Genomic DNA, 87,423 nt, shown 5'->3' on the forward strand with positions numbered 1-87,423 from the left:
CTCCTGTAGGCCGGTGAGCCTGCGCAACTCGCTCAGGCCGATGTACTGATGCTCGAGCAGCGTCGACTGCTCGTCCTGCCAGCGGGCAAGCGCCTCGATGGCGGATTCCTCTGCGCGGTAGCGCAATCGGGCCGGGACCGTGTTGATGAACAGCCCGACCATGGTCTCGATGCCGCGCAGGTCGCCGCCGCGCCCGGACACCGTCGAGCCGAACAGCACGTCGCGGCGCTTGGTGAGCCGTCCGAGCAGCAGGCCCCAGGCGCCGTGCACGAGGGTGCTCAGCGTCAGGCCGCGGGCGCGGCCGAATGCGATCAGGTCCGCGGTCTGTGCCGCGGACAGGTTCACCTTGACCTCGCGGACGCCGACCTCGGTGCCCCGCTCGGTCGCGCCGAGTCCGGTCGGCTCGTCGACCCCGGCCAGCGCCGTGCGCCACACCTCGATCGACGCATCCCGGTCGCGGGAACCCAACCAGCCCAGGTAGTTCCGGTACGGCTCGGGGGCAGGGAGCACGGGCGCGGAGCCCCCCTGGGCGTACAGGGCCATCAGCTCGCGCAGCATCACCGGCACCGACCAGCCGTCGGCGACGATGTGGTGGATCGACTGCAGCAGCAGGTGCTGGTCCGGCCCCTTCTGCACCAGCACGTACCGCAGCAGCGGCGCCCGCTCGAGGTCGAAGCCGCGCGCCCGTTCGTCGGCGAGGATCCGCCGGACCCGAGCCGACGCGTCGTCGGCGCCAAGTCCGCGCAGGTCCACCGACTCCAGCGGGACGCGGGCGTCGCCGGAGACCACCTGCACCACCCGGCCGTCGGACACCGCGCGCAGCCCGGTGCGCAGCGCCGCGTGCCGGTCGACGACCGTCTGCAGCGCGACGTGCAGCGCCTGCGGGTCCACCGGGCCGGTCAGCTCGATGATCTGCTGCACCACATAGGGATCGGAGTGTTCGGTCTCGAACGCACTGTGGAAGTAGATGCCCTCCTGCAGCGGGGTCATCGGCAGCACGTCGACGAGATCCGTCGCCGCGGCCTCGAGCTGGTCCACGTCCGCCTGCCCGATGCGCGCGTACGGGAAGTCCGCGGGGGTGTGGCCGCCGAACGGGGCGCTCGCGGCGAGCGCGCGCAGCACCGCGGTCCACGCCTCGGACAGCGCGGCGATCCGGGCCGACGAGAACAATCCCGGCGCCCAGGAGATGGTGGTGCGCAGGGTCGGCCCGTCGGGTCCGTCCTCCGCGATCGCGTTGAACTCGATGGCGTGGCCCATCGGCGCGTCGGGATCGTTGGCGCCGTCCATCGCGATGGGGAGCCAGTCGACGCCCTCCGAGGCGGAAACCGTGCCACCGCCGCCGGAGGCGGCAACTCGACCCAGGTAGTTGAACAGCACCTGCGGGGCGGTACCGGTCGTCAGCTCCGCGCCCGACGGGCTCAGGTACCGCAGCGCGCCGTACCCGATTCCGTTGCCTGGCACCGCGCGCAGCTGCTCCTTGACCGCCTTCACCGCCGCGCCGAGGGCGGCGGGGTCGAGTCCGTCCTCGAGCACACCGGCGTCGATCCGGACCGGGTACAGGCTGGTGAACCAGCCGACCGTGCGACCCAGGTCCACCGGCCTGCCCGCGGCGTCCTCCTCGCGGCCGTGGCCCTCGAGGTCGATGACCACCTGGGTCCCGGCCTGGCCTCGCCAGTCCGCCAGCACCGCAGCGAGTCCGGTGAGCAGCACGTCGCCGACCTGGCCGCCGAATGCGGCGGGCACGGCCCCGAGCAGTGGCCCGGTGAACTCGGGCTCCAGGCTCACCGTCACCGATTCGGCGTCGCCGCAGCGGTCGATGGCCGGGTCCAGCGCCCGGGAGCCGAGTGCGGGGTCCGGCGTCCGCGACACCGCGAGCCAATGGTCGAGTTCGCCGTCGAACGCACCGGATTCGGCCCGCTCGGACAGCAGCTGGGACCAGCGCCGCAGCGAGGTGCCCACCGGCGCCAGCTCGACCGGAATGCCCTCCGTCACCGCGGATCCGGCGCGGGCCAGATCCTCGAGCAGGATCCGCCAGGACACCCCGTCCACCACCAGGTGGTGCACCACCAGCAGCAACCGGCCCGGCCGGTCGGCCCCGGCGTCGAACCAGACCGCCGCGACCATCACGCCCGCGTCGGGGTCGAGTCGCGCTGCGGCGTCGATTGTTTCGCGTGAAACCACGGCGTCCAGCTCGGCCGCGGACAGGTTCTCGGCCTCGACCCGGCGCACCATCTCCGTCGCGCCCGCGGTCTCGGGCACCGACAGCGCCCAGCGCTCACCCCGGACCAGTGCGGCCCGGAGCGCGTCGTGCCGCTCGATCACGGCGCGCAGCGCCGCGCGTGCCGCATCGGCGTGGAACCCGACCGGCGTCTGCACGAGCACCGACTGGTGGAAACGGGCGACGGCCTCACCGGATTCGCTGGTGTGGGCGATGATCGGCGTCGCGGGCACCTCGCCGAGCGGCTCGTCGAGCCGGTCCACCAGTGCCTCCGCACGCCCCTCGATCTCGCGGGCGATGGCCTCCGCGGTGCGCAACTGGAAGACCTCGCGGGCGCTGAAGTTCATGCCTGCGCCACGCGCGTGGTTCACCAGTTGGATGGCGACGATGCTGTCGCCGCCGAGCGCGAAGAAGTCGTCCGTGACGCCGACGCTGTCGACGCCGAGCACCCCGGCGATGATGGCGCACAGCTGCTGTTCGCGTTCGGTGCGCGGCGCCAGACCCGGCAGCGCGGCGCGCAGGTCGGGTTCCGGCAGCGCGCGCCGGTCCAGCTTGCCGTTCGCGGTCAGCGGGAACTCGTCGAGGAGCAGCACGGCGGTCGGGACCATGTACTCGGGCAGCTTGGACACCGCCCAGGCCCGCACCTCGTCGGCGCTGAGCCCGGTGTGGCCGGCCTGCGGGACCACATAGCCCGCAAGGTACTTGGCGCCGTTGTTCTCGCGCACCAGCACCGCGCAGTCCCGGACACCCGGGTGCGACGCGAGCGCGGCCTCGACGTCCTCGAGCTCGAGGCGCATGCCGCGGATCTTGACCTGGTTGTCGGCGCGGCCGATGAAGTCGAGGGTGCCGTCCTCCGCCCACCGTGCGAGGTCGCCGGTGCGGTAGAGCCGGGATCCGTCGGTGGCGAACGGGTTTGCGATGAACCGTGAGGCCGTCAGGGCGGCGGCGCCGACGTACCCGTGGCCGAGCAGGTATCCGCCCGCGTACAGCTCGCCGCCGACCCCGGGCGGCAGCGCCCGCAGCTGCGAGTCCAGCACGTACAGCTGGGTGTTGGGGTTCGGCCTGCCGATGGACGACGCGATCCGCTCGGCCCGGTCGCGGTAGATCACATGGGAGACACCGATGGTCGCCTCGGCGGGGCCGTAGCCGTGGTAGAGCGTGGTGCCGAGCTGACGCCGGAACCGGTCGAACAGTTCCGGGGTGAGCACCTCGCCGCCGCACCAGACGTGCCGGAGCCCGCCGAGCGCCTGCCCGCCCTCGTCCAGGTCCAGCAGCACGCTGAGCATCGACGAGACCAAGTACACGAAGGTGACGCGCTCGCGCTCGATGAGATCGAGCAGGTAGTGCGGGTCGCGCTCGCCGCCTGCCTCGGCGACCACCAGCCGGCCACCGGAGACCAGCGGCAGCAGGATCTCGTTGACCGAGATGTCAAAGGAGAGCGGCGCCTTGAACAGCGCGGCGTCGTCGACGCCGAACCCGAGCACCTCCTCGACCTGCCACAACAGCCGCGCGCAGATCGCCTCGTGCCGGATCATCGCGCCCTTGGGCCTGCCGGTCGAACCGGAGGTGAAGATGACGTAGGCGAGCGACTGGCCCGCGATCGCCGCGTCGAGCGGCTGCGCCGACTGCCCGGCGTGCGCCCAGTCGGCCAGGTCAACCGCGACCGCGGCCTCCGGCGAGGTCTGCACCCCGCCTGGTCCGGTGAGGACCAGCCGCGCGCCCGCGTCGGCGAGCACCTGGTCGCGGCGGTCCTGCGGCCAGGCCGGGTCGAGCGGCACGAAGGCGCCGCCCGCGACCATCACAGCGAGTAGCCCGACGACCATCTCGGCGGAGCGCGGAACGCCCACCGCGACAACTTCTTCCGGCGCGAGCCCGCGCTCGGCCAGGTGTCGCGCGAGCTGGTTCACCCTCTCGCCGAGGTCCCGGTAGCTGAGCCGGACATCCCCCGCGATCAGGGCCTCCCGGTCCGGGGTGGCAGCCACCTGGGCCGCGAACAGCTCGGGCACGGTGTGGCTGGGCTGCGGCCGGGCGGTGTCGTTGAAGTCCTCCAGCACCCGACGCCGCTGCTCGTCGGACATCACGTCGAACCGCGAGAATGGGGCGCCAGGCTCGGCGGCGAGCTGGCCGAGGAACTGGGTGAGCTGCACGCGGTGCCGCTCGAGGTCGTCCTCGAGCCCCGCACCGACCCGCAGGTCGATCCGCATCGACTCGCCCTCCTGGCCGCGCTGCACGGTGAAGTCGAGCTCACCGATCGCGCCGGTCACCATGTTCTGCGCGAACGCGGGGCTGCCGCCGAAGGTCATCGAGTGTTCGAACAGCACGATGTTGATGCCCGGGCCGAACACCCGCCGCGACGGGTCGAGCGCACGCGCCTCCCTGGCGAGGTCCTCGCCCCGGTACCGGCCGTGCCGGAGCAGGCCGATCAGCCCGTGGTCGATGTCGGCCGTCAGGGCGGCCAGGGTGCTGTCGCCGTCGACGTGCAGCCGCATCGGCAGGATGGTCGAGGCCATCGACGGCAGGTGCCGCAACGCCCGCCCGGTGCGGCCGGTCAGCGGCACCGACAGCATCAGATCGGACTGTCCGCTGACCCGGTGCAGGTAGGCGGCGATCATCGCGAACGGGATTCGCGTGCGCCGGATGCCCTGCGCGTCGGCGAAACGGTACAGCTCCGCGACGGTCGCGGCATCGAGTTCGACGCTGGCCTTGATCGGCGGTGCGACGGGGTCCGGGGAGGGAGGGAGCAGCACGGGGGGCTCGGGGGCGTCGGCCAGCCACTCCAGCCAGTGCGCGCGATCCGCCTCGTACCGCCCGGACCCGCGGTACTCGACGTCCGCGTCGATCGCGGTCTGCAGCGACCAGTCCTGCTCGTCGAAGTGGAGTTCCGGATGCTCCTGCCTGCCGACGACCTCGGCGACGAGCAGCACGATGCCGTAGCCGTCGATGATGCTGTGGTGGTAGCGCTGGTACCACCACGTCACCTCGTCGTCGATCCGCAGGACCGCCTGGGTGAACAGCGCCTCGTCGCTGTCCAGCTCCGCGACCGTCTGCATGTCGGCCTCGACCCAGGCGCGGGCAGCGGCCGCCGGATCCGGACGGCCGCGCAGGTCGACGATCCGCAGCGTCCACCCCTGCGGGTCGAGTCGTTGCTGCCGGAGCACCTCGTCGGGTCCGACCGCGAACCGCACGTGCAGCGCCTCGGCGCGGCGGATGGTCAGGTACACGGACTCGACCGCGCGGGCGATGTCGAGCGGGCCGTTCACCTCGATGGTCAGCGAGATGTTGTAGGCCGGGCTGGCCGGGGCGAGCTGCTGCGCGACCCATACCTCGGACTGCGCGGCGGTGACGGGAAGCCACTGTCCGGTGGCGTGCGGGCGAGCCGTCGAGTCCGAGAGAGAAGACATACAGGTCCGATCATCGTCGCGCGGCGCGATTCGGCGCCGTGATTTCGGACCTTAGGATAGGCTATCTACCCTTAGGGTAGACAAACTACCCGGCACTAGCCGGTGAGGAAGTCCAGGATCGCGGAGTTCACCGCGTCGGGACGCTCCAGGTAGCCGTAGTGGCCGCAGTCCGGCAACTCCACGTAGTTCGCGCCCGGGATGGCCTTGGCCACCTCGGCGGCCAGGTGCGGCGGCACCAACCGGTCGTCCGCGAACCCGACCGCCAGGCAGGGCAGGGTGATCCGGCCGTACGCCGCGAGCCGATCACCGAAATCGTCCAGATTCTGCTGCGCGCGCACGCCACGGCTCGTCTCCGCCTTGGAGAAGGCGAAGATGTCCAGCCAGTCCTGGGCCGCCATCTGATCGACCAGCGAGGCGGGCGAGAGGTTCAGCACCGCGGTGATCGCGGCCCGGTAGCTCGCGGGCAGCGTGATGCCCTGAGCGTCGAGCTCCCGCTCGCCCTCGGACAGCGCCTTCTGCAGCGCGACCCGGCGGCCGTGCGCGGCGAGGAAGACGGCCTTGCGAACCAGCTCGGGGCGCGCGAGCGCGAGTTCCTGCGCGACGCGGGCGCCGAGCGACGTGCCGATCACGTGGGCCGGTCCGCCGAGGTGCTCGATCAGCGCCGCGGTGTCCGCGACCATGTCCTCGATGGCGATGCCGTCCACGCACTCGTCGGTCGGGGCGATGCCACGGTTGTCGAAGGTGCACACGCGATACCCCGCCGCGAGCAGCGCCGGAACCTGGTGCAGGTCCCACACGCGACCGGGGCTGCCGGTCCCCATGATCAGGACGACCAGATCTCCTGAGCCTTTGACCTGGTAATTCAGCTGAATCCCATTGATCGTGGCGAGCGGCATCGACGAGCCTTTCTAGCGGGGAACCGGGACACGGTCCGACACCGTCGCTATGGATAGCCTAAGCTAGCCCCGCGTCGATCGTCTCGACGGCACATGCACGCGCTCGCCCCAGGAGGAACCTTGAGAGTCGCCACGCTCGGATACCAGACCTGGGGTCACCGTACCCTGCAGGCTCTTCTCGAATCCAAGCACGAGGTGGTCCTCGCGGTCACCCACCCCAAGAGCGAGCACGCCTACGAGCGAATGTGGGCCGATTCGGTCGCTGACCTCGCCACCGAGCACGGCGTGCCGGTGCACATCGCCAACAAGCCCGACGAGGATTTCAAGGCGGCCCTGAAGGCGGCCGACCCCGACATCATCGTGGCGAACAACTGGCGCACCTGGCTGCCCAAGGACGTGTTCGAGGCGCCCCGCTACGGCACCCTCAACATCCACGACTCGCTGCTGCCCAAGTACACCGGCTTCTCCCCGCTGATCTGGGCGCTGATCAACGGCGAGCCCGAGGTCGGCCTCACCGCACACCTGATGGACGAGGAGCTCGACGCGGGCGACATCGTGCTGCAGCGCACCACGCCGGTCGGCCCGAAGGACACGGTCACCGACCTGTTCCACCGCACCGTCGACATGATCGGCCCGATCACGGTCGACGCCCTCGACCTGATCGAGTCCGGCCGCACGGACTGGACCCCGCAGGACCGATCGCAGGCCACCTTCTTCCACAAGCGCGCCACGGAGGACAGCCGGATCGACTGGACCTGGCCTGCCGAGGTCATCGAGCGGCTGGTCCGGGCGCAGTCCGACCCCTACCCGAACGCGTTCACCCACTTCAAGGGCCAGCGCATCCGCGTCATCAAGTCCTCGGTGTCCAAGGGCTGCTACGGCGGCACCCCCGGCCGGGTCTTCATCCACGAGGGCGACGGCATGGTGATCGTCGCCGGACCCGACGCGTGGAACGGCCGCAACCGGGGCCTGTCAATCGAGCGCGTCCGCCTCGACGACGGCACCGAGATGACCGGCAAGGAGTTCTTCCCGCACGGCGGCGGCTACCTGAGCTGACGATCCCCGCAAGGTGACGGTCGTCACCGAGCGGTGTCGGGTGTGGGCAACCACACCATTTTTGCAGACCTCTGCAACTTTGCAGAGGTCTGCACTTTCCGTACCGTCGATGGGGTGAATCCGGAACTGCCCCTGCGCGACCGTAAGAAGGCCGCCACCCGACGGGCGCTGAGCGACGCCGCTGTCCGGCTCGCCAGATCCCTCGGCATCGACTGCGTGACGGCCGACGCCATCGCCTCCGACGCGGGCGTCTCCACGCGCACCTTTCACAACTACTTCCCGTCCAAGGAAGAGGCCATCCTCTATCGCTTCGAGACCGAAGTGACCGAGTGGGTGGAGCAACTGCGGGCCCGGCCGCGAGACGAGCCGATCTGGGACTCCCTCGAGCACATGTGCGTCGACGTCGTGATGGATCCCTCCCGCGACCTCGCCGAGACCTTCGCTGTGATGGCGCTGGTCGAGGACAGCCCCGCACTCCTGGCCCGTCAGCTCGAACTGCACGGACGCGTCTCCCGAATCCTGGGCGAGGCCATCGCCGAACGCACCGGGACCGACGTCGACACCGACCTGTACCCCAACCTCCTCCAGATGACGGTTGGAGCGGCCTGTAAATCGGCGATCGACCTATGGATGCAGGGCACCACCGACTACGACTCCCCTGGCGCCCTCGTCTCCGAGGCGTTCCGCCAGTTGCGCTCCGGCATCCCGCAGCCGGCTCTCCCCGCACAGCACTGACCGACCCGTCCCCACCTCGAATCGAAGGGTCCTCCATGGCCACCTATCTCTATCGGATCGGCAAGTTCGCCTATCGGCGAAAGGGCACGGTCCTGTCCGTCTGGCTCGTCCTGCTCGTCCTGATGGGCGTCGGCGCCGCGACCCTCTCCGGGCCGACCAACGACTCGGTCACGATCCCCGGGACGCCCGCGCAGCAGGCCCAGGATCTGATGGCCGAGCGCTTCCCGGCCGCGGGCAAGGACCCGTTCAACGCACTGAGCGCGCGATTCGTCTTCGCCGCCCCCGACGGTCAGCGGCTGGACACCCCCGCGAACGAGGCCGCCATGGACGCCGTGCTGACGCAGGTGCGCGGCATCGAACAGGTCGAGCCGGCCGCCAAGGCCGACCCCGCCACGCCGCCCGCCGAGGGTGAGCGCAGCTCGGCCCTGGTCAATCCCGTCGTCGCCAACGACGGCCTGATCGAGATGGTCACCCAGCAGGCCGCGGAGACCGGCAAGCCCCTCGAGCAGGCGCTCGCCGACGCGCAGGCGCTGTCCACGCTCAGCCCGGACGCGACCGTCGGCTACGTCGACGTCCCGTTCACCGGCGAGGCCGCCGATGTCACGGACGAACTGACCGCCCAGATCGACGCGGCCGCCCAGATCGGCCGCGACGCGGGGCTCAACATTCAGCTCAGCGGCAGCGCAGCGGAGGTCATGGAGGCCCCAGGCGGGACCACCGAGCTGATCGGCATGGCCGTGGCCGCGGTCGTCCTGATGATCACCTTCGGCTCGCTCGTCGCCGCCGGCCTGCCGCTGATCTCCGCGATCATCGGCGTCGGCATCGGCAGCCTCGGCATCACCATCGCCACCGGATTCACCGAGCTCGGGTCGATGACGCCGACCCTGGCCATCATGATCGGCCTCGCCGTCGCCATCGACTACTCGCTGTTCATCGTCTCGCGATTCCGGCACGAACTGACCGTCACCGACAACAAGGCCGAGGCCGCCGGGCGGGCCGTGGGCACCGCCGGGTCCGCGGTGGTGTTCGCCGGGCTGACGGTGATCATCGCGCTGGTCGCGCTGCGGGTGGTCGGCATCAAGTTCCTCACCGACATGGGCATGGCCGCCGGGTTCTCCGTGTTCATCGCGGTGCTCATCGCGCTGACCTTCCTGCCCGCAATGCTCGGCTTGTTCGGCACCAAGGTGTTCGCGGGCAAGATCCCGTTCGTCAAGGCCAAGGACCCGGAATCCGGCTCGCTGCAGCCGAGCCGGGCGATGCGCTACGCCAACTGGATCACGCGTGTTCCCCTCGTTCCCCTGATCGGCGGCGTGCTGTTGCTGGCCGTACTCGCCCTGCCCGCCGCCGGGCTGAAACTGGCCCTGCCCAGCCAGGCCACGGGCGACCCCGCCACCAGTGCGCGGCAGGCCTACGACCTGATCGACGAGGGCTTCGGCCCCGGCCGCAACGCTCCGCTCTTGGTCGTCGTCGATGCCCACGACGCCACGGTCCCGGCGAACCAGGCATTCGGCGACGTGGTCGCGAGCGTCGAGGCCCAGCCGGGCGTCACCAACGCCCAGGTCGTGGCGGTCAATCCGGCGGGTGACACCGCGCAGATCCTCGTCACCCCGGCAACCGGGCCGACCGATCCGCGGACCGTCGACTTGATGCAGGGCCTCCGCGACGGCGAGGCGAGCCTGCACGAGCAGATCGGCGTCAACTACGGCGTCACCGGGATGACCGCGCTGGAGACGGACGTCTCGGACCGGCTGCAGTCCGCCCTGATCCCGTACCTCGCGGTGGTCGTCGGGCTGGCGTTCGTGCTGTTGATGCTGGTGTTCCGGTCCATCCTGGTGCCGCTGACCGCCACCCTGGGCTTCCTGCTCTCCGTCGCGGCCACCTTCGGCGCCACGGTCGCGATCTTCCAGAACGGCTGGGGCGGGCTGATCGCGAACCCGCAGCCGCTGGTCAGCTTCATGCCGATCTTCCTGATCGGTGTGGTCTTCGGCCTGGCGATGGACTACCAGGTGTTCCTGGTGACCCGGATGCGCGAGGAGTACGTGCACGGCGCCTCCGCCAAGGACGCGATCACCATCGGGTTCACCCACGGGTCGCGGGTGGTCACCGCCGCCGCGCTGATCATGATCTCGGTGTTCGCCGCCTTCATCGCGGAGCCGAACTCGTTCATCAAGTCGATCGGCTTCGCCCTGGCCGCAGCGGTCTTCTTCGACGCCTTCGTGGTCCGCATGGTGATCATCCCGGCGGTGATGGCCCTGCTCGGCGACAAGGCGTGGTGGCTGCCGAAATGGCTGGACCGGATCCTGCCGAACGTCGACATCGAGGGCGAGAAGCTACAGCGGGAGCTGCCCGCGGAGCCGCTCCCCGAGGAGGAGAGGGCCGCTTCCCACTAAGGAAGGCGGACCCGAACAGGAGCGGAGCCTGCGGAGCGACCAGCCAACCCAGAACGCCGGCAGTGCAATTGCACTGCCGGCGTTCGCCGTACCTGCCACACTCAGGGCACCGAACTCCGAGCGAGAGGTACCGACGGTGGCATCGACGAGCCCGGGTTCGACCGACCGTCCAACGCACATCGTGCGCACCCCGCTGTTCTGGCTGGCCCCGATCGCGGCGGTCGCGGCGGTGATGTCACTGCTGGCCGGGCTGTACCTCGGCGGCATCCTCGACCCGCGCGGCAGCCTGCACGACTTCCCGATCGCGGTCGTCAACCAGGACGAGGGCGACGTCGCGCCCGGATCCGACGTGCGGCAGAACGTCGGTGACCAGATCGTCGACGGACTGGTCGCCGGGATCCCCACCGACAAGGTCGATCTCGAGCAGGTCGGGATCGGGACCGCGCAGTCGATGCTCGACTCCGCGGACGCGTACGGGGCGATCGTCATCCCCTCCGACTTCACCAAACGCCTGATGATCCTGGCCCAGGCCGGCGTCGTACCTGGCGACGTGGAACGGCCGGTGATCACCGTCTACACCAACCCGCGGGCGGGGACCTTCGGCGTCGGGATCGTCGAGGCGATCGCCGGCCCGGCGATGGCCACGGTGAACGAGACGATCGGGAAGCAGATCACCGAACAGGTGGAGTCCGCGGTCGCCGACACCCCGATCGCCGGGGCGGCCCGCCTCACGCTTGCCAGCCCGGTCGACGTGCTGACGGTGCCGCACAAGCCGCTCCCCGAGCACACCGGCAACGGGTTGTCCGCCTTCTACTACGCGCTGCTGGTGATCCTCGCCGGGTTCACCGGCGCGATGATCATCAACACCCTCGTCGACGGGATGCTCGGGTTCGCCCCGACCGAGTTCGGCCCCCGCTACGTGCACAATCCGGCGGCGGAGATCTCCCGGATGCGGACGCTCGCCGTCAAGTGGGGGGTCGTGGCCATACTCGCCCCGCTGGTGTCCGGCCTGTACGTGGGGATCGCGCACCTGCTGTCGATGCCGATGCAAAACGCCCTGGGCCTGTGGATGTACGGCAGCTTCGCGATCCTTGCCGTCGGAGTGACGGCGCTGTCGGTGCTGGCCACGTTCGGCACCGTGGGTCTGATCGTCAACCTGATCGTCTTCGTCGTCCTCGGGTTGCCGTCGGCCGGCGGTACCGTCCCGATCGAGGCCACCCCGCCGTTCTTCGGGTGGCTCGCCAGTTTCGAACCGATGCACCAGGTGTACCTGGGTGTCCGGTCCCTGCTGTATTTCGGCTCCGCCGGCGCGGCGGAGTTGACGCACGCGGTGACGATGACCGCGATCGGGTTGGCGATCGGCCTGGTCCTCGGCGCGACGGTGACGCTGCTCTACGACAAGAAGGGGTTCCACCGCGGGGCGGTCGGCCCCGCGGTGGGCTGACCCTACCTACCGGCCCGCCCAGGCCGACCACAGCTGCGCGTACCGCCCGCCTGCCGCGACGAGCTCGTCGTGGCTGCCCTGTTCGACGACCTCGCCGTGCTCGAGCACCAGCACCCGATCCGCGGTGGCCGCCTGGGTCAGCCGGTGCGCCACGACCAGCGTGGTGCGCCCCCGGGTCGCCGCCTCCGCCGCCACCTCGAGGTCCCGCGCGCCCGCGCTGCCCGCCTCGGCGGTGGCCTCGTCGAGGACCGCGACGGCCGGATCGGCCAGCACCAGACGGGCCAACGCCAGCTGCTGCGCCTGCGCCGCGGTCAGCGCGTGCCCACCCTCCCCGACCTCGGTGTCGAGCCCGTCCGCCAGTCCGTCCGCCCAGCCGAGCGCGCCGACGGTGTCCAGCGCCGCCCGCACCTGCTCGGCGGTCGCGTCCGGCCGCGCGAGGCGCAGGTCCTCGATCAGCGGGCCTGCGAAAACGTGCACCTCCTGGCTCACGATCACCACCTGCTCACGCAGTCCGTCGCCGAGCTCGGCCAGCGGGACCCCGCCGATCGACACCACGCCCGCCGTCGGCGTGACAGAGCCGGCCGCGATCGCCGCGACGGTCGTCTTGCCTGCGCCGGTCGAGCCGACCAGCGCCACCCGGGTCCCGGGTTCGATGCGAAGGTCGATGCCGCGCAACACCTCCCGGGATCCGTCGTAGCTGTGCCGGATCCCGGTCAGGCGCAGCTCGGCCGATTTCGGTACGGCCCCCGATGCGGGCGCGGTCGACGCGGGGATGTTCACCACGCCGACCAGTCGCGCCAGGCTGGCCCCGGCGGACTGCATCTCACCGAACGTGTACATCAGCATTCCGATCGGGTTGAACAGTCGGTGGAACAGCAGTGCGGCCGCGGTGGTCTCGCCGACGGTCACCAGATCGCCCTTCACCAGCGCGAAACCGACCACCAGGATCACCGACAGCCCGACGAACTCGGCCCGGTTGCCGCGGCCTGCGAACCGGGTGAACAAGGTGAACACCCCGGTCGCGATGTCACGGGCCTGCCCGGACGCGCGGTCGATCTCCGCCAGGTGCGCGTCCTCGAGCCCGTAGGCGCGGACCGTGCGCGCGCCCTGCATGCTGCTGATCAGCGCCTGGGAACGCTCCCCCATCGCCACCCGCTCCGCGGCGAACATCGGGCCCGACCGCGGCAGGTACCAGCGCAACGCGAGCGCGTACATCGGCAGCGCGACCGCGCCCGCCAGCCCGAGCCGCCAGTCGATGCCGAGCATCGCGATCATGCTCAGGGCCACCAGCAACACCGCCGAGACCAGGTTCGGCACCACGTCGGAGACGGCCTTGCCGATCACCGAGATGTCGTCGCCGACCCGGGACAGCAAGTCCCCCTTGCCCACCCGCTCGACCGTCGCGATCGGCAGGGTCAACGCACGCTCGACCGTCCGCTCCCGCAGCCGGGCGAGCATGCCCTCGCCGAGACGACTGATCAGCACGGAGCCCCAGCCCGCGAACAGACCGCCGAGCAGCGCGGCGACGGTGATCACCGCGACCACACCGACGATGATCTCGGTCGGCGCCTGCGCCCGCACCCGGTCGACCAGGATCCCGAACACGTAGATCGGCACCAGCGACACTGCCGCCCCGACCATCCCGACGCCGAGGGTGAACCCCGTCAACCGACGGTTGCGGGCGAACTCGGCCCGCAGCCACGCCCAGCTCTCCCCTGCCGTCGCGATCGGGAGCAGGGGCCGGGGCTCTGCGGTGACGCTCATCGCAGCACCACCTTTCGGTAGTTCTCGTCGGCCGCGGCGAGGGCGGCGTGCGTGCCCTCGCCGACGACGCGGCCCCCGTCGAGCACCAGCACCCGATCCGCGACCGCCAGCAGCGCGGGGCTGCTGGTGATCAACACGGTGGTGTGCACCCCGACGTCGCCGTCGTGCCGCAGGGTTGAAATGCCCTCCGCGATGGCCTGTTCGGTCACCGCGTCGACGGCCGTGGTCGGATCGTGCAGCACCAGCACCGGTGCCTGCGAGAGCAACGCCCTGGCCAGCGCCACCCGCTGCCGCTGTCCGCCGGACAGGCTCGCACCGCGGTCCGCGACGGGCAGGTCCAGCCCGTCAGGGTGCGCGTCGACGACGTCCACCGCTGCGGACGCGGCCAGTGCCCGACGTACCGCGGCGTCATCGGCGGCGGGACTGCCCGCCACCACGTTGGACCCGACCGTCCCCGCGAACAGGTCCGTGTTGTGCGGTTCCACCAGGACGGCACTGCGCGCCTGCGCCAGGTCGATCTCGGCCAGCCGCACACCGCCGACGGTCACGGTGCCGCCGTGGTCCTCGGGCGCGACGTGCCCGGACAGCAGGTGCGCGAGCGCCTCGGCGTCCTGCGGACGGTGCGCTAACACCCCCACCAGCTCGCCGGGGCGGGCGTGAAGGTCGAGGCCGCTCAGCGAGCGGTAGCTGACGTCGGCGAGTTCCAGCGCGACGGAAGACGGCAGGGCCTGCGACCCGGCGGGGACCATCGGGTCCGCGTCGAGCACCAGCGCGAGCCGGTCCGCGGAGGCCCTGGCGGTGGCGAGGAAGCCCGGCATCCGTGCCATGGTGCCGAGCGGCTCGATGATGAACTGGGACAGCCCGACCACGGTGATCAGTTCGCCCACCGAGATCCGGCCCTGCAGTGCGAACCAGCCGGCCACGCCCGCGACGCCAACCGCCAGCAGCGCGCTGACCGTCACCGAGGTCCCCACGAAGACGCCGGTGGCCTTGGCCGCGCGCAGGGTGGACCGCAGCGCGTCGGCGCTGGCCCCCCGGTAGCGCGCGGCAGCGGCCCGCTCCGCACCGAGACCGCGCAGCGGACGCAGCCCACTCACCAGGTCCGTTGCCATCCCGGAGGCGCGGGCGGTCGCCTCCTGCTGCGCGGTGGCGCGCCTGGTGATCAGCGGCGCCGCGAGCTGCATCAGGCCCAGGATGACCGGCGTGCCGATCAGGACGGCGAGGCCGAGCGGGACGTCGATCACCAGCAGGGTGACCGCGGAGGCCACGGCGGCGACCAGCGCCGCGACGATGCGCGGCAGCACATCGAGGATCCAGGCCTCCCGGTCCGCATCGGACGTCGAGACGGTGAGCAGTTCGCCCGAGCGCAGGTCCGTGCGCACTCCCCTGGGGTGCAGGATCCGCCCGGCGACCTCTACCCGGAGCAGGTGCGCCTCGCGCTGCATCGCGAACACGATGAATCGGGCGCCCGTGCGCCAGGCCGCCGTGAGGACGAGGAACAGCACCGCGAGCCCCACCACGGAGACGACGAGCGACGGGGTGTCCCCGGTGGCGATGGCCCGGTCCACGATGACGCCGATCGCGATCGGCACCAGCGTCTCGGCGATCTGGTGCACGGCGAGCAGCGCCGTACCGACCGTGAGCCTGCCGCGGTTCCGTGCGACGGTCCGCCGCAGAATCCCGGCACCGCCGCCGCGCGCAGATTTGCGCCCCATCAAGCCTCCCCATGATGTGCGGCGATCCACCGCCGCTGAAGTTAGTACACCCTAACTGACGTGGAAGTAGCGCCGGACAGCCCGGTTCTCATAGAGTCGCGGACAAGTACGACCTGCCGCAGCACGCGTACTCCGCCCGAGAGGAACAAGCGACATGGCCGCGAATACGACCGCCGAGAACGACATCGCCGACGAGGAGCTCGAGCCCGTAGCGGACGAGACCGCGCGTCAGGCACAACGAGTTGTCGCGGCATATGCGACGGACGCCGACGAATGTCGGATGCTGCTGTCTATGCTCGGGATCGGCCCCTCGGCCAAGATCGACTAGTCAGCCGGCGCCGGCCGCGGCCGCGGCGGCATCCGAACAAAGGATGACTGTGGGCTCCGCCTCGGAATTTGTTGTCGTTGCCAACCGGTTGCCCGTCGATCTCGAGACCCTGCCCGACGGCAGTACCAGGTGGAAGCGCAGCCCGGGCGGCCTCGTCACCGCGCTCGAGCCGATCCTTCGCGGCAAGAAGGGCGCCTGGGTCGGATGGCCGGGCGTCCCGGACACCGACCTGGGCCCCATCGTCGAGGACGGCATCGAACTGCACCCCGTGCGCCTGAGCGCGCAGGAGGTCGCCGACTACTACGAGGGCTTCTCCAACGCCACCCTGTGGCCGCTCTACCACGACGTGATCGTCAAACCGGTGTACGACCGCTGCTGGTGGAACGCGTACGTCGAGGTGAACCGGCGGTTCGCCGAGGCCACCTCGGCCGCCGCCGCGCACGGCGCGACGGTGTGGATCCAGGACTACCAGCTTCAGCTGGTGCCGAAGATGCTGCGGATGCTGCGCCCGGACCTGACCATCGGGTTCTTCCTGCACATCCCGTTCCCCCCGGTCGAGCTGTTCATGCAGATGCCGTGGCGGCGGGAGATCGTCGAGGGCCTGCTCGGCGCCGACCTGATCGGCTTCCACCTGCCCGGCGGCGCGCAGAACTTCCTGTACCTGGCCAGGCGGCTGGCCGGCCAGCCGACGTCGCGCGGCAACGTCGGGGTCCGGTCCAAGCTCGGCGTCGTGCAGGTCGGCTTCCGCAATGTGCGGGTCGGGGCGTTTCCGATCTCCATCGACTCGGGCCAGCTCGACGAGCTGTCCCGCAAGAAGTCGATCCGCGACCGTGCCAAGCAGATCCGCAAGGAGCTCGGCAACCCGGACAAGATCATGCTCGGCGTGGACCGGCTGGACTACACCAAGGGAATCGACGTCCGGCTCAACGCGATTCGCGAGCTGCTCGAGGAGGGCCGGATGGATCCGGCCCAGAACATCATGATCCAGCTGGCGACCCCCAGCCGCGAGCGGGTCGAGAGCTACATCCAGATGCGCGGCGACATCGAGCAGCAGGTCGGCCGGATCAACGGCGAGTTCGGTCAGGTCGGTCGGCCCGTCGTGCACTACCTGCACCGGCCGATCCCCCGTGAGGAGCTGATCGCCTTCTTTGTCGCCGCCGACGTCATGTTGGTGACCCCGCTCCGGGACGGCATGAACCTCGTCGCGAAGGAGTACGTGGCCTGCCGCAGCGACCTCGGCGGGGCGTTGCTGCTCAGCGAGTTCACCGGCGCCGCAGCCGAATTGCGTCAGGCATATCAGGCCAACCCGCACGACCTGGACGGCGTCAAGGACGAGATGGTCGCGGCGCTCACCCAGGATCGCGAGGCGGGCCGCCGCCGGATGCGCGCGATGCGCCGTCAGGTGCTCGCACACGACGTGGACCGCTGGGCCAAGTCGTTCCTCAACGCGCTGGCGCGGGACTCGGTGGCCGGCGGTGCGCTGCTCGGCGACGAGCTCAAGGCATAGGCGCTGCGCGCCCGTGCGCGGTTAGCGGGTCTGTAGACCCGCCAAACGCGCACGGGCAGCGCAGCTGCCTTAGATCGGGGTGAGCCGGCCGGTCAGCCAGCGGTCGCCGTCCTTGTGCATCTCCATCCGCACCCGGCTACCGGTGGTGGCCGCGTCGGGGGTGTCGGCGCTCGTCGTGATCTGGTTGAGGAACAGCAGCACGACGGCGTCGTCGGGGTCGGCCGAGACGACGGAGCTGCCCTGCACCGTGACCTGCACGGTGAGCTTCTTCTCCTTCGCGCCCGGCGCGATCACTTCCGCCACCAGCGTGTTGTAGTCGTCCTTGAACGACCCGGTCAGGCCGTCCGCAGCCTTGGCGAGGTCGTTGTCCACGGTGTTGTAGTCGTAGGACAGCATCGCCACCGCCTGCTCGCCCGCCGCCGCCACCGAGTCGGTGCGCGCCTGCTCGCTGCGGTTGTCCTGGAGGTGCTGATAGAACAGCACCCCGACACCCGCGGCCAGGGCGACAACGAGTGCCGCCGCCACCGCGACGAGCGCGGTGCGACCGGCGTTCCTGGGCGCGCCCTGCGCTGCACCCTTCTCCGCTGCCGTGTCGGTGACCTGCTCGGTCGACTTGTCTTCGCTCATGGCACAAACTCCACCTTCGACGCCGTCATGCGGTCGCCGTCGTCCGTCACCGTCACGCGCATCCGGAAGTCGCGAGGACCCGACTGGGACTGATCCGGCGTGGTCACATTGGCTCGCGCCGCGACCAGCACCTTCGCGCTGTCGCCGTCCTCGCTCTCGAGACCGGCCTCGATGATCTGGCCCTCGGTGGTGACCGAGGCCTCCTTCACGACGCTGACGAACGGGTCCTGCCTGCCGTCGAACTCCGCCTTGAAGTCGCCGCTCGCGCCAGCGAGGATGCGCTCGACGTCCTCCTTGGCGGTCTCCGGACGGATCGTGGTCAGGTTCAGCACGGTCTGCCGGGCGGTCTGCACGAAGGCGTTCCGCTTGGCGTCGCGGTCGTTGGCCGCGTTCCTGTCGATCAGCAGCACGATCCCGGCCACGAGCAGGGCCAGCACCAGCAGGCCCGCGACAGCCATCGCGACGGTCGGGCGCCTGCGGCCGGGGGTGGCCTCGGCTGCCTCGGCGCCCTCAACGGCGGTCGACTCGGCCTCGACCTCGACCGAATCCGTGGTCCGATCCGCGTCGACGGTCTCGTCCGCCACCACCGCGGGCGACTCGGTCTTCTCTTCGACCGGGGGCCCTGCGCTGCGGCTCGCCCGCCTGCGGGGAGCCGGCTTGTTCTCGGCCGTCAGCCCTGCTGACCTGTCATCATCGTCTGCCACGTCGACTCCTTTCCGGACGAGTCCCCCGACGCCAACGCCGGTTGGGTGTACAACCGGCCGTCGGGGCCGGTGTACTTGCCCGTCTTGGGGTCGTACGGCCGCGCCGTCACCGGCGCCTCCACCGACTCGCCATAGGAGCTGGGAACTGTCGTGTACGAGGGTACATTCGGCGGCATGACCGGGCCGTTGGGCGGGTTGTTGCCCAGCGGGACGTAGCCGGTGCGGCACTCAGCCGGGGTCGGTGCGCGCCTACCGGGGAACTCCATGCAGGGGCTGTTCCTGGCGCCGCGCACGGTCGTGGGATCGTCCTGCGCCACCCGGCAGAACATGCCGGGCGGGGTGTCCGGCGTCGACACTTCGTTGCCGGGACGCCACTGATCGCCGGGGAGGAACCCGGTGGTGCACGGCGGCGGGTCGTTCACCTCCATCGCGAAGTTCACGATCGCACCCTCGTCCCGGGGACCCGAAAGCGCGATCGTCATCAGCGCGGCGGTGATCGGCGGGTACAGCACCAGGATCTGCTCGATGCTCTTGTTGTAGATCACCCCGACCTCGCCGACGCTCACCAGGTTGGCGAGCAGCAGTGGCAGCGTCGGCTTCAGGTCCTGGAAGAGCGCATTGGCCTCCGCAGCGGTGCCAGGGCCCTTCTGCAGAATCGCCCGCAGGTCCGGGTCGCTGGCGCGCAGCTGATCGGAGAACGTCACCAGATTCTTGGTCCAGGACCGGATCGCGTCGCTGCTGACCACCTGGGTATCGAGCAGCGGGCCGACCTGATCGATCAGCGTCAGCGTCGCGTCGGAGTTGGCGTTGGCCTCCTGGACGAACAGCCGCGCCGAGTCGATGAGCTGCTGCAACTCGGGCCCGGAACCGTTGAACGCCTTGAACGCCTCGTCGACCACCAATTTCAGCCGGGTGTTCGAGACGCTCTTGACCAGGGTGTCCGCCTGGTCGAGCAGCGCACCGACATCCTGCGGCACCGACGACCGGTCCACGGGAATGACGTCTCCGTCGGACAGGTACGGCTCGGAATCCTCGCGCGGGATCAGGTCCACGTACTGCTCGCCGACCGCGGACACGCTCTTGATCTCGGCGTCCACATCGGCGGGGATCTTGTACTTGCTGCCGATGGACAGCTTCGCGTCCACCCCGGACTCGGTGAGCACCACCTCGTCGACGGTGCCCACGTTGGTTCCGCGGTAGGCGACGTTGGCGTGCGGGTAGAGGCCGCCCGTGGACGGCAGTTCGACGGTGACGTCGTACCGTCCGATCCCGAAGAGCGCCGGGAGTTGGACGTACTGCGTCGCCATCACGGTCAACCCGACCACAGTGAGGATCGAGAAGATGACCAGCTGAACGCGGACGAACTTCGACAGCATCATGGCTTGGGCGCTCCTAGCTGCGGAAGGCCGGGGATCTGCGGGAGCTGGATCTGCGGAAGTCCGGGAATCGACGGTGCGGGCGCCGCGGCCGGCTTGGCTGCGGGCTTCGGGGCTGGGCTCTGTAGCGGGTTCGTCGACTGCCCGGCCACGCCCGCTGTCTTGCCGAGCGCACCCTCGATGCCGCCGAGCGTGCCGCCCAGGCCCGTGCCGGTGAGGAAGTTCGTGTCCAGCCGCTTCTGGGTCAGGTCGACGGTCATCATCAGGTTCGCGTAGTCCCCCCGGATCACCTGGTCCAGGTTCTTCAACGGGAACGGGTAGGTGAGCATGATCTGCAGCGACTCCGTGAGCGCATTTCCCGTGCCTGCCAGCTGATTGAGCAGCGGCACCAGCGAGTGCAGGTTCGCCTTGAGGTCGTCGCCGCTCTCGTTGATAACCCGGGTCGCGGTGCTACTGAAGTTCCCCAGAGCGATGAGGGCATCGGTCAGGTTCTGTCGCTGGCCGACCAGCACCTCGAGGGCGGGCGGGATGCCGTCGAGCGCGGCGGTGAGCGTCGCGGTCTGCTGGTTGACGGTGGTCGACAGCCGGTCCAGGCCCTCCATCGCGGTGATGATCTCGCCGCGCTGACGGTCCAGGCTGCCGACCAGCTGGTCGAGCTGCGGCAGCAGGTCGCGGATCGAGTCCTCGCGTCCGACAAGGCCCGCGTTGAGTTCCCTTGTGATGTCGTTGATCTGAGCCAGTCCACCGCCGTTGAGGACGACAGACAACGAGGACAGCGTCTGCTCAGTGGTGGGGTACGCCCCAGCCCGCGCCATCGGGATCACGTCGCCGTCGGAAAGCGTGCCCTCCGGGGCGATCCCGACCGGCGGCGCCAACTCCAGGTGCTGCGAGCCGAGGAGGCTGGTCTGGCCGATCTTCGCGGTCGCGTTCGCCGGCAGTTCGACGTCCTCGTTCAGCGAGACGGTGACCACCGCGTGCCAGTTCTGCACCTCGATGTCCTCGACCGCACCGACCGTGACGTCGTCCACCCGCACCGGCGAGTTCTCCGCCAGGGTGGTCACGTTCGGCATCTCGATCTGCACTGAGTACGCGCCGTCCCCGCCGCCCTGGGTGCCGGGCATGGGAACCGAGTTCAACCCCGTCCACTCGCACCCGGTGAGGGCGAGCGTCAGGCCGAACGCGATCGATCCGAGCGCGACCGTGCGGTAGCTGCTGCTGCTGCGTGTCATCGGCCACCTCCAGGCTTGAGCAAGGACTCGAGATCCTTGGGCACGTTGATCGTCGGCAGGCCGCCGAGCGGGCCGGCGACGGGCTTGGCCGGCGCCTTGGCGGACCGCGCCGGGATCTGGTTCTCCAGGCTCGGCGGGCTGAAGGTGAGCTGGTCCGGCATGGCCGCGACTCCGGTGGCCGGGTTGGTCAGGATGCCGGGGTAGTTCATCGCCACCGAGTTCAGCACCGGCCCAAGGAATTCCTTGCACAGCTCCGCGCTGCGGTCCGATTCGTTGCTCTCGAGTCCCTCGATCATGCCGCAGACCATATTGATGGGGTTGTTCGCGTTGGCGCCCGCGAGGACGCCGGTAATCGAACCCGCAGCCGGCTGATACACGTTGTTGAAGTTCGCCAGCGCGTTCGGCGCGATATGCAGCGCCAGTTCGAGCTCCGGCCGCTTCTGCGCCAGCACCTGGGTCGCGTCGGCGAGCCGCTGCACGGACTCGGTCAGACCGGCCCGGTTGTCGCTGACGAACCGCTGCACGTCGCCCATTGCCACGTTGAGATCGCTCAACGCCACCCCGAGCTCGTCGGTGTTGTCGGCGAGCACCTCGGACACCGACGCGAGCCGGCCGCTGAACTGCACGATCTGCTGGTTACTGGCGGACAGCGCCGAGACGAAGGTCTGCAGGTTCCTGATCGTGGAGAACAGATCCGTGCGGCCCTGCGAAAGGGTGTGCATCGTGGCGGAGAGCTCACGCAGGGTGGCGCGGATGCTGTCGCCGTTGCCCTCGAGGTTGTCGGCTGCGGTGTCGATGAACCGGCCGAGCGAGCCCTGGTCGGCGCCCCCCTCCGGTCCGAGCGCGGTGGAGAGCTTGGAGAGCTCCGCCTTGATCTCGTCCCACTCGACCGGAACGGCCGTGCGCTCCAACGGGATCTCGGCGTCGTCACCCATCGTTGCGCCACCGGTGAACACCGGCGTCAGCTGGATGAAGCGGGCCGCCACCAGGCTCGGCGCCACGATGATCGCCTTGGCGTCGGCCGGGATGTCGATGCCCGAGTCGACGTCCATCTCGACCTTCGCATTCTCGCCCTCGGGATCGATGCTGGCGATCTTGCCCACCGTCACGCCGAGTACCCGCACGTCGTCGCCCGCGTAGATGCCGGTCGTCGTCGGGAAGTACGCGGTGATCCGGTTCTTCCCGAGCCCGGGGAACAGGAACAGGGTTCCCGCCACCAGCGCGGCGATCACCACCGCCGCTGCGCCACCGCGCAGCAGCCACTTCTTGCGGTCGGTCATCGGGGCGCTCACCGGTTCGGGTCCACGGGCGTGACGACCGGCGGCTTGACCAAGTTCTGCAGGTCCTTCTGCGCGTGCTCCGGCCAGACCAGCGAGTCGGTGAGTGCCTGGGTCATGGCGCCGACGCTGAAGTTCGCCACGTACGCCATGAAGAACGGTCCGCTGCCGACGGATTCGCCGAGCGCGCTCGCGTAGGGACCCAGCCCGTCGAGGGCCTTCCCGATGTTCTCCTTGTTCTCCTGCAGCACCGCCACCACCGAATTCAGCTTCTCCAGAGTCGGTTTCATTTGTTCCTGGTTGTCCTGCACCAGCCCGGAGAGCTGGCGGGACACCGCGGAGGTGTTCACGATCAGCTCGCTGATCGCGTTCCGGCGACGGTCGAGCTCGCCCAGCAGCTGATTACCGTCGAGGATCAGGGAGTTGATCTGGTCGCTCCGGGTCGCCAGGATTCCGGTCACGCTCTCCGCCCGGGAGAGCAGCTCGCGCAGGCTCTCGTCCCGCGAATTGATGCTCGCCGAGAGCCTGGTCATCCCGGACAGCGCGGTCCGCAGCTCGGGCGGGGTGTCCGCCAGCGTGTCGGACATCGCGTTCAGCGAGTTGTTGAGCTGATCGGTGTCGAGCTCGGACACGGACTTCGACAGGTCGCCGAGCGCGTCGTTGAGCGAGTACGGGGAGTTGGTGCGCTCCAAGGGAATCGTCTCGGACTTGCGCAGGGTGCCGCCGCCAGAGGGTGTGACCTTGAGCGACTTGCGGCCGAGGATGGTGTTGGTCTTGACCGCGGCGCTCGTCTCGTCGCCGAGGGCGATCCCGTCCTGGACGGTGAAGGTGACCAGCACCTGCGGTCCGTCCAGGTCGATCTTGTCGACGGTGCCGACGTTGACACCCGAGACGGTGACTTTGTCGCCGGTCATCAGTCCGCCTGCATCGGCGAAGTGCGCGGTGTACTGGCCGCCGCCGGAGATGAAGGGCAGCTGGTCGTATTGCAGGCCGGCCACCACCAGCGCGCCTGCAACGGCGAGGCCGATGATCCCGATCTGGACGGGGTCTCTTTCGCGAGGCTTCGTCATTTGAACGCACACCTCCCGGTGGTCTGTTTCGGGACCCAGGGCATTTCCACCCGCAGGTCCTTGCCGTCCGGCCCGGAGAACTTCAGATTCACGCTGCAGGTATAGAACTGGAAGAACCCGCCGTACGCGCCCACCCGGATCAGCTTCTTGTATGCCCCGGGCAGCTCCCCGAGCACCCAGTCGAGGTCGGCCTTACCCAGGTCGAGCTGGGTCGCGACGCGGCCCGTCTCGACGATGGTGGACTGCAGATCCGGCCGCGCGCCCTGCAGGAGCTCCGCGAGATCCCCTGTGGCGGTGGCGATCTGCGGGATCGCGTTGCCGATCGGATCCTTATCCTTGGCGAGCCCGCTGACCAGCTGCTGAAGCTGATCGATCGTGGTGGAGAACTGGTCGCCCTTGTCGTTGATCGTGCCGAGCGTGGTGTTGAGGTTGGTGATCACCTCACCGATCAACTCGTCCCGGTCGGCCAGCGTGGAGGTGAAAGAGCTGGTGCTGCCGAGCAGCGACACCAGCGTGCCGCCCTGCCCCTGGAAGACCTGCAGCAGCGCGCCGGAGAGGTCGTTGACCTGCTCAGCGTCCAGGCCTTTCAGCAGCGGCTTGAACCCGCCGAGCAGCAGATCGAGATCGAGCGCGGGCGAGGTCTGCTCCTCCGGGATGGTCCCGCCGTCGCCGAGCTGTTCCATCGAGCCGGCACCCTCGAGCAGCTCGAGGTACCGGTCGCCGACCAGGTTCTCGTACCGCACGGTCGCCCTGGTGCTCTTGAACAGCTCGTACTGGCTGTCGACATTGAAGTCGACCTCGGCGAGGTTGTCCCCCGAGACGGCCACGCCCGTCACCGCACCGACCGGCACGCCTGCGATGCGCACCTTGTCGCCGGGCTTGACACCGGAGGAATCGGTAAACTGTGCCTGGAAAGAATCCGAGCTGCTGAAACGGTACTGGCTGAACACGATCGCCAGTCCGGCGAAGATCAGCGTCATCACCGTGGTGAAGATCAGCAGTTTGACGGTGGTCGGCCGCATCACTTCCCCCCGTCCGGGTTGACGCCCGCGTACAGCAACTGGAAGACCTTGGGCATGTTCGTGCTCACCTTCGTCGACGGCACGTACGGAACCGTCGCGGTGTCGGCGACGAGGAAGTTCGCGTTTCCGTCGCGCTTCGGGTCGAAGTTCGGCATGCCTGCGCAGTTCGGTCCGCCCGTCGCGTTCACCTTCGGCAGGTCCTTCGGGTAGGTGTACGGCTCGACGCCGTACACGAAGCTCGTGCTCAGCGCGACGCCCGGCTGCAGACCACCGAAGATCTCGTTGGCGGCGGGAACCGTCTTCTGCAGCGCGACGAGCATGCAGGCGAGGGACGGCGAGTACTCGGCGAGCACTTCGGTCGTCGGCTTGAGGTCCGACAGCGACTTCGTCAGGTTTGGCTCGTTCTCGGTGACCACGCCGTTCGCGTTGTTCGCCAGCCCGGTCACGTTCATCAGCAGCAGGTCCAGGTTCGCCTGCTCGTCGACGATGGAGCCGCTGGTCGCGGTCGCGTTGTCGAGCAGTCGCATCAGGTTCGGCGTGACGTCCGCGTAGACGTTGGTCACCGTCGAGGCGGCCGCCAGATCGCGCTGCAGCTGTGGCAGTGCGGGATTCATCTTCTTCAGGTACTGGTCGCTCTCGGCCAGCAGCTGTCCGAGCTCGTCGCCGCGTCCGTTGAGTGCCTCGGAGATCGCGCCGAGGGTGGCGTTCAGCTTCTCCGGCTCGATCTGCTGCAGCAACGTCGAGAGGTTCTCGAACAGGGTGTTGAACTCGACCGTCACCGAGTCAGCGGCGATGGTGGTGCCTGCCGCCAGCGAGCTGGACGACGGATTCTTCGGCACCACGAAGTTGACGTACTTGGCGCCGAACACGGTGGTGGACTTGATCTCCACCTGTGCGTTCGACGGGATCAGGTGCAGGTACGACGGATCCATCGCCAGCTCGAGCTGGGCCTGGTCACCGTCCTGCCCGATCGACTCGACGCGGCCGACCTGGACGCCGCGCATCTTCACCTTGGCGTCGGGGTCCATCACCAGACCGGCACGGTCGGCGGTCACCGTCACCGGCTCGCTGTCGGTGAAGCCGCCGGAGAACATGGTCAGCGCGACGGCCGAGATCGCGACCAGGCTACCGGCCATGACCAGCGCCGCGGTCTTCTTCTTCCACGTGGAATCGGTCATTCGCGCTATCCCGAGAGGTTGAAGTTGCCGGACCCGCCGTAGATGGCGAGCGAGATGAGCAGGGTGACGGTCACGACCGCGATCAGCGAGGTGCGCACCGCGTTACCGACGGCCACGCCCACGCCGACCGGGCCGCCGCTGGCGTTGTACCCGTAGTAGGTGTGGATGAGCATGATTGCCAGCGCCATCACGATCGCCTGGGCGAACGACCACAGGATGTCCGTTGGTATCAGGAACGTCGAGAAGTAGTGGTCGTAGACGCCAGGCGACTGCCCGTAGATGACGACGGTCGCGAACCGGCTGGCGATGAAGGACGCGACCACGGCCAGCGCGTAGAGCGGGACGATCGCGATCATGCCCGCCATCACGCGGGTGCTCACCAGGTACGGGATCGACGGGATCGCCATCACCTCGAGCGCGTCGATCTCCTCGGTCACCCGCATCGCGCCGAGCTGGGCGGTCGAGCCTGCCCCGATGGTCGCGGCGAGCCCGATGCCCGCGATGACCGGCGCCGCGATGCGCACGTTGATGAAGGCCGCGAAGAAGCCGGTCAGCGCCTCGACGCCGATGTTGCCGAGCGAGCTGTAGCCCTGGACGGCGATGGTGCCGCCCGCGAAGAGGGTGAGGAATCCGACGATCACGACGGTGCCACCGATGACGGCGAGCGCGCCGGTGCCCATGCTGATCTCGGCGATCAGCCGGATCGTCTCTTTCCGGTAGTGGACGAGGGCGCGGGGCGCCCAGGCCACCGCCCGCCAGTAGAACAGCGCCTGCTCACCGATGCCGTCGATCGAGTGGGAGACCTTGCCCATTCGCTTCCTGGTCCCCCGGAAGCGCCCTGTCAGCGCGAGTGCCATCCCGTCACCCCGCCGTCAGCTTGATACCGACGGCGGTGACCAGGACGTTCACCACGAATAGTGCCATGAAGGCGAAGACGACCGTCTGGTTCACCGCGTCACCGACACTCTTTGCGCCACCCTTTACGTTGAGCCCGAGGAAGCAGGCGACCAGTCCGGCGATCATGCCGAACAACCCGGCCTTGAGCTGCGAGAGCATCAGCTCACCGAAACCGGTGAGCAGCGTGAGCCCGTTGACGAAGGCGCCGGGGTTCGCGTCCTGCAGGAAGACCGAGAACATGAAGCCGCCGACGATGCCGATGGTGCTCACCAAGCCGTTGAGGAGCAGCGCGACCGCCGTCGAGGCGAGAACCCGCGGCACCACCAGCCGGTGGATCGGGTTGATACCGAGCACCTTCATCGCGTCGATCTCTTCGCGGATCGTTCGCGCGGCGAGGTCGGCGCAGATCGCGGTGGCACCCGCACCTGCCACGATCAGCACGGTGACCATCGGCCCCACCTGGGTGACCGCGCCGAGCGCCGTGCCCGCGCCGCTGAGGTCGGCCGCGCCGATCTCGCGCAGCAGGATGTTGATCGTGAAGACCACCAGCACGGTGAACGGGATGGCGACGAGCACCGTCGGCACCATCGACACCCGGGCAACGAACCAGGCCTGGTCTATGAATTCGCGGTGCTGGAAGGGCCGCCGGCCCATTTCCTTGAAGGTTTCCCCCGCCATCGCGAAGAAGCCGCCCACGGCGCGCAGCGGCACCAGAAGGAGGTCGTCCATCGTGCCTCCTCGTCAGTGTTCTCGCGCAGGGCGTCGCGGGGGGCAACTGGAATCCCCCCGGACGCCTGTGATCCAGGTCATACTAACTAGAACGTGTTCACCTGTCAAAGGTGTTCGCCTCCGGACGCATCGATGCTGGTCAACTCGTACCGCCGGGAGAGCGGACCCGGCGGCACTGGACTCGCGTTCAGCGAGTCCGAGCCGGCCCGGTTCGGCGCGACCGGAGCCGCGTGCTCGGAGACCACCTCCGAGCACGCGGCATCCGGCCACGTTGACTCCCTTTGTCTTTCATCACTCAGGTGCATTGTGAAACCCGATGGTCATCGACGACGACATCGAGTATCCACACAAGTGCGAAGGTTCTCCCCCACGCTCGTTCGGCCACTCGGGCGCTCGCCGCGACCACTCCGGGATTCGTCCCCACCCCACCCGGACACGCGGAAATCTAGAACACGTACTCACTGCATTGGAGCAGGTCAAAACCCCACACCGGAGACCATCTTCACCCAGCCGAACTATCTGCGGGACGAAATCCGGGCGTTTCTCTCCGATCAGCCGAGCGATTTGACCGCAGCGGTCGCCGCGAACATCCTCGCCGGGTCGCGCCCCTCGAAGTAGCCACCGAGCGAGTCCGCGAGGCCCTCGGGGCTCCACACGGTGTCCGGCGAATCGAAGCGCTGCTCCACGACCGGTGCGGCCATCAGCGCCACCATCGGCCCGTAGACGATGAAGACCTGGCCGTTGATGGCGTCGGCAGCGGGCGAGGCCAGGTACGACACCAGGTTCACGACATGCTCGGGCGAGAGCGGGTCGGTGCCGTCCGCGGGGGCGTCGCCGAAGACGTTCTCGGTCATCGCCGTGCGCGCCCGCGGGCAGATCGCGTTGGCGCGGACGCCGTAGCGCTCGAGCCCGCGCGCGGCGGACAGGGTGAGCGCGGTGATGCCCGCCTTGGCCGCACCGTAGTTCGGCTGCCCGGCCGGGCCGAGCAGGCCCGCTTCGGAGGACGTGTTGATCAGGCGGCCGTAGACCGGCGCCCCGGCCGCCTTCGACTCCGCCCGCCAGTGCACCGCCGCGTTGCGGCACAGCAGGAAATGGCCGCGCAGGTGAACCTTGAGAACCAGATCCCAGTCCTCGTCGGACATGCTGAAGAGCATCTTGTCCCGGACGATGCCCGCGTTGTTGACCACGATGTCGACGCCGCCGGCCTGCTGAGCGGCCTCCATCAACGCGTCGGCCGTGGCGCGCTCGCCGATGTCGCCCGCGACGAACACCGCCTTGCCGCCGAGGGTCGCGATCTCGTCGAGGACCGCATCGGCGTTCTCGTTGGCCACCAGATCGTTGATGACGACATTCGCGCCCGCCCTGGCGAGGCCGAGCGCCTCCGCCTTGCCGAGACCCGACGCGCCACCGGTCACGATTGCGACCTTGCCGTCCAGACTTACCTCGCGACTAGTCAAACTCACCACTGCCTTCGTGATTCGAATGCGGCCCCCAGAGCGGGTTCCGCCGCCACATCCGTGACGGCGCTCACTCTAGAACGTGTTCCTATTTGCGGCAAGGACAGTTAGCGCTCGATGGTCAGCGCCGCGCGCGGGCACTGGGCGACCGACTCCTCCATCTTGGCCACCGAATCGGCATCGTCGCCGGGCTGCGTGATCACCAGCTCGTCGTCGTCCGTCAGATCGAAGATGTCGGGCGCGATACCCACGCAGACACCGTTCGCCTCACAGCGATCCCTATCGACCTTGACCTCCATGAATGAACCTCACTTCTCGTTCGAATCGACGTCTGCGGCACGCGGGACTATGGGCTGGACCCGCGGGCAGATCCAGCATAAGACTAGAACCCGTTCCACTCCTGTGCAATGATGCGAAAAACCCGTAGTGACGGGCCGAAAACACGTCTCGCGCACGCCACCAATCGCAACGAGATGGCGCACCAAACTTCACTAGAACCTGTGTCAGAGAGCTGAGAGGTACCGATGCACATCACCTACAGCGCCGAGCAGCAGAAGCTGCGGGAGGAGCTCCGCGCCTATTTCGCGAAGCTCATCACTCCCGAGCGTCGCGAAGCGCTCAGCGCCCAGTCCGGCGAGTACGGATCCGGCACCGTCTACCGCGACGTCGTGCGCGAGATGGGCAGGGACGGCTGGCTCACCCTCGGCTGGCCCAGGGAGTACGGCGGACAGGAGCGGTCGGCCCTCGACCAGCTGATCTTCACCGACGAGGCCGCGATCGCAGGCGCCCCGGTGCCGTTCCTCACCATCAACTCCGTCGCGCCGACGATCATGCACTACGGCTCCGAGGAGCAGAAGAAGTTCTTCCTGCCCAAGATCTCCTCGGGTGAGCTGCACTTCTCGATCGGCTACTCCGAGCCCGGAGCGGGCACCGACCTCGCCAGCCTGCGCACCACCGCGGTCAAGGACGGTGACGACTACGTCATCAACGGTCAGAAGATGTGGACCAGCCTGATCGCCTACGCCGACTACGTGTGGCTCGCCGTCCGCACCGATCCCGCCGCCAAGAAGCACAAGGGCATCAGCATGCTCATCGTGCCGACCACCGCGGAGGGCTTCTCCTACACGCCCGTGCACACCATGGCAGGCCCGGACACCAGCGCCACCTACTACCAGGACGTGCGGGTCCCCTCGACCGCGCTGGTCGGCGAGGAGAACGGCGGCTGGTCGCTGATGACCAACCAGCTCAACCACGAGCGGGTCGCGCTGGTCTCCGCCGCACCGATCCAGGGCGCGCTGCGGCAGACGGTCGAGTGGGCACAGAACACCAAGATGGCGAACGGCAGCCGGGTCATCGACCAGGAGTGGGTGCAGATCAACCTCGCTCGGGTGCACGCCAAGACCGAGTACCTCAAGCTGCTGAACTGGGAGGTCGCGTCCGCGCACGCCCCGAGCAAGGGTGACGCCTCCGCGTGCAAGGTATTCGGCACCGAGTTCGCGACCGAGGCATACCGGCTGTTGATGGAGGTCCTCGGACCGCTGGCCTACCTGCGCCAGGACTCCGCAGGCGCGGTGCTGCGCGGACGCGTCGAGCGGATGCACCGCTCCTCGCTGATCCTCACCTTCGGCGGCGGCACCAACGAGGTGCAGCGCGACATCCTCGCCATGACCGCGCTGGGCCAGCCGCCCGCCAAGCGCTGAGCAAAGGAACCATTCATGGACTTCACACGTACCGAGGCCCAGCAGGACCTCGAACAGCTGACCCGGAGCATCGCCGAGAAGCTGACCACCAACGACCGCCTCCGCGAACTCGACGCCGCGCAGGACCGCTTCGACGACAAGCTCTGGCAAGCGCTCGCCGACGCGGGCGTGCTCGCCGCGGCGCTGCCGGAAGCGGTCGGTGGCGGCGGATTCGGCATCCTCGAGCAGAGCAGCGTGCTGCAGGAGCTCGGCCGCACCCTCTCCCCCGTGCCGTACCTGAGCTCGATCGTGTTGGCCGCGTCCGCGCTGGCCGAGTACGGCGACGAGGCGCAGCGCGACCTCGCTCGCCGGGCAGGCGCAGGCGAGCTCGTCCTCACCGTCGCGCTCGCCGAGGAACTCAACCTCGATCCCGCCCAGCCGGTCACCCGCGCCGAGCGCACCGCCGACGGCTGGTCGATCACCGGCACCAAGATCACCGTGCCCGCCGCCGCCTTCGCGGACGTCATCCTGGTACCGGCGATCACCCCGGAGGGCGTCGCGGTCTTCCTGGTCGAGCCGTCCAACCCGGGCGTGCGCGTCGAGCGCCAGCTCACCACCGACTACAGCGCCGAGTCGCTCGTGGAGCTGTCCGGGGCCCTCGTCGGCACCGACCAGGTCCTCGGCGGCACCGAGCGCGGCGCCGAGGTCCTCGACTCGATCCTGGCCCGCGCCGCGGTCGCGCTGAGTGCGACCCAGCTCGGCACCCTGGAGCGGTCCCTGGAACTGGTCGCGGAGTACGCCCGCGAGCGGGTGCAGTTCGACCGCCCGATCGGCAGCTTCCAGGCCGTGGCCCAGCGCCTCGCCGATGCCTTCATCGACGTCAAGGGCGTCCGGTCGACGCTCTGGCAGGCCGCCTGGCGGCTCAGCGAGAACCTGCCCGCCGAGGAAGAGGTCCGCACCGCCAAGTTCTGGGCGGCCGATGCCGGTCACCGCGTCTCGCACACCGTCATCCACGTCCACGGCGGCGTCGGCCTCGACCGCGACCATCCCGTGCACCGCTACTTCCTGGCCGCCAAGCACAACGAGTTCGCGCTCGGCTCGGCGACCGAGCAGTTGCGCAGACTGGGACAGGCGCTGGCCGACGTGCCTGCCTGACCCTAGGCTGCACCCCATGACGACCCCCACGCCCACCGTCACCGATCTGCTGCTGCGGCTTCGCGACGACCACGATCACGGAATCCTGTTCGAGGACCGCCGGATTCCGTGGTCGGAGCACGTCGCACTCAGCACGGACATCGCGGCCGCGCTGGACTCGTTGCTCGATCCGGCAGCACCCCGACACGTCGGGGTGCTGCTGGACAACGTGCCGGAGTTCTCGCTGCTGCTCGGTGCCACGGCGATCGGCGGCACCGTCCTGGTCGGACTGAACCCCACCCGCCGCGGCCCTGCGCTGGCCGGCGACATCGCCCGAGCCGACTGCCAGTTGGTCGTCACCGATTCCTCGAAGCTCGCACTGCTCGACGGGCTCGATCTGGACGGTGTCCGGGTGCTCACCGTCGACGGCCCCCAGTGGCCGGAACTACTTGCAACTCACCGCAACAGTTCCGCACCTGATTGCCGAGCCGCAGGCGACGACCTGTTCATGCTGATCTTCACCTCCGGCACCAGCGGAGACCCGAAGGCCGTTCGCGTGACGCATCGAATGGTCGCGGGGCCAGGGGTCATGCTCGCGGAGCGGTTCGGCCTGACCAGCCACGACACCGCGTACGCCTCGATGCCACTGTTCCATTCGGGCGCCGTGATGGCGTGCTGGGCGATCGCACTCGCTGCCGGCGGAAACCTCGCGCTGCGCAGCAAGTTCTCTGCGTCGCAGTTCATTCCGGATGTCCGACGCTTCAACGTGACGTTCGCGCACTACGTCGGCAAGCCGCTCGCGTACGTGCTGGCCACTCCCGAACGCGAGGACGATGCCGACAACCCCCTCAAGGTGCTCTACGGCAACGAGGGATCACCGTCGGCCATCGAGGAGTTCGGACGTCGGTTCGGTGCCCGGGTGGTCGACGGATTCGGCTCCACCGAGGGCGGTGTGCTGATCTCCCGCAGCCCCGGCACCCCCACCGGTGCGCTCGGCCTGCTTCCCGCCGGCATCGAGGTCCTCGACCCGGAAACCGGAACCCCTTGCCCGCCCGCTGAATTCGATGCGAACGGACACATCCTCAACGCCGACCAGGCAACCGGCGAATTGGTGAACACGGCCGGTACCGGCAGTTTCGCCGGCTACTACAAGAACCCCGAGGCCGAGGCCGAGCGGGTCCGGGGTGGCCAGTACTGGAGCGGCGACCTCGGCTACCGCGACACCGACGGCTTCGTCTACTTCGCCGGCCGCAGTTCCGGCTGGATGCGGGTCGACGGGGAGAACCTCGGCACCGCACCGATCGAGAACATCCTCGGCAGGCATCCGCGGGTGAGCGAGGTCGCCGCCTACGCGGTCCCCGATCCCCAGGTCGGCGACCGGGTCGCGGTCGCACTGGTCCCTACCGATGGCTTCGACATCGGCGACTTCGCCGAGTTCCTCAGCGCCCAGACCGATCTCGGCCCGAAGCAGCTACCTAGCTTCGTCCGCGTCGCCGCGGACCTGCCGAAGACCGCGACGTACAAGGTGCTCGCCCGCTCGCTCAGCGCGGAACGCTGGAACGCCGCCGACCCGGTCTGGTTCCGCGCGCCGGGCAGTTCCGAGTTCGAGCCGGTCACCCCGGAGTTGCGGGCGAAGCTCGACGCCGAGCTCCAGCGCTGACCGTCGCGACCGGATCCTGAAAGTTCGTCTGCACAAACAGAAGGCCGGGTACGTCATCGACGTACCCGGCCTTCCGCTTGTGCACTGCTACTTGAGCTTCTCCAGTCGCGCGACGGTCGCCTCGAACTCGGCGACCAGGTCGGCCATCGAATCGGCGACCGGCCGGATCTCGTTCATCCGCCCGACGATCTGGCCTGCTGGCATCGCCACCACCTCGGGGTTCTCCGAGGCGACGATCCGCTGGTGCGCCTCGCTGACCAGCAGATTCTGCAGCGGCATCGGCAGTGCGTCCGGTGCGCCCGGCTTCGACCACGCGTCGGTCCACTTGGTCTTGAGCAGACGGGCAGGCTTGCCGGAGTAGATGCGCGAGCGCACGGTGTCCGAGGACGTCGCGTCGAGCAGCGCGCGCTGGATCGCGGACGGGCCCTCGCCCGATGCGCTGCCCAGCTTGTACTCCTCGGCGGTGAGCCAGTACGAACCCATCCACACGCCGGAGGCTCCGAGGCTCATGGCCGCGGCGATCTGCCGACCGCTGCCGATCCCGCCAGCCGCCAGCACGGTGGCGGTATCGCCCACCGCGTCGACGATCTCGGGCACCAGGACCATCGAGGCGATCTCGCCGGTGTGGCCGCCCGCCTCGTAGCCCTGGGCGATGACGATGTCGACGCCGTTGTCGACGTGGCTGAGCGCGTGGGAGACCGCGCCCGCCAGAGCGGCGACCGGCACCCCGTGCGCGTGCGCCTCGTCGATGATGTCCTTCGGCGGCGACCCGAGCGCGTTCGCGATCAGCGCCGGACGGTGCCGGAGCGCCACATCGACCTGCGCGCGGGCGACGGAGTGCAGCCAGCCAAGCACACCGGTGGCGTGCTCGACGTCGTCCGACAGCGGCGGCACGCCCAGCTCGTCGAGCGTGCGGTTGACGAACGCACGGTGCTCGGCCGGGATCAGCTTGTCCAGATCGACGGCGGCACCCTCGGTCGGCACCTTGGCAGGCATCACGATGTCGACGCCGTACGGCTTGCCGTCGGTGTTCTCGTCCATCCAGGCGAGGGTCGCCTCGAGCTCGTCCGGGTCGTTGAACCGCACGCAGCCCAGCACCCCGAGTCCACCCGCCCGCGACACCGCGGCCGCCACATGCTCGGACGGGGTGAAGGCGAAGATCGGGTACGCGATGCCGAACTTCTCGGCGAGTTCGTTGCGCATCAAGCGTTTCCACTCGTGTAGTGGTCGTCCGCCTCGCGGGACTCGGTCTCGCCCTTGGCCCACTTGTAGTCGGGCTTACCTGCCGGCGACCGCTTGATCTCGTCGACGAACCACACGCTGCGCGGCACCTTGTATCCGGCGATCTCCTTGCGGGCCGCTGCGACGATGTCGTTCATGCTCGGGCGGGCGCCATCCCGGGTGGCGACGACCGCGACGACCCGCTGACCGAACCTCTCGTCCGGCACGCCGACGACCAGAGTGTCGAAGACCTCGGGGTGCGCCTTCACCGCACCCTCGACCTCCTCGGGGTAGATCTTCTCGCCGCCGCTGTTGATCGAGACCGAGCCGCGGCCGAGCATCGTGACGGTGCCGTCCTCCTCGACCGTGGCGTAGTCGCCGGGGATCGAGTAGCGAATCCCGTTGTAGACCTTGAAGGTCTCCGCGGTCTTCTTCTCGTCCTTGTAGTAGCCGAGCGGGATGTGACCGCTGCGCGCGAGGAGCCCGACGGTGCCGGAACCGGGCTCGACCGGGTTGCCGTCGTCGTCGAGGACGACGGTCGCGGCGTCGATCTTCACCCGCGGTCCGCCGGTGTGCTCGAAACCCTTGGTGATGGTGGCCAGGCCGCCGAATCCGGTCTCGGAGGAGCCGATGGAGTCTGTGATCAGGCGGTTCGGCAGCAGCTCGAGGAACTCCTCCTTGAGCGCGGGCGAGAACAACGCCGCGCTGGAAGCCAGCACGTACAGCGACGAGAGATCGTACGGCTCACCGGTTTCCGGGTTGCCTTCCTTGAGCGCGTCGAGCATGGGGCGGGCCATCGCGTCGCCGGTGATGAAGATGAGGTTGACCTTGTGCCGGTCGATGACCTGCCACACCGTGTGTGCGTCGAACTCGGGGTGCAGCGCCAGGGTGCCGCCACCGAAGAGGCTGTGGAATACCGCGGCCTGGGCACCGCCGTGGATCATCGGCGGGATCGGGAACCGCACCATCGCGGGGTTCGCGGCACCGACCTTCGCGATCTGCCACTCGTCCTCAACACGCTCGCCGGTGACGAAGTTGACGCCGCCACCGAGCACCCGCCACCAGTCCTCCTGCCGCCACATGACGCCCTTGGGCATACCGGTGGTGCCGCCGGTGTAGAGCATGAAGATGTCGTCGCCGCTGCGCTCGCCGAAGTCGCGTTCGGGCGAGGACTGCGCGAGGGCCTCCTCGTACTCGACGCCACCGAACCCGGCGTAGTCCAGGTCGCTGCTGCCGTCCTCGACCACGACGACCGTCTTCACCAGCGGGGTGTTCGGCAGCACGTTCGCGACCTTGTCGGCGTAGCGACGCTCGACCACGAGCGCGGCCATGTCCGAGTTCTCGAAGATGTACTGCAACTCGTTCTCGACGTAACGGAAGTTGATGTTCACCATCACCGCACGCGCCTTGAACACCGCCACCATGGCCTCGATCGCCTCGATGGTGTTACGCGAGTAGATGCCCACCTTGTCGCCCGGCTTGACGCCGTGATCCAGCAGGTAGTGGGCCAGCCGGTTGGTCCGGTCCTCGAACTGTGCATAGGTGAACTCGCGACGCCCGTCCAGCAGCGCCACGCGCTCGGGGTTCAGGTCGATGGAGTGCTCAACGAAGTCTGCGATATTTAGGGCCACGCCCATCAAAGTAGAACGTGTTACCGTTTCTGGCAAGAGCCAATGTGAGACTCAACTCACACGATATCGGGAGCCGAGAGTGTCCTCCACCACAGCCGAGATTTCCGACATTTCGGAACAGTCGCCGCACTGCCTCGTCGAGAAGCGCGGCCACGTCCTCATCGTCACGATGAACAGGCCGGAGGCCCGCAACGCCCTCTCCGGCGAGATGATGTCGATCATGACCTCGGCCTGGGACCAGGTCGACAACGATCCTGACATCCGCGTCGCCATCCTGACCGGCGCAGGCGGCACGTTCTGCGCGGGCATGGACCTCAAGGCAATGAACAAGAACGCTCCCGGCGACCGGTTCGGCAAGGGCGGCATGGACCTGACCAAGCTGCCTGCCCTGCTCAAGGGTCGCCGACTGACCAAGCCGTTGATCGCCGCAGTCGAGGGCGCGGCCATCGCCGGAGGCACCGAGATCCTGCAGGGCACCGACATCCGCGTGGCAGGCGAGAGCGCCAAGTTCGGCGTCTCCGAGGCACGGCTGGGACTGTTCCCGCTCGGCGGCTCCGCGGTCCGTCTGGTGCGCCAGATCCCCTACACCGTCGCCGCCGAAATCCTGCTCACCGGCCGGAATGTCCCGGCACCCGAGGCCAAGGAGCTCGGCCTGATCGGCCACGTCGTCCCCGACGGGCAGGCACTGACCAAGGCACTCGAGATCGCCGACGCCATCGCCGCCAACGGCCCGATCGCCGTCCAGGCGATCCTCAAGACCATCCGCGTCACCGAGGGCATGCACGAGGAAGATGCCTTCAAGCTCGAGGCCGAGATCGGTGCCGCGGTGTTCAAGAGCGACGACGCCAAGGAAGGCCCCCGCTCGTTCGCCGAGAAGCGCGCGCCGAAGTTCCAGGGCAAGTAGCGGACCCGCACACCGGCATCGACATGCCGACCCCGACGACACAGCACTCGGTCGTCGGGGTTTTGCTTGCCACGTGACCGCCAGGAGACCACGAGTAGGGTCGGCGTATGAATCGCACCGACCGGCTGTACGCGCTGGTCGAGGAGCTTCGCGCCGTTGCCCCGCGCCCGCGCAGCGCCCGACGGCTCGCGGAACAGTTCGAGGTGAGCACCCGCACGATCGAACGGGACCTGTCGGCGTTGCAACAAGCAGGGGTGCCCATCTGGGCGGAACCCGGCCGGACGGGCGGCTACTGCATCGACACGTCGCACACGCTCGCCCCGCTCGGGTTCACCGTCGACGAAGCGCTCGCCGTCACCATCGCACTGGGCATGCTCACCACGAGCCCCTTCCGCGCCGCTGCAACCTCCGCGCTACGCAAAGTCGTGGCGGTGATGGATCAGCGCACGCTCCACGAGACTGCGGAGCTCGCATCACGCATCCACCTGCTCGACGACGGCCCCGTCTCGGTTGCCCCGGCTGAACTCGCGGGCGCTCTCCCTTCGGGGAACGTGCTGCGGATCGCGTACCGGGATCGGGACGGCGCCGACACGCTTCGCGATGTCGAGCCCCTCGGTTATGTCGGGAAGGGGCGGGACTGGTACCTGATCGGCTGGTGCCGGCTTCGCGACGGCATTCGCGCGTTCCGAGGTGATCGCGTGATGTCGGCGGAGACGACCGGCGAGCGGGCGCCTCGCCGATCACTCCGAGCAGACGACCTCGACATCGCCTACGGCACCCTCCGCTCCGTCAGGACCGGTACGGGAGTTTCTGAAACACCGACATAACGTTGTCGCGGGCGCGGCGCACCATGGCGGCATCGGGTCGAACGACCCGCACGAAAGGATCACCATGGACTTCGCATCGACCCGCATCATCACCGACGACATCGAACGCCTCGCCCGATTCTATGAGCTCGTGACAGGAATGCCCGCGCTCCGACCTGCTCCCGTGTTCGCCGAATTCCGCACCGCCGCTGGGGCGCTCGCGATCGGCAGCGTGGCGACCGTCGCAATGCTCGGCGAGCATGCCCCACAGCCGGGCCGCAACGACTCGGTCATCATCGAGTTCCTCGTCGCGGACGTCGACGCGGAGTTCACTCGCCTGCAGCCGGCGCTGGACGTCATCGTCCTCAAGCCGACCACGATGCCATGGGGCAACCGGTCAGCGATGTTCCGCGACCCTGATGGGAACCTGGTCAACCTGTTCACCCGGCCCACGGCCGAACCCCGCTAGCGAGGCTCGCTGCCACGGCGGCAGGCGCATCACGCGAATCGTCCGGCACGGGGCTGCGACCTCACCAGCGGTTGTGGACGTCCTCGGCCCAGCCGACGACGTCCTCGACCCGCACCCAGCTGCCCGTGTCGTCCTGCACCTTCCCGGACCAGTGGCCGAAGCACTGGTGCGTCTTGGCGGAGAAGACCTTGAAGTCGGTGACGGACTTCTTCAAATGGAACGGCATGAAGGTGAGATCGACTGTGTCACCGGCGATCCGCCACGGCGCCATCCAGTCGTCGCTGTCGTAGGTCCAGACCAGCTCCTCGCTGATCTTCGACAGGTGCCCGTCGACGACCAGTGAGTTCTCCACCGACCCGGTGCCGTCCGTCCACTTCCCGCCGACCTGGATGCCGACCACCTTGCCGTCGGTACGGCCGGAACCCGCACCCCAGTTCCAGCGCACCGAGTACGGCCAGCGGCCTCGGCCGTGGTCGAGGGTCGCCCAGGACTCACCCGCAGGCACGTCCGCGGCGACGCCGTCGACGCGGATGGTCCCGGTCGCGGGCCGGGCGACGTCCTTGACCGTGTACTGGAACAGCGTGTCGGACCACGGGACGACGACACCGAGGCACTCGTGCCCCTCGGGGCGGTGGGCGATGACGTCGATCTCCACCCGCTCGCCGCGAGCCCGCAGCCGCGTCCCGCCGTCGACCTCGTCGATGTCGATCCGCACCTTCTTGGTGCGGGACCCGGCCGGACCGGCGCCGAGGGTGCCGGGCAGGGTGGCGCTACGCCCACCCACGCCTATGGCGTCACACGAGATCGTCTCGCCGCTGGTCCGGTCGAGCAACCAGATACCGTGCACCGCAGCATAATCGATGTCGGAGAGCACGAGCGCGACCACGTGGGTCGGCGTGGTCACCGCCCAGTATTCCCAGCGCTTGTTGCGGCCCTTGCCCACCCGGCCCCTGCCGATCCCGTCGGTGGTGATCAGCGGCGTGCGCGTCCATCCGACTGCATCGGGGTTGAGGTGTCCGTCGGGCAGCGTCAGCGAGACCGGCTCGGTGATCTCCCGTTCCCGCACGGCCAGCGGCAGCGCGGAACCTCCGGCCGCGTGGTCGTGCCGCTGCCGCAGCCGCTGGTTCGAGGCACGGACCGCCTCGGTGTCTACCTTGAGTACCCGGCGGTCGTAGGTCATCAGTCCGTTGGTCTCGTCCTCCACGTCGGCGAGCTGGGTGTAGACGAAGGCCGTCAGCCCCTGCTCGACAGCCGGCCCGACCTGGGCGTGCTGCAGCCGCAGGAACGCTCGCTCGAACGACCCCCGGTCGGCGTACTTGCGGTAGCCGAACTCCTGGTCGTTCCACACGTGCCCCGACACCCGGTGGGAGTAGCCGCCGTACTCCGAGAGCACGGACGCACGCCCGTCCTCGGCGTCGGCGCGTGAGAGACGGTACGGCCTGAAATAGACGTGGCGGCTTGCCATGTCGCCGCCGCCCTGGTCGTGCCAACCGCTGACGTGGTCGACCGGCCGGGTCGGGTCGAGTTCCTTGATCCGCGCGGTGGCGGCGACGGCGTCGAACTGCCCCCAGCCCTCGTTGAACGGCACCCATGCCGCGACGCTCGGGACCGACCGCAGCAACGCGACCGTGTCGTCGAGCTCGCCCTGGAACTCCGTGCGCCCCTCGGCGTCCTGACGTCCGAACAGCGCGTAGCGGGAGTCGTCCAGCTTCACGGGCAGGACCACGGGCGCGGTGACGACCGCCGTCTTGTAGCTGCGACCGCCGTTGACCATGTCCTGCCAGACGAGCATGCCGAGCCGGTCGCAGTGGTGGTACCAGCGCAGCGGCTCGATCTTGATGTGCTTGCGCAGCATCGTGAAACCGAGTTCCTTGGCCGTCCGGATGTCGTGGACGAACGCCTCGTCCGACGGCGGGGTGTAGAGGCCGTCGGGCCAGTACCCCTGGTCGAGCAGGCCCGCGTGCAGGTAGGGCTCACCGTTGAGCAGCAGGCGGGTGCGACCGGACGCGTCGGGGCCGAGCCCGAACGAGCGCATCCCGACGTAGCTCGAGACGCGGTCGTCGCCGAGCCGGACCTGGACGTCGTAGAGGAAGGGGTCGTCGGGCGACCACCGGCGCACGTCGTCTCCGAGCCGCAGCCGGGTCGGGACGCCGACCGTGACGCTCCCGGAGACGATTTCGCGACCGTCGGCGCTCACCGCGACCTCGGCCGTACCGTCGCCGCCGGCGACCACACACACCTCGACCTCACCGCTCGCCAGATGCGGTGTCAGCACGAGCTGCTCGACCCATTCACGTGGAACCGACTCGAGCCAGACGGTCTGCCAGATCCCCGACTGCGGCGTGTACCAGATGCCGCCGCGTTCGAGCTTCTGCTTCCCCCGGCTGCGCCAGGACGTGTCGGTGACGTCGCGGACCCTGACCACGAGCTCGTGGCTGTCTCCGACGAGGGCGTCGGTGATGTCGAGCGTGAAGGGAAGGTAGCCGCCTCGATGCGCGCCGACGCGCGTGCCGTCGACCCAGACCTCGCAGTCCTGGTCGACCGCGCCGAAGTGCAGCAGCACCCGATCGCGGACGAAGCCGTCGGGCAGCGCGACGGTGCGGCGATACCAGAGCGCCTCGTCCGGCTGCAGGGTGCGGTTCACGCCCGACAGCGGCGCCTCGGGAGAGAACGGCACCACGATCTCGCCGTCCCACGTGCGCGGCCGCTCGGTGACCTCGGACGGGGTGAAGGCGTGGTCCCACCTGCCGTTGAGGTTGACGTACGAGTCGCGCACCAGTTGGGGGCGCGGGTACTCGGGCAGGGCGTCGTCGGGGTCGAGGGCCTCGCCCCACACGGTGATCACGAAACAGTCTCCAGAGACTTGGGCCAGGACCGCACGGTCCGCAGCAGCAGTGCGGGGATGACGATCAACGCCACGACGACGGCGGCGGCCGGGAAGATCCACGGGGTCGGCACCTGCTTCACGACGCCCAGGTCGACGAAGGTCTCGTCGGCACCGGCGATCACGGCGGCGCCGAGGAACGGACCGATCACCATCGGGATGAGGACGGCGAAGATCATCCGCAGCCCCTGCACCTGCCCGGCCCGGTCGGGCGGCGTGAGGTTGCGGACGGTCGCGGAGATGGCGGCGACACCGAGCATGAACCCCGACATCATCACGATCCCGGCGCCGATGACCGCGAGCATGCCGCGCGCGGGGAACATCAGGAGAAGCCCGACGGCGTAGACCGCGGCGACGGGCGCGATCGCCCGCGACGGACCGACGCGGTCCAGCACCCGGCCGCCGAGGACGCTGATCACGGCCGCGCCGAGCAGGACCGAGGCGAGCACCACGGCGTAGCCGTCGATGTCGAGGTAGCGCTGGACGTAGATGATCAGGTATGGCAGGAAGACCTGCGTGCTCGTGCCGAGGATCGCCCACGCGAGCAGCGCCACGTACAGCCGCGGGTTGCCGCGCACGGTGCTCGGCCGCAGGCCGTGCAGGACCGAGGACAGGTAACTGCCGCCCGGTCGCGGCTGCCGCGGCTCCCGGAGCCCGAACCACGCGATGATGCCGACGAGCGCGGTGACACCGCCGATGATCGAGAAGAACAGGCTCCAGTGGCCGCCCTTGGTCAGCGGGTCGAGCGCGCCGAAGACCAGCAGCATCGCGAGCAGCGGCATCGTGGCGAGCACGCCGTCGACCCGGCCGCGGTTGCCGGGGTGGGTGGAGTCGGTGACCCACGCGTTGAAGGCGGCATCGTTGGCGGTCGAGCCGAGGACGCTCATCACGCAGTCGAGCAGGACGATGGCGATCACCGCGACGACGACCGCATCGAGCATCGGCAGCAACGACGCGGCGGTGTCGACGCTGACCAGCCCGAACCCGGCGGTGCAGGCGCCCCACAGCACGTAGCCCGCCGCGATGAATTCGCGTCGCCGACCGGTGCGGTCCGACGCGGCGCCTGCGAGCAGCGTCGCGATCGTCGCGGCGACCGCGCTCGTCGCGACGATGGTCGCCAGCGCCGCGGGCGAGTCGGTGATCGTGTCGTAGACGAACACGTTGAGGTACATGTTCTCGACCGTCCAGGCCAGCTGGCCCGTCAGACCGAGGAGGACCACCCAGGTCCAGAGGCGTCGATCCGCCAGGCGTTCGTGCATCACGCGACCATAGTGGCGCGCACCGCCCCTGCAACGCGTTCCACCCGAATCAGGCCGGGTTGACCGCCGCCGAGAGCCGGCGCATGTGCTCGACGTCGCGACAGGTCACCAGCAGCATCGTGACGCCCGCGTCCTCCCACTCCTTGACCTGGGTGCGCACCTCGTCGACGTTGCCGATGATCATGGTGTCGGTGACCATCTCGTCCGGCACCATCGCGACCGCCTCCTCCTTCTTGCCCGACAGGAAGAGTCGCTGAATCTCCTTGACCTCGTCGCCGTAGCCCATCCGGGTGTACACCTGGGCGTGGAAATTCACCTCCGCCGCGCCCATGCCGCCGACGTACAGCGCGGTCATCGGCTTGAGCTTCGCGATCTCCGCCGCGCGGTCGTCGGTGATGACGACCTGACAGGTGGCCGCGACCTCGAAGTCCTCGCGGCTGCGCCGGGCACCCGGCCGCGCGAAGCCCTCGTCGAGCCACTCGTTGTACATGGGCGCCAGCCGCGGCGTGTAATAGATCGCGAGCCAGCCGTCCGCGATCTCCGCGGTCAGCGCGACGTTCTTCGGGCCCTCGGCGCCGAGCCAGATGGGCAGGTCAGCGCGCAGCGGGTGGGTGATCGGCTTGAGCGGCTTGCCGAGGCCCATGGACCCATCGCCGGTGTACGGCAGCGGATAGTGCGGGCCGTCGTTGGTCACCACCGCCTCCCTCGCCAGCACCTGTCGGACGATGGAGACGTACTCCCGGGTGCGCGCCAGCGGCTTCGGGAACGGCTGGCCGTACCAGCCCTCGACGACCTGTGGCCCCGAGACACCGAGGCCCAGGATCGCCCGGCCGCCGGAGAGGTGGTCGAGGGTCAACGCGTGCATGGCGCAGTTGGTCGGCGTCCTGGCGGACAGCTGCGCCACCGAGGTGCCGAGCCGGATCCGCTCCGTGCTCGAGCCCCACCACGCCAACGGGGTGAACGCGTCGTTGCCCCACGACTCGGCCGAGAACACCGCGTCGAATCCAGCCGTGTCGGCCTCGGTCACCAACTCCTGGGCGTTGACGGGGGGCTGGGCGCCCCAGTATCCGAGTTGCAACCCAAGCTTCACGAAAATCCTCCAGTTCAACAGTGACTATTGCCAGTGGAATAAGAACCTGTTCTACTCGACTTTGTGACCCCTGAAAAGACCCAAGTGGCCGAGCAGCCCCTGAGGGCACCACTAAATCTCAAATTCGACTACACGCGGTCCGTTGGACCGACCATCGGAGCATTCGTCACCGGCCTACGCGACCGGAAGGTCGTTGGCGCCCGAGGCTCCGATGGTCGCGTCCACGTGCCGCCGACGGAGTTCGATCCCACCACCCACGAGCCGATGACCGATTTCGTCGACGTCTCGGACACCGGCACGGTCGTCAGCTGGACGTGGATGCCCGATCCCATCGAGGGTCAGCCGCTGAGCCACCCGTTCGCGTGGGCACTGGTCAAGTTGGACGGCGCCGACACGTCGATCCTGCACGCCGTCGACGCCGGATCGGCGGACGCGATGAGTACGGGCATGCGGGTGCGGGTCCGCTGGGCCGACGAGCGCACCGGACACATCCGCGACATCGCGTGCTTCGAACCCGGCGAGAGCGAGTCGGCCCCGGCGCCGTCCGGCGGCGAGCCCGTCACCGACATCGTCACCCCGATCGACCTGCACTACACGCACACCGCCTCGTTCGAGGAGACCTACTACCTGCGTGGCCTCATGGAGGGCAAGATCATCGGTGGCCGCACCGACGCCAACGGCAAGGTGTACGTGCCTCCGCGCGGCGCGAACCCCACCGACGGCATGCCCACCAAGGAGCAGGTCGAGGTGTCCGACAAGGGCGTCATCACGACCTTCTGCATCGTCAACGTCCCGTTCCTGGGCCAGTCGATCAAGCCCCCGTATGTCGCGGCCTATGTCCTGCTCGACGGCGCGGACATCCCGTTCCTGCACCTGATCCTCGAGGTCGATCCGGCCGAGGTCCGGATGGGCATGCGCGTCGAGGCCGTCTGGCGGCCGAAGGAGGAGTGGGTGTACTCACTCCGGAACGTCTCCCACTTCCGTCCCAGCGGTGAGCCGGACGCGGACTACGACACCTACAAGCACCACCTCTAGGAGCCGAAAAGACCATGACAGACATTGCAGTCGTCGGCTTCGCACAGGCCCCCCATGTGCGCGAGACAACCGGCACCACCAACGGTGTCGAGATGCTCGTCCCCTGCTTCCAGCAGTTGTACTCGGAGCTGGGAATCACCAAGTCCGACATCGGCTTCTGGTGCTCAGGATCGTCCGACTACCTGGCCGGACGCTCGTTCTCGTTCATCTCCGCGATCGACTCGATCGGTGCCGTGCCGCCGATCAACGAGTCGCACGTCGAGATGGACGCCGCCTGGGCGCTGTACGAGGCCTGGGTCAAGATCATGACCGGCGAGGTCGACACCGCGCTGGTGTACGGCTTCGGCAAGTCGTCGGCGGGCAACCTCCGGCAGATCCTTGCGATGCAGACCGACCCCTACCTGGTCGCCCCGCTGTGGCCCGACTCCGTCTCGATGGCAGGCCTGCAGGCCCGGCTCGGGCTCGAGGCAGGCAAGTGGACGGCCGAGGACATGGCGCAGATCGCCAAGCGCAGCCGCGCCGCTGCGAAGAGCAACCCGAACGCGCAGTTCTCCGGCGACGTCGACGTCGAGACGCTGCTGGCGTCCGAGTACGTCGCGGACCCGCTGCGCGCGCATGACTGCGCGCCGATCACCGACGGTGCGGCCGCGATCATCCTGGCCCGCGGCGACCGTGCCCGCGAGCTGTGCGAGCGGCCCGCGTGGATCACCGGGATCGAGCACCGGATCGACTCCCCCGTCATCGGATCGCGCGACCTGACCGTGTCGCCGTCGACCGCCGCAGCCGCCCGCGCCGCGACCGGGGGTGATGTCTCGAACATCGACGTCGCCGAGCTGCACGCCCCCTTCACGCATCAGGAGATCATCCTGCGCGAGGCGATCGGGCTGACCGATGCCACCACGATCAACCCGTCGGGCGGCCCGCTCACCGGCAACCCGATGTTCTCCGGCGGCCTCGAGCGAATCGGCTACGCGGCACAGAAGATCATGAGCGGTGACGCGCAGCGCACCCTCGCCCACGCCACCAGTGGCCCTGTGCTGCAGCAGAACCTGGTCGCAGTCATGGAAGGACGCAACAACTGATGGCGAAGCAATTGGCAGCCGTCCTCGGCACCGGCCAGACCTACTACGTCGCCAAGCGCCACGACGTCACGATGGCAGGCATGATCCGCGAGGCGGTCGACCGCGCGATGGCCGACGCCCACGTCGGCTGGGACGACATCGACGCCATCGTGATCGGCAAGGCCCCCGACCTGTTCGAGGGGTCGATGATGCCGGAACTCGCGATGTCGGATGCGTTGGGCGCCAACGGTAAGCCGCTGCTGCGCGTGCACACCGCAGGATCGGTCGGCGCCTCGACCGGCAATGTGGCGACCAGCCTGGTGCAGTCCGGCGTCCACAAGCGGGTACTCGCGGTGTCGTGGGAGAAGCAGTCCGAGTCCAACGCGATGTGGGCGCTGTCCACGCCGGTGCCGTTCACGATGCCGGTCGGCGCAGGGGCGGGCGGGTTCTTCGCCCCGCACGTGCGCTCGTACATCCGCCGCTCGGGCGCCCCCGATCACATCGGCGCGATGGTGGCCGTCAAGGACCGCCGCAACGGTGCACTGAACCCGTACGCGCACCTCAAGCAGGCCGACATCACCGTCGAGTCCGTGATGGCGTCCCAGATGCTGTGGGACCCGATCCGTTTCGACGAGACCTGCCCGTCCTCGGACGGCGCCTGCGCCATCGTGATCGGCAACGAGGACGCTGCGAAGGCCGTCGAGGCCGACGGCCGCAAGGTGGCGTGGATCCACGCGACCGCGATGCGCACCGAACCGCTGTCGTACGCCGGCCGCAACGTCGCAAACCCGCAGGCCGGCCGCGACGCTGCGGCCGCACTGTGGAAGGCCGCGGGCATCACCGATCCGCTCACCGAGATCGACGAGGCCGAGATCTACGTGCCGTTCTCGTGGTTCGAGCCGATGTGGTTGGAGAACCTCGGATTCGTGGCTGAGGGCGAGGGCTGGAAGTTCACCGAGGCAGGCGAGACCGCGATCGGCGGGCGGATGCCGGTCAACGCTTCGGGCGGCGTGCTCTCGTCGAACCCCATCGGTGCATCGGGCATGATCCGGTACGCCGAGTCGGCGATGCAGGTGATGGAACGCGCCGGTGACCATCAGGTCGACGGCGCGCGCAAGGCCTTCGGCCACGCGTACGGCGGTGGCTCGCAGTACTTCGCGATGTGGGTGGTCGGCTCCGACCGCCCGACCAACTAGGAGGGACGCGCCGTGAAGTTCACCGTAGGCATCGCGATGAGCCCGCTCGACCAGCTCATCCCGCTCGCGCAGACCGCCGAGGAGTGCGGGTTCGCCAATATCGCCCTGCCGGACTCGCTGTTCTACATGGAGACGGCGGCAGCGGACTACCCGTACACCCCCGACGGCTCCCGGATGTGGAACGCCGAGACTCCGTGGGTGGATCCGCTGATCGCCGCCGCGGCGCTGGGTGCGGCCACCTCCACCATCGGCTTCTACACGAACGTGCTCAAGCTGGGGTCCCGTAATCCGCTGCTGCTCGCGCGGCAGGTCGGCTCGGTGGCGAACCTGACCGGGAACCGCTTCGGTTTCGGCGTCGGGATCGGTTGGGCGCCCGAGGAGTTCGAGTGGTGCGGCGTGCCCTTCAAGAAGCGGGGCGCACGCGTCGACGAGATGATCGAGATCATCAAGTTGACCCTCGCGGGCGGCATGGTCGAGTTCCACGGCGAGTTCTTCGATTTCGACCGGCTGCAGATCAGTCCGGCACCGAGCAAGCCGGTGCCGTTCTACGTCGGCGGACACACCGACGTGGCGCTGCGCCGGGCGGCCCGGGTGGGCGACGGCTGGACCTCGGCGATGATGAAGTTCAAGGACCTGGTCGAGACGAAGCGCAAGCTCGACGATCTCCGGGCCGAATACGGCCGCGCGGATGAGCCTTTCGAGATGCAGGCCGTGTGCATCGACCGCTTCGGCAAGGACGGCTACGCCGAACTCGCCGGCGCAGGCATCACCGATGCCATCGTGGTGCCGTGGATCTTCGACGGGGTCGCCTTCGACGCTCCCCTCGAGGCCAAGCAGGACTCGCTCCGCAAGTTCGCCGACAAGTACATCCGCTGAGGGACCACACGATGACCACAGAGACCACCACCGAACACCCGGCCGCGATCGCGTCCCGCGCGTCGCAGGCGGCCGCCAGCGGCAAGCGCAAGGAGGACTGGCTCGCGCTGTTCGCCGAGGACGGCTGGGTCGAAGACCCGGTCGGCCCTTCAGGTTTCGACCCCGAGGGCAAGGGCCATCACGGACGGGAGGCGATCGGCCGTTTCTACGACATGACCATCGCCAACACCGATTCGCTGGAGTTCCAGGTCAGGGACACCCTGATCTGCGGTGACGAGATGGTCTACATCGCGACCATCCGGACCGTGATGGCCGGCGCGCAGATCGACGCGGAAGGCGTGTACGTCTATCGCGTCAACCCCGACGGCAGGTTGCAGTCGATCCGGGCATTCTGGGAGGTCGAGCGCGCGATGAAAACGCTCGTCAAGCTCTAGTCCGAACGCACGCGGGAACGGCCGCACCTCGTAATCGAGGTGCGGCCGTTCCCGTTTCACGGCATGGTGAATGCGCCCCACAACCGATCGAGAGGACGACCTTCCATGCAGAGGCAACCGGAGGATCTCCGGGTCTGTTTCATCGGCGACTCGTTCGTCGCCGGTGTCGGCGACGAGACCGCGCTCGGCTGGACCGGCCGCCTGCTGGCCCGCAGCGCGCAGGCCGGTCGCCCGGTCACCGGGTACAACCTGGGGATCAGGCGCGACACGTCGTCCGACATCCGCGCGCGGTTTCGCGACGAGGTCGCGCGGCGTCGGCCGCCGGGCACCGACCTGCGGCTGGTGTTCTCGTTCGGGGCCAACGACGCGACCGCCACCGACGACGGTCCCCGGGTCCCGGCCGCGACCTCACGCGAGAACCTGATCCACTGCCTGGACGCGGCCGACGCTGCGACCGACGCCTCGGCGCCGCCGCGGGCACCGATCCTCTTCGTCGGCCCGCCGCCCGTGCACGACGACGAGCACAACCGCCGGATCATGGGACTCAACAGTGATTTTCGCGAGATCTGCGAGTCCCGCGGCTGCGCCTTCGTCGACGTGTTCACCACCCTGGTGGACCACGACATCTGGCGTCGGCAGGTGCGGTGCGGCGACGGCGCCCATCCACGGTCCGAGGGGTATGCGGCCCTGTCCGAACTGGTGGTGCCTGCCTGGGACAGCTGGCTGCACGGCTGAGACAGCCCACCGCGACAAAACGGCAGCGCCGGCGCGAAGGTCATTCGCGCCGGCGCTGCCGGATGATATTGGTCTGTCTACTGCCCTAGTGGGCGACCGGGCAGCCGCCGGTCTTGTAGTCGACCTGGTACTCCTTGATGCCGTTGAGCCAGCCGGAGCGCAGGCGCCGCGGGTCGCCGGCCTCGACGATGTCCGGCAGGAAGTCGGCAATCGCGTTGAAGATCAGGTCGATCTCCATCCGGGCCAGGTTGGCACCCAGGCAGTAGTGCGCGCCGGTGCCACCGAAGGACAGGTGCGGGTTCGGATCGCGGAGGATGTCGAACTTCTCCGCGTTCTCGAACACCTCCTCGTCGAAGTTCGCCGCGACGTAGTTCATCACCACGCGCTGGCCCTTCTTGATCGCCACGCCACCGACCTCGGTGTCCTCGAGCGCGGTGCGCTGGAAGGACGCCACCGGGGTGGCCCAGCGGATGATCTCGTCGGCGGAGGTCTTCGGACGCTCCTTCTTGTACAGCTCCCACTGCTCGGGGTTGTCCATGAAGGCCTTCATGCCGTGGGTGATCGCGTTGCGGGTGGTCTCGTTGCCCGCGACCGCGAGCAGGATCACGAAGAACCCGAACTCCTCCGGACTGAGCTCCTCGCCGTCGACGTCCGCCTCGACGAGAGTGGTGACGAGGTCGTCGGTCGGGTTCGCCTTGCGCGCCTCGGCCATCTGGTAGGCGTAGCCGAGGATCTCCATCGACGCGGCCTGCGGGTCGATGTCGAGCTCGGGATCGTCGTATCCGGTCATCTGGTTGGACCAGTCGAAGACCTTGCCGCGGTCCTCCTGCGGCACGCCGATCAGCTCGGCGATGGCCTGCAGCGGCAGCTCACAGGCAACCTGGGTGACGAAGTCGCCGCTACCCTCCGCGGCCGCGGCCTTGACGATCGCCTCGGCGCGCTCGGTCAGCTCCTGCTTGAGTCCGTTGATGGCGCGGGGGGTGAAGCCGCGGGACACCAGCTTGCGCAGCTTGGTGTGCTCCGGGGCGTCCTTGTTCAGCAGCACGAAGCGCTGCAGCTCGATGTTCTCGCGCGGGATGTCATCCGCGAAGCGCGGAATCGCGGTGTTCTCCCAGGTGGAGAACACATCGCTGCGCATCGAGACGTCCCGGACGTCGGCATGCTTGGTGACCAGCCAGTAGCCACCGTCGTTGAAGCCACCGATGCCGTCGGGCTGCTCGACCCAGTACACCGGCTCGGTCTTGCGGACCTCCGCGAGCTCCTCGACCGGTACCCGGTGTGCGTAGATGTCAGGATCCGTAAAGTCGAACCCTGCGGGAATGTTGGGCTGTGCCACTGCTGTCTCCTGCCATCGCGATCGGCGCCGCGCGTGATGTGGAACACGTTCTATAAAGATTGAAGCATAGAGCTTCGATCAGCGAAAGACTAGGCAAAGAACTGAGGGTCAACTCCTTGCCCAACAGGGAGAACCTGTTCTACTTTTTGGTAGTACACGTGGAAAGGAGCCCGCCGTGGGCACACCAGTAATCGTCGAGGCAGTTCGCACCCCGATCGGCAAGCGAGGCGGCTGGCTGTCCGGCCTGCACGCGGCGGAGACCCTGGGCGCGGCTCAGCTCGGACTGCTCGAGCGGGCGGGCATCGACCCCCTCCTCGTCGAGCAGGTCATCGGCGGCTGCGTGACCCAGGCGGGCGCGCAGTCCAACAACGTCACCCGCACCGCCTGGCTGGCGGCCGGACTGCCCTGGCAGACCGGCGCCACCACCATCGACTGCCAGTGCGGCTCCGCACAGCAGGCCAACCACCTGATCGCAGGCCTGATCGCCACCGGCGCCATCGACGTCGGCATCGCCTGCGGTGTGGAGCAGATGAGCCAGGTGCCGCTCGGCGCCAACGTCGGCACCGAGGCCGGCCCCCGTCGCCCGGCGTCGTGGGACATCGACATGCCCGCCCAGTTCGAGGCCGCCGAGCGAATTGCCAAGCGGCGCGGCATCACCCGCGACGACATCGAGGCCCTCGGCGTCCGCTCGCAGGCCCTCGCGAAGCAGGCGTGGGAGGAAGGGCGGTTCGACCGCGAGGTGCTCCCGGTGACCGCCCCCGTCATCGGCGAGGACAAGCTGCCGACCGAGGAGACCACGGTGATCTCGCGGGATCAGGGCCTGCGCGACACCACCGCGGAATCGCTCGCCAAGCTCAAGCCGGTCATCGAGGGCGGCATCCACACCGCGGGCACCTCCTCTCAGATCTCCGACGGCGCCGCCGCGGTGCTGCTGATGGACTCCGACCGCGCCCTGGCCCTCGGCCTCAAGCCGCGCGCCCGGATCGTCTCGCAGGTGCTCGTCGGCGCCGAGCCCGAATTCCACCTCGACGGACCGGTCCAGGCCACCGCCAAGGTGCTCGAGAAGGCCGGCATGAAGATCGGCGACCTGGACCTGTTCGAGGTCAACGAGGCCTTCGCGTCCGTCGCGCTGTCCTGGGCCCGGGTGCACGGCCCGGACATGGACAAGGTCAACGTCAACGGCGGCGCGCTCGCCCTCGGCCACCCCGTCGGCAGCACCGGCTCACGGCTGATCACCACCGCCCTGCACGAGCTCGAGCGCCGCGATGCCTCGACCGCGCTGATCTCGATGTGTGCGGGCGGCGCGCTCGCCACCGGCACCATCATCGAGCGGATCTGATCCGACGATGAACCGCCCACCGCTGCTCGATACCGGGTTCACCCGCTTCGTCATCAAGTGGATGTCGAGGTCGAACGTGCGCGCGTATCGATGGACCGGTGGCCGCGTCGGAGGTAAGTGGCGGGTCGGCAGCGCCGCCAAGCACGGCCTGCCGATCTGCCTGCTCACCACCACCGGGCGCAAGACCGGGGAGCCCCGGGTGACCCCGCTGATCTTCCTGGAGGACGGCGACCGGATCGTGCTGGTCGCCTCGCAGGGCGGGCAGCCCAAGAACCCGCTCTGGTATCTCAATCTCAAGGCCAACCCCAGCGTGACGGTCCAGATCCGTTCCGACGTCCGGAATCTGGTCGCGCGGGTGGCGGACGAGGCCGAGCGTGCGGACCTCTGGCCGCGGCTGGTCGCGATGTATCCCGAGTTCGACGACTACCAGGCCTGGACGGACCGGAAGATTCCCGTCGTCGTGTGCGCTTGACATCCTCCCCGGCCTGAAAGCCGGAGATTCCTACCAACGCCGTGTGGCGCTCTCGGCGGGTTCCTGCTTCGTCGCACAGTGCCGGCATCGCTGCAGGTCTTACCTACGCTCCACAGGCGTTTAGTCTCTCCGCCTGCCCGGCGGCGAGAATGTTCACTGCTGCGTTCAGATCGCGGTCGTGGACTGCACCGCACCGGCACGTCCAGGTTCGGACATGCAACGGCTTCTTCCCGTCGACGACCCCGCACCGCGAGCAGTGCTGGGACGAGGGGAAGAATCTGTCCACCTTGCCGAAATGCCGCCCGTACCGTGCGGCTTTCTCCTCGAGCATCGAGGTGAACATGGACCATCCGGCGTCGTGCACCGACTTTGCCAACCGGGTTCGGGCCAATCCCCTCACGCAGAGGTCCTCGACGTACACCGCTTGGTTTTCGCGGATGATCGTCGTGGACTGTTTGTGCGCGAAGTCGCGGCGCGTATCGGAGACCCTGGCATGCGCCCTGGCGACCTTGATCCGGGCCTTGGTCCGGTTGCTCGATCCTTTCTGTTTGCGTGAAAGTGCTTGCTGGGCTTTGCGGAGTTTGCGTTCGGCCCGGCGAAACACTCGCGGATTGTCGATGGTCTTGCCGTCAGAGAGGACCGCGAATGTCGTTAGCCCGAGGTCGATCCCCACCTCCGAATCCAGCTCGGGAAGCGGGGTGGTGTCCACGGCCACCACGAACGAGGCGAAGTAGCGCCCGGCCGCGTCCTTGATGACGGTCACGGACGACGGATCCGATGGGAGTCGTCGTGACCATGCAACCTTCACGTCGCCGATCTTCGGCAACCTCAACTTGTCGCCCGGGGTGACGGAGAAGCGCGCGTTGCGGGTGAAGCGGATGGACTGCCGATTGTCGCGGCGGGACCGGAATCGCGGCGGCGCAATCGTCGGGCCTTTCCGTTCGCCTGTGATGGAGGCGAAGAAATTACGGTACGCGGTGTTCAAATCAACGAGCGCCTGCTGCAACACGACCGAGGACACGTCGGCCAGCCATGCCCGCTCGGGGGTTCGCTTGGCTTGGGTGAGCATTTTCGACAGTTCCGTGTCGGTAATCCCCGCCCCGTCTCGGTGCGCCTGCCGCCGTGCCGCGAGGCCATCGTTGAACACGACCCGCGCACACCCGAATGCCCGCGCCAACGACCGCCGCTGCCCCACTGTGGGGTAGAGGCGAAAGTTGTATCGGAGTTGCATGCGTTGAGCGTGCCATCTGGGTACGACAGAACTCCGTCGAGTGATTCACCATGCTCAGAAGCGTCTCGTTCCGGTCACACTCAGCCTTGGAGTGGCGTTCCCGCATGAGCGTTTCACCCAGCCGTGGAGCGCTGAGCACCAGCCCACATCTTGGTGGCAATTGCGGGCCCGTTGACAGAGAATCTGAGGGGAGCGCGCAGGATTGCCCACCCGGCAGGTGCACGCTCCGCTGTTGCACACTCAACGGATAGGGAGATTTCGTCATGACGGCTGGCCCCCAAGATCAGATCCTCGACCGACGCGAGCTCGCCTCGGCACTGCTGCGGGCGCTCGATCTGCGGCACGAGGTCCTCGATGCCATCGTCGACAGTGACGACCACGCCGCCGCCGTACGCAGCGTGAGCGAACTCCTCGAGACGACCGAGAACAATGCGAACGCGGTGCTGGGGCTGCAGTTGGGGCGCCTCACCAAGCTGGAGCGCGACCACCTCCGCGACGAGGTGACCAACCTGGAAGCGACGCTGAAGTGGCTGCCGGAGCAGCGCCCGTTCAGCACCGGGGCGAATGTGCGCCTGCGGCCGTTCACTTCTCGCGACGAGGACGCGGACCTCTACCGGCGCCGCTCCGCCGAGCAGCTCGACGACGAGGGCGCGCCGTGGGCGTCGGATCGCGTCGAGGACGAGCGTCGAGCCGGCCTCGGCCGCGTCGACGACGAGACGGCGGCGTGGTTCGTCGCCGAGAACACCAGCGGCGACCGGCCGGAATGCGTCGGGCTCGTCTTCGGCGAACTGCACGGCGGCGAGGTGGAGCTCGCGGTGTGGGTCGCGCCCGAGGCGCGCAAGCAGGGTTACGGCACCGCGGTGATCAAGCTGTCGCGGCCGGAACTCGCCGCCTTCTTCCCCGGTACGACGGTCATCGTCCGCTCCCCCGCGTAGGCACTACGTGCCCGTGCGCGGTTAACGGGTCCCTGGACCCGTTAACCGCGCACGGGCGGCGGAGCCGCCTATGCCCCGTAGACCGGGGTGGGCGTCTCCGCCTTCTCCAGCAGGTCCGCCACGACGGGGCCGATCTCCTTCGGATCCCAGCGCTCGCCCTTGTCCTGGGTGGGTCCGTGCCGCCAGCCCTCGGCGACGGTGATCTTGCCGCCCTCGACCTCGAACACCCGGCCGCTGACGTTCTTCGACTCGGTGCTGCCCAGCCAGACCACGAGCGGGGAGATGTTCTCCGGCGCCATCGCGTCGAAGCCCTCCTCGGGAGCGGCCATCGCCTCGGCCATCGCGCCGCCCGCGCCCACCGTCATCCGGGTGCGCGCCGCGGGCGCGATCGCGTTGACGGAGACGCCGTAGTTCTTCAGCTCGGCGGCGGCCTGGATGGTCATCTCCGCGATGCCCGCCTTGGCGGCCGCGTAGTTGCCCTGACCGATGCTGCCCTGCAGCCCGGCACCCGAGCTGGTGTTGATGATCCGCGCGTCCACCGGACGACCGGCCTTGGACTCCGCTCGCCAGTAGGCGGCGGCATGCCGCAGAGGAGCGAAGTGGCCCTTGAGGTGCACCCGGATCACCGAGTCCCACTCCTGCTCGCTCATGCCGACCAGCATCCGGTCGCGCAGGAAGCCCGCGTTGTTGACGAGCACGTCGAGACCACCGAAGTTGTCGATGGCGGTCTTGATCAGGTTCTGCGCGCCGTCCCAGTCCGCGACGTCGTCGCCGTTCACCACGGCCTGCCCGCCTGCCGCGATGATCTCCGCGACGACCTGCTCGCCGGGGCTCTCGCCGGTCGCGGCGCCGTCACCGCCGACACCGATGTCGTTGACGACCACCTTCGCGCCCTCGGCCGCGAACGCCAGCGCGTGCGCCCGTCCGATACCGCGGCCCGCGCCCGTCACGATGACGACGCGACCGTCTACAAGTCCGCTCATTTCTTGGTCTCCTCTGCTGTTGATGCCGCCAGAAAGGCGGGGCGCTCGCCGCCGCCGTGCACGGTCAGTGTCGAACCGCTGACGTAGGACGCCAGCGGCGACGCCAGGAAGGTTGCACAATTCCCGATGTCCTCGGGCCGTGCCATCCGACCCAGCGGGACGGTCTCGCTCACCGCGGCGAGGCCGTCGGCGCCGCCGTAGTGCAGGTGGGCCTGCTCGGTCTCGACGAGCCCGACGACAATCGAGTTCACCCGGACCTTCGGCGCCCACTCCACAGCGAGGCTGGCCGACAGGCTGTCGATGCCCGCCTTGGCTGCGCCGTAGGCGGCGGTCCCCGGCGAGGGGCGACTGCCGCTGACGCTGCTGATCATCACGATCGAGCCGCCGGTGTCCTGCTTCTGCATGACGGCGTTCGCGATCTGCGAGATCAGGAGCGGCGCCAGCAGGTTGAGCTCGACGATCTTCGAGTGGAAGCGGGGGCTGGCGTCGGCCGCCAGCGCGTACGGGGCCCCGCCCGCGTTGTTGACGACGGCGTCGAGGCGGCCGTGGGTGGCGACGATCGAGTCGATCATCGACTGCACCTGCTCGGCGTCGCGGAGGTCGCAGGAGATGAACTCCACGCCGCGGCCGTCCACCTCGATCGGCTCGTCGGCCGGCCGTCGCGCGCAGGTCACCACCGTGGCGCCCGCGCGCAGGAAGGCGCGGCTGATGCCGGCGCCCACTCCGCGCACTCCGCCGGTGACCAGCACCACGCTGCCGTCAAGACCTAGCTCCACCAGTACCTCCACTGTCAGGGATCTCTGCGGTTGCAGGGATTCCCTGCGGGAGCTGGGGCCATCCGCCCAAAAGCGAACTCCAGCCCGACCCGCAGGTGTGCTAACTTACCAAGCAATCGCTTGGTTTGGCGACCTACCTAAGGAATCACGATGGGAATCACTTCCAAATCCGATGGGGCCGGCATCACCACGGTCACCGTCGACTACCCGCCGGTGAACGCCATCCCGTCTAAGGGATGGTTCGAACTGGCCGACGCCGTCCTCGCGGCGGGCAAGGATCCGAGCACCCACGTGGTGATCCTGCGAGCCGAGGGCCGCGGCTTCAACGCCGGCGTCGACATCAAGGAGATGCAGGCCACCGAGGGCCACGGCGCCCTGATCGAGGCGAACCGCGGCTGCGCGGCAGCGTTCTCCGCGGTCTACGACTGCGAGGTCCCCGTCGTGGTCGCCGTCAACGGCTTCTGCGTCGGTGGCGGCGTCGGCCTGGTCGGCAACGCCGACGTGATCGTCGCGTCCGACGACGCGATCTTCGGCCTGCCCGAGGTCGACCGCGGCGCACTCGGCGCGGCCACGCACCTGGCCCGGCTGGTCCCCCAGCACATGATGCGCACGCTGTACTACACGGCCAAGAACGTCGACGCCCAGACGCTCAAGCACTTCGGCTCCGTGTACGACGTCGTCCCGCGCGCCGAGCTCGACGCGTGCGCACTCAAGATCGCGGGCGAGATCGCCGCCAAGGACACCCGGGTCATCCGGCGCGCCAAGGAAGCGATCAACCGCATCGACGTGATGGACGTGCACACCAGCTACCGGATCGAGCAGGGCTTCACGTTCGAGCTGAACCTCGCCGGCGTCGCCGACGAGCACCGCGACGAGTTCGTCGCCACCGGCAAGCCGCGCGCGAACAAGTAGGGAGTTGAAAGACAATGCGTGACAAGAGGATGTCGCTCGACGAGGTCGTCGGCGAACTGCGCAGTGGCATGACGATCGGCCTGGGTGGCTGGGGCTCGCGCCGCAAGCCGATGGCGTTCGTGCGCGCGATTCTGCGCTCGGACATCAAGGACCTGACCGTCGTCACCTACGGCGGACCCGACCTGGGCCTGCTGTGCTCGGCGGGCAAAGTCAAGAAGGCCTACTACGGCTTCGTGTCCCTGGACTCCGCGCCGTTCTACGACCCCTGGTTCGCCAAGGCCCGCACCACCGGTGCCATCGAGGTCCGCGAGATGGACGAGGGCATGGTCAAGTGCGGCCTCGAGGCCGCCGCGGCGCGCCTGCCGTTCCTGCCGATCCGCGCGGGCCTGGGCTCGGACGTCCTGAACTTCTGGGGCGACGAACTCAAGACCGTCACCTCGCCGTACGCCGACGAGTCCGGCAAGGCCGAGACGCTCATCGCGATGCCCGCGCTGAACCTGGACGCGTCGTTCGTGCACCTGAACCTGGGCGACAAGCACGGCAACGCCGCCTACAACGGCGTCGATCCGTACTTCGACGACCTGTACTGCATGGCCGCCGAAAAGCGCTACGTCTCCGTCGAGCGCATCGTCGAGACCGAGGAACTGGTGAAAGCCGTTCCCCTGCAGCAGCTGATCCTCAACCGCATGATGGTCGACGGCGTCGTGGAGGCCCCGAACGGCGCACACTTCACCCTCGCAGGCGAGAGCTACGGCCGCGACGAGAAGTTCCAGCGCCACTACGCGGAGGCAGCCAAGACCCCCGAGTCGTGGCAGGCCTTCGTCGACACCTACCTGTCCGGCAGCGAGGACGACTACCAGGCCGCCGTCAAGAAGTTCGCAGAGGAGCAGGCATGACCTCCACCGAGACCATCACCCGCGCGGAATACTGCGCGATCGCGTGCGCCGAGATCTTCGCGGGCGCAGGCGAGATCATGGCCAGCCCGATGTCGACGCTGTCGACCATCGGCGCGCGGCTGGCCCGGCTCACCACCGAGCCCGACCTGCTCATCACCGACGGCGAGGCGCTGATCTTCAGCGACACCCCCGCGGTCGGTGCGAAGGCCCCGATCGAGGGCTGGATGCCGTTCCGGAAGGTGTTCGACGTCGTCGCCTCCGGCCGCCGCCACGTGGTCATGGGAGCCAACCAGATCGACCGGTACGGCAACCAGAACCTGTCCGCGTTCGGCCCGCTGCAGCAGCCGACCCGGCAGATGTTCGGCGTCCGCGGCGCCCCCGGCAACACCATCAACCACGCCACCAGCTACTTCGTCCCCAAGCACTCCTCGCGGGTGTTCGTGGACAAGGTGGACGTCGTCTCCGGCGTCGGCTACGACAAGGTCGATCCCGAGAACCCGGCGTTCAAGTACCTGCACCTGCACCGCGTGGTCAGCAACCTCGGGTCCTTCGACTTCGGCGGACCGGGCAACACCCTGCGCGCGCTCAGCCTGCACCCGGGCGTCACCGCGGCCGAGGTCGCCGAGAACACCTCCTTCGAGGTCGCCGGGCTGGCCGAGGCGGGCGTGACCCGCGAGCCCACCGCCGAGGAGCTGCGCCTGATCCGCGAGGTCATCGACCCGCGCGGACTGCGTGAGCGCGAGGTCCAGGCATGACCGCCGTGCTGCGGACCCCGCTGACCGAACTGGTCGGCATCGAGCACCCGATCGTGCAGACCGGCATGGGCTGGGTGTCCGGTCCGCGCCTGACCGCGGCCACCGCCAACGCCGGCGGCCTCGGCATCCTCGCCTCGGCGACGATGACGTACGACGAGCTCGAGGCTGCGATCAAGAAGACCAAGCAGCTCACGAGCAAGCCGTTCGGCGTCAACATCCGCGCCGACGCGACGGATGCCCAGCAGCGCATCGACCTGCTGATTCGCGAGAAGGTCAAGGTCGCCTCGTTCGCGCTGGCGCCGAAGAAGGACCTGATCAGCAAGCTCAAGGACAACGGCGTCGTCGTGGTCCCGTCGATCGGTGCCGCCAAGCACGCCGTCAAGGTCGCCTCCTGGGGCGCCGACGCGGTGATCGTGCAGGGCGGCGAGGGCGGCGGTCACACCGGCGCGGTCGCGACGACGCTGCTGCTGCCGTCGGTGCTCGACGCGGTCGACATCCCGGTGATCGCGGCTGGCGGATTCTTCGACGGTCGCGGCCTTGCCGCGGCGCTGTCCTACGGCGCCGCGGGCGTCGCGATGGGCACCCGCTTCCTGCTCACCAGCGACTCGGCGGTGCCGGAGTCGGTCAAGCAGGAGTACCTCAAGCGCGACCTGCAGGGCACCACGGTCTCGCGCAAGGTAGACGGCATGCCGCACCGTGTGCTGAACACGGACCTGGTGAACAGCCTGGAGAAGTCCAGCTACGCACGGGGACTCATCGCCGCGGCCAGGAACGCCCCGAAGGTCAGGGCGATGACCGGCATGAAGTGGTCGACGCTCCTCAAGGAGGGGCTCGACATGCACAAGTCCACCGACAAGACGTGGCTGCAGGTCATCATGTACGCCAACACCCCGATGCTGCTCAAGGCCGGCCTCGTGGACGGCGACGCTCACGCGGGCGTGCTGGCGTCCGGTCAGGTGGTCGGCATGATCGACGACCTGCCGAGCTGCCAGGAACTGATCGACCAGATCATGGCGGACGCGGTCAAGCGCATCGACGCCCTCGGAGCGCTCAAGGCCTGACGCTCCCACCTCGAAAGCCCCCGCACGCCAACGGCATGCGGGGGCTTTCTTGCGTCACGGCCGGGTGTTCCCGCTCTCCGAGACCATCACCGAGATATGTGGCACAGCTCACTAACGTCGGGCCGGTGGATGCGACGATGCCCGAGGACGGCTCCTGGCGAACTACGACGAAGCGGACTCCCCGCGCGCGCGAGTCCCTGCTCGAGCGCGTGACGATGATCCTCGACTCCTTCACCGGACCGAACCTCCACCTGAGCCTGGACGACCTCGCCACCCGCTCGGGTCTGCCCCGCTCGACCACGCACCGCATCGTGGTCGAGATGATTGAGTTGGGCTGGCTGACGCGCCGGGGCCGGAACTATCGGCTGGGTTCGCGCGCGCTCGGCGCCGTCGGGCCCGACGCCGCGCACGCGCGGATCCGTATCGGCGCCAACGACATTCTCCAGGACCTGCACCTACGCACCGGGATGGTCGTGCACCTCGGCGTCCTCGACGATGGTCAGGAGTACTTCCTCGACAAGGTGGGTGGACCGTTCGGGCGACTGCTCAGATCCCGTGTCGGCGCTCGCTACCCGGCCTACCGCGGCGCCGGTGGGCGGTCGCTGCTGGCGCTGCTCGCCCCGGAGGAGGTGGACCAGGTGGTGGTTCCGCAGCTGCACAGTTCGGGAAGCCGGGCGTGGACGCGATCGACGCTGCATGCCGAACTCGCGCGGATCCGGGTGCGCGGCGGAGTCGCCTTCGAGTCCACCGAGGCGTCCGTGGGCGACCAGTCCGGGCGGATCGGCAGCCTCGGCTGTGCCGTCCGGACCGGAGACGGTGTGGCGGTCTCCCTGTGCCTTGCCGGTGACGGCGACGCCGTGCAACTCGACCGGCTCGTGCCGCTGGTGCGGGACGCCGCCACCCGGCTGGCCCGGGCGGTCTGACACCCCTCTCATCCCGCGCCACGAGACAGCCGCGCCGACACAGCCGACGTCATGGCTGACTGTCCAGCAACGACAATCGAAGGGAGTCCCGTGAGCGGATTCGAAGGCAGGGTTGCACTGATCACCGGCGGCGCGCGCGGGCAGGGACGCTCGCATGCGCTGGCCTTCGCCGAGCGCGGCGCCGATGTCGTCATCGTCGACCGTTGCCAGGACCTCGACGTCGTCGGCTATCCGATGGCCACCACCGACGACCTCGCCGAGACCGCGAAGCTGGTGGAGAAGACCGGACGCCGCTGCCTCGCGGTCCAGGCCGACACGGCGGATCGCGCGGCCATGGACGCGCTGGTCGCGTCCGCGACCGCGGAGTTCGGCCGCATCGACATCGCGGTGGCCAATGCGGGCGTCTCGATCCAGGGCGCGGTCCAGGACACCACCACGGCGGTGTGGGGCGAGGTGCTCGCCACCAACCTCACCGGAGTGTTCAACACCATCGGCGCCGTCGCCCCCGGCATGGTCGACCGCGGCTACGGCCGCATCGTGACGATCTCGTCGATGCTCGGCCGCCAGGGCAACCCCGGCATGGCCGCGTACTGCGCCTCGAAATGGGGCGTCGTCGGCCTGACCAAGAGCGCCGCCCTCGACCTCGCGCCGCACGGCATCACCGTGAACGCGATCGCCCCGGGCAACATCGACACCGGAATGCTGCACAACGAGTAGCTGTACCGGCACATTCGCCCCGACCTGCCCTCGCCCGGCGCCGCGGACATCGAGGACGTGATGCGCGGCCTGCACGCCATCCCGACGCCGTGGCTCGACCCGTTCGAGATCACCCGCGCGGTGTTTTTCTTCGCCGACACGGCGAGCACCCACATCTCCGGCACCGTGCTCCCGGTGGACGCAGGCAACGCCGGTCGCGTCACCGCCTGATCGGCCCGATCCCCAAGGCCCGATCCCCCCCTAAAGAAGGAGGCCGCCCGATGTCCACCCAGCTGAACGACAACGAGATCCGCGAGATCGAGGCAGGCGCCGCCCCCGAGCGGTTCGCCCGCGGCTGGCACTGCCTCGGCCTCTCCCGCGAGTTCGATGACGGCGCACCCCACTCGATCCAGGCCTTCGGCACCAAGCTGGTCGTCTTCGCGGACAGCGCGGGCGACATCAAGATTCTCGATGCCTACTGCAGGCACATGGGCGGCGACCTGTCCCAGGGCGAGGTCAAGGGCGACTCGATCGCCTGCCCGTTCCACGACTGGCGTTGGGGCGGAAACGGCAAGTGCACGGGCATCCCCTACGCCCGCCGAGTTCCGCCGATCGCGAAGACCAGGGCCTGGCACGTCCTCGACCAGGACGGGCTGCTGTTCGTCTACCACGACCCGGAGGGCAACCCGCCGCCGCCCGAGATCGCCCCGCCGCGGATCGAGGGCGCGCTGTCCGACCAGTGGACGGACTGGAAGGGGTTCAAGCAGATCGTCGTCAACACCAACTGCCGCGAGCTGATCGACAACAACGTCGACATGGCGCACTTCTTCTACGTGCACGGCTCGTTCCCGACCTACTTCAGGAACGTCTTCGAGGGTCACGTCTCGGCGCAGTTCATGAACGGCCGCAGCCGCGAGGACATCCGGCCGCCGAGCAAGGACGGCGAACCGAAACTCGTCGGGAACAGCTCCGCGGCCGCCTACTACGGCCCCGCCTTCATGATCGACGAGCTGACCTACCACTACGACCGATTCGACATCGAGTCGGTCCTGCTCAACTGCCACTACCCGATCGACGCCAACAGCTTCGTGCTCACGTACGGGGTGATCGTGAAGAACTCCGACCACCTGGACGCGGCAGCGGCCTCCCGGATGGCGGAGAACATGGGGGCGTTCATCACCAAGGGATTCGAGCAGGACGTCGAGATCTGGAAGAACAAGACCCGGATCGAGAACCCGCTCCTGTGCGAGCAGGACGGCCCGGTCTACCAGCTGCGCCGCTGGTACGAACAGTTCTACGTCGACACGGCGGACGTCACCTCGGAGATGGTGGATCGGTTCGAGTACGTACTGGACACCACTCGCCCGGTCGAGGTGTGGCGCCAGGAGGTCGCGGACAACCTCGCGGCCAGGGCAGCGTCCGCCCGGACATGACGGCGCGGGTGACGAACCTCGTGGTGCCGCCCGACGCGGCGGAGCGGCCGTCAGCCCTGCTGGGTGGTGGCCATCCGGGCGCGGACCTCGGGCCTGCGCAGCGGCGGCACCGTCGACGGCGGCTGCTTACGGGCGGGCAGCACGCCGAGCAGCCGCATCGTGGTCGCGGTGACCTCGGCGACCGCCTGCTCGAAGGGCTCCCGGGTGGCGTCGGACAGCTTCTGCACGCCGCTCACCTTCCGGACGTACTGACGGGCCGCCGCCTCGATCTCCTCCGCGGTGGCGGCGGGCTCGAGGCCGCGGAGTTCGGTGATGTTTCGGCACATATCCCGACGATAAGCCCCGGGGACCGTCCGCGCGAGGTCATGCGTTGCGTACCGCCCCATAACTATTCCGGTTCTGAGGGTCTGTCACTCCGGTATTGTCCGGCGATGTGAATGGATCCGGAGATCGCCGTGTCGAACCCACCGGCCCCGGCCGGCCGCGCGATCCCCAAGTCGACCGGTCGGTACTCGAGGCGACCATCGGTCTGCTCGTCGAGTCGGGCTACCAGAAGACCACCATCCAGGCCATCGCCCGCCGGGCCAAGGTGAGCGCACCCGCGATCTACCGACGCTGGTCCACCCGCGAGATGATCATCGAGGACGCGATTTTCGGCCTCCAGGCCGCGGGAGACATGCCGCTGCCCCCGCCCACCGATGACCTGCGGGCCGACCTGCTGGCCTGGACCCGCAAGTTCCTCGACCGCACGGCGAACCCGGCCGCACGCTCGGCGATACCCGGGCTGCTGTCCACCTGGAATCACAACGAGGGCGTCTACGACCGACTGGTGCAGCGGGCCGAGGTGCCCGTCCGCAAGGCCCTGCTCGACCGGATCCTGCTGGCGGTGCCCCACGCGGGGGCGGGTGCCGAGGCGACCGCGGACACCGTCTACGACCTGCTGGTGTCGGCCACCATGATCCGCGGCGTCTCGCGCGGCTACGAAGACTCGGATGCGTGGTGCGAGCGGATCGCCGATGCCCTGGCCGCGCTGATCGGCACCATCGACTGACCCACACCGTCCAGCAACGAATTCGGCCCCGCACCTCCTCCGATCGGAGGAGGCACGGGGCCGAATCTGTTTGTGCCGAGCGGGTTTCTAGTCCAGTCGCTCGATGATGGTCACGTTGGCGGTGCCGCCGCCCTCGCAGATGGTCTGCAGGCCGTAGCGTCCGCCGGTGCGCTCGAGCTCGCCCAGCATCGTCGCGAAGAGCTTGGTGCCGGTCGCACCGAGCGGGTGCCCGTTCGCGATCGCGCCGCCGTTGACGTTGACCTTCGCCGGGTCCGCGCCGATCTCCTTGATCCAGGAGAGCACGACGGGGGCGAAGGCCTCGTTGATCTCGATGACGTCGATGTCGTCGATGGTCAGGCCGGTCTTCTCCAGCGCGTACTTGGTCGCCGGGATCGGCGCGCTGAGCATGAAGATCGGCGAGGCGCCGCGGGCGCTGAGGTGATGGATCCGGGCGCGGGGCTTGAGCCCGTGCGCCTTGACGGCTGCCTCGGAGGCGAGCAGCGTCGCGCTGGCACCGTCGGAGATCTGACTCGCCAGTGCGGCGGTCAGGCGTCCACCCTCGGTCAGGGTCTTGAGCCCGGCCATCTTCTCCAGGCTGGTCTCGCGCGGGCCCTCGTCGATGCTGAACTCGCCGATCGGCACGATCTCGCGGTCGAAGCGCCCCTCGGCGATCGCCTTGCGGGCGCGCTCGTGGCTCTGCAGCGCCCAGCGCTCCATCTCCTCGCGGCTGATCTCCCACTTCTCGGCGATCAGCTCGGCGCCGTGGAACTGCGAGACCTCCTGGTCGCCGTACCGGTGCTCCCAGCCCTTCGAACCCTTGAACGGGGTCTCGAACCCGAACTGCTCACCGACGACCATCGCGGAGGCGATCGGGATCATGCTCATGTTCTGCACGCCGCCGGCCACCATCAGGTCCGCGGTGCCGCTCATGATCGCCTGCGCCGCAAAGTGAACGGCCTGCTGGCTGGATCCGCACTGGCGGTCGACGGTGACGCCGGGAACATCCTCGGGGAAGCCAGCGGCGAGCCACGCGGTGCGCGCGATGTTGCCGGCCTGCGGACCGATCGCGTCGACACAGCCGAACACGACGTCGTCGATCTCCCGCGGGTCGACCTCGTTGCGCTCGAGCAGCTGCTTGAGCACCGCGGCGCCGAGGTCCGCGGGGTGCACCTCGGAGAGGGCGCCGCCCTTCTTACCGACCGCGGTGCGGATGGCGTCAACAATGTATGCCTCAGGCATGGAACTAACTCCCTACGATTCGGACCGTGACTGTGGGCTCGAGAGCCCGTCGAGCACAATGGCGAGATACTGCTTGGCGACCGTTTCCGCGGTCATCGGGCCTCCGGGCCGGTACCACCGCACCGGAACCCAGACGGTGTCGCGCATGAAGCGGTACACCAGCTCCACGTCGATGTCGGGGCGGAAGCTGCCGTCCTCGATACCGGCCTCGAGGACCGAGACCCACAGGCCGCGGAACTCCTTGTTGCGCTCGGTGATGTACTCGAAGCGCTCGTTGCCGACCAGGTGCTTGGCCTCGTCCTGGTAGATGGCGACCGCGGCGTGCGAACCGTCGATCGCCTCGAACGACGCGACCACCATCGCCTCCAGGGTGGCACGCGACCCGAGCCCGGACGCGACGATGTCGCGGTACCGCCCGAACAGCTCGTCGAGGAACCCCTTGAGGATCTCGTCGACCATCGACTCCTTGGAGTCGAAATGGTGGTACAGGCTCCCGGACAGGATCCCGGCCGAGTCGGCGATGTCGCGCACCGTGGTGGCGCGCAGACCGCGCTCGGCGAACAGGGATGCGGCCAGCGCGAGGAGTTCGGCGCGGCGGCCGGACTTGCTGGCAGACTCTTCGGCAGCTCTCGGCGGAGGGGTCACATCCGACAGCGTATCAACCAAGCGCTTGTTAGGGTACCGGGGTGCAGCAAAATACTTGTGCCATTGTCACCGGCGGGTCGGGCGGCATCGGGATCGAGATCACCCGACGACTCGCCGCGCAGGGCCTGCCCGTCGCGTTCACCTACCGGTTCGGCGCCGACCGCGCCGCCGCCCTGGTCGAGGAGATCACCGCGGCAGGTGGGCGGGCCCGCGCCGACGCTGTCGATCTGACCGACCGCGACCGGGTAAAGCAGTGGGCCGCCGAGGTCGGCGCCGAGCTCGGCGATCCGTCGGTACTCGTGCACGCCGCAGGCCCGCACGTCCCGATGGTGCACCTGTCCAAGGTCTCCCCCGACACCTTCTCCGAGCATCTCGGCGCCGAGGCCACCGCCTTCTTCGCACTCGTGCACGCCCTGCTCCCCGGACTCCGCGCGGCCCGCGGCTCGGTCGTCGCGGTGACGACCGCGGCCACCGACCGCTACCCCGTCCGCGACGGCCTCTCGTCCGGCACCAAGGGCGCCGTCGAGGCCCTGGTCCGGGCGTTCGCCGCCGAGGAGGGCCGGTTCGGCGTCCGCTTCAACTCCGTCGGCCCCGGCATGCTCACCGACGGCATGGCGGAGCGGCTGATGGGCAACGCGGACCTCGACGAACGCGCGCAGGCCGTCGCCATGAGCCGGATCCCCCTGCAGCGCTTCGGATCCGCGGTGGACATCGCCGAGGCCGTCTGCTTCCTGACGAGCGACAAGGCCGGCTTCATCACCGGCCAGAAGCTGAACGTCGACGGCGGCTACACCGTCTAGGCGGCTTCGCCGCCCGTGAGTCCTTCTAGCTCCCACGCGGACCAGAAGGACGCACAGGCGGGGCATGGGTTTTCGTCCCTCCTCACCCAGCCCTCGCGACGCAGGACCCGCTCGACCTCCTGGGCCGCCACGCACGGGGTCCCGACGGTTTCCTCGTAGCCGAAAACCAGTCGCGGCCGGTCCGCCAGTTCGGCGGCGTTGTCACGGCGTCGGTCGCGGAACCCCACACGGACTGCGCCCTCGAGCGCCATGTGATAACGCCGTGGGGCCCGCTCCTGCATGCGCTGCCGGACGTCCGCCAACCGGATACGACGGTTCGTGACCGACGAGATCAGGCTGACGTAGGCTGCCCGCGCGTGGGGCTCTGCCACCGCGAAGTCAATCGCCGTATCGGCCAACGTGGTCCGGGGACATACACCGGATCGTGACCGCGGGGTCCGACGTAAAGCCCGACCCCGGCGAGGGTTATCCACAGGCGCTCCGCGCCTGTGAGTCCTTTTGGCCCACATGGGGACCAGAAGGACTCACGGGCGGCGGAGCCGCCTATGCGCGCTGGCTGGAGATCGAGACGATCTCGCCGGTGAGGTAGGTGGTGTAGTCGCTGGCGAGCATCGCGATGGTGGCGGCGATCTCCCACACCTCGGCGGCGCGGCCGAAGGCCTCACCCTCGGCCAGCTTGTCGAGCAGCTCCTCGCTGGTCACCTTCGCCAGGAACGCGTGCCGGGCGATGGACGGCGCGACCGCATTGATCCGGACGCCGTACTCGGCGGCCTCGATCGCGCTGCAGCGGGTCAGGGCCATGACGCCGGCCTTGGCCGCCGCGTAGTGCGCCTGCGAATGCTGCGCGCGCCAGCCGAGCACGGAGGCGTTGTTGACCAGGACGCCGTTGTGTTCGACCGACTTGAAGTAGCGCAGCGCGGCGCGGGTGGCGCGGAAGGTGCTGGTGAGGGTGATGTCGAGGACGCGGTCCCACTGCTCGTCGGTCATGTCCACGACCGGCGTCTCGCCGCCGAGGCCCGCGTTGTTGACCAGGACGTCGATGCGACCGAGCTTCTCGGCCGCGCCCGAGATCAGCGCGTCGACCTGCTCGGTGCTCGAGACGTCGCAGACGAACGACTCGACCTGCTGGCCACCGAACTCGGCGGACAGCTTCTCCACGGTCTCGCCGAGGCGCCGCTCGTGGAAGTCCGAGACCAGCACGTCGGCGCCCTCGAGCAGTGCCCTGCGCGCGGTGGCGAAGCCGATCCCGGTGCCCGCGGCCGCGGTCACGACGACCTTCTTGCCCTTGAGCAGGTTGTGGCCCTCGATCTCCGCGGGTGCGACGGCCAGGGGGGACTTGAGGGAAGTGGTCACGGTCGAGCCTCTCGGGGAAGTCCGAGCACCCGCTCGGCGATGATGTTGCGCTGGATTTCGTTCGAGCCGCCGTAGATGGTGTCCGCTCTCGTGAACAGCCACAGGCGCTGCAGGTCGTTCAGTTCCTCGCCGGGCTCGGTGTTCTCGATGCCGACCAGCGACGCCGCACCCTGCACCTCCATGGCGAGTTCACCGAGGCCGCGGTGCCAATTGGCCCACAGCAGCTTCGCGACGGACGCCTCGCCACCGTTGGCACTGGCATCGACCGCAGCCAGGGTGCGCAGCGCGTGGGCGCGCATGACCTGCAGGCCCATCCAGGCGCGGGTGAGCTTGTTGCGGATCACCGGGTTCTGCGCAGCGCCGTTGCGCTCGGCCAGTTCGACGATGGACTCGAGTTCGCGGGCGAACCCGATCTGCTGCCCGAGGGTGGAGACCCCACGCTCGAAGGTGAGCGTGCCCATCGCGACGCCCCAGCCGTTGCCCTCGCCGCCGACGACGAGGTCCGCATCGGTGCGGGCGTTGTCGAAGAACACCTCGTTGAACTCGGAGGTGCCGGTGAGCTGGATGATCGGACGGACCTCGACACCCTCCTGGTTCATCGGAACCAGGAGGTAGGACAGGCCCTTGTGCCGCGCCGAGCCCGGCTCGGTGCGGGCGACGACGAAGCACCAGTCCGACAGGTGCGCCAGCGAGGTCCACACCTTCTGCCCGTTGACGACCCACTGGTCGCCCTCGATCCTGGCGGTGGTCGACACGTTCGCGAGGTCCGACCCCGCGCCGGGCTCGGAATAGCCCTGACACCACAGTTCGGTGACGGTCTTGATACCCGGCAGGAAGCGCCGCTTCTGCTCCTCCGTACCGAACGCGATGAGCGTCGGGCCGAGCAGTTCCTCACCGATATGGCTCACACGCGCAGGCGCATCGGCGCTCGCGTACTCCTGATGGAAGATGATCTGCTGGTTCAGCGTCGCCTCGCGGCCGCCGTACTCCTTCGGCCATCCGAGGCAGGTCCAGCCCGCGGCTGCCAGGTGGCGATCCCACTCGAGTCGCTCCTCGAACGCCTCGTGTTCACGCCCCGGTCCACCGAGGCCCTTCAGCTCGGCGAACTTCCCCGAGAGGTTCTCCTCGAGCCATTCGCGTACTTCTTTGGCGAAGGCCGCGTCGGCGGCCTCGCTCTCACCCTGGCTAACGTCCACAGCGATACGGTACCCTACCAAGCACTTGCTTTGTATAGAGGTTCTGCCTCGCCATAGGAGAGATTGTGAGTACAGACGTGACCACCGAGCCCCGGACGACCCCGGCCGCGCTGTGGCGCGCGGCTGATCAATTCGGGTCGAACGAGGCTGTCGCCGACGGGGCAGACCGCACCACCTACGCCGAACTGCTCGACCGCGTGCGCACCGCCGCGCGGGCGCTGATCGCCAACGGCGTCGAGGCCGGCGACCGGGTCGCGATCTGGGCCCCCAACACGCACCACTGGGTGGAGGCGTTCCTCGCCGCCCAGTACGCGGGCGCGACACTCGTCCCGATCAGCACCCGCTACACCGGTCACGAGGCGCTCGACCTCCTCGAGCGCACCCACGCCAAGGTCCTGGTCGTGCCGGCCCGCTTCCTCAAGAGCGACCGCCTCGCGAACCTCCTCGACGCCGCCGGTCCCGGCGGTCTGCCCGCGCTGAAGCTGGTCGTCCGCACGCCGTCCGACGACCCGGCGGCCGACGCGCCCACCACCAACTTCCCCGGCGGCGAGATCCTCGAGTGGGACCAGCTGCCTGCCGCGGCCGAGCCGGTCACCGCCGAGGAGGCCGACGCCCGCGCCCGCGCGGTCTCCCCCGACGACATCGCCGACATCCTGTTCACTTCCGGCACCACCGGCAAGAGCAAGGGCGTCATGACCGCGCACCGCCAGACCGTCGGCATCGCCGACGCATGGGCGGACTGCGCCGAGGTCGACGGCAACGACCGCTACCTGGTCGTAAATCCGTTCTTCCACACGTTCGGCTACAAGGCCGGACTGATGGTCTGCATCCTGCGCGGCGCGACGATCGTGCCTGCCGCGGTGTTCGACGTCCCCACGATCATGGCGTCGATCGCGGACGAGAAGATCAGCGTGCTGCCGGGCGCCCCGACGATCCACCAGACGATCCTCGACTTCCCGACGCGCGACGACTACGACCTGTCGAGCCTGCGCATCGCGATCACCGGTGCGGCCGCGGTCCCCGTCGTCCTCGTCGAGCGCCTGCAGTCGGAGCTCGGCTACGAGGCGGTCCTCACCGCGTACGGCCAGACGGAGGCGGTCGTGGTGACGATGTGCCGCACCGACGACGACCCGGTCACCGTGTCCACCTCCTCCGGCCGGGCCATCCCCGGCATGGAGGTGCGCATCGGCGACCAGGGCGAGATCCTGGTGCGCGGCGAGAACATCATGCTCGGCTATCTCGACGATCCCGAGTCGACCGCGAAGACGATCGACGAGGACGGCTGGCTGCACACCGGCGACGTCGGTGTCCTCGACGAGCGCGGCTACCTCGACATCACCGACCGGCTCAAGGACATGTACATCTCGGGCGGCTTCAACGTCTACCCCGCCGAGGTCGAGAACGCCATCGTCCGAATGGAATCCGTCGCAGAGGCCGCCGTCATCGGCATCCCGGACGAGCGGATGGGCGAGGTCGGCCGCGCCTATGTGGTGTCGAAGCCGGGTGCGGCCGTGACCGCGGACGAGGTCATCGCCTTCTGCAAGGAGCGGTTGGCGGGCTTCAAGATCCCGCGCGAGGTGACGATCATCGACGGCCTGCCCCGCAATCCGTCCGGCAAGGTGCTCAAGAACGACCTGCGCGAGGGCAAGGCATGACGACGCCAGGCGCGCTGCCCGGCGGCACCCCCGGCGTGGGCGACGCTGTCCCCCACGAGGGCGAGGTCGTGACCTACGAGGTCCGCGAGCACGTCGCGTACGTGACGTTGAACCGTCCCGACTTCCGCAACGCGCAGAACTCGGTGATGACGTACGCGCTCGACGCCGCCTTCGAGCGCGCTGTCGAGGACGATGACGTCAAGGTGATCGTCCTGGCGGGCAACGGCGAGCACTTCAGCGCCGGCCACGACATCGGCACACCGGGCCGCGACCATCACGTGCACTACGAGAACAAGGCGTCCCTGTGGTGGGACCACCTCGGAAAGCCGGGCGGTGACCAGCGTTTCGCCCGGGAGACCGAGGTGTACCTGGGGATGTGTCGGCGCTGGCGGGAGATCCCGAAGCCGATGATCGCGCAGGTGCACGGCGCGTGCATCGCCGGCGGCCTGATGCTGGCCTGGTGCTGCGACCTCATCGTCGCTTCGGAGGACGCGTTCTTCTCCGATCCCGTTGTCCGGATGGGCATTCCGGGCGTCGAGTATTTTGCGCACCCGTGGGTTCTCGGGTCGCGGTTCGCGAAGGAGATCCTCTTCACGGGCGACCGCTTCACCGCGCAGCGCGGCTACGAGGTGGGGATGGTCAACCGGGTGGTCCCCCGCGCCGAACTCGCCGCCGAAACCCGTGCGCTCGCCGACCGGGTGGCCCAGATGCCGCGGTTCGGTCTGGCGCTGACCAAGAAGGCCGTCAATCAGTGCGAGGACCTGATGGGTCAGCGCGCCGGGATGGATTCGGTGTTCGGCCTGCATCACTTCGCCCACGCGCACAATGCCGAGGTGGGCAGGGACTCGCTGGGTGGAATGGACGTCAACAGTATGAAAGCGAAGGCGAAATAGTGGATCTCGAACTGGACGAAAAGGCCCGCGCCTTCCAGCTGGAAGTGCGCGAATGGCTCGCGGCCAACGTCCCGGCGCAGCCGCTGCCGTCGATGGACACCGCGGAGGGCTTCGAGGCCCACCGCGAGTGGGAGCACAAGCTGGCCGACGCCCGCCTGTCGACCATCGCGTGGCCCGTCGAGTACGGCGGACGCGACGCGTCGATGATCGAGTGGGTGCTCTTCGAGGAGGAGTACTACAAGGCGGGCGCGCCCGGTCGCGTCAGTCAGAACGGCATCTTCCTGTTCGCGCCGACCCTGTTCGAGCACGGCACGCCGGAGCAGCTCGCGCGGATCATGCCGCGCATGTCCCGCGCCGACGACATCTGGGCGCAGGCGTGGTCCGAGCCGGAGGCGGGCAGCGACCTCGCCGGCATCCGCTCGACCGCACGGCGCACCGAGGGCGGCTGGATCCTCAACGGGCAGAAGACGTGGAGCTCACGCGCCACGTATGCCGACTGGGGCTTCGGCATGTTCCGCACCGACCCGGAGGCGCAGCGCCACAAGGGCCTGACGTACTTCATGTTCCCGCTGAACCAGGACGGCGTCACCGTGCGCCCGATTCCGCAGCTCGACGGCGAACCCGGGTTCGCGGAGATCTTCTTCGAGGAGGTCTTCGTCCCGGACGCCGACGTCGTCGGTGCGGTCAACAACGGGTGGGGCGTGGCGATGAGCACCGCCAGCAACGAGCGTGGACTGTCGCTGCGCAGCCCCGGCCGCTTCATGTCCGCCGTCGACCGCCTCGTCGAGGTGTGGAAGACCAACGCCGACAGCGACGACACCGCAGCCCGCGACCGCGTCGTCGACGCGTGGATCGGCGCCGAGGCGTACCGCCTGCACACCTGGGGCACCGTCACCCGGATGCTCGAGGGCGTCCCGCTCGGCGTCGAGGGCTCGATCAACAAGATCTTCTGGTCCGAGCTCGACGTCCGCATCCACGAGACGGCCCTCGACCTGCTCGGCGCCGACGGCGAGCTCGCCGGCCGCTGGCAGGACGGCTACCTGTTCTCGCTGTCCGGCCCGATCTACGCCGGCACCAACGAAATTCAGCGCAACATCGTTGCCGAGCGGCTGCTCGGACTCCCGAAGGCGGATCGATGAAATTCTCCCTGTCCACCGAGCAGCGCGACTTCGCGGACAGCCTCCGCGGCCTGCTCGCCGGCGCCAACACCCCGGCCGTCGTCCGCTCCTGGGGCGAGAACGACACCGCCTCCGGCCGTGAGCTGCTGACCCAGCTCGCCGAGACCGGCGTGACCGCGCTCGCGGTGCCCGAGGAGTACGACGGCATCGCCGCGCACCCCGCCGACTTGGCCGTCGCGTTCGTCGAGCTGGGGCGCGCCGCCGTCCCCGGCCCGCTCGTCGAGACCGCCGCCGCCGTGCCCGCGCTGCTGTCCGCGCTGGACGACCAGTCGCTGGCCAAGCGCTTCCTGCCCGGCATCGCCGACGGCTCCTCCCTCGCGTCGCTGGTGCTCGAGCCGTCCACCCCGCGGGCCCTCGACGCTGACCTCGCCGACCCGGTGCTGCGGGTCTCCGGCGACACCCTCGAGCTGGTCCGCGCGACCACGCAGCTCGAGTCCGTCGACCCGGCTCGGCGCCTGTTCGAGGTCGAGTCCGTCGAGACCCTTGCACAGGGACCCGATGTGGCCGCGGCCGCCGAGACGGCCTACGACCTCGCGGTTCTCGCGGTATCGGCGCAGCTGATCGGCGCCGGGCACGCGATGATCGAGACGGCAACCGAGTACGCCAAGAACCGTGCACAGTTCGGTCGCGTCATCGGCAGCTTCCAGGCCGTCAAGCACCACCTGTCCGACGCGAAGGTCGCCGTCGAGATGGCGACCCCGCTGGTGTACGGCGCGGCGATCGCCATCGCCGACGGCTCCGACACCGTCGCCCGTGACGTCTCCGCCGCGAAGGTCGCCGCCGCGAACGCCGCATACCTGGCCTCGCGCAAGGCACTCCAGGTGCACGGCGCGATCGGGTACACCCTCGAGTGCGACCTGTCGTTGTGGCTGACCAAGGTGCGGGCTCTGCAGTCCGCGTGGGGCACCGCCTCCGCGCACCGCGCACGGGTCGCGAGCGCGCTGTGAGCGGGGTCGGAGTGTTCGCGGAGGAGCAGCTCGAACTCCGCAAGACGGTTGCCCAGCTGCTGGCCAAGCGGGCCGACGCGGCCGCGCTGCGCAAGACCCTCGAGTCGGGTGAGCCCTTCGACCGCGGCCTGTGGGACGTGTTGTGCCAGCAGGTCGGTGTCGCGGCACTGGCGATCCCGGAGGAGTTCGGCGGCTTCGGCGCCACCCTCGTCGAGCAGCACCTGGTGCTCGAGGAGCTCGGTGGCGCGCTGACGCCGTCGCCGATGTTCGGTTCCGCGGTCCTGGCCGCGCAGGCGATCCTGGCGACGGGCAACACCGAGGCGTGCGAGCGCCTGCTGCCCGGCATCGCCGAGGGCTCGTCCATCGCCGCCCTGTGCTGGGTGGGTCCCGAGGGGCACTGGCGCAGTGACGAGGTCGCGTGCACCGCATCGGGCGGCGACACCGACGGGTTCACCGTCTCGGGCACCGCGCACTACGTGCTCGACGGCGCGCACGCCGACGTCCTGATCGTGGCGGCCGCCATCGACGGCGCGGTCGCGCTGTTCGAGGTCGACCCGGCGGCCGACGGCGTCGCCCGTCGCCAGCTGCCGACGATGGACCTGACCCGTCCGATGTCGGTGGTGGAGTTCGCCGCCGCGCCTGCCGTGCGCCTGACCGACGGCGACGCCTCCGCGGCCCTGGAGCGGGCCCGCACGGTCGCGATCGTCGGGCTGTCCGCCGAGCAGGTCGGCGCCGCCGCACGCTGCCTGCAGATGACGGTCGACTACAGCAAGGACCGGGTCCAGTTCGGTCGCGCGATCGGCAGCTTCCAGGCGCTCAAGCACCGGATGGCCGACCTGTACTTCCTGGTGGAGACGGCCCGGTCGGCGTCGTACGCGGCGGTGTACTCGCTGAGCGAGGGCCTGCCGTCGGCGGCGGCGGACGCCGCGGTCGCGAAGGCGTACTGCTCGGAGGCGCTGCTCGCGGTCACCGGGGACGCCATCCAGCTGCACGGCGGCATCGCGATCACCTGGGAGCACGACGCGCACCTGTTCTTCAAGCGCGCCAACGGCAGCTCGCAGCTGTTCGGGCAGCCGGAGGAGTTCATCCAGGCGATGGAGTCGCTCGCGGGCCTGTAGGCGCTCCGCGCCCGTGCGCGTTTTTGGTAGCTCCCACTACCAGAAACGCGCACGGGCAGCGGGCTACCAGCGAACCGGCATCTCCTCGAGCCCGGTGACGAAGTTCGCCGGGCGGCGCGGCAGCGGCCGGTCGGTCGCCAGTTCCATGTTCGGGATCCGCTCGAGCAGCCGCTCGAACATCAGCTTGCCCTCGACGCGGGCGAGCTGGTTGCCCAGGCAGAAGTGTGAGCCGAACCCGAAGGCCACCTGAGGATTCGGGTTCCGGGTGATGTCGAACTGGTCCGGGTTCTCGAACACCGACTCGTCGAAGTTCGCGGATTCGAACAGCAGCAGCACCTTCTCGCCCTCGCGCAGCTGCGTGCCGTGGAACTCCACATCCCGGGTCACGGTGCGGCACATGTTCTTCACCGGCGAGGCCCAGCGCAGCATCTCCTCGAGCGCCTGCGGGATGAGGGACCGGTCGTCGGCGAGTTTGCCGCGCTGCTCGGGGTGACGCATCAGCTGTTCCATGCCGCCGCTGAGCACGTGCCGGGTGGTCTCGTCCCCACCGATCAGGATCAGCAGGGTCTCGGCGACGATGTCCTCGTCCGTGAGCCGACGGCCGTCGATCTCGGCGTGCACCAGCACGCTGGTCAGGTCCTCGGTCGGGTCGCGGCGGCGCTGCTCGATCGTGCGCATGGTGAAGTCGACGAACGAGACGTACGCCGCCATCATCTTCGCGATCATCTCGTCGGATGCGTTGCTGCCCTGGGCCTTGACCAGGTCGTCGCTCCACTCCAGGAACATCTCCCGCTCCCGCGGGCGGACACCGAGCATGTCGCCGATGATCGCCATCGGCAGCGGCGCGGCGAGGTCCCGGACGAAGTCGCACTCGCCCCTGTCGATCACCGCGTCGATCAGCTCGTCGCAGATCCTCTCGATGTCGTCGACCTTCGCCTCGACCCGCTTGCGGGTAAAGCCGGCGTTGACCAGCTTGCGGCGGTGCAGGTGCTCCGGGTCATCCATGTCGATCATGTGCAGCAGCGGCCCGATCTCCGGCCGCACGCCCCCGGCATTGGAGAACAGTCCGGCATCGCGTTCGGCTTCGACCAGCCCGGCGTAGGTCGCGACGCCCGCCATGCCGCCCCGATCCCGGAACACCGGCTCGTTGGCGCGCATCCAGGCATAGGCCTCCCGCGGGTCGCCGAGCTCACCCGCATAGAACCGTCCGTCCACCAGTTCGATGTCGGGTCGCATACCGTCCATCCCCTCGCCCCAGCCGTTCCAGAACCCGTTCCCACCAGCCGATTGCGAGCCTATTCCTGCTCGCGGCATTGCATATCCAAATCGTCTCGCCGGTGGTAGAACAAGTTGCAAAGCGGAGGGAGTCGCGGTGGACGCGAACGGCACGGGCGCATTGCAGGGCAGGTCGATCCTGGTGACGGGGGGCGGCAGCGGAATCGGCCTCGGCGTCGCCTCGCTCCTGGCCGCATCCGGCGCCCACGTCACCATCTGCGGACGCACCGAGGAGAAGCTGATCGCGGCCGCCGCGACGGTCACGCCCGCGCACGGCGGGTCGATCACCCGCCACACCGCCGATGTCACCGACGAGGACTCGGTGACCGGCGCGGTCGCGGCTGCCACCGCGGTGACCGGGCGCCTCGACGGGGTGGTCGCCTGCGCGGGCGGCAACGAGACGATCGCCCCGCTGACCCAGATCGACGTCGATGCCTGGCGCCGCACCGTGGACCTCAACGTCACCGGCACCATGCTCACGCTCAAGCATTCCGCGCGCGAACTGGTCCGCGGTGGGGGCGGATCGTTCGTCGCCATCTCCTCGATCGCGAGCAGCAACACCCACCGCTGGTTCGGCGCGTACGGCGTCTCGAAGTCCGGCGTCGATCATCTCGTGCAGCTCGGCGCGGACGAGCTGGGCGCCAGCAACGTTCGGGTCAACTGCATTCGCCCCGGGCTCACCCGCACCGACCTGGTCGCCCTGATCACGGACGGCGGGCCGCTGCTCGAGGACTACCAGGCCTGCACTCCCCTGCCCCGCATCGGCGAGCCGGAGGACATCGCGGCACTGGCACGATTCCTGCTCGGCGACGAGTCCACCTGGATCACCGGCCAGATCATCAACGTCGACGGCGGCCAGATGTTGCGCCGGGGACCGGATTTCAGCTCGATGCTCGAACAGGTCTACGGCGCCGACGGCCTTCGCGGCGTGGTGGCCCAGTGACATCGAACGGCGCGACCTCCCACGACGTGCTCGGCAAGCGCATCGAGATGCCGGTGCAGATCCGGCAGGCGACGGCATTCATGGCCATGTACTCGGTGCCGACCGGCGTGGCGCAGGCGCTGATCGACGGCACCGGATTGCAGATACTCCAGTACCGTCCCGGCCGCGGGCTCTGCGTGCTGGTGTTCGTCGACTACGTCGACGGCGACCTGGGACCCTACAACGAGTTCGGTGTCTGCTTCATGGTGCGGGGCCATCGCAGCACCGGAAGGTCCTCCGTCGCCGCCGATCTCAAGTCATTGGCCACCGGCGGGGTGGGCGCGCTGATCCACCAGCTCCCCGTCGACGGCGAGTTCACGATGGCCGCCGGGCGGGGCATCTGGGGATTTCCCAAGGTGCTGGCCGACTTCGACGCCGACCACGCCAGCCCGGCCAAGCGCGCCTCGGTCAGCCAGGACGGCAAGCTGATCGCCGAGCTGCGCATCAAGCCGGGCATCGCACTGCCCGGCTCAGGAGCGGGCGCCGCCGTGGCGGCCTACTCGCATCTCGACGGCGTCACCCGGCACACGCCGTGGGACATGACCCCGTCCGGCGTCCGCTCACGGATCGGCGGCGCGGAGCTCGCCTTGGGCACCCACCCCATCGCCGACGAGCTGCGCTCGCTCGGCCTGCCGCGCCACGCTCTGCTCACCTCGTCGATTCCGGATCTGCGGATGACCTTCGGGGACGCGCAGGTGGTGTGAACACCCGTGTCCGGCACATCCGGACGTCGGTCAGCCCAGGACGATCAGGGCCGCGATCGCCGGGCCGAAGGCCCCACCGAGCTGGTAACAGAGATTGAACAAACCGATCGTGGTGGGGCGCTGGGACTCCGGCGCGGCAGCGGTGGCGTAGACCGACAGCGTGGCCTGACCGGCGGCGGTGGCAAAGACCGCCAGGGCGGCCGCCACCAGGAGCAGCGGCGCCCACGGAGACAGGGCCGCGGTGAGCGGAGCCAGTACCCCGACGGCGATCAGGACAGCCAGGACCCGGGAACGGCCGATCCGCACGGCGGCGGCGGCCAGTGCCAGTGACAGCGCGGAGCCGGTCAGCAGGGCCACGAGTTGCCCGGCACCGATTGCGGCGGTTGACCATTCGGTCCGCTCCCGCAACAGCTGCGGGATCGTGAACAGCAGCGCGAAGTACGAGGTCGCGAGTGCGCACACGAGCGTCGCCGAAAGGGTGAAGGCCGGGCTGCGCAGCAGGGCCGCGGGCACGACGCCGTCGGGACGCCGTCGGATGTGGGCCGCCAGCAAGGCTCCGATCACCAACGCGGCGGCCACGGCCGGTGCCGGGTACCGGGGAATGAGGACCAGGGCGGTCGCGGTGAGCACGAGCAGTGCCGCGCCCCACACGTCGAAGGGGGTGGAGGGGGCGGGCGCGAAGGCCGGCTGGTGGCGGACGACGGCCGGGATGGCCAGGAGAGCCACGAGCGAGATCGCAAGCGCCGCACGCCAGGACGCCACGTCAGCGATCAGCGAGCCGAGCAGCGGCCCCGTCGCGCCGAGGATTCCGAAGCCCGCGGTGATGACACCCATCCTGCGCGCCGAGCCCGCGAGGGTCATCGCGACGGTGGCCAGGCCCGCTCCGCCGACAGCCTGGGCCGCGCGGCCGGCCATCGCCAGCGGCAGCCAGGGCGCTACGGCGACGAGCGCGGTGCCCGCCACGATCAGCGCGGCGCCGACGCCGAGGGTGAGCCGCAGTCCGCGGCGGCGCAGCAGCGCGGCCATCAGCGGCGTGCCGACCGCCATGGCCCAGGCGAAGACGGTGACGAGCCAGGTCGCCGTCGCAGTTCGGACGCCGAACGAGTCGGCCATCTCCGAAAGGATCAGGACCGGGCTGTTCGCACTGGCGGCGATCGGCGTCGCCAGTAGCGCCAGCCAGAGCGCCGGGATCTGTCGAGCGGGGACGGCGCGGGATTCGTCGGGACGTGTGCGGGTGAGCAGTGTCATGCCGGCTCCTGTCGTTCAACCTTGACTGTCTTAATGTTGAAATAAAAGCAGACGGCTCTCTCGACGTCAAGTATCTTGAGGTTGAGATAAATTGCCGAGATAAGAGGAGAACCGATGAGCGACGCCGTGGACGCCATCCTCGATCAATGGACCAAGGAGCGCCCCGACCTGGTCGAGGAGTTCTGGCCGGTTCAGCTGTTCGCCCGGGCGCAGCGATTGGCGCGGATTGTGGACAAGTCGGCCAAGGCCACGGCCGCTCAGCACGGCCTCGAGGCAGGCGAGTTCGACGTCCTCGCCACCCTGCAGCGATCGGGGCCGCCCTACGCGCTGACGGCGGGCGCCTTCATCAAGGCCTCGATGGTGACCTCCGGCGCGATCACCAACCGCATCGACCGGATGGAGGCCAAGGGATTGGTCGAACGCGTGCGAGACGGCGAGGACCGACGCATCGTCAAGATCCGACTCACCGAGCAAGGCCAGGAGGTGGGGCGCGGGGCGATCGAAGCCCACTTCGCGAACTACGCCCTCCTGCTGGCCGATGTCGATCGCGGCGTATTCGACGAGACCGCCGACGGACTTCGGCAGGTCCTGGAGGCTCTCGGCGACACCAGCATCGAATGATCCGAATCTGCCTTCGCCGCATCGCGTTTCTGATCCCACCGAGCGCCGCGGACGATATGTCGCCGAAGGGTCTTGCCAACGGGGCTGCGGTGGTGTGTGCTGTCACCTGGACACTTGACCAACACGGTGCCCGATTCTCCGAAAGGATCCCCAGTGGTCACGATCAGTCGACGGACTGTGCTCGCGGGTGCCGCGGCAAGCCCCGCGCTCGCCGCGATCGGCGCGGGCCCCGCCCTCGCCTCCACCCCGTCCCCCGCCGGCCGACGCCGCGCGCCGCAGGGCGCCGGACTCCGTGTCGGAGTCGGCATCTCGGACGTGACCGGCCCGGTGGCCGAGAACGGGATGATGGGCTACTCGAGCTTCGAGCAGGTCGCCCGGGGCCTGCACCAACGCACCCGCGCCCGCGCGTACGTGTTCGCCGACGCGGCCGACGCGCGCGTGGTCTACGTCTGCGTCGACACCTGCATGGTCTTCCAGTCCGTGCACGACGCCGTCCTCCGGCGCCTGCACGATGCCTTCGGCGACACGTACACCGAGCGCAACGTGATGCTGACCGCCGTACACTCCCACGCCGCGTGCGGAGGGGCGTCGCACGACTACGCCTACAACCTGGCGATCATGGGCTTCCAGCAGCAGGTCTTCGACTCCGAGGTCAACGGCATCGTCGAGGCGATCACCGCCGCACACGACACCCTCGCGCCCGGCACCCTCGCCTACGGGCGCACCGAGCTCACCGACGCCAGCGTCAACCGGTCCCGGGCCGCGTTCGACCGGAACCCGCAGCGCGACAGGGACTACTACCCGCTCGGAATCGACTCCGCCATGCGGACCCTGCGGATCAGCCAGGGCGGCACCGACATCGGCGCCATCAACTGGTTCGCCACCCACTGCGCGTCGCTGACCAACGAGAACTACCTGATCTCCGGCGACAACAAGGGCGCCGCGTCCTACTTCTGGGAGCACGACATCGCGGGCGTCCGATACCTGGACGGCGCCCCGGACTTCGTCGCGTCCTTCCCACAGACCAACTCCGGCGACATGTCGCCCAACCTGCATCTCGAGCCGGGCAAAGGCCCGACCGATGACGAGTTCGAGAACACCCGGATCATCGGCGAGCGTCAGGTCGCCGCGGCCCGCAAGGCCTTTGCCGACGCCGACCCGATGTCCTCGACCACGGTCGACAGCCGGGTGATGTACCTCGACATGGCCAACCAGGTCGTCGACGGCCGCTTCACCCCCGACGGGCAGCAGCGTCGCACCGCGCCTGCGTGCGTCGGCGCCGCGATGAGCGCGGGCAGCGTCGAGGACGGGCCCGCCATCCCGCTCTTCCCGGAGGGCAGCCGCAACCCGATGGTCGACGCGCTCGGCGGAATGAATGCCCCGATCCCGAACTGGCTGGCCGACGCCCAGGCGCCCAAGCTGGTGTTGATCGCCGTCGGCCTGCTCCCGCCGGACGGCTGGGTGCCCCGCGTGCTGAAGATCCAGATCATCCGGATCGGCGACATCTACGTGGTCGGCGGCCCCGCCGAGTTCACCATCGTCTCCGGCCTGCGGATTCGGCGCACCGTTGCCGAGGAACTCGGGGTGCCACTCGAGAACGTGATCTTCCAGGGCTACGCGAACTCCTACTCGAGCTACTGCACCACGCCGGAGGAGTACGAGGCCCAGCAGTATGAGGGCGGCTCGACGTTGTTCGGCCGCAACACCCTTCCCGCCTACCAGCAGGGCTACTCGCAGCTGGCGGTCGGCCTGCGCACCGGCGGCGAGGTCCCGCGCGGGCCGGCGCCCCGCGACATGTCCGGGTTCCAGCCGAACTTCGTCGACGGCGTTACCTTCGACGAGCCCACGCCCGGACACCGGTTCGGAGATGTTCTGGTGCAGCCGAACCCGCGCGCCGCGGCAGGCGATCAGGTTGTCGTCGAGTTCGTCACCGGCCACCCGAAGAACAATCTGCGCCACGGTGAGACGTTCCTGGAGGTGCAGCGTCAGGAGGGCGGACGCTGGGTCCGGCATGCCGACGACGGCGACTGGTCCACCAAGTACCGCTGGCGGCGCGAGGGCCAGAACTGTTCGGTTGCCCAGATCACCTGGGACGTGCCCGCCGGTACGCCCTCGGGCCGCTATCGGATCCAGCACTTCGGCGATCAGAAGAGCCGCGACGGCAAGATCTCCGAATTCGCAGGCATCTCGGCCGAATTCGACGTCTGATCCGTTCGACGCTCGGGGCCTGAACCCGAAAACGACTGAAGGGCACCTCCCCTCAGAGGTGCCCTTCAGTCGTGTCGGCGGCGCGGCTACAGCCAGGTGTCCTCGGTTGTTGCGGTGAGGAACGCCTCGAGGTCGTCGCGCCAGGGCGCGGGGACCGTCTTGTCCGGCTCGATGCCGGTGTACTGCCCGCGGTAGAACAGCAGCGGACGCTCGGTCTTAATCTCACTCATCGAGTGAACCCGGCCGAACACCACGAAGTGGTCCCCGCCGTCGTGCACGGTCTCCACCGTGCAGTCGATGTGCGCCAGCGACCTGTCGATGATCGGTGATCCGAGAGGTGAAGCCTCCCAGTCGATTCCACCGAACTTGTCCGGTTCACGGGAACCGAACCGGGCACACACCTCCTGCTGCTCCTCGGCGAGCACGTTGACGCAGAACTTGCCGCTGCGCTCGATCGCCGCCCAGGACCGCGAGGCCTTGGTCGGGCAGAACAGCACCAGCGGCGGATCCAGCGACAACGCCGCGAACGACTGACATGCGAACCCGACCGGCTCGCCGTCGTCGATCGTGGTGATGATCGTGACGCCGGTGCAGAACTGACCGAGCACGGTGCGGAACTGACGCGGATCGATCTCCGCGCCAGTCGCTTCCTGAGGCGCCGTCACTACTTCATTCCCACCGTGAAGTCGTGGCCCCACAGACTCACCGCGGTGCTCTCCCGCGCGATCCAGCTTTCATCCTCGACTTCGAGCCCCTCGCAACCGAATTCGATATCAAAGCCGCCCGGCGTCTTCATGTAGAACGAGAGCATCTGATCGTTGACGTGCCTGCCAAGGCTGGCCGACATCTTGACCTTCTTGCGCATCGCGCGGTCCAGGCAGAGGCCGACGTCGTCGGAGTTCTCCACCTCGATCATCAGGTGCACGATGCCGGTCGGGTTCGGCAGCGGCAGGAACGCCAGGCTGTGGTGGCGCGGGTTGCAGCCGAGGAACCGGAGCCAGGCCGGCTCCCCGTCGGCGGGCCGCCCGACCATCTGCGGAGGCAGTCGCATCGAGTCGCGCAGCTTGAACCCGAGCACGTCACGGTAGAACCGCAGCGAGGCCTGGTCGTCATCCGTGGTGAGCACGACGTGCCCGAGACCCTGCTCGCCGGTGACGAACTTGTGGCCGTACGGGCTCACCACCCGGCGATGCTCGAGGGCCGCCCCGTGGAACACCTCGAGGGTGTTGCCGGAGGTGTCCTCGAACACGATCAGCTCGTCGACCCGACGGTCGGCGATCTGGTCGGCTGTGCCCTCCTTGAACGGCACGCCCGCGGCGGACAGGCTGTCCCGGATCTCCTGCAGCCCGGCCGCATTGGCGGTCTCCCAGCCGGAGACCATCAGGCGGTCACGCTCGCCCGGCACGATCACCAGGCGGGCCGGGAAGTCGTCCATCCGCAGGTAGAGCGAGTTGGAGTCGGTGCCCTTGCCCTCGACCATGCCGAGGACCTTGAGTCCGTACTCGCGCCACGCGGCCATGTCGGTGGCCTCGATGCGCATGTACGCAAGTGAACGGATACCCATTACTTACCTCCCTCGAGCAGGAAGTCGGCGGCGAGTCGATTGAACTCGTCGAACTTCTCGAGCTGCGCCCAGTGCCCACAACCGCCGAAGACGTGCAACTGCGCGCGCGGGATCATCTTGAGCGCCACCAGGGCGCCGTCGAGCGGGTTGACCCGGTCCTCACGGCCCCAGGTCAACAGCACCCGCTGGCGCATCTTGTGCGCGTCGCGCCAGAGCATGCCCTTCTCGAAGTCCGCACCGGAGAAGGACTTCCCCATCGCCTTTGCGGCCGCGAGGGACTCGGGAGTGCTCGCCGCGGCGAACCGCTCGTCGACCAACTCGGGGGTGATCAGCTTCTGGTCGAACACCATGATCCGCAGGAAGGACTCGAGGTTCTCCCTGGTCGGCTGGTAGGCGAACTTGCCGAGGTTCTTGACGCCCTCGGTGGGATCCGGCGCGAACAGGTTGACGCTCAGCCCGCCGGGGCCCATCAGCACCAACCGACCGGCGCGATCCGGGTAGTCGAGCGCAAACCGCACCGCGGCGCCGCCACCGAGCGAATTGCCGAGCAGGTGAACCCGTCCGGTGATCTCGAGGGTGTCGAGCAGGTCGTTGAGCGCAGAGGAACTGTGCACGAAGTACTGCGGGTGCTCGGTCGGCTTGTCCGAGAGACCGTAGCCCGGCTGGTCCACCGCGAGCACGTGGAACTTCTCGGCCAGCACGGGGATGTTCTTGGCGAAGTTCGACCAGGAGGAGGCGCCCGGTCCGCCGCCGTGCAGTAGCACGATCGTCGGACCGTTGCCGACGCCTGCCTCGTGGTAGTGAAGCTTCAGGTCCGGGCGGACCTGGGCGAACTTCGAGGTCGACTCGTAGGTGATCTCAGCCTGCTCAGTTGTCGTCACGATGTGTCGCCTCAGACCATCGTGTCGGCGAGCGGCAGACCGAACTCGGCTCCGCCGAACATGACGTAGGCGCGCTCGGGATCGTTCGCGGCGTGCACGCGACCGGCGTGCGCGTCGCGCCAGAAGCGCTGGATCGGCGTGCCGTTCTGCAGCGCGGTGGCGCCGGAGTTCTCGAAGAGCTTGTCGATCGAGGCGATCGCGCGGCCGGTGGCACGCACCTGGTCGCGGCGGGCGCGCAGGCGCAGCTCGATCGGCACCTCCTCGCCCGCGAGCAGGTGGGCGTATTCGTCGGCGACGTTGCCGGAGAGCTGACGCCAGGCGGCGTCGATGTCGCTGGAGGCCTCCGCGATCCGCACCTTGGCGAACGGGTCGTCCTTGGCCTTCTCGCCGGCGTAGGCCGCGCGCACGCGCTTGCCCTGGTGCTCGACGTGGGCCTCGTAGGCGCCGTAGGCCATGCCGACGATCGGCGTGGAGATGGTGGTGGGATGGATGGTGCCCCACGGCATCTTGTAGACGGGAGCGGTGTTGAGCTCGAGGCCGGGCGCGGTCAGGTTGCTCATCGCCTTGAAGCTCAGGAAGCGGTGGCGCGGCACGATCACGTCCTTGACGACGATGGTGTTGCTGCCCGTGCCGCGCAGTCCGACCACGTTCCACACGTCGTCGATCTGGTAGTCCTCGCGGGGGATCAGGAAGCTGCCGAAGTCGACCGGGCGCCCGTCCTTGATCACCGGTCCGCCGACCACAACCCAGCTGGCGTGGTCACAGCCCGAGGACCAGGCCCACGCGCCGTTGACCTTGTAGCCGCCGTCGACGACCTCGCCCGCACCCATCGGCGCGTACGACGAGGAGATCCGCACGTCGGTGTCCTGCCCCCACACATCTTCCTGCGCCTGCTGGTCGAACAGCGCGAGGTGCCAGTTGTGGACACCGATGATGCCGGAGACCCAGCCGGTGGAGCCACACGCGCTCGCGATGTTGCGGACAGCCGTGTAGAAGGTGACGGGATCCGCCTCGAGGCCACCCCATTGCGCCGGCTGCAGGAGGCGGAAGAAGCCAGCCTCCTGGAGCGCCTTGATCGAATCGTCGGGAATGCGCCGCAGATCCTCGGTCTCCTGTGCGCGCTCGCGCAGGGTCGGCAGAAGCTCGTTCAGCTTCTCGATCACCACGCGGCTGTCGTGCTCACCCACTGGTCACTCCCTCATGTGTCGTGCGTCTCGGTGCTTCACTTTCACCTGAGACTAGAACACGTTCCCATTCGTGTCGAGCAGAATGGGTTCCACCGGTACGAAAGTCCCTGACTGCGACTACTGGCGCCAATATCTAGCAAAACTGGCACAAGTTCTATAACGTGTTCTAGTAACAAAGACGAAGGGATGTGGAGGGCACAGATGACGCAGACGAGCGGCGCACCCGCCAACCGCAAGGTTCGTGAGATCGACGTGGGAACGACGCCGACGCGGTTCGCCCGTGGTTGGCACTGCATCGGACTCGAGAACGAGTTCAATGACGGCAAGCCGCACTCGGTGGAGGCGTTCGGCACCAAGCTCGTCGTCTTTGCCGACAGCGAGGGCAAGCTGCAGGTGCTCGACGGGTACTGCAGGCACATGGGCGGCGACCTGAGCCAGGGCACCGTCAAGGGCGATTCCGTCGCCTGCCCGTTCCACGACTGGCGCTGGGGCGGCAACGGCAAGTGCACGGGCATTCCCTACGCCCGCCGGGTTCCGCCGCTGGCCCGCACCCGCGCATGGACCACCCTGCAGCGCAACGGGATGCTGTTCCTCTGGAACGACCCCGAGGGCAACCCGCCGCCGGAGGACGTCACCATTCCCGAACTCCCGGGTGTCCTCACCGACGAGTGGACCGACTGGGAGTGGCACCGCCTCGAGGTCAAGGGCTCCAACTGCCGCGAGATCATCGACAACGTCGTGGACATGGCGCACTTCTTCTACGTTCACTTCGGGTTCCCGAAGTACTTCAAGAACGTCTTCGAGGGCCACGTCGCGACGCAGTACCTGCAGAACCACGGCCGCCCCGACGTCGGGAGCATGGGCACCCAGTACGCCGAGTCCGTCCTCGACTCCGAGGCCTCCTACTTCGGCCCGTCCTACATGGTCAACTGGCTGCACAACGACTACAGCGGGTACAAGGTCGAGAGCGTCCTGATCAACTGCCACTACCCGATCGACCACGACTCCTTCATGCTGATGTACGGCGTCAGCGTCGAGAAGCCGAAGGGCCTGGACGAAGCCACCACCAACAAGCTCGCGCGCAAGTTCACCGCGGGTGTGACGATGGGCTTCGAGCAGGACGTGGAGATCTGGAAGAACAAGACCAAGATCGAGAACCCGCTGCTCTGCGAGGAGGACGGCCCGGTCTACCAGCTGCGCCGCTGGTACGAGCAGTTCTACGTCGACGTCGCCGACGTCGATGACAAGATGACGCAGCGCTTCGAGTTCGAGATCGACACCACCAAGGCGGTGGAGGCCTGGCAGCGCGAGGTGGAAGAGAACATGGCCCGCCAGGCGGAGGAGAAGGCCGCCGCCGAGGCCGCGAGCTCGACGGGAGTGTGACGATGACCTCGACCTGGTCCAAGGCCCCGGACTTCGCGAACAGCCCGGCCCGGGTCGAGGCCGTCCGCGCGCAGACCGCCGTCGACCTGCAGACCTATCTCGAGGACGGGCTGCAGGAGGTGGAGTGCCGGGCCTGCCACACCTGCGTGCTGGTCCGCAAGAACAGCTTCAACCACACCAGCATCCAGTGGCAGGCCGATCCGGCCGAGGTGTGCCCTGAGTTCGCAGGCGTCGGCGGGCGGACCGGGTCACGCCAGACCTGTCCGCGGCTGATCGCGAGCATCAACCATGCCGTGCTGGAGGGCATCGTCGAGGTGCGCGACACCGAGTCGTAGTCGCATCTGCACAAGAGGGGCGGGGCGCCACCCCGCAGGGCCCCCCCCGTTGGGAGGACCCCCGACCCAAAACAACCCAAAGAAACAAAGAGTTGGGAGACAAGCCACAAAGGTGCAA

At 68.8% G+C, this 87,423-nt stretch carries 76 protein-coding genes and 2 pseudogenes (1 of these 78 cut by a window edge); 41 read left to right on the plus strand and 37 right to left on the minus strand.

Annotated elements, in window-relative coordinates:
* Together ACFXMV_RS16410 and ACFXMV_RS16415 are read right to left on the minus strand one after the other, a co-directional pair.
* Positions 1-5,619 carry the 5' portion of an amino acid adenylation domain-containing protein gene (locus ACFXMV_RS16410; protein ID WP_378503337.1) on the minus strand. 11,229 nt of this gene lie to the left of the window's left edge, so the window shows 5,619 of its 16,848 coding nt (coding positions 1-5,619); its start codon is at positions 5,617-5,619; its stop codon lies off the left edge, out of view.
* A 95-nt stretch (positions 5,620-5,714) separates the two neighbouring features.
* Positions 5,715-6,515 (minus strand): alpha/beta fold hydrolase, encoded by an 801-nt coding sequence (locus ACFXMV_RS16415; protein WP_378503338.1) that lies wholly within the window; start codon positions 6,513-6,515, stop codon positions 5,715-5,717.
* A gap of 120 nt (positions 6,516-6,635) precedes the next feature.
* Between ACFXMV_RS16415 and ACFXMV_RS16420 the strand changes: the two genes are divergently transcribed.
* The 4 genes from ACFXMV_RS16420 (at position 6,636) to ACFXMV_RS16435 (ending at position 12,140) form a co-directional block, all read left to right on the plus strand.
* Positions 6,636-7,571 (plus strand): methionyl-tRNA formyltransferase, encoded by a 936-nt coding sequence (locus ACFXMV_RS16420; RefSeq protein WP_378501391.1) that lies wholly within the window; start codon positions 6,636-6,638, stop codon positions 7,569-7,571.
* Between the two features lie 114 nt (positions 7,572-7,685).
* Entirely contained in the window at positions 7,686-8,306 is a 621-nt protein-coding gene (locus tag ACFXMV_RS16425) for a TetR family transcriptional regulator (protein ID WP_378501390.1), read from the plus strand.
* Between the two features lie 35 nt (positions 8,307-8,341).
* The gene (locus ACFXMV_RS16430; RefSeq protein WP_378501389.1) at positions 8,342-10,696 is read left to right on the plus strand and encodes an MMPL family transporter; all 2,355 of its coding nucleotides are present in this window, start codon (positions 8,342-8,344) and stop codon (positions 10,694-10,696) included.
* Positions 10,697-10,928: 232 nt separating this feature from the next.
* Positions 10,929-12,140, plus strand: coding sequence for a YhgE/Pip domain-containing protein (locus ACFXMV_RS16435; protein ID WP_378498668.1), 1,212 nt, complete (start codon positions 10,929-10,931; stop codon positions 12,138-12,140).
* A gap of 6 nt (positions 12,141-12,146) precedes the next feature.
* Here the strand turns inward: ACFXMV_RS16435 and ACFXMV_RS16440 are convergent, their stop codons facing one another.
* Positions 12,147-13,904 carry an ABC transporter ATP-binding protein gene (locus tag ACFXMV_RS16440; protein WP_378498663.1) on the minus strand — a complete coding sequence of 586 codons (1,758 nt, stop codon included), beginning with the start codon at positions 13,902-13,904 and terminating at the stop codon, positions 12,147-12,149.
* Positions 13,901-15,619 (minus strand): ABC transporter ATP-binding protein, encoded by a 1,719-nt coding sequence (locus tag ACFXMV_RS16445; protein ID WP_378498664.1) that lies wholly within the window; start codon positions 15,617-15,619, stop codon positions 13,901-13,903. The genes ACFXMV_RS16440 and ACFXMV_RS16445 overlap by 4 nt, the downstream gene beginning before the upstream one ends.
* Positions 15,620-15,773: 154 nt before the next feature.
* Here ACFXMV_RS16445 and ACFXMV_RS16450 point away from each other — a divergent pair, with 154 nt between their 5' ends.
* Both ACFXMV_RS16450 and ACFXMV_RS16455 read left to right on the plus strand, forming a co-directional pair.
* The gene (locus ACFXMV_RS16450; RefSeq protein WP_378498665.1) at positions 15,774-15,947 is read left to right on the plus strand and encodes a hypothetical protein; all 174 of its coding nucleotides are present in this window, start codon (positions 15,774-15,776) and stop codon (positions 15,945-15,947) included.
* Positions 15,874-17,454: a trehalose-6-phosphate synthase gene (locus tag ACFXMV_RS16455; RefSeq protein WP_378503339.1), complete on the plus strand. Its 1,581-nt coding sequence runs from the start codon at positions 15,874-15,876 to the stop codon at positions 17,452-17,454. Before ACFXMV_RS16450 ends, ACFXMV_RS16455 begins: the two co-directional genes overlap by 74 nt.
* Before the next feature lie 69 nt (positions 17,455-17,523).
* Here the strand turns inward: ACFXMV_RS16455 and ACFXMV_RS16460 are convergent, their stop codons facing one another.
* From ACFXMV_RS16460 to ACFXMV_RS16515, 12 genes are all read right to left on the minus strand, one after another.
* Positions 17,524-18,081: a h domain protein gene (locus ACFXMV_RS16460; RefSeq protein WP_378499633.1), complete on the minus strand. Its 558-nt coding sequence runs from the start codon at positions 18,079-18,081 to the stop codon at positions 17,524-17,526.
* On the minus strand, positions 18,078-18,785 hold the full coding sequence (locus ACFXMV_RS16465; RefSeq protein WP_378499634.1) for a hypothetical protein: 708 nt from the start codon (positions 18,783-18,785) through the stop codon (positions 18,078-18,080). Before ACFXMV_RS16465 ends, ACFXMV_RS16460 begins: the two co-directional genes overlap by 4 nt.
* Positions 18,752-20,164: an MCE family protein gene (locus tag ACFXMV_RS16470; protein WP_378499635.1), complete on the minus strand. Its 1,413-nt coding sequence runs from the start codon at positions 20,162-20,164 to the stop codon at positions 18,752-18,754. The genes ACFXMV_RS16465 and ACFXMV_RS16470 overlap by 34 nt, the downstream gene beginning before the upstream one ends.
* The gene (locus ACFXMV_RS16475; RefSeq protein ID WP_378499636.1) at positions 20,161-21,390 is read right to left on the minus strand and encodes an MCE family protein; all 1,230 of its coding nucleotides are present in this window, start codon (positions 21,388-21,390) and stop codon (positions 20,161-20,163) included. The genes ACFXMV_RS16470 and ACFXMV_RS16475 overlap by 4 nt, the downstream gene beginning before the upstream one ends.
* Positions 21,387-22,670, minus strand: coding sequence for an MCE family protein (locus tag ACFXMV_RS16480; RefSeq protein ID WP_378499642.1), 1,284 nt, complete (start codon positions 22,668-22,670; stop codon positions 21,387-21,389). Before ACFXMV_RS16480 ends, ACFXMV_RS16475 begins: the two co-directional genes overlap by 4 nt.
* Before the next feature lie 8 nt (positions 22,671-22,678).
* Positions 22,679-23,737: an MCE family protein gene (locus ACFXMV_RS16485; RefSeq protein ID WP_378499637.1), complete on the minus strand. Its 1,059-nt coding sequence runs from the start codon at positions 23,735-23,737 to the stop codon at positions 22,679-22,681.
* Positions 23,734-24,759 carry an MCE family protein gene (locus ACFXMV_RS16490; RefSeq protein WP_378499638.1) on the minus strand — a complete coding sequence of 342 codons (1,026 nt, stop codon included), beginning with the start codon at positions 24,757-24,759 and terminating at the stop codon, positions 23,734-23,736. Before ACFXMV_RS16490 ends, ACFXMV_RS16485 begins: the two co-directional genes overlap by 4 nt.
* Complete coding sequence (locus ACFXMV_RS16495; protein ID WP_378503340.1) at positions 24,759-25,937, minus strand: MCE family protein; 1,179 nt, start codon at positions 25,935-25,937, stop codon at positions 24,759-24,761. The genes ACFXMV_RS16490 and ACFXMV_RS16495 overlap by 1 nt, the downstream gene beginning before the upstream one ends.
* 5 nt (positions 25,938-25,942) lie before the next feature.
* Positions 25,943-26,794 carry an MlaE family ABC transporter permease gene (locus ACFXMV_RS16500; RefSeq protein ID WP_378499640.1) on the minus strand — a complete coding sequence of 284 codons (852 nt, stop codon included), beginning with the start codon at positions 26,792-26,794 and terminating at the stop codon, positions 25,943-25,945.
* Between the two features lie 4 nt (positions 26,795-26,798).
* Positions 26,799-27,563 carry an MlaE family ABC transporter permease gene (locus tag ACFXMV_RS16505; RefSeq protein WP_378499641.1) on the minus strand — a complete coding sequence of 255 codons (765 nt, stop codon included), beginning with the start codon at positions 27,561-27,563 and terminating at the stop codon, positions 26,799-26,801.
* A gap of 551 nt (positions 27,564-28,114) precedes the next feature.
* Entirely contained in the window at positions 28,115-29,020 is a 906-nt protein-coding gene (locus tag ACFXMV_RS16510) for a 3-oxoacyl-ACP reductase (RefSeq protein ID WP_378501114.1), read from the minus strand.
* 107 nt (positions 29,021-29,127) lie between these two features.
* On the minus strand, positions 29,128-29,319 hold the full coding sequence (locus ACFXMV_RS16515) for a ferredoxin (protein ID WP_378501113.1): 192 nt from the start codon (positions 29,317-29,319) through the stop codon (positions 29,128-29,130).
* Positions 29,320-29,544: 225 nt separating this feature from the next.
* On the opposite strand from ACFXMV_RS16515, the gene ACFXMV_RS16520 reads away from it, so the two are divergent.
* From ACFXMV_RS16520 to ACFXMV_RS16530, 3 genes are read left to right on the plus strand one after another with little or no spacing between them, the layout of a single operon-like run.
* Positions 29,545-30,720 carry an acyl-CoA dehydrogenase family protein gene (locus ACFXMV_RS16520; RefSeq protein ID WP_378503341.1) on the plus strand — a complete coding sequence of 392 codons (1,176 nt, stop codon included), beginning with the start codon at positions 29,545-29,547 and terminating at the stop codon, positions 30,718-30,720.
* Positions 30,721-30,735: 15 nt separating this feature from the next.
* Positions 30,736-31,854, plus strand: coding sequence for an acyl-CoA dehydrogenase family protein (locus tag ACFXMV_RS16525; RefSeq protein WP_378501111.1), 1,119 nt, complete (start codon positions 30,736-30,738; stop codon positions 31,852-31,854).
* A 16-nt stretch (positions 31,855-31,870) separates the two neighbouring features.
* Positions 31,871-33,493, plus strand: coding sequence for a long-chain-fatty-acid--CoA ligase (locus ACFXMV_RS16530; protein ID WP_378501110.1), 1,623 nt, complete (start codon positions 31,871-31,873; stop codon positions 33,491-33,493).
* Positions 33,494-33,580: 87 nt separating this feature from the next.
* Here the strand turns inward: ACFXMV_RS16530 and ACFXMV_RS16535 are convergent, their stop codons facing one another.
* Both ACFXMV_RS16535 and ACFXMV_RS16540 read right to left on the minus strand, forming a co-directional pair.
* Positions 33,581-34,696 carry an NAD(P)H-dependent flavin oxidoreductase gene (locus ACFXMV_RS16535; protein WP_378501739.1) on the minus strand — a complete coding sequence of 372 codons (1,116 nt, stop codon included), beginning with the start codon at positions 34,694-34,696 and terminating at the stop codon, positions 33,581-33,583.
* Complete coding sequence (locus ACFXMV_RS16540; protein ID WP_378501738.1) at positions 34,696-36,345, minus strand: acyl-CoA synthetase; 1,650 nt, start codon at positions 36,343-36,345, stop codon at positions 34,696-34,698. The genes ACFXMV_RS16535 and ACFXMV_RS16540 overlap by 1 nt, the downstream gene beginning before the upstream one ends.
* A 79-nt stretch (positions 36,346-36,424) precedes the next feature.
* Here ACFXMV_RS16540 and ACFXMV_RS16545 point away from each other — a divergent pair, with 79 nt between their 5' ends.
* The 3 genes from ACFXMV_RS16545 (at position 36,425) to ACFXMV_RS16555 (ending at position 38,524) form a co-directional block, all read left to right on the plus strand.
* Positions 36,425-37,249: a crotonase/enoyl-CoA hydratase family protein gene (locus ACFXMV_RS16545; protein ID WP_378501737.1), complete on the plus strand. Its 825-nt coding sequence runs from the start codon at positions 36,425-36,427 to the stop codon at positions 37,247-37,249.
* A 107-nt stretch (positions 37,250-37,356) separates the two neighbouring features.
* Complete coding sequence (locus tag ACFXMV_RS16550) at positions 37,357-38,076, plus strand: helix-turn-helix transcriptional regulator (RefSeq protein ID WP_378501058.1); 720 nt, start codon at positions 37,357-37,359, stop codon at positions 38,074-38,076.
* A gap of 64 nt (positions 38,077-38,140) precedes the next feature.
* Positions 38,141-38,524 (plus strand): VOC family protein, encoded by a 384-nt coding sequence (locus ACFXMV_RS16555; protein ID WP_378501057.1) that lies wholly within the window; start codon positions 38,141-38,143, stop codon positions 38,522-38,524.
* Between the two features lie 61 nt (positions 38,525-38,585).
* Here the strand turns inward: ACFXMV_RS16555 and ACFXMV_RS16560 are convergent, their stop codons facing one another.
* The 3 genes from ACFXMV_RS16560 to ACFXMV_RS16570 are packed head-to-tail and all read right to left on the minus strand — an operon-like array spanning position 38,586 to position 43,757.
* Entirely contained in the window at positions 38,586-41,369 is a 2,784-nt protein-coding gene (locus ACFXMV_RS16560; protein ID WP_378503342.1) for a DUF2804 family protein, read from the minus strand.
* A complete protein-coding gene (locus ACFXMV_RS16565) occupies positions 41,366-42,667 on the minus strand; it encodes an MFS transporter (RefSeq protein ID WP_378499998.1) in 1,302 nt (433 codons plus the stop codon). The genes ACFXMV_RS16560 and ACFXMV_RS16565 overlap by 4 nt, the downstream gene beginning before the upstream one ends.
* A gap of 49 nt (positions 42,668-42,716) precedes the next feature.
* Positions 42,717-43,757, minus strand: a complete 1,041-nt coding sequence (locus tag ACFXMV_RS16570) for an LLM class F420-dependent oxidoreductase (protein ID WP_378499997.1) — start codon at positions 43,755-43,757, stop codon at positions 42,717-42,719.
* 84 nt (positions 43,758-43,841) lie between these two features.
* Between ACFXMV_RS16570 and ACFXMV_RS16575 the strand changes: the two genes are divergently transcribed.
* The 6 genes from ACFXMV_RS16575 to ACFXMV_RS16600 all read left to right on the plus strand — a co-directional run bounded on the left by ACFXMV_RS16575 (position 43,842) and on the right by ACFXMV_RS16600 (position 49,094).
* Positions 43,842-44,792, plus strand: a complete 951-nt coding sequence (locus ACFXMV_RS16575; protein WP_378499996.1) for a Zn-ribbon domain-containing OB-fold protein — start codon at positions 43,842-43,844, stop codon at positions 44,790-44,792.
* Positions 44,793-44,806: 14 nt separating this feature from the next.
* Complete coding sequence (locus ACFXMV_RS16580) at positions 44,807-45,874, plus strand: thiolase domain-containing protein (protein ID WP_378499995.1); 1,068 nt, start codon at positions 44,807-44,809, stop codon at positions 45,872-45,874.
* Positions 45,874-47,049 carry a thiolase domain-containing protein gene (locus tag ACFXMV_RS16585; protein WP_378503343.1) on the plus strand — a complete coding sequence of 392 codons (1,176 nt, stop codon included), beginning with the start codon at positions 45,874-45,876 and terminating at the stop codon, positions 47,047-47,049. The genes ACFXMV_RS16580 and ACFXMV_RS16585 overlap by 1 nt, the downstream gene beginning before the upstream one ends.
* 12 nt (positions 47,050-47,061) lie before the next feature.
* Entirely contained in the window at positions 47,062-47,925 is an 864-nt protein-coding gene (locus ACFXMV_RS16590) for a TIGR03619 family F420-dependent LLM class oxidoreductase (protein WP_378499993.1), read from the plus strand.
* Between the two features lie 11 nt (positions 47,926-47,936).
* Positions 47,937-48,359, plus strand: coding sequence for a nuclear transport factor 2 family protein (locus ACFXMV_RS16595; RefSeq protein ID WP_378503344.1), 423 nt, complete (start codon positions 47,937-47,939; stop codon positions 48,357-48,359).
* Positions 48,360-48,464: 105 nt separating this feature from the next.
* On the plus strand, positions 48,465-49,094 hold the full coding sequence (locus tag ACFXMV_RS16600) for a GDSL-type esterase/lipase family protein (RefSeq protein ID WP_378503345.1): 630 nt from the start codon (positions 48,465-48,467) through the stop codon (positions 49,092-49,094).
* A gap of 85 nt (positions 49,095-49,179) precedes the next feature.
* On the opposite strand, the gene ACFXMV_RS16605 is transcribed toward ACFXMV_RS16600, so the two are convergent.
* Positions 49,180-50,430 (minus strand): cytochrome P450, encoded by a 1,251-nt coding sequence (locus ACFXMV_RS16605; protein ID WP_378502370.1) that lies wholly within the window; start codon positions 50,428-50,430, stop codon positions 49,180-49,182.
* Between the two features lie 175 nt (positions 50,431-50,605).
* Here ACFXMV_RS16605 and ACFXMV_RS16610 point away from each other — a divergent pair, with 175 nt between their 5' ends.
* Positions 50,606-51,769, plus strand: coding sequence for a steroid 3-ketoacyl-CoA thiolase (locus tag ACFXMV_RS16610; RefSeq protein WP_378503346.1), 1,164 nt, complete (start codon positions 50,606-50,608; stop codon positions 51,767-51,769).
* A 7-nt stretch (positions 51,770-51,776) separates the two neighbouring features.
* A complete protein-coding gene (locus tag ACFXMV_RS16615) occupies positions 51,777-52,241 on the plus strand; it encodes a nitroreductase family deazaflavin-dependent oxidoreductase (RefSeq protein WP_378501793.1) in 465 nt (154 codons plus the stop codon).
* 103 nt (positions 52,242-52,344) lie between these two features.
* Here the strand turns inward: ACFXMV_RS16615 and ACFXMV_RS16620 are convergent, their stop codons facing one another.
* Positions 52,345-53,472, minus strand: a complete 1,128-nt coding sequence (locus ACFXMV_RS16620; RefSeq protein WP_378501794.1) for an RNA-guided endonuclease InsQ/TnpB family protein — start codon at positions 53,470-53,472, stop codon at positions 52,345-52,347.
* 263 nt (positions 53,473-53,735) lie between these two features.
* Here ACFXMV_RS16620 and ACFXMV_RS16625 point away from each other — a divergent pair, with 263 nt between their 5' ends.
* Positions 53,736-54,407, plus strand: a complete 672-nt coding sequence (locus ACFXMV_RS16625) for a GNAT family N-acetyltransferase (protein WP_378501795.1) — start codon at positions 53,736-53,738, stop codon at positions 54,405-54,407.
* A gap of 68 nt (positions 54,408-54,475) precedes the next feature.
* Here the strand turns inward: ACFXMV_RS16625 and ACFXMV_RS16630 are convergent, their stop codons facing one another.
* Together ACFXMV_RS16630 and ACFXMV_RS16635 are read right to left on the minus strand one after the other, a co-directional pair.
* On the minus strand, positions 54,476-55,390 hold the full coding sequence (locus tag ACFXMV_RS16630; protein WP_378498775.1) for an SDR family oxidoreductase: 915 nt from the start codon (positions 55,388-55,390) through the stop codon (positions 54,476-54,478).
* Positions 55,387-56,166: an SDR family oxidoreductase gene (locus tag ACFXMV_RS16635; protein ID WP_378498776.1), complete on the minus strand. Its 780-nt coding sequence runs from the start codon at positions 56,164-56,166 to the stop codon at positions 55,387-55,389. Before ACFXMV_RS16635 ends, ACFXMV_RS16630 begins: the two co-directional genes overlap by 4 nt.
* Before the next feature lie 150 nt (positions 56,167-56,316).
* Here ACFXMV_RS16635 and echA20 point away from each other — a divergent pair, with 150 nt between their 5' ends.
* From echA20 to ACFXMV_RS16670, 7 genes and pseudogenes are all read left to right on the plus strand, one after another.
* Entirely contained in the window at positions 56,317-57,078 is a 762-nt protein-coding gene (gene echA20 / locus ACFXMV_RS16640; protein ID WP_378498777.1) for a (7aS)-7a-methyl-1,5-dioxo-2,3,5,6,7,7a-hexahydro-1H-indene-carboxyl-CoA hydrolase, read from the plus strand.
* 14 nt (positions 57,079-57,092) lie between these two features.
* Positions 57,093-57,974: a cholesterol ring-cleaving hydrolase subunit IpdA gene (gene ipdA / locus ACFXMV_RS16645; RefSeq protein ID WP_378498778.1), complete on the plus strand. Its 882-nt coding sequence runs from the start codon at positions 57,093-57,095 to the stop codon at positions 57,972-57,974.
* A complete protein-coding gene (gene ipdB, locus ACFXMV_RS16650; protein ID WP_378498779.1) occupies positions 57,971-58,729 on the plus strand; it encodes a cholesterol ring-cleaving hydrolase subunit IpdB in 759 nt (252 codons plus the stop codon). Before ipdA ends, ipdB begins: the two co-directional genes overlap by 4 nt.
* A complete protein-coding gene (locus ACFXMV_RS16655; protein ID WP_378498780.1) occupies positions 58,726-59,790 on the plus strand; it encodes an NAD(P)H-dependent flavin oxidoreductase in 1,065 nt (354 codons plus the stop codon). Before ipdB ends, ACFXMV_RS16655 begins: the two co-directional genes overlap by 4 nt.
* A 125-nt stretch (positions 59,791-59,915) precedes the next feature.
* Positions 59,916-60,713: an IclR family transcriptional regulator gene (locus ACFXMV_RS16660; RefSeq protein ID WP_378503347.1), complete on the plus strand. Its 798-nt coding sequence runs from the start codon at positions 59,916-59,918 to the stop codon at positions 60,711-60,713.
* Positions 60,714-60,764: 51 nt separating this feature from the next.
* A pseudogene (locus ACFXMV_RS16665) lies at positions 60,765-61,640 on the plus strand (mycofactocin-coupled SDR family oxidoreductase).
* Between the two features lie 50 nt (positions 61,641-61,690).
* A complete protein-coding gene (locus ACFXMV_RS16670) occupies positions 61,691-62,842 on the plus strand; it encodes a Rieske 2Fe-2S domain-containing protein (protein ID WP_378498782.1) in 1,152 nt (383 codons plus the stop codon).
* 50 nt (positions 62,843-62,892) lie between these two features.
* Here the strand turns inward: ACFXMV_RS16670 and ACFXMV_RS16675 are convergent, their stop codons facing one another.
* Positions 62,893-63,168, minus strand: a complete 276-nt coding sequence (locus ACFXMV_RS16675; protein WP_378498783.1) for a DUF2277 domain-containing protein — start codon at positions 63,166-63,168, stop codon at positions 62,893-62,895.
* A gap of 107 nt (positions 63,169-63,275) precedes the next feature.
* On the opposite strand from ACFXMV_RS16675, the gene ACFXMV_RS16680 reads away from it, so the two are divergent.
* Positions 63,276-63,893, plus strand: a complete 618-nt coding sequence (locus ACFXMV_RS16680; RefSeq protein ID WP_378498784.1) for a TetR/AcrR family transcriptional regulator — start codon at positions 63,276-63,278, stop codon at positions 63,891-63,893.
* A gap of 87 nt (positions 63,894-63,980) precedes the next feature.
* Here ACFXMV_RS16680 and ACFXMV_RS16685 read toward each other — a convergent pair whose 3' ends face one another.
* Together ACFXMV_RS16685 and ACFXMV_RS16690 are read right to left on the minus strand one after the other, a co-directional pair.
* On the minus strand, positions 63,981-65,132 hold the full coding sequence (locus ACFXMV_RS16685) for an acetyl-CoA C-acetyltransferase (RefSeq protein WP_378498785.1): 1,152 nt from the start codon (positions 65,130-65,132) through the stop codon (positions 63,981-63,983).
* A 12-nt stretch (positions 65,133-65,144) separates the two neighbouring features.
* Positions 65,145-65,777: a TetR/AcrR family transcriptional regulator gene (locus ACFXMV_RS16690; RefSeq protein WP_378498786.1), complete on the minus strand. Its 633-nt coding sequence runs from the start codon at positions 65,775-65,777 to the stop codon at positions 65,145-65,147.
* A gap of 41 nt (positions 65,778-65,818) precedes the next feature.
* Between ACFXMV_RS16690 and ACFXMV_RS16695 the strand changes: the two genes are divergently transcribed.
* On the plus strand, positions 65,819-66,577 hold the full coding sequence (locus ACFXMV_RS16695) for an SDR family NAD(P)-dependent oxidoreductase (RefSeq protein WP_378498787.1): 759 nt from the start codon (positions 65,819-65,821) through the stop codon (positions 66,575-66,577).
* Here ACFXMV_RS16695 and ACFXMV_RS16700 read toward each other — a convergent pair.
* The 3 genes and pseudogenes from ACFXMV_RS16700 to ACFXMV_RS16710 form a co-directional block, all read right to left on the minus strand.
* Positions 66,574-66,987 (minus strand): annotated as a pseudogene (locus tag ACFXMV_RS16700) (hypothetical protein); the annotation flags it as partial. The gene ACFXMV_RS16695 and the pseudogene ACFXMV_RS16700 sit on opposite strands and share 4 nt — an antisense overlap.
* Positions 66,988-67,120: 133 nt before the next feature.
* A complete protein-coding gene (locus ACFXMV_RS16705) occupies positions 67,121-67,930 on the minus strand; it encodes an SDR family oxidoreductase (RefSeq protein ID WP_378498788.1) in 810 nt (269 codons plus the stop codon).
* Positions 67,927-69,126 carry an acyl-CoA dehydrogenase family protein gene (locus ACFXMV_RS16710; RefSeq protein WP_378498789.1) on the minus strand — a complete coding sequence of 400 codons (1,200 nt, stop codon included), beginning with the start codon at positions 69,124-69,126 and terminating at the stop codon, positions 67,927-67,929. Before ACFXMV_RS16710 ends, ACFXMV_RS16705 begins: the two co-directional genes overlap by 4 nt.
* 77 nt (positions 69,127-69,203) lie before the next feature.
* On the opposite strand from ACFXMV_RS16710, the gene ACFXMV_RS16715 reads away from it, so the two are divergent.
* Genes ACFXMV_RS16715 through ACFXMV_RS16735 form a run of 5 tightly spaced genes read left to right on the plus strand, consistent with a single transcriptional unit; the run spans position 69,204 to position 74,917 of the window.
* Positions 69,204-70,781 (plus strand): FadD3 family acyl-CoA ligase, encoded by a 1,578-nt coding sequence (locus ACFXMV_RS16715; RefSeq protein ID WP_378498792.1) that lies wholly within the window; start codon positions 69,204-69,206, stop codon positions 70,779-70,781.
* Positions 70,778-71,674, plus strand: a complete 897-nt coding sequence (locus ACFXMV_RS16720; protein ID WP_378498790.1) for an enoyl-CoA hydratase — start codon at positions 70,778-70,780, stop codon at positions 71,672-71,674. Before ACFXMV_RS16715 ends, ACFXMV_RS16720 begins: the two co-directional genes overlap by 4 nt.
* Positions 71,674-72,813 (plus strand): acyl-CoA dehydrogenase family protein, encoded by a 1,140-nt coding sequence (locus ACFXMV_RS16725; RefSeq protein ID WP_378503348.1) that lies wholly within the window; start codon positions 71,674-71,676, stop codon positions 72,811-72,813. Before ACFXMV_RS16720 ends, ACFXMV_RS16725 begins: the two co-directional genes overlap by 1 nt.
* Positions 72,810-73,799 (plus strand): acyl-CoA dehydrogenase family protein, encoded by a 990-nt coding sequence (locus tag ACFXMV_RS16730; protein WP_378502199.1) that lies wholly within the window; start codon positions 72,810-72,812, stop codon positions 73,797-73,799. Before ACFXMV_RS16725 ends, ACFXMV_RS16730 begins: the two co-directional genes overlap by 4 nt.
* Positions 73,796-74,917 carry an acyl-CoA dehydrogenase family protein gene (locus tag ACFXMV_RS16735; RefSeq protein WP_378502200.1) on the plus strand — a complete coding sequence of 374 codons (1,122 nt, stop codon included), beginning with the start codon at positions 73,796-73,798 and terminating at the stop codon, positions 74,915-74,917. Before ACFXMV_RS16730 ends, ACFXMV_RS16735 begins: the two co-directional genes overlap by 4 nt.
* A 63-nt stretch (positions 74,918-74,980) precedes the next feature.
* Here the strand turns inward: ACFXMV_RS16735 and ACFXMV_RS16740 are convergent, their stop codons facing one another.
* Positions 74,981-76,162: a cytochrome P450 gene (locus ACFXMV_RS16740; RefSeq protein ID WP_378502158.1), complete on the minus strand. Its 1,182-nt coding sequence runs from the start codon at positions 76,160-76,162 to the stop codon at positions 74,981-74,983.
* A gap of 127 nt (positions 76,163-76,289) precedes the next feature.
* Here ACFXMV_RS16740 and ACFXMV_RS16745 point away from each other — a divergent pair, with 127 nt between their 5' ends.
* Together ACFXMV_RS16745 and ACFXMV_RS16750 are read left to right on the plus strand one after the other, a co-directional pair.
* Positions 76,290-77,135: an SDR family oxidoreductase gene (locus ACFXMV_RS16745; RefSeq protein ID WP_378502159.1), complete on the plus strand. Its 846-nt coding sequence runs from the start codon at positions 76,290-76,292 to the stop codon at positions 77,133-77,135.
* A gap of 47 nt (positions 77,136-77,182) precedes the next feature.
* Positions 77,183-77,878, plus strand: a complete 696-nt coding sequence (locus ACFXMV_RS16750) for an acetoacetate decarboxylase family protein (RefSeq protein ID WP_378503354.1) — start codon at positions 77,183-77,185, stop codon at positions 77,876-77,878.
* Positions 77,879-77,908: 30 nt separating this feature from the next.
* On the opposite strand, the gene ACFXMV_RS16755 is transcribed toward ACFXMV_RS16750, so the two are convergent.
* A complete protein-coding gene (locus ACFXMV_RS16755) occupies positions 77,909-79,126 on the minus strand; it encodes an MFS transporter (protein WP_378501331.1) in 1,218 nt (405 codons plus the stop codon).
* Between the two features lie 114 nt (positions 79,127-79,240).
* Between ACFXMV_RS16755 and ACFXMV_RS16760 the strand changes: the two genes are divergently transcribed.
* Positions 79,241-79,747, plus strand: a complete 507-nt coding sequence (locus tag ACFXMV_RS16760; protein ID WP_378501330.1) for a MarR family winged helix-turn-helix transcriptional regulator — start codon at positions 79,241-79,243, stop codon at positions 79,745-79,747.
* Between the two features lie 153 nt (positions 79,748-79,900).
* Complete coding sequence (locus tag ACFXMV_RS16765) at positions 79,901-81,955, plus strand: neutral/alkaline ceramidase (protein ID WP_378501329.1); 2,055 nt, start codon at positions 79,901-79,903, stop codon at positions 81,953-81,955.
* An 86-nt stretch (positions 81,956-82,041) separates the two neighbouring features.
* Here the strand turns inward: ACFXMV_RS16765 and hsaB are convergent, their stop codons facing one another.
* The 4 genes from hsaB to hsaA are packed head-to-tail and all read right to left on the minus strand — an operon-like array spanning position 82,042 to position 85,587.
* Positions 82,042-82,620 carry a 3-hydroxy-9,10-secoandrosta-1,3,5(10)-triene-9,17-dione monooxygenase reductase subunit gene (gene hsaB, locus ACFXMV_RS16770; protein ID WP_378503349.1) on the minus strand — a complete coding sequence of 193 codons (579 nt, stop codon included), beginning with the start codon at positions 82,618-82,620 and terminating at the stop codon, positions 82,042-82,044.
* Positions 82,620-83,519, minus strand: coding sequence for an iron-dependent extradiol dioxygenase HsaC (gene hsaC / locus ACFXMV_RS16775; protein ID WP_378501683.1), 900 nt, complete (start codon positions 83,517-83,519; stop codon positions 82,620-82,622). The genes hsaB and hsaC overlap by 1 nt, the downstream gene beginning before the upstream one ends.
* Positions 83,519-84,400 carry a 4,5:9,10-diseco-3-hydroxy-5,9,17-trioxoandrosta-1(10),2-diene-4-oate hydrolase gene (hsaD, locus tag ACFXMV_RS16780; protein WP_378501684.1) on the minus strand — a complete coding sequence of 294 codons (882 nt, stop codon included), beginning with the start codon at positions 84,398-84,400 and terminating at the stop codon, positions 83,519-83,521. The genes hsaC and hsaD overlap by 1 nt, the downstream gene beginning before the upstream one ends.
* Positions 84,401-84,411: 11 nt before the next feature.
* On the minus strand, positions 84,412-85,587 hold the full coding sequence (hsaA, locus tag ACFXMV_RS16785) for a 3-hydroxy-9,10-secoandrosta-1,3,5(10)-triene-9,17-dione monooxygenase oxygenase subunit (RefSeq protein WP_378501685.1): 1,176 nt from the start codon (positions 85,585-85,587) through the stop codon (positions 84,412-84,414).
* A gap of 201 nt (positions 85,588-85,788) precedes the next feature.
* Here hsaA and ACFXMV_RS16790 point away from each other — a divergent pair, with 201 nt between their 5' ends.
* Entirely contained in the window at positions 85,789-86,970 is a 1,182-nt protein-coding gene (locus ACFXMV_RS16790; RefSeq protein ID WP_378503350.1) for a Rieske 2Fe-2S domain-containing protein, read from the plus strand.
* Entirely contained in the window at positions 86,967-87,305 is a 339-nt protein-coding gene (locus ACFXMV_RS16795; protein WP_142095197.1) for a hypothetical protein, read from the plus strand. The genes ACFXMV_RS16790 and ACFXMV_RS16795 overlap by 4 nt, the downstream gene beginning before the upstream one ends.
* The last annotated feature ends 118 nt before the right edge of the window (positions 87,306-87,423 follow it).

Source organism: Rhodococcus sp. NPDC059179, assembly GCF_042754885.1.
Classification (GTDB): Bacteria; Actinomycetota; Actinomycetes; order Mycobacteriales; family Mycobacteriaceae; genus Rhodococcus_G.

Excerpts from the sequence above, each read along its gene's own strand:
- ACFXMV_RS16415 (WP_378503338.1), bottom strand. The coding sequence starts at position 6,515 with ATGCCGCTCGCCACGATCAATGGGATTCAGCTGAATTACCAGGTCAAA.
- ACFXMV_RS16430 (WP_378501389.1), top strand. The coding sequence starts at position 8,342 with ATGGCCACCTATCTCTATCGGATCGGCAAGTTCGCCTATCGGCGAAAG.
- ACFXMV_RS16435 (WP_378498668.1), top strand. The coding sequence starts at position 10,929 with ATGTCACTGCTGGCCGGGCTGTACCTCGGCGGCATCCTCGACCCGCGC.
- ACFXMV_RS16440 (WP_378498663.1), bottom strand. The coding sequence starts at position 13,904 with ATGAGCGTCACCGCAGAGCCCCGGCCCCTGCTCCCGATCGCGACGGCA.
- ACFXMV_RS16445 (WP_378498664.1), bottom strand. The coding sequence starts at position 15,619 with ATGGGGCGCAAATCTGCGCGCGGCGGCGGTGCCGGGATTCTGCGGCGG.
- ACFXMV_RS16450 (WP_378498665.1), top strand. The coding sequence starts at position 15,774 with ATGGCCGCGAATACGACCGCCGAGAACGACATCGCCGACGAGGAGCTC.
- ACFXMV_RS16455 (WP_378503339.1), top strand. The coding sequence starts at position 15,874 with ATGCGACGGACGCCGACGAATGTCGGATGCTGCTGTCTATGCTCGGGA.
- ACFXMV_RS16460 (WP_378499633.1), bottom strand. The coding sequence starts at position 18,081 with ATGAGCGAAGACAAGTCGACCGAGCAGGTCACCGACACGGCAGCGGAG.
- ACFXMV_RS16470 (WP_378499635.1), bottom strand. The coding sequence starts at position 20,164 with ATGATGCTGTCGAAGTTCGTCCGCGTTCAGCTGGTCATCTTCTCGATC.
- ACFXMV_RS16475 (WP_378499636.1), bottom strand. The coding sequence starts at position 21,390 with ATGACACGCAGCAGCAGCAGCTACCGCACGGTCGCGCTCGGATCGATC.
- ACFXMV_RS16480 (WP_378499642.1), bottom strand. The coding sequence starts at position 22,670 with ATGACCGACCGCAAGAAGTGGCTGCTGCGCGGTGGCGCAGCGGCGGTG.
- ACFXMV_RS16485 (WP_378499637.1), bottom strand. The coding sequence starts at position 23,737 with ATGACGAAGCCTCGCGAAAGAGACCCCGTCCAGATCGGGATCATCGGC.
- ACFXMV_RS16490 (WP_378499638.1), bottom strand. The coding sequence starts at position 24,759 with ATGCGGCCGACCACCGTCAAACTGCTGATCTTCACCACGGTGATGACG.
- ACFXMV_RS16495 (WP_378503340.1), bottom strand. The coding sequence starts at position 25,937 with ATGACCGATTCCACGTGGAAGAAGAAGACCGCGGCGCTGGTCATGGCC.
- ACFXMV_RS16500 (WP_378499640.1), bottom strand. The coding sequence starts at position 26,794 with ATGGCACTCGCGCTGACAGGGCGCTTCCGGGGGACCAGGAAGCGAATG.
- ACFXMV_RS16505 (WP_378499641.1), bottom strand. The coding sequence starts at position 27,563 with ATGGACGACCTCCTTCTGGTGCCGCTGCGCGCCGTGGGCGGCTTCTTC.
- ACFXMV_RS16515 (WP_378501113.1), bottom strand. The coding sequence starts at position 29,319 with ATGGAGGTCAAGGTCGATAGGGATCGCTGTGAGGCGAACGGTGTCTGC.
- ACFXMV_RS16520 (WP_378503341.1), top strand. The coding sequence starts at position 29,545 with ATGCACATCACCTACAGCGCCGAGCAGCAGAAGCTGCGGGAGGAGCTC.
- ACFXMV_RS16525 (WP_378501111.1), top strand. The coding sequence starts at position 30,736 with ATGGACTTCACACGTACCGAGGCCCAGCAGGACCTCGAACAGCTGACC.
- ACFXMV_RS16530 (WP_378501110.1), top strand. The coding sequence starts at position 31,871 with ATGACGACCCCCACGCCCACCGTCACCGATCTGCTGCTGCGGCTTCGC.
- ACFXMV_RS16535 (WP_378501739.1), bottom strand. The coding sequence starts at position 34,696 with ATGCGCAACGAACTCGCCGAGAAGTTCGGCATCGCGTACCCGATCTTC.
- ACFXMV_RS16550 (WP_378501058.1), top strand. The coding sequence starts at position 37,357 with ATGAATCGCACCGACCGGCTGTACGCGCTGGTCGAGGAGCTTCGCGCC.
- ACFXMV_RS16555 (WP_378501057.1), top strand. The coding sequence starts at position 38,141 with ATGGACTTCGCATCGACCCGCATCATCACCGACGACATCGAACGCCTC.
- ACFXMV_RS16565 (WP_378499998.1), bottom strand. The coding sequence starts at position 42,667 with ATGCACGAACGCCTGGCGGATCGACGCCTCTGGACCTGGGTGGTCCTC.
- ACFXMV_RS16580 (WP_378499995.1), top strand. The coding sequence starts at position 44,807 with ATGACAGACATTGCAGTCGTCGGCTTCGCACAGGCCCCCCATGTGCGC.
- ACFXMV_RS16585 (WP_378503343.1), top strand. The coding sequence starts at position 45,874 with ATGGCGAAGCAATTGGCAGCCGTCCTCGGCACCGGCCAGACCTACTAC.
- ACFXMV_RS16595 (WP_378503344.1), top strand. The coding sequence starts at position 47,937 with ATGACCACAGAGACCACCACCGAACACCCGGCCGCGATCGCGTCCCGC.
- ACFXMV_RS16600 (WP_378503345.1), top strand. The coding sequence starts at position 48,465 with ATGCAGAGGCAACCGGAGGATCTCCGGGTCTGTTTCATCGGCGACTCG.
- ACFXMV_RS16615 (WP_378501793.1), top strand. The coding sequence starts at position 51,777 with ATGAACCGCCCACCGCTGCTCGATACCGGGTTCACCCGCTTCGTCATC.
- ACFXMV_RS16620 (WP_378501794.1), bottom strand. The coding sequence starts at position 53,472 with ATGCAACTCCGATACAACTTTCGCCTCTACCCCACAGTGGGGCAGCGG.
- ACFXMV_RS16625 (WP_378501795.1), top strand. The coding sequence starts at position 53,736 with ATGACGGCTGGCCCCCAAGATCAGATCCTCGACCGACGCGAGCTCGCC.
- ACFXMV_RS16630 (WP_378498775.1), bottom strand. The coding sequence starts at position 55,390 with ATGAGCGGACTTGTAGACGGTCGCGTCGTCATCGTGACGGGCGCGGGC.
- echA20 (WP_378498777.1), top strand. The coding sequence starts at position 56,317 with ATGGGAATCACTTCCAAATCCGATGGGGCCGGCATCACCACGGTCACC.
- ipdA (WP_378498778.1), top strand. The coding sequence starts at position 57,093 with ATGCGTGACAAGAGGATGTCGCTCGACGAGGTCGTCGGCGAACTGCGC.
- ipdB (WP_378498779.1), top strand. The coding sequence starts at position 57,971 with ATGACCTCCACCGAGACCATCACCCGCGCGGAATACTGCGCGATCGCG.
- ACFXMV_RS16655 (WP_378498780.1), top strand. The coding sequence starts at position 58,726 with ATGACCGCCGTGCTGCGGACCCCGCTGACCGAACTGGTCGGCATCGAG.
- ACFXMV_RS16670 (WP_378498782.1), top strand. The coding sequence starts at position 61,691 with ATGTCCACCCAGCTGAACGACAACGAGATCCGCGAGATCGAGGCAGGC.
- ACFXMV_RS16675 (WP_378498783.1), bottom strand. The coding sequence starts at position 63,168 with ATGTGCCGAAACATCACCGAACTCCGCGGCCTCGAGCCCGCCGCCACC.
- ACFXMV_RS16685 (WP_378498785.1), bottom strand. The coding sequence starts at position 65,132 with ATGCCTGAGGCATACATTGTTGACGCCATCCGCACCGCGGTCGGTAAG.
- ACFXMV_RS16720 (WP_378498790.1), top strand. The coding sequence starts at position 70,778 with ATGACGACGCCAGGCGCGCTGCCCGGCGGCACCCCCGGCGTGGGCGAC.
- ACFXMV_RS16730 (WP_378502199.1), top strand. The coding sequence starts at position 72,810 with ATGAAATTCTCCCTGTCCACCGAGCAGCGCGACTTCGCGGACAGCCTC.
- ACFXMV_RS16740 (WP_378502158.1), bottom strand. The coding sequence starts at position 76,162 with ATGGACGGTATGCGACCCGACATCGAACTGGTGGACGGACGGTTCTAT.
- ACFXMV_RS16750 (WP_378503354.1), top strand. The coding sequence starts at position 77,183 with ATGCCGGTGCAGATCCGGCAGGCGACGGCATTCATGGCCATGTACTCG.
- ACFXMV_RS16755 (WP_378501331.1), bottom strand. The coding sequence starts at position 79,126 with ATGACACTGCTCACCCGCACACGTCCCGACGAATCCCGCGCCGTCCCC.
- ACFXMV_RS16760 (WP_378501330.1), top strand. The coding sequence starts at position 79,241 with ATGAGCGACGCCGTGGACGCCATCCTCGATCAATGGACCAAGGAGCGC.
- hsaC (WP_378501683.1), bottom strand. The coding sequence starts at position 83,519 with ATGGGTATCCGTTCACTTGCGTACATGCGCATCGAGGCCACCGACATG.
- ACFXMV_RS16790 (WP_378503350.1), top strand. The coding sequence starts at position 85,789 with ATGACGCAGACGAGCGGCGCACCCGCCAACCGCAAGGTTCGTGAGATC.